This is a genomic window from Vibrio sp. ES.051 (assembly GCF_002563795.1).
Lineage (GTDB): Bacteria > Pseudomonadota > Gammaproteobacteria > Enterobacterales > Vibrionaceae > Vibrio.
The window spans coordinates 1-115,343 of the sequence record NZ_PDJL01000006.1; the positions used below are offsets into that span (position 1 = coordinate 1).

The following is a 115,343-nucleotide window of genomic DNA, read 5'->3' on the forward strand; positions in this document are numbered from 1 at the left end:
AAAGCTGTTTCAGTTCTTTAACACAATCAAGTTTTCTTGTATTGAGTCCATCAAAACCCCTTGGGTGTTGTATGGTTAAGCCTCACGGGCAATTAGTACAGGTTAGCTCAATGCCTCGCAGCACTTACACACCCTGCCTATCAACGTCGTAGTCTACGACAACCCTTTAGGATACTTAAAGTATCAGGGAGAACTCATCTCAAGGCTCGCTTCCCGCTTAGATGCTTTCAGCGGTTATCGATCCCGAACTTAGCTACCGGGCAATGCGTCTGGCGACACAACCCGAACACCAGAGGTTCGTCCACTCCGGTCCTCTCGTACTAGGAGCAGCCCCTTTCAATTCTCCAACGCCCACGGCAGATAGGGACCGAACTGTCTCACGACGTTCTAAACCCAGCTCGCGTACCACTTTAAATGGCGAACAGCCATACCCTTGGGACCGACTTCAGCCCCAGGATGTGATGAGCCGACATCGAGGTGCCAAACACCGCCGTCGATATGAACTCTTGGGCGGTATCAGCCTGTTATCCCCGGAGTACCTTTTATCCGTTGAGCGATGGCCCTTCCATTCAGAACCACCGGATCACTATGACCTGCTTTCGCACCTGCTCGAATTGTCATTCTCGCAGTCAAGCGGGCTTATGCCATTGCACTAACCACACGATGTCCAACCGTGTTTAGCCCACCTTCGTGCTCCTCCGTTACGCTTTGGGAGGAGACCGCCCCAGTCAAACTACCCACCAGGCACTGTCCTCACCCCCGATGAGGGGGCTAAGTTAGAACATCAACACTACAAGGGTGGTATTTCAAGGTTGCCTCCACACATACTGGCGTACGTGCTTCAAAGGCTCCCACCTATCCTACACATGTAGGGTCAATGTTCAGTGCCAAGCTGTAGTAAAGGTTCACGGGGTCTTTCCGTCTAGCCGCGGGTACACTGCATCTTCACAGCGATTTCAATTTCACTGAGTCTCGGGTGGAGACAGCGTGGCCATCATTACGCCATTCGTGCAGGTCGGAACTTACCCGACAAGGAATTTCGCTACCTTAGGACCGTTATAGTTACGGCCGCCGTTTACCGGGGCTTCGATCAAGAGCGTCGACCGAAGTCTAACCCCATCAATTAACCTTCCGGCACCGGGCAGGCGTCACACCGTATACGTCATCTTACGATTTTGCACAGTGCTGTGTTTTTAATAAACAGTTGCAGCCACCTGGTATCTGCGACTCCTAGTAGCTCCATCCGCAAGGGACTTCACCGCCAAGAGCGTACCTTCTCCCGAAGTTACGGTACCATTTTGCCTAGTTCCTTCACCCGAGTTCTCTCAAGCGCCTTGGTATTCTCTACCCGACCACCTGTGTCGGTTTGGGGTACGATTCCATCAAATCTGAAGCTTAGAGGCTTTTCCTGGAAGCATGGCATCAATGACTTCACATCCGTAGATGCTCGACGTCGTGTCTCAGCCTTAAAAAGAGCCGGATTTACCTAACTCTTCAGCCTACGCACTTGAACCTGGACAACCGTCGCCAGGCCCACCTAGCCTTCTCCGTCCCCCCATCGCAATTTGATTGAGTACGGGAATATTAACCCGTTTCCCATCGACTACGCCTTTCGGCCTCGCCTTAGGGGTCGACTCACCCTGCCCCGATTAACGTTGGACAGGAACCCTTGGTCTTCCGGCGTGGAGGTTTTTCACCCCCATTATCGTTACTCATGTCAGCATTCGCACTTCTGATACGTCCAGCATGCCTTACGGCACACCTTCAACCGCTTACAGAACGCTCCCCTACCCAATACTCAAAGAGTATTGCCGCAGCTTCGGTTTACTACTTAGCCCCGTTACATCTTCCGCGCAGGCCGACTCGACCAGTGAGCTATTACGCTTTCTTTAAATGATGGCTGCTTCTAAGCCAACATCCTGGCTGTCTGAGCCTTCCCACATCGTTTCCCACTTAGTAGTAATTTGGGACCTTAGCTGGCGGTCTGGGTTGTTTCCCTCTCCACGACGGACGTTAGCACCCGCCGTGTGTCTCCCGGATAGTACTTACTGGTATTCGGAGTTTGCAAAGGGTTGGTAAGTCGGGATGACCCCCTAGCCTTAACAGTGCTCTACCCCCAGTAGTATTCGTCCGAGGCGCTACCTAAATAGCTTTCGGGGAGAACCAGCTATCTCCAGGTTTGATTGGCCTTTCACCCCTAGCCACAAGTCATCCGCTAATTTTTCAACATTAGTCGGTTCGGTCCTCCAATTGATGTTACTCAATCTTCAACCTGCCCATGGCTAGATCACCTGGTTTCGGGTCTATATCCAGAGACTAAGTCGCGCAGTTAACACTCGCTTTCGCTACGGCTCCCCTAGATGGTTAACCTTGCCACTGAATATAAGTCGCTGACCCATTATACAAAAGGTACGCAGTCACACCACGAAGGTGCTCCTACTGCTTGTACGTACACGGTTTCAGGTTCTATTTCACTCCCCTCACAGGGGTTCTTTTCGCCTTTCCCTCACGGTACTGGTTCACTATCGGTCAGTCAGTAGTATTTAGCCTTGGAGGATGGTCCCCCCATATTCAGACAGGATATCACGTGTCCCGCCCTACTCGATTTCACTGCATATGCGTCGTCAGTTACGGGGCTATCACCCTGTATCGCCAAGCTTTCCAGCTTGTTCACCTGACGCCTATAAAGCTTAAGGGCTAGTCCAATTTCGCTCGCCGCTACTTTCGGAATCTCGGTTGATTTCTTTTCCTCGGGGTACTTAGATGTTTCAGTTCCCCCGGTTCGCCTCGCTATGCTATGTATTCACATAGCGATACTTACTTATGTAAGTGGGTTTCCCCATTCGGAAATCCCAGACTCAAGTGGCTTTTACTGCCTAATCTGGGCTTATCGCAAGTTAATACGTCCTTCATCGCCTCTGACTGCCAAGGCATCCACCGTGTACGCTTAGTCACTTAACCATACAACCCGAAGGAGTTTCGAGTTGATGTTCAAATCACCAAAGTTGTCTCTCATTATTTGAATGAGCGAGAGACATTTCGATTTTGCCGGACTCAATTTCGAATAATCACTGCAATAGTGACATTCCCAAGAACACTTGAATGTGTTGTTTTGGTGTTTATCTTTACGATAAACATTGAGAACTTTATTTGATAACAACGTTGTTGTTATCAGTCAGCTTTCCAAATTGTTAAAGAGCAAAGTTTTCTGATGAAAACCATGTTTAAACACACTCATTGAATGCGCTTAAAGATGGTGGAGCTATGCGGGATCGAACCGCAGACCTCCTGCGTGCAAGGCAGGCGCTCTCCCAGCTGAGCTATAGCCCCATCAGGTGTCGATACTGTATGCCAATTTTCTGGGAAGGAAATTGGTGGGTCTGAGTGGACTCGAACCACCGACCTCTCGCTTATCAGGCGAACGCTCTAACCACCTGAGCTACAGACCCAGTATCGTCTCTTAAACTTTATAAACCGTATCAATCTGTGTGAACACTCATCGCAATAATCTTTCGTATAAGGAGGTGATCCAGCGCCAGGTTCCCCTAGCGCTACCTTGTTACGACTTCACCCCAGTCATGAACCACAAAGTGGTAAGCGTCCCCCCGAAGGTTAAACTACCTACTTCTTTTGCAGCCCACTCCCATGGTGTGACGGGCGGTGTGTACAAGGCCCGGGAACGTATTCACCGTGGCATTCTGATCCACGATTACTAGCGATTCCGACTTCATGGAGTCGAGTTGCAGACTCCAATCCGGACTACGACGCACTTTTTGGGATTCGCTCACCATCGCTGGCTCGCCGCCCTCTGTATGCGCCATTGTAGCACGTGTGTAGCCCTACTCGTAAGGGCCATGATGACTTGACGTCGTCCCCACCTTCCTCCGGTTTATCACCGGCAGTCTCCCTGGAGTTCCCGACATTACTCGCTGGCAAACAAGGATAAGGGTTGCGCTCGTTGCGGGACTTAACCCAACATTTCACAACACGAGCTGACGACAGCCATGCAGCACCTGTCTCAGAGCTCCCGAAGGCACACCAGAATCTCTTCCGGCTTCTCTGGATGTCAAGAGTAGGTAAGGTTCTTCGCGTTGCATCGAATTAAACCACATGCTCCACCGCTTGTGCGGGCCCCCGTCAATTCATTTGAGTTTTAATCTTGCGACCGTACTCCCCAGGCGGTCTACTTAACGCGTTAGCTCCGAAAGCCACGGCTCAAGGCCACAACCTCCAAGTAGACATCGTTTACGGCGTGGACTACCAGGGTATCTAATCCTGTTTGCTCCCCACGCTTTCGCATCTGAGTGTCAGTATCTGTCCAGGGGGCCGCCTTCGCCACTGGTATTCCTTCAGATCTCTACGCATTTCACCGCTACACCTGAAATTCTACCCCCCTCTACAGTACTCTAGTCTGCCAGTTTCAAATGCTATTCCGAGGTTGAGCCCCGGGCTTTCACATCTGACTTAACAAACCACCTGCATGCGCTTTACGCCCAGTAATTCCGATTAACGCTCGCACCCTCCGTATTACCGCGGCTGCTGGCACGGAGTTAGCCGGTGCTTCTTCTGTCGCTAACGTCAAAGAATACCGCTATTTACGATATCCCCTTCCTCACGACTGAAAGTACTTTACAACCCGAAGGCCTTCTTCATACACGCGGCATGGCTGCATCAGGCTTGCGCCCATTGTGCAATATTCCCCACTGCTGCCTCCCGTAGGAGTCTGGACCGTGTCTCAGTTCCAGTGTGGCTGATCATCCTCTCAGACCAGCTAGGGATCGTCGCCTTGGTGAGCCCTTACCTCACCAACTAGCTAATCCCACCTAGGCATATCCCGACGCGAGAGGCCCGAAGGTCCCCCTCTTTGGCCCGTAGGCATTATGCGGTATTAGCCATCGTTTCCAATGGTTATCCCCCACATCAGGGCAATTTCCTAGGCATTACTCACCCGTCCGCCGCTCGACGCCCAACAAATCACCCGAAGGCTCAATGTTGTCGTTTCCGCTCGACTTGCATGTGTTAGGCCTGCCGCCAGCGTTCAATCTGAGCCATGATCAAACTCTTCAATTTAAGATTTTGTCGGCTCAACGAATACTGACTTCAAAACTACAAACGTAATTTTAAAGCTATTATCGTTCCAACAGAACGATAATGAATTGACTGTGCCAAGATTAAACAAGTTAATCTCGATTGGTCACTCAGTTCATTGAAACCGTATTTGAAGCAAAAGCTTCTAATTCGATTATCATCAACGAGTGCCCACACAGATTGATAGGTCTATATTGTTAAAGAGCTTGCTTTTCGAGAAGCGTTTCTCTTAAAGCGGACGGTCATTCTAGCGAGATAACTTGTTGTGTCAAACACTTTTTTTATAAGCTTCCTCTGCGAGTTAACTTAAACTCAACCGTCTTGTTATCTTCGTTTTGCCTAGCGGCTTTTCTTTGACAACGGAGGCGAATTATAGGGAGTTAAAAACAGAACACAAGTCTATTTTATAAAAAAAGCTCTGCTCTCACACCGTTCGTATAGAAAACGACCACCTATAAGCAACAAAATAAAAAAAAAGGGGCCTTTGGGGCCCCTAAAACATAAACGTTATATCGTTCCTAAAGAACAATTACCCTTTATTTATTGGTGAGCAACAATTTTATCATTGTTTACTATAAGCTGAATTTTCTGATCCGGTAATATTTCACCAGCAAGAATAGACTTAGCTAATGGGTTCTCGACATTTTGCTGGATTGCACGTTTTAGAGGTCGAGCACCATATACAGGATCAAAACCAACTTGAGCGATCAGATCGAGAGCTTTATCCGACACTTCTAATTGGTAGCCCTTATCTTCTAATCGTTTCGCTAAGCGCTCCAATTGGATAGAAGCAATAGATTTGATCTGCTCCTGACCCAGTGGGTGGAACACCACACTTTCATCAACACGGTTTAAGAACTCTGGACGGAAGTGTTTACTAACGATATCCATCACTTCACTCTTAATGCCCTGATAATCCAATCTTGTAAAGTTTTCTTGGATTTGCGAAGACCCTAAGTTTGAGGTCATAATCACAACCGTATTACGGAAGTCGACTGTTCTACCCTGACCATCGGTTAAACGCCCATCATCCAGCACTTGCAATAAGATATTGAACACATCCGGATGCGCTTTCTCAACCTCATCCAGTAGTATGACTGAGTATGGCTTACGACGTACCGCTTCAGTTAAGTAGCCACCTTCTTCATAGCCAACATAACCTGGAGGCGCACCAACCAATCTCGCCACTGAATGTTTCTCCATGAACTCAGACATGTCAATACGTACCATTGCATCTTCACTGTCAAACATAAAACGAGCGAGTGTTTTACACAGTTCCGTTTTACCAACACCCGTTGGTCCTAAAAATAAGAAGGAGCCAATCGGGCGGTTTGGGTCAGAAAGCCCTGCTCGACTACGACGAATAGCGTTCGACACAACCGTCACTGCTTCTTCCTGTCCTACGACACGGTTGTGTAGAGCCTCCTCCATGTGAAGCAATTTCTCTTTTTCTGCTTCCAGCATTTTAGAAACAGGAATGCCGGTTTGCTTAGAAAGTACTTCCGCAATCTCGTTGTCGGTGACCTTGTTGCGTAATAAGGTCATTTCTTGCATTTCTGCTTGAGTCGCCAGATCAAGTTGTTTCTCAAGTTCAGGAATACGTCCGTATTGCAACTCAGACATACGGTTTAAATCGCCCGCGCGACGAGCGAACTCCATGTCCATACGTGCTTGCTCAAGCTCCGATTTTATATGCTGGGTTCCTGATAACGCGGCTTTCTCGGTATTCCAAACCTCTTCTAACTCTGCATACTCACGTTCTTTTTCGCTTAACTCTTCGTTGAGTGTTTTAAGGCGTTTTTCACTCGCTTCGTCATGCTCATTACTTAATGCTTGTTGCTCGATCTTTAATTGAATGATTTTTCGCTCAAGCTTGTCTAGTGACTCCGGTTTAGAGTCTATTTGTAGACGAATGCTTGATGCTGCTTCATCTATTAGGTCGATCGCTTTGTCTGGCAACTGACGGTCAGAAATGTATCGATGTGACAAACTTGCTGCCGCAACGATAGCAGGATCAGTAATTTCAACATGATGATGAAGCTCATAGCGCTCTTTTAAGCCACGCAAAATCGCCACCGTATCTTCAACCGATGGTTCATCCACCAGTACTTTTTGGAAACGGCGCTCTAATGCAGCATCTTTCTCAATGTATTGGCGGTACTCATCGAGTGTTGTTGCGCCAACACAGTGAAGTTCACCGCGGGCCAATGCTGGTTTCAGCATGTTCCCTGCATCCATCGAGCCTTCACCCTTACCTGCACCAACCATAGTATGAATCTCGTCAATAAACAGAATGACGTTGCCTTCTTCTTTAGCCAGCTCGTTAAGTACCGATTTTAAGCGTTCTTCAAATTCACCTCGGTATTTAGCACCAGCGACTAGCGCGCCCATATCTAATGAAAGAACTCGGCGTCCACGCAAACCTTCTGGCACTTCATTATTTACGATACGCTGTGCAAGCCCTTCTACTATCGCGGTTTTCCCTACACCTGGCTCACCAATGATGACTGGGTTATTCTTAGTACGGCGCTGTAGAACTTGAATGGTTCGGCGAATTTCATCATCTCGGCCAATCACCGGATCCAGCTTGCCCTGCTCTGCTCGCTCAGTTAGATCTATAGTGAACTTCTCTAACGCTTGGCGCAGTTCTTCTGCGTTAGGATCATTAACCTTTTGACCGCCTCTGATTTTTTCGATCGCCTGACTGACTTTTTGTTCGGTCAACCCAATTTCTTTGAGCAATTTACCGAGTGGACCGCGATCCTCTAGAGCTGCAAGCAGGAAGACTTCCGAAGAAATGTAGGAGTCTTGACGCTTTTGCGCCACTTTGTCGCATAGATTAAACACAGTGCCCATCGAACTAGAGAGTTGCACATCACCACCGATACCACTTACTTTCGGTAATCGGTCGAGCATCTCACTCAATTTAGAGCGCAAGTGAGTAACGTCCACATCTAACATCGTAAGTAATGGACGAATTGGACTACCATTTTGGTCAAGCAAAGCCACCATCAAGTGGACAGGCTCAATATATTGATGATCGCGCCCTAATGCTAATGATTGAGCATCCGAAATCGCGATTTGAAACTTACTTGTGAATCTGTCAAGACGCATATCTACCTTCCTAATCTCAACTAGAGAAAACACTTTTGACAGTTGAAAGATGGATACTCGTGGGAGGAATTTCAAGGGAGTGAATGAATAAAGATTATGTTGCCAAAATAGAAGACCTATGCATTTTGGCGCTTAATGGCTAGTCTTCAATCCAGATAAATGTAGCTTGTCGCCCTGTTACGCCATCGCGGCGGTAGGAGTAAAAGGAGTCTTTGTCGTGGTAAGTACAAAGCCCAGAGTCGACAACTTGCGTGACACCAGCTTGGTTCAGACGTTGTGCTGCTAATCTAGACATATCAGCCAACCATTTACCTTCAATATCTTGCGGAGTAAACGCTTGGTGGGCTTGTGAATCGAAATCGACAAAAGCTTGTAATACATCCTCTCCGACTTCAAATGCCTGTGGGCCAATTGCAGGACCAAGCCATGCCATCACTTCACCTGAAAACAGCTCTAACGCATTTTCAATGATGCCATTAGCTAAACCACGCCAGCCAGCATGAACAGCAGCCACTTGTGTACCTTGCGTATTAGTCAATATTACAGGCAAGCAATCTGCTGTCATTGCTGTACAAACCACATCACTTGAAGAAGTAAATACGCCGTCTGCATCAAGAACTTGAGAGGTAGGCTCACTCACTCGTGCAACAACTGTAGAGTGAGTTTGATTCAACCAGACTGGTGTACTCGGCATATTTGATTGTTGCACCAACCAGTTACGGTTTTCCTCAACGATAAATAAATCATCCCCAACATGGGCACCTAAATTTAACCCTTGGTAGGGAGCAGTCGAAAAGCCGCCAATACGAGTAGAGGCAAAAGCTTTGACATTTTTAGGTGCAGGCCAGTTAGGAGTGATTATCTTCAAATTAGAATTCTTCCGGTAAACCGTGGTCTTCTGTATCTCTACGCAGTGCTTCCGTCATAACCACCATATCGTCTGGCACAGGAGCGTGAAACTCAAGTTCTTCACCTGTCACTGGGTGCTCAAAACGCAACATTACCGCGTGTAATGCTTGACGATCAAAGCCGCGAATCATCTCTGTGAGTTCTTCGGAAGCCCCAGTCGGAATCCGCGCACGACCGCCATAAGCAGTATCACCCAGTAGTGGATGCTGCAGGTATGACATATGCACACGAATTTGGTGTGTACGGCCCGTTTCCAAGCGTAGACGAATGCGCGTATGTTCACGAAAGTGCTCCGCTACGCGGTAATGCGTGACCGCGGGTTTCCCCGTAGGAGTCACCGCCATCAATGTGCGTTTTGTCGAGTGGCGACCAATAGGTTGCTCCACTTTACCACCAGCGGTCATACGCCCGATCGCAATCGCTTCATATTCACGCGTGATATTACGCTTTTGCAATGCACGCACTAAACGGGTTTGTGCTGGAACGGTTTTCGCCACCACCATCAACCCTGTTGTGTCCTTATCCAAACGGTGCACGATACCTGCACGAGGTACTTCTGCAATGTCTGGATAATGATGCAATAATGCATTGAGCACTGTGCCATCAGGTGTGCCAGCACCAGGATGGACGACAAAATCACGAGGCTTATTGATAACGATAATATCGTCATCTTCAAAGACGATATCTAGCGGGATATCTTGCGCTTCCCAGCGTTCTTCATCTTCCAACTCGGCTTGCAATATAATTTCCTCGCCACCCATTACTCTGGTACGAGGCTTAGTGACAACTTCACCATTCACTTGAACTTTCCCGTCAACGAGCCATTCTTTCAGGCGAGAACGAGAGAAGTCCGCGAATAATTCGGCGATAGCTTGGTCCAAACGCTGACCTAATTGGCTATCTTTTACGGTATTTGTTAATACTATCTGCTGAGCCATATCGAACTTTTTTAAAAACTGTGAGACTAATGCTCACGACTGTGGAAAAATAAACTATTACCCCATTGTATCTGTTACTGTAAAGAAAGTAACGACAGCTTAAGAAATATTTAGATTCAAGGAACAGACTCCTGATATGAAACGTCAGACTTTAACAGGCCTTTTAGCGGTATCCCTTCTGTTTGGATGTGCAAGCAAAGAAGAAATCGTTCCTGATGTGCCGCCTTCAGAACTGTATGCAGACGCGCAGATCTCTCTTCAAAGTGGTAATTGGCTTTCTGCGATTGAGAAACTGGAAGCATTAGACTCACGTTACCCATTTGGTGCCTACTCAGAACAGGTACAGCTTGATCTCATCTATGCGTACTACAAAAACGACGATCTAGCATTAGGTTTAGCAACCATTTCTCGCTTTATGCGTTTAAACCCAACCCACGAAAAAATGGACTGGGTGTTATACATGCGTGGCTTAAGCCACATGGCACAAGATCGTAACTTCATGCATGACTTATTTAGCGTAGACCGAAGTGATCGCGATCCGGAGCCAGTTAAAAAAGCATTTGATGACTTCAAAAAGCTGCTTCAACGTTATCCGAATAGCCCTTATGCAGAAGATTCACAAAAGCGTATGGTGGCATTGAAAAACCGCCTAGCGAATTACGACCTAGCCACGGCTGATTTCTACCTTCGCCGCGAAGCTTGGATTGCTGCAATTAATCGCAGTCAAGAGCTACAAAAAGCATTCCCAGACACAGAAGCGGCACGTAAGTCACTGACTATCCAGTTAGAGGCCTATAAACAGCTTGGGTTGGAAGATGCCGTAGCAAGAACTGAAAAGCTTATCGAGCTCAACCCTGTGAAGTAACTGAGCTGCTTTAAACTAAACCGCCACCGTTTTTACCGTGGCGGTTTTTTATTACCCGCAATAGCGTCTTCTGCCCTTGCTTGATGATCGACGGGGCTCTACATATGCTTAAAGTTCCCCTCCCCCTTTATAAAAGGATGTGAACGTGACGATACCTAAGCTATGCGCAGTTATGCTGCTCTTATTGTCTGCTTCCGTTTGCGCACTGCAAATATCACCACTCAAGCAACCTCCTTACACTGGGGATCTCGATGTTATTAAAGAGAAGAATGTTTTACGTGTCCTCGTTTCTGCTGATCTAGGCTTCTATTACATTGAGGGCGGTACACCAAAAGGAGTAGGCGCGGAACTACTGGCTCATTTCGAAAAAGACCTTCGTAAGTTCAAACCGAAACTTAACGTACAAATCATTCCTATTGCCCGCGACCAACTACTTCCTGCCTTAGAAAATGGCTCAGGTGATTTAGTCGTTGCCAATCTGACCATTACCGATACACGTAAACAAAAAGTAGACTTTAGTTCACCAATTCTCACTGGTATTGAAGAGTGGGTAGTCACGAACAAAAGTACACCAACCATGACTGACATTGAGCAACTGAGCGACCAAGAGGTTTGGGTACGTGCTAGTTCCAGCTACTTTGAGAGTATTCAAGTACTGAACAAGCAGCTAAACAAAAAAGGCTTGCCGCCCGTTGTCGTACATTTTATTGAAGAAACACTGCAAGACTACGAGTTGGTTGGGATGCTCAACAATGGTTACGTCAAAGCCATTGCTCTCGATAGCCATAAAGCCAAACTTTGGCTTAAAGTGATGGATGATATTCGGGCTCACCAAAAAATCCCTATCCGTGAAAATGGTAAAATCGCTTGGGCAATGCGGGAAAACAGCCCAAATTTGAAAGCCGTCGTGAACCAGTTTATTCAGAAGTCTCGCTCTGGGACACTGCTCGGTAACGTCATTTACGGAAAATACATCGATAACACTGGTTGGCTAAACAAAGCCCTCAATCCCAAGAAAATTGCTCAACTAGAAAAACTCACTACGCTGTTTGCGCACTTTGGTGAAAAATACGATATCGATTATTTACTGATCGCCGCAGTCGCTTATAAAGAATCCGGCTTTAATAACGACCTAGTGGGAAGCCGAGGGGCAGTCGGCATAATGCAAGTATTACCCAGCACGGCTCGAGACCCGAATATCAATATAAAAAACGTTCGGCAGCTAGAAAACAATATTCATGCCGGGGTGAAGTACTTAGCATTTTTGCGTAAACAGTACTTCAGTGATCCTGCTATTACAGCGGAAAACAAACTTTATTTTACCTTAGCGGCTTACAATGCTGGCCCCGGTAATGTAGAGCGAATGCGTAAACGTGCTGCCCAGCAAGGCTACGACCCTAACGTTTGGTTCAATAACGTAGAAGTCGTGATGCGGAAAAGTTTAAGCTCAACGGTTGGGTACGTCACCAGCATTAATCGCTATTACATAATATACAAACAGCTAGAAAGTTTGGACCAAGTTAAAAGTCTAGATCGGGCTTCACTGACTCCCAAGGACCCTGTTTTCATGATACCGCTACGAAAAATCAGCCAAACGCCAGACACAAAAAAACCGCTTATTCACTAAGCGGCTTTTTAAACTCTATTTGCTGAGAAGCTGAAGGGATCAATATCACAATTTTTATCTAGTTAAATTTTGGTCACTACAAATAATCGGCCGTACAGCTTCCCTAAAAACGTGGACGTTTTCAGCTGAGCTCTCTTGCCCAATCTAATGATTTACTAACCGATAACAAGCAATTTCATGATAAATCTCAACAGATCTTGAGTGAGATCACATTGATTTTTTATCGTAAAAACCCATCATCAGTTAGTGACTTAAGTCACATTTTTTTATACTTAAAGCAGTAACCTGAACTTAACCCATAAGGGATGCAACAGAGGAAAAGCACTTATGACAATGAACATCACTGGCAAAAACATCGAAATCACCTCTGCAATCCGAGCTCATATTGAGAGCAAATTTAAAAAACTGGAGAAATGGCAAGTCGACCTAATTGGATGCCAAGCAACTTTCAGTGAGGAACCAAACAAACAGAAGAAATTCGAAGCAGTTATCAAAGTTCCGAAAGGTCAGCTCATTGCCTCAGCAACTCACGAAGATCTTTATGCAGCTATCAACGAAGTGGAGCAAAAACTAGAGCGACAACTGAATAAGCTGACCCACAAACCTGAAGCTCGCCGAGCGAATAAACCAGAGTTAGTGGAAGAAGAAGAGTAAACTGACCAAAATCGAAGAAATAGCGCCGAAAGGCGCTATTTTTTTGCTTGACGCTCCTCCCACGCTTGCTTATTGTGTTTAAACACTCACATATTAACCACTATTTATGCATTTAACTTCGCTGTTTATTTTTGACTTCTTTTTTCTTCCATAACTGGAGGGGCTACTCGTTTGTGAAAGAAAAGTCAAAAACAAACAGAAAGCCTCCCAACCCGGGAGGCTTTTTTATAAGGAAAGATTTGATGACTGACCAACCTATTTCCCTCGAAGAAATTCGTTTACGTTTGAACGAGCTCGATAATGAGCTACTTAGCCTGTTATCAGAACGCCGTAAACTCAGCATTGAAGTAGCCAAGAGCAAAGTTCAAACCTCAAAGCCTGTCCGTGATGCAGCTCGAGAACAGCAGCTCTTGGTGAAGTTAATTTCTAATGGTCGTGATAAATACGAACTCGATGCTCAGTACATCACCAAGCTTTTCCATACCATCATTGAAGATTCTGTACTACTTCAACAAAGCTACTTACAAAACTTAGTCAACCCACAACAAAGCCGAAAACCACTCGCACGTGTGGCCTTCCTTGGCTCAAAAGGCTCTTATTCGCACTTGGCAAGCCGTGAATTCTTCAGCCGTAAAAATACAGAGCTTATTGAACTCAACTGCGAGCACTTCAAAGAAGTGACTCAAACGGTTGAGTCGGGTCATGCTGATTATGGTGTTCTGCCAATCGAAAACACCAGTTCAGGTTCCATTAATGAAGTGTATGACCTGCTGCAACACACGACGCTTTACATCGTGGGTGAGCTTACCCAACCAATCGAGCACTGCTTGGTTGCGAAAAAAGACATTCGTCTGGAAAACATTAAAACGCTGTATTCACATCCTCAGCCACACCAACAGTGCAGTGAGTTTTTAAGCCGTATGAAAGGTGTAAAACTGGAATCTTGCGCCAGCACGGCAGATGCAATGCAGAAAGTCCAAGAGATGGATCGTGATGATGTTGCTGCAATTGGTAATGCATCAAGCGGTAAGCTATACGGCTTGCAAGCCATTCAAGGCAACATCGCTAACCAAACCGAGAATCATACTCGCTTTATTGTGGTTGCTCGCAAACCGGTTGAGGTTTCAACTCAGATTCCAGCAAAAACCACGTTGATCATGTCGACCTCCCAAGAGGCAGGTTCATTGGTTGAAACGCTATTAGTGCTGCAACGTTACGGCATCAATATGACCAAGCTAGAATCACGTCCAATTATGGGTAACCCGTGGGAAGAGATGTTCTACGTAGATTTGGAATCTCATCTTGCTTCGACAGAAATGCAACAGGCACTTGAAGAGCTAACCAAAATTACTAAACACTTGAAAGTATTAGGCTGTTACCCTAGTGAGAACGTAAAGCCTACCCAAGTAAAATTGAGTTAATAGACACTAGTGAGTAAAAAGATCATGGCAACCCAAAAAGTTGTAATCGCATCGCTGAACCCAGCCAAAATTAATGCCGTTCAAAGTGCGTTTAACAGTGTATTTCCGCATCAAGAGTTCAACTTCATTGGCGTCAGTGTACCTAGTGAGGTCGCAGATCAACCCATGACTAATGAAGAAACTCATCGCGGTGCACTAAACCGCGTTAAAAACGCAAAAGTAGAGATGCCAAACGCGGATTACTATGTCGGTCTCGAAGCGGGAATTGAAGCAAACGTGACGTTTGCTTGGATGGTGATTGAGTCGAATACTCACCGTGGTGAATCTCGCTCTGCAAGCTTAATGCTGCCGCCCAAAGTATTGGAAAAACTCGAACATGCGAATGAGCTGGGAGATGTCATGGATGAGGTATTTGGTACCGAGAACATCAAACAGAAAGGTGGTGCCATCAGCCTGCTCACCCAAAACCAACTAACTCGAAGTTCGGTTTACCATCAGGCCTTGATTCTGGCTTTGATTCCATTCACGAACCCTGAGCACTTCCCTTCAAATTTATAACTTTATAACGCTCACCCTATTCGCTAGGTACGAAAAAGGGCGGATATTTCCGCCCTTTTTTAACACGTTATCTTAATCACTTGTGATACCAATGCCTCAAGGCGAATGGGACTCACTGGCTACTTAGATACCGCAACTTGCTCTAACAAGATCTTGAGTTTGTCTTTCTCTCGATCAGATTTCGACTTTATCTCATTAGAGCCACGAGTAATAGTGGCAATACCCACGCCAAGCATCTGGCTGATCTGACGTTGAGATAATTCTCCTTTAAGAAGCTCGTTAATAATATTAACGCGTGATATTAATGATTCTCTCTCATCACGTGACATCAGCATGGTTAACAGCATGTCATCTTGCTCACTGTCCATGCTAGTTCGAATTAGCTCAATAATCTGTTGCCAGTCTTTGTACTCGGGTTCGTGCGACATCAAGTTACCTCACTCAATACTTGGTATTGATCTCATGTTGATTCAAGAACGCGCCATCGATACCCAAAAGATCACGGTAATATGTTTCAAACATCAGGATGTTTTGTACATAACCGCGCGTTTCTCTAAATGGAATAGCCTCAATAAAGGCATAAGCATCCACTTTTCCTTGGGTTCGCTCTCGCCACGTTTTTACTCTGCTAGGACCCGCATTATAAGCCGCGAGGGCAAAAATACGATTATTATCGTAATCCTCTAATAAACCTTGCAAATAATGACTACCAATTTCGATGTTTTTTCCTACGTTGTAGAGATCTTGCGTGCCTTGATAACTCAACTTGTATTTTCGGGCGGTGTACTTCGCCGTGGCGGGCATGATCTGCATAAGACCACGAGCCCCAACAGGGGAACGGGCTTCTATGTCTAATGCACTTTCTTGTCGAGCTAGGGACATCATCGTTACGGGATCAATATTGTGTTTTTTTGCATAAAAGTTAAACCACCAGCGATGCGCAATAGGGAATCGTATTTCAATATTATCCCACATCTGCGCTTGAATACTCGCGGTCACCGTTAGGTTATGCCAACGCTTAGACGATGCATAGGTAGCCAGCATGGCCTGTTCATCTTTCCCCACACGACGCAGCAAATGCACCCACTCACTTTTCGCTGCTGCGATTTTATCCGTCGCGATCAACTCTTCAATACGAACTAACGAGTCTTGATATGGTTGAACCATTCGCTTATCAAACTTAACCGTATGCGTAGGGTATTTGATTGATTGTCCAATCGCATTGGCGGCTGCCACACTATAAAAGTTTCGCTGCCCGACCAAAGTTGCTAAACGCTGTTTCCCTGCGATGTCATCACCTAACGCAATTTCACTTCGTCCAAGCCAATATTGCCAGCGAAGCGACGCTTTCTCTTCTTTATTGAGAACGGCAATCCACTCTTGTACGCCTTTCCAATCTGCGTTCTGAATCGCTAAGCGAATGCGAGTTTCAATGAGCGGTAAGTACTGGCTGGTTTTGGTTTTATCATCGCGCCACTTAGCTAGTGACTCAGACTCCGTACGGGTCAATCGAAATGCGATATAGTCAGCCAGGGCTTGCGCCTTTTCTGGAGAAAACTTCTGCCCTTTAATGACGGCATCATACGCACTCTGCGCTTGACTGGTATTCATGCGAGCTAGCTTTTCCAACGCATATTCGCTTTGCGCTCGATTAAAATCATTAGCCGGCTTTTTCTTCGCGAACTCCGCAACGCTTGAAGGGTTATCAAACAACGCCTTCATTTCTTTCGCTTGTCGCCTTGCCTGCGCGGATTTAGGCAGTTTAAGTAAGTAACTCATCAAACTGCCATTACGAGCATCAAACGCCAGTAGCATACGCTGGAGAATCAATTCATCAGTACGTTCACCCGCCTTGTCCCATGCTGCAAATAATGGATCGCACTCGTCGGCAATACTTCTGCCCCGCAACCACATGTGCTCAGCCCCTTTAAACGCGGCGACTTTCTTACCTTGCTCTAACTGAGCTACGTAGAAAATACATTGGTAACGCTCGCCACTTGGAATGACTTTTTGAAACTCAGTAATGGTTTTCCAATCTTTTTGCTTATAAAGGTGGTTGAGGTATGGAGCGCGAACACGACGAGAAAAAGGAAACGACTCGTGCTCCGAAATAAATTCGTTTACCTGCTGTGGCGACTTTTCCGGTAACTGTCTAATAAATGTGCGGTAGTCCACATAAGGCGTCAGCGGATAGTCAGAAATTTTAGGACGAATCGAAAGGTATCCGTCGATGTCATTTTTATCTAATAACGCTTGAGCTTGCTCATAAACTTCACGCTGCTTTTCCAAGCTCAGCGCGGCATTAGCACTCAAACTCATCGCACACAGCGCGGCGGCACAGCATACGTTTTTAGCCAATTCAGATACGTTGAATCTCATTTGTGTCATTTTCCCAGACATACACTGTACCAAGCCCATTTTCTTAGAGGAGCGGAGTTTGCAAGGCCGTTTGCGCATGCACCAGCTCCCCCCCAACCAAAATGCAGCGGTCTGTGTAAAGCAACTTAGTGTATTTAAAGTTGTATTCGTGAAACGTTAAGACGGATGAGAGAAGAAACTCCTCACTCGTACAGACCCCTCGTTATTCATAACGAATAACAAAAGTGTATACCCTAACCATGTAAGTTTCCGGTCAGCTAAAAATAAGAAAATCTTTCATAAAGGAAATTCTTGCAATGCGGTAACAAAACAAAAGCAGTTGGTATAAAATGGCAGGTTTGAATGACAGTTAATTTAGGAACGATCGGTAATGGCTGAATACGTATATACCATGTCGCGGGTGAGCAAGATTGTGCCACCTAAGCGTCAAATTCTTAAAGACATCTCTCTGAGCTTCTTCCCTGGTGCGAAAATCGGTGTTTTAGGTCTGAACGGTGCAGGTAAATCAACGTTGCTACGTATCATGGCGGGTATCGACACGGATATCGACGGTGAAGCGCGTCCACAACCAGGTCTAAACGTAGGTTACCTCCCTCAAGAGCCGGTATTAGACGAGTCAAAAACGGTTCGTGAAATCGTTGAAGAAGCGGTTGCTGACGTGGCTGACGCTCTAAAACGTCTGGATGAGGTGTATGCGGCATACGCAGAACCGGACGCAGATTTCGATGCCCTAGCCAAAGAGCAGGGTGACCTTGAAGCGTTGATTCAAGCAAAAGATGGCCACAATTTAGAGAATGCGCTTGAGCGCGCCGCAGACGCACTTCGTCTGCCAGAATGGAATCAGAAAATTGCGAACCTATCAGGGGGAGAACGTCGCCGTGTGGCAATTTGCCGTCTTCTTCTTTCTCATCCTGACATGCTGTTACTCGATGAGCCTACCAACCACCTAGATGCAGAATCTGTTGCTTGGTTAGAGCGCTTCCTAGTGGACTACACTGGTACTGTCGTGGCCATCACCCACGACCGTTACTTCCTAGATAACGCAGCAGGCTGGATCTTAGAACTTGACCGTGGTGAAGGCATTCCATGGCAAGGTAACTACACCTCATGGTTGGAGCAAAAAGACGCGCGTCTACAACAAGAAGCGTCTCAAGAAAAAGCTCGTCAGAAAACCATTGAGAAAGAACTCGAATGGGTTCGCCAAAACCCGAAAGGTCGCCAAGCAAAATCAAAATCACGCATGGCACGCTTTGAAGAACTGCAGAACTCTGATCACCAGAAACGTAACGAAACCAACGAGCTGTTTATCCCACCAGGTGATCGTTTAGGTGATAAGGTTATCGAAGTAAATAACCTCACCAAGTCGTTTGATGGTCGCGTTCTGATTGATGACCTGTCGTTTAGCATGCCTAAAGGTGCAATCGTCGGCATCATCGGTGCCAACGGTGCAGGTAAATCAACGCTATTTAAGATGTTAAGCGGTACAGAGCAACCAGACTCAGGCACCATTGAAATGGGTGACACGGTGAAACTGGCATCAGTCGACCAGTTCCGTGACAGCATGGACGATTCTAAAACCGTATTCCAAGAGATTTCTGAAGGCGCTGACATCATTAAAATCAACAACTTCGAAATCCCAGCTCGCGCCTACTGTTCACGCTTCAACTTCAAAGGCAGTGACCAACAGAAAATCATCGGGGAGCTATCCGGTGGTGAGCGTAACCGTGTCCACCTTGCGAAACTGCTAAAAGCCGGCGGCAACGTACTGTTGCTCGACGAGCCAACCAACGACCTTGACGTGGAAACGCTGCGTGCTCTAGAAGAAGCACTGCTAGAATTCCCTGGTTGTGCAATGGTTATCTCGCACGACCGTTGGTTCCTTGACCGTATCGCGACCCACATCATTGACTACCGTGACGAAGGCCAAGTTAACTTCTACGAAGGTAACTACACCGAGTACATGGACTGGTTGAAGAAAACGTTGGGTCCTGAAGCCGCAGAACCACACCGCATCAAATACAAGCGTATTGCGAAGTAATCGCGAACCACAAAGTTTGATTGTAATTTGTACAAAGGCCGCTATCATAGCGGCCTTTGTTTTCTTTGTTATAAAAAGAGCTCATTCGCTGGTCTCGTTCGTTAAGGACATGACACTGCACTTACGTCACTCTGTAGCGACCTCGACACTTTTCAAACAACAATCGAACATTTTTTGTTCGCATTGATATACTATTCATTCTGTTTGAAAACATGACGAGAAAGTGAATATGACAGAGAGACGACGCTTTTCACGCATTCTCCATCAACCGTCAACTAAGGTAGAGCAGCGTGACTTGGCAATCGAAGCTAGGATTCAAAATCTTTCCTTGCATGGTTTACTCATGAAAGCGGAAGAGACTGAGGCTTTGGATCCTTCCCTTCCTGTCCATGTTACTTTTTCATTTTATCAATCCGAACAAGTAATTACGTTAAAAGCGCAAGTTGTCAATGTCTCTAAGCGTGAGATTAGGGTAAAGATCATCAACATAGACATCGAAAGCATTAGCCAACTAAAACGATTTATAGAATTGAATCTAGGCAATAACGATCTTCTGAATCGAGAGTTAGACTATCTTTCTGATTTTGGGGAAAAATAAATCAACGCCTATTTAAGTAACAATAACTATGTCTAAAAAAATCATCATGAAGATCCCGACGAAAGACGGCGATCAGCAGTTCTATTTGGGGCGCGGTTCGGTCCTAGCACTATTTGCTTCGATTTTGGCATTACCCGCCGTCGTAGGCGGCGCGTGGTATCTTAACCAGCAACAAGTGCATTATCAGAACGAACTAACGCAAACCATCGCCAAGCTACACAATGAAAACGCAGAAATCACTGCCCTTTACGAGGAACAGCTTGATACCAACCACTCACTCTCTCAATCGTTAACCGAAAAAAATAACCAAATTCAGTTATTGGGAAAACGAGTATTCGACGTCGAGTCTGTGCTTGGACTCGCAGATGAAGAGCTGATGAACGACGAGCATAATCTGGCACTAGAAGAAAGGATTGATGCCGCCGCGATCGATTCTGCCGTTCGCGCGACCATGTTTCGTTTGATCCCAAACGACAGCCCAGTAACATACCAACGCATTTCTTCCTCTTATGGCAGCCGAATTAATCCAATTTCAGGCAAGCGGCACGTTCATACTGGAATTGATCTTACTTGTAAACGAGGTGAAGAGATCGTCGCGCCTGCAGACGGTGTCGTGGAAACCGTGCGCCCAAGTAATCAAGGCTACGGTAACTACCTGACCATTCGTCACTCATTTGGTTTCATGAGTTCCTTCGCTCATTTGCAACGTTTCAAGGTAAGAAACGGTCAGTTTGTTAGCAAAGGCGATGTGATTGCTCGATGTGGTAACTCGGGAAGCTCGACTGGCCCACACCTACATTATGAAGTGCGTTTTGTGGGTCGAGCACTCAACCCGCGATACTTGATGAAGTGGACACCAGAAAACTTCAACTACTTATTTGAGAAAGAGAAAAAGGTGAAATGGGGCCCATTAGTTCAGTTGATTGATGATGTGGTTCGTCTGCAAGTCAACTTAACCAACTCACCCTATCGTGATACCAGTATCAACACGGCGTCGAGTGACGATAGCAGCAATACCGCGACCAACTGATTAACTTTAACCTCTACCGTAAAATACAAAAGAGCAGCTCAAACTGCTCTTTTTCATTAACTGCGATGCATGTTGTCGTTGGCTTGCTTAAGTAAGTTCTGACTCTCGTTCATGAACTGTTGTGAATAATTACCAAACCACTCACTCACTTGTTCAAAGCTTTCGACAAATTTGGCTTTATCTTTACTGTCCAAGATCGTTAGCGCTTCGCCAAAACGTTGGTGAAATCGCTTAATCATCTCGATATTCTCTTGAGACGAGAGAATAATGTCACCGTACAAGTTCGGATCCTGCCCAAACAGTCGACCGACCATGGCTAATTCAAGACGGTAGATAGGTGAACTCAGTTTTAATAGCTGTTCAATGTTTGGATTTTCTTTGCTCAAGTGCATGCCGTAAGCAAATGAAGTAAAGTGGCGCAGCGCTTGGATTAACGTCATACCATGGTCGTGCTCTTGCGCATCAATTTGGCACAAGCTCGCGCCCCAAATACCAAACTGCTGTAATAGCCATTGGTATTGATCGTTCCCACGCCCATCACAGTACACAATCACCTGCTTGGCAAGGCTCGGCACATCTGGACCAAACATTGGGTGTAAACCAACCACCGGCCCTTGGTGCACATTCAACATTGCTTGTAGTGGCTTAGATTTGATAGAAGTTAGATCACACAGAATGCAGTCTTGTGGCAGATTACCTAGCTTTTCAATCACACCTTCTGTTAGGTGAATCGGCACCGTCACCACCACCAGGCCCGCATCTTTTAGGATGTCATCCGCACGATCCCAGTCTTTGCTACCAAGCACTTTGACTTGATAACCAGATAGCTTAAACATACGTCCAAACAGACCGCCTAACTGACCATTACCACCAATAATGACCACTGAGCGCAATTCAGGGTTCAAACACTTAAAACCGGAATCTTTTTCACTGGCATAAGACTCACGCATAGTGCGGCGAAGAATGTCTTCAATCAGCTGTGGAGGAATGCCCATTTTTTCCGCTTCGGCACGACGAGAGGCTAACATTGCAGCTTCACGATCTGGGGCATAAATTGGCAAACCGTGTTCGCTTTTTACTTCCCCAACTTTCTCTACGAGCGCCAAACGCTGAGCCAACAGCTCCAACATTTGCTTGTCGACTGCATCAATCTGATCGCGCAATGCGTTAAGTTCAACGGCCATTGATGTTCCTTAAATCCTTTATTAATTAGCTTTTTAGACGATTTTCTAAGAAAGGTACTAGCTCTTCATGTGCATGACGTAATAGTGCCTCAGTTGAATCCCAATTGATACATGCGTCAGTGATAGACAGACCATATTTCATCTCTTCAAGAGCTAAGTCAGAAGATTGATTTCCTTCATTGATATGACTTTCAATCATAAGACCGATAATAGATTTATTGCCTTCACGGATTTGATGAATCACATCCTCTGCGACTAACGGTTGGCGACGGTAATCTTTACGTGAGTTAGCGTGACTGCAATCGACCATCAAAGAAGCGTCAAGCTCAAACTTCGTTAGCTCTTGTTCACACTCAGTGACTGATACTGAATCGTAGTTAGTTTGCTTGCCGCCGCGTAAGATCACGTGCCCATTAGCATTACCCTGAGTGGTCAATAGCGCTACTTGTCCTTCACGGTTGATCCCCATAAAACGGTGGCTAGAAGACGCAGCTTGCATCGCGTTGATTGCGGTTGCCAAGCTGCCATCCGTACCGTTTTTAAAACCGATTGGCATCGACAGACCACTTGCCATTTCACGGTGCGTTTGTGATTCCGTGGTGCGAGCGCCGATCGCAGCCCAGCTAAAAGTATCGGCAAGGTATTGAGGGCTGATTGGATCAAGTGCTTCTGTTGCTAATGGAATGTTCATTTCGGCCAGCTCTACCAAGAGCTCCCGACCCACATGTAAGCCATGCTCAATGTCGAAGCTGCCATCCAGATGTGGGTCATTAATCAACCCTTTCCAGCCGACCGTGGTGCGTGGCTTTTCAAAATACACTCGCATAACAATATACAGTTGATCGCTTAGCTGTTCAGAGAGTGCTTTAAGACGTTTTGCGTAATCCTTTGCCGCTTCCACGTCGTGAATGGAACATGGACCGCATACAACAAGCAGGCGGTGATCCTTCTTATGAATAATATTAGCGATAGTTTGGCGAGACTCTTGAATAAAGCGACGTGATTTTTCACTCAAAGGAAGCTTAGTTTTTAGCTCCTCAGGGGTAATAAGAACCTGTTCTTCGCTAATATTAATATTGCTCAACTCACTTTTCTGCATAACTCTTACCTGTATATTTAATGTTACACTCAACCAAATCCTTGGTGAGACAACTAAGCTTTAACAACAAGATAACAGGCAAAAAAAGAAAAACAAGCGTACACAATAAAAAACATTTGGTGTAAGTATTAATTTACACCAAAAGAAAAAGCCAAAGTCTAATCAACTTTGACTTCTCATTGGTGTTTTTAATAATTTACACCGTCTTTAGTTGATCAAGCGCTTCATCGCTTCGCTAGCCAATTTCCACTCTTGAGATAACTTGAGATCATTCAAAGAGAACAATTGCTTTTTCAGTAATGCTTCGGCTAATGGCACGGCTGATACCGATAAGTTATCTAATACCTCAACGTGCGCTTCTCGCTTATTACACATCAACAACATATCGCAACCGGCTTTCAGTGCTTGAGCCCCCCGCTCGGCAGGGCTCCCCATGATTGCAGCGCCTTCCATGGTCAGATCATCGGAGAAAACCAAGCCTTTAAAACCGAGTTGCTGTCGCAAAACTTGTTTCAACCAGTATTCTGAACCACTCGCTGGTTGAGCGTCGTAATTCGGAAAAATCACGTGAGCAGGCATCATGGCATCTAAAATACCGGCATCGATTTGCGCTTTGAAGATCGCCATATCTTGTTCAAAAATATCACTGCGCTCATCGTATGGCGTTTCGAGGTGTGAGTCTGCAATCACGCCGCCATGCCCCGGAAAGTGTTTGCCTGTTTTTGCCATTCCAACGCTCTTCATGCCCTGCATGTAAGCGGTGCTATAGCGAAGAATGGTATCGGCATCTTCGCCAAATGCTCGGTTACCGATCGCTTTACATTGATGACCTTTATCGAGCACAGGTGCAAAGCTTAAATCGATGTCGTGAGCAATCAGCTCTGCCGCCATTAACCACCCCCCCATACGTGCGAGCTCTTCGCCATTTTGATGTTTGGCATATTCGTCGGCCGCAGGGATCAACGAGAAACCTTCACGGAAGCGTTGTACTCGCCCCCCTTCTTGATCCACACCGATCAAAATCGGGCGCTTGGCAGCCTTGCGGATTGATTGAGTAAGTGCTTGAAGCTGTTCACTATCATGATAGTTGCGAGCAAATAGAATTAAGCCACCAACCGTAGGGTGTTCCAGAATTTCTTTGTCTTCAGCGGTCAGTTCATAACCCGCGACGTCAACCCACAACGGTCCCATATTTTCTCCTCAAAATCGGCTGAATATCTCGTATTCTATGAGGTTATTCGCTTCAGATTTGCTTTACAATAAGTGAATGAAGAATTGACGAGATCGGCTATGAAATTTAACGAACTGTACATTGGTGTGATGTCTGGAACGAGCATGGACGCCGTGGATACCGCTCTGGTTGAAATAAGTGATGAGCACGTTCGCCTGATTGCGCACGACGATTATCCAATGCCCACAGCACTGAAAGAAATGCTGTTATCGGTTTGTACCGGTCAAGCAACAAATTTAAAAGCCATCGGTGAACTTGACCACCAGCTCGGCCATCTCTTCGCTGACGCCGTTTTACAACTGCTCAAGAAGTCTGGTTACGCCGCGGAACACATTCGTGCGATTGGTAATCACGGTCAAACGGTATTCCACCAACCTAGCGGAGAGTTACCGTTTACCACTCAATTAGGTGATGCCAACATCATCGCAGTGAAAACAGGGATTGATACCGTTGCAGATTTTCGACGTAAAGATATCGCGCTGGGTGGACAAGGGGCTCCACTGGTTCCCGCTTTTCACAAAAGCATCTTTGCTATGCAAGATTCCACCACCGTGGTGCTGAACATCGGTGGCATTGCCAACATCTCTGTACTGCATCCCGAGCAACCCGTCATTGGCTACGACACAGGTCCGGGCAACATGTTGATGGACGCTTGGTGTGAACAACATACCGGACAAGGCTTTGATAAAGAGGCGGCGTTTGCACTGCAAGGTAAACTCAATAACCAGCTCCTCACTCAGCTTCTTCAAGAGCCTTACCTTGCCATGCCAGCCCCAAAAAGTACCGGGCGAGAACTGTTCAACATTGAATGGCTGCACAAGCAGATTAACGACCTCGACTTACCAGCAGAAGACATACAACGTACCCTGTGTGAATACACTGCCCTAACGATTACTAACGAGGTTAAGCAGTTTGCACATGGCGACTCTCCTCAATTGCTGGTTTGTGGTGGCGGTGCGAGAAACCCACTTTTGATGCAGCGATTGGCTAAGTTATTGCCACAATGGTACGTTGCGACAACGGTAGAAAAAGGCGTGGATAGTGACTACATGGAAGCGATGGCATTTGCTTGGCTTGCGCAGCGCTATATTCATAGCCTCCCTAGCAATTTACCCGAGGTGACGGGGGCCAGCCATCTCGCTTCACTTGGCGTACTCCACTCAAAAAATTAATCACGAAGGCTTAAATTACTATGACAAATGACGCGCTTATTGCGGCTCTTTCTCACCTTGTCTCTGAAGGTCGCAACCCTGAAACGATGGATATCGATCTTCTTCCTTCATTCGATATTGTGCAGCGTTTAAACCAACAAGATAAACTCGTCCCAATTGCGGTTGAGAAAGTACTACCAGAGATCGCCCTCGCCGTAGATAAAATCACCCAAGCATTTAAAGCAAACGGAAGGCTGGTGTATATGGGAGCGGGCACGAGCGGTCGTTTAGGCATACTGGATGCTTCAGAATGCCCGCCTACATTTGGTGTGTCAGATAAAATGGTGATTGGTCTTATTGCTGGTGGCCCCGAAGCCATCTTCAAAGCTAAAGAAGGTGCAGAGGATTCTCCACAGCTTGGAGAACAAGATTTAAAAAACCTCGCATTCAACAATAATGATGTCGTCGTAGGCATTGCAGCAAGTGGTCGTACACCTTATGTGATCGGAGGTTTAGAATATGCGAATAAGATTGGCGCAACTACTGTAGCACTATCTTGTAACCCTGACTCTCCGATTGCAGATATTGCCGAAATAGCCATTAGCCCCGTTGTTGGGCCTGAAGCATTAACGGGGTCAACTCGTTTAAAATCGGGCACTGCGCAAAAACTGATACTGAATATGCTTAGTACCGCTAGCATGATCCGCTTAGGTAAGAGCTACCAAAACTTAATGGTGGATGTAAAAGCCACCAACAATAAGTTACTCGCTCGCGCAGCTCGTATTGTGATGCAAGCGACCGATTGTGACAAAACACAAGCAACAGCGGTGTTGAAACAAACCAACCATAACGTAAAATTGGCGATATTGATGATCCTTACCGATCTTGATATCGACTCCGCACGTCAACATCTCCATCATCAAGATGGTTTCTTACGCAAGGCCGTTGAAGGGCACCAGACGAAATAAACGCATTAAAAAAGGTGGTCTGAGGCCACCTTTCGCATCAAACAGAATCAATTTTTCTATTGGCTTAGTTGTTGTACTCGTTCCAGCCGCGCTGCCATTCCATGCGGAACTTTTGTGCTTGCTGAGTACCTTCACAGACCCCTTGGTAATACTGTCCAGACAGCCCCATTTGGTACGCGAAGGCCGGATTACAGTATTCCGCTATTCCTTCTAAATACCCTTGGTCATAATCACCTTGCTTAACACTACCTAGCTCACGCAATTGATTCATTGTGCGAGATGTGTGTCCCGCTACGCCATCTTGATATCCGATCTGATACCAATCTCCCGATTGAGCGAGCTCTTCCGTCGGTACAGCACACCCTGCTAGTAAAGCGAGCGCCAAACCTAACGTTGCCTTTTTCATCATTCTTCCTTAACTAATTGTTTTCAAAATAAGCTTACCATTAATCATAGAAGTTCTCGCTCAGTCCAAGATGTAACCTCTCACATAACAGTTAAACCACTGAATCACTCCGTAAGCCATTCACCTCATATTAAAACCGCTCAAGCGGTATATCGACCACTCATTATTCTATTCGACCGCTCATCGACTGACCGAATGCATTTAACACAAGCGACGCATAAGATGCATCCTGAAATTAAAATATTACCCTACTCAACTAAGACTAAGGACAATTGCTATGATGTGGTTTCTAACCTGTGTCGCGGCCCTAATTGGCGGATACTTCATCTACGGCGCTTTCATCGAGAAGATCTTCGGCATCAATGAAAAACGCCAAACCCCGGCTCATACCAAATCGGATGGTGTTGACTTTGTTCCAATGTCAACGAAGAAAGTTTATCTCGTTCAACTCCTAAACATCGCTGGTGTCGGCCCAATCTTTGGTCCAATCATGGGTGCGCTATACGGCCCAGCAGCGATGCTTTGGATTGTCGTTGGTTGCATATTTGCAGGCGCAGTACACGATTACTTCTCCGGCATGCTTTCGGTTCGTAATGGCGGCGCTTCTGTACCTACTATTACGGGTCGCTACCTAGGTAATGGCGCAAAACACTTTATGAATATTTTTGCCATTGTCTTACTTCTTCTGGTTGGGGTGGTATTCGTATCGGCGCCAGCAGGCATGATCACCAATCTAATCAATGATCAGACGGGCCTTAACGTAAGCATGACCACTATGGTTATCGCCATCTTCGCTTACTACATCATCGCGACGATTGTTCCTGTTGATAAAATCATTGGCCGCTTCTACCCACTGTTTGGCGCACTGCTTATTTTTATGTCAGTCGGCCTAATGACCGCCGTGGCGTTCTCTAGCGAGCACACGGTAATGGGTGATTTCCAAGTTTCAGACATGCTGAGTAACTTGAATCCAAATGACATGCCGTTATGGCCTGCGCTGTTTATCACTATCGCTTGTGGTGCTATCTCAGGCTTCCACGCCACTCAGTCCCCACTGATGGCGCGTTGTATGGAAAACGAGAAAAATGGTCGTTTTGTCTTCTACGGTGCCATGATCGGTGAAGGGGTTATCGCCCTTATCTGGTGTGCGATTGCTCTGTCTTTCTTCGGCTCACTAGACGCATTATCAGAAGCAGTGAAAAACGGTGGTCCTGGTAACGTAGTATACAGCGCGTCATTTGGTCTATTGGGTGTGTTCGGTGGTATCCTCGCTTTCCTTGGTGTGGTTATTCTCCCTATCACGTCAGGCGATACTGCATTCCGTTCAAGCCGTCTGATCCTTGCAGAATACTTCAACATGGAGCAGAAAACGCTACGTAACCGACTACTCATGGCACTGCCACTCTTCGTTCTTGGTGGCATCTTGACTCAAGTAGACTTTGGTATCATTTGGCGCTACTTCGGCTTCGCTAACCAAACAACCGCTGTGATGATGCTCTGGACAGCGTCGGCTTACCTACTTCGTCACAACAAACTGCATTGGGTTACGACCATTCCGGCCATGTTTATGACGACGGTATGTGTCACGTTCATCCTAAACAACAGCACGCTAGGTTTCGGCCTACCGATGCAAGTGTCAACCATTGCTGGTGTCGTGTTCACACTCATCGTGACTGGTTACGTGATCAAAACCTCTAAGGGTAAGGGTGATACTGATTTGGCTGACGAAGATAAACCACAACCCGTATCAGAAACCGCGTAACGCTAGCTCACGCATTAACTGATTAAGATAAGGAGCCTGCCACGCAGGCTCTTTTTGTTTTCGTATCCCCAAGTGACTCCCACGATCAATCATCTGGAGGTTATTTAGGTATACAATAACAACATTGATTTCAGGTTAGGTTCACTATGGAACTGGTAATTTCCCTCTTACAACAGATGTGCGTGTACTTGGTATTGGCTTACATGCTGAGTAAAACGCCCATCATCTTGCCGCTGCTCAGTATCTCTTCACGCCTTAGTCACCGTTTAATTTGCTATGTGCTCTTCTCTGGATTTTGTATTTTAGGTACCTATTTTGGCTTACACATCAATGATGCGATTGCGAATACACGCGCGATTGGTGCTGTCATGGGAGGATTATTTGGCGGCCCTGTGGTGGGTTTTGCGGTTGGGCTGACGGGCGGTCTTCACCGCTATTCTCTTGGTGGTTTTACCGATCTGGCCTGCGCTATTTCTACGACAGCGGAAGGTGTGATTGGCGGCTTGCTCCATGTCTATCTCATCAAACGTAACAAAGGGGCCTTACTGTTTAACCCCAGCGTGGTATTCAGTGTCACGTTTGTCGCGGAAGTTGTGCAAATGCTCTTGCTGCTCTCCGTTGCCAAACCGTTTGACCAAGCATATGCGCTGGTGTCTGAGATTGCCGCCCCAATGATCATCGCGAATTCCTTTGGCGCCGCACTGTTCATGAGTATCCTGCAAGACAGAAAAGCAATATTCGAAAAATACTCTGCGACTTTTTCTCGTCGAGCACTCACGATTGCCGATCGTTCCGTTGGAATTCTTAGCAACGGTTTTAACACTGAAAACGCCAAAAAAATTGCACGCATTATTTACGAAGAAACCAAGGTTGGCGCCGTCGCCATCACTGACCAAAAGAAGATCCTAGCTTTCGTTGGTATTGGCGATGATCACCATAAACCCAATACTCCTATTTCATCGCAGAGCACATTAGATTCGATGGAGAAAAACGACATCATTTACCTTGATGGTGCTGAGCGCCCTTACCAGTGCTCACTCGCGAAAGACTGCAAGCTCGGCTCTGCCCTGATCATTCCGTTGCGTGCAGGCAAGGAAGTCATTGGTACCATTAAGTTATACGAGCCGAAGCGCAAACTGTTCTCTACCGCAAACATGTCGATGGCCGAAGGCATCGCCCAGCTTTTATCCAGTCAGATTCTGTATGGGGATTATCAGCAACAACAAACTTTATTAGCTCAAGCAGAAATCAAGCTACTGCACGCACAAGTCAACCCCCACTTTTTGTTTAACGCACTCAATACCATTAGCGCGATTACTCGGCGAGATCCTGATAAAGCGCGTGAGCTGATTCAAAACTTGTCACACTTCTTTCGCAGTAATCTGAAACAAAACATCAACACGGTGACACTGAAAGAAGAGCTAGCCCATGTAAACTCTTACCTAAGTATTGAGAAAGCACGTTTTACAGATCGCTTAGAAGTGAAAATCGATATTCAACCAGAAGTGCTCGACATCAAATTGCCAAGCTTTACACTCCAACCACTGGTTGAAAATGCCATTAAACACGGTATTTCTAATATGCTGGAAGGGGGGAAGATCTACATATACAGTCAAGTGCATCCGCAAGGCTATCTCATCACCGTAGAAGATAACGCGGGCAGTTTTGCACATCCCAAAGAGAACCACTCGGGCTTGGGTTTAGAAATTGTCGACAAACGTCTCACTAATCAATTTGGACGTGACTCAGCGCTAAAAATTACGTGTGAGACACATCAATTTACTAAAATGAGCTTTATCATTCCCCAAAAATCCTAAAAGCGAACAAAGTAATAAAGGTAATGTGGGATGTTAAGCGCACTCGTCATTGATGATGAACAATTTGCTCGTGAAGAACTGGCAGAGCTATTAGAAGAAACAGGCCAAGTTGAAGTGGTGGGCGATGCTTCAAACGCTATCTTAGGTCTCAAAAAAATCAATGAGCTCAAGCCTGATGTGGTGTTTCTCGACATCCAAATGCCTCAAGTCACAGGTATTGAGCTACTCGGTATGCTCGATCCTGACACCATGCCTTATGTGGTTTTCGTTACCGCCTACGATCAATATGCGATTCAAGCATTTGAAGATAACGCATTTGATTATTTGCTCAAACCCGTCGACCCATGCCGCTTAACCAAAACGGTCAAGCGACTCAATAAAGTCATCAGTCAATCAGCATTGACTCAACAACTGTCTGCCATTACGCCCGAGTCCTTAGCTCAAATCCCGTGTATTGGGCATAACCGGATAGTGATCATGGCTACCGATACAGTGGAGTGTGCGTACAGCGACATCAGTGGCGTACATGCTCGCTCAGCGGGCCAGACTGCTAGTACACAATTAACCCTCAAAACACTGGAAGAGAAAACCCCCTTAGTGCGCTGCCATCGCCAGTACTTAGTCAACATCAAAACCATCAGCGAGATAAAATTGCTAGAGAACGGTTTAGCCGAAATCATCACCAAAACGGGCTTTGAGATTCCAGTGAGTCGTCGCTACCTGAAGGTGCTAAAAGAGATGCTCGGCATCAATCACTAACTCCGTTAAAAAAGGCGACCTTTGAGATCGCCTTTGAAATATTTAATCATGCCTGATGTTAATCAACTTGTTTAATTTGTAGCTCTTTCGGTACTTCGAAGAACATATTCTCTTCTCGCCCTAGCACTTCGTCGACGGCTTCAGCACCAACCAGCTCTTTGATGCGATCAAGAATTTGGTTCACTAACTCTTCTGGTGCTGATGCTCCAGCCGTTACACCGACTTTGTTCTTACCTTCAAACCATTTTGGTTCGATATCTTCAGGACAATCCGTCAAATAACCCGGTGTACCGAGCTTTTCAGCCAATTCTTTTAGGCGTGTTGAGTTGGATGAATTCTTTGAACCGACCACCACCATGACATCAACATCGCTCGCTAATTCACGTACGGCATCTTGACGGTTTTGCGTTGCGTAGCAAATATCATCTTTACGCGGGCCTTGGATATCTGGGAACACGCGGCGTAGCTCTTCGATAACATCAGCAGTCTCGTCAACAGACAAGGTCGTTTGGCTTACGTAGTGAAGATCGGATGGATCTTTCACAATCGCCTTCAGTTTCTCAACGTCGGCTGGGGTTTCAACCAAGTACATGCCACCGGTTTCACTCGCGTACTGCCCCATCGTGCCTTCTACTTCAGGGTGACCGGCGTGACCAATCAGCACCACTTCCATATTGCGGCGGCTTGCTCGCGCCACTTCCATATGGACTTTGGTTACTAATGGACACGTCGCGTCAAACACGGTCAAATCGCGCTGCTTGGCTTCCTGACGAACCGCCTGTGATACACCATGAGCAGAAAAAATCACAATGTTGTTGTCTGGCACTTCATGCAGCTCTTCAACGAAGACAGCGCCACGTTGTTTTAGCCCTTCAACCACAAAACGGTTATGTACCACCTCATGACGAACATAAATCGGTGGCTGATACATCTCTAGCGCACGCTCTACGATGCTAATCGCACGGTCTACACCAGCACAAAAGCCGCGTGGGTTAGCTAATAGGATTTTCATTTCATTGCTCATGGAAATTATCTTTATTGGGTTCGCTATTCTACTGACAAAATTTCAACTTCGAAAGTCACGTCTTGTCCCGCTAGAGGATGGTTGAAGTCCACTGTAACTGAATCGCCAGCAATCTCAGTGATGATGCCTGGGATTTCCATGCCATCAGGGCCACTGAACGCCATGATTGTACCCACATCTACTTCTGCATCACCTACAAATTTAGTGCGATCCATATGGTGTACATGGTCTGGGTTTGGCATGCCAAACGCATCTTCTGCTTTTAGCTCAATCGCTTTTTGTGCGCCTGTTTCTAGGCCTATCAAGCACTGCTCAAAGTTTTCACTCAAGCTGCCATCACCCATAACAAATTTCGCTGGTTTACCCATATTATGAGTACTATCCGCAACCGATCCGTCTTTCATCTTAATCGTAAAGTGAAGGGTTACTACAGATTCATTGGTTATTGTTGTCACGTTACTGCTTCCTTGTTCTGGGGTTATTACGCTGTCAGCTTGGTCTTTTTATACATTGATATGCTGATTGGCGCTCCAACATAATAAAAAGCGTCGCTCGAATCAACGGGCGACGCTTAGGGTTATTCAACTTTTCACAATATACACTGCCACGACTTAGGCTTTCGCCTCGTCTTTCTTTCGAAAGCCGTCAAGAATAATCATCGCGGCACCAATACAAATAGCCATGTCTGCAAGGTTGAATGCTGGCCAGTGATAATTACCCCAGAAAAAGTCCAAATAATCCACGACAAAACCGTGTATCACACGGTCGAATACGTTGCCTACTGCGCCACCAATGATCATGGCATAAGCAATATTATTCCATTTCTCTTTCGCTGGTAGTTTACTCATCCAGTAAGTCAAAAGACCCGTAACGATAAAAGCAATACCGGTAAATAACCAACGCTGCCAGCCCGCTTGATCACTCAAAAAGCTAAAAGCGGCACCATAGTTATGTACGTACAAAAGATTAAAGAATGGCAAAATTTCAATGCGGTTTGCCCAGCCATAACCCATGTTGTTCATCACAACAAACTTAATGCCGATATCAGCCAAAAAAATTACAACCGCCAGCCACAACCAGCGCACACCCGAGTGTTTTAAAGACAGTGTTTTTTCACTCATTACTTTACCTACAAACAGCCCCAGTAATTACTGGGGCTGTTGAATTAATAAAAAGTTCCAGAACAAGAAACTAATACTCTAAATGATTGGCGTTGTAGCACGGCGACGAATTTACCAAGCTCCTGAGCCTAGTCGGCTATATGATGGAGTTGGTAAATGAAGTCAACAAAGCTACAGAGCCAAGAATGACGAGTATTTACGCGAACTTACGCACTTCACCTTCACCATCAACGTTAGATACACAACGACCACAGATCTTCTCGTGACCTTCGATTGTGCCTACGTCTGGCGTGTGGTGCCAACAACGGTCACACTTCTCGCCTTCTGCTGCAGCAACTTCAACGAACAAACCATCAATATCAGTCGCTTGTGCTGTATCAGTTTTCTCGCTTAACGGTTTCACTATCGCCGCAGACGTGATCAGAACGAAACGTAGTTCATCTTCTAGCTGGTTGATCTTCGCAGATAGCGGCTCATCGGCAAAGAGCGTTATCTCAGCTTGTAGCGCACCACCGATAGTCTTCTCAGCTCGTGCCGCTTCTAGCAGTTTGTTCACTGCACCACGAACTTTCTGAATCTCTGCCCAGAACTCGTTATTAAGCTCTTCGCCTTCGGTTAGACCAAACAAACCTTGATACCATTCACCACTGAATACAAACTTGTCACGCTTGCCTGGCATTTCGTTCCAGATCTCATCTGCGGTAAATGACATAATAGGTGCCATCCAACGAACAAGCGCTTCAACAATGTAGTAAAGCGCAGTCTGACAACTACGTTGAGCGTTGCCGCCACGTTTTGCTGTGTACTGACGATCTTTAATCACGTCTAGGTAAAAAGAGCCCATTTCGATAGAACAGAAGTGCATTAGACGCTGCATTACTGCATGCGTGTTGTACTCTTCGTATGCTTTGATAATTTCTTCTTGCGCTGCCAGTGCACGCCCTACTGCCCAGCGGTCCAGAGCAACCATTTCTTCCGCTGGAACCATGTCTGTTTCAGGGTTAAAACCATTTAGGTTTGCTAGGAAGAAACGAGAAGTGTTACGAATACGACGGTATGCATCAGCGCTGCGTTTTAGGATTTCATCCGAAACCGCAACTTCACCCGTATAGTCAGTTGATGCAACCCATAGGCGCAAGATATCGGCACCAAGTTTATTAGTGACATCTTTTGGCGCGACGACGTTACCAATAGATTTCGACATCTTACGGCCGTGACCGTCAACAACGAAACCATGAGTAAGAACTTGCTTATAAGGTGCCACATCTTTCATTGCGATAGATGAAATGAGAGATGACTGGAACCAACCACGGTGTTGGTCAGAGCCCTCTAGGTATAGGTCTGCGCTGTAGCCCCTTTCTTCACCATCAAATTGGTACTCTTCACGAGCATCAACAACAGAGAAGTGCGTGACACCTGAGTCGAACCATACGTCTAACGTATCGAGCACTTTTTCGTACTGGTCTGCGTCAGCACCGAGTAGCTCAGCTGCATCGACATCCCACCATGCTTGAATGCCTTTCTCTTCAACCAACTTCGCGACTTTTTCAATCAGTTCTAGTGTGTTTGGATGAAGTTCTGATGTTTCTTTATGAACAAACAGAGCGATTGGCACACCCCAAGTACGTTGACGAGAGACACACCACTCTGGGCGACCTTCAATCATACCTTCGATACGGCTTTGACCCCACTCCGGCATCCACTGAACACCTTTGATAGCTTCTAGTGCTTTGGCACGCAGACCCGCTTGGTCCATGGAGACAAACCACTGCGGTGTTGCGCGGAAGATGATTGGAGTCTTATGACGCCAACAGTGTGGGTAGCTGTGCTCGTAAGCGTGGTGATGCAGTAGTGCGCCTTTTTCTTTTAGCGTTTCAACAACCGCATTGTTCGCTTTGAATACGTGCTGACCAGCGAATAGCTCAGTGTCCGGTAGGTAAACACCGTTTGAACCAACTGGGTTCGCCACTTCTAGGTTGTATTTTTGACCAACGGCGAAGTCTTCTTGACCGTGGCCAGGTGCTGTGTGAACCACACCAGTACCCGAATCCGTGGTTACGTGATCGCCTAGGATCGCCGGTACGGTGAAATCGTAGAATGGGTGTTGGAACTGAGAAAGCTCTAGATCCGCGCCTTTGGCAAAACCAAGGTTATGGAAATGCTCGATACCTGCGCGATCCATAACGTCTTTCGCTAGTTCAGCCGCAACGATGATACGTTCAGGTTGCTCGCCTTCAACTTGGATAAGTACATACTCAAGGTCATCACGTAGACACACAGCACGGTTCGCAGGAAGCGTCCAAGGTGTTGTCGTCCAGATGACAATAGAGATATCGCCTTTACCTTCATGACCTTCAGTCAGCTCAAACTTAGACAGAAGCGCAGCTTCGTCCGCAGCCTTAAAGCGTACATCGATAGATGGCGATACTTTATCTTTGTATTCCACTTCTGCTTCAGCCAGCGCTGAGCCACAATCCGTACACCAGTGAACGGGTTTGAAACCTTTCAGTAGGTGACCGTTGCTTGCGATCTTACCAAGTGCACGGATGATGTTCGCTTCCGTATCAAAATCCATTGTACGGTATGGCTTGTCCCACTCTCCCATAATGCCAAGACGCTTGAAGCTCTCTTTTTGACCTTCAACTTGACCAGCGGCGTACTGACGACATTTTTCGCGGAATTCAGCCGCTGTCACTTTTTGGCCTGGTTTGCCAACCTTCTTTTCTACCATCAACTCGATAGGTAGCCCGTGACAATCCCAACCTGGGATGTAAGGTGCGTCAAAACCTGAAAGTGTTTTGGATTTAATTATAATGTCTTTAAGAATCTTGTTTAGTGCGTGACCAATATGAATGTCACCATTTGCGTAAGGAGGGCCATCGTGCAATACGAATGGCTTTTTACCTTTTTTTGCTTTACGGATTTCACCGTAAAGATCTTCTTTGTACCAACGCTTAAGCATTTCTGGCTCACGATTGGCCAGATTACCGCGCATTGGAAACCCTGTTTCAGGTAAATTCAGGGTATCTTTATACTCACTCATCGATTCTTAATTCCGTTATATTGGGCGAAAATTAGACATTATGTTCAGCGGTGGAATAAACCGCTCAACGCTTAAGCTGACGCAACCACACCCTTGCTGCTTCAGCATCCAATTCGATTTGTTGTTTAAGTGCTTCAAACGACTCAAACTTTTGCTCATCTCGAAGTTTGTGCAAAAGTTCCACTTCTAGTTGCTTGCCATACAAATTGGCATGAAAGTCGAGTAAGTGCACTTCTAACTGCTGGCGAACACCATTGACAGTCGGCCTTTGGCCAATATTAGCAACACCACCGACAGGCTCATTTCCTAAGCCAAGCGCTTGAACTACATAGACTCCGGAAACCGGAGAAACACAGCGTTTCAAAGGAAGGTTTGCAGTAGGAAAACCAATCGTTCTTCCCAGCTTCCTTCCGTGAGAAACACGACCGTTGATGCTGTAATTTCTTCCCAGCATTTGTTGTGCGGAATGCAAATCATCACGAGCCAATGCTTCGCGAATAGCCGTACTACTGACTCGTGATTTTTGTAAACAAAAGCTTTGGGTACTCACAACTTCAAAGCCGTATTTTTCCCCAGCTTCCTGCAACATCGCAAAGTTACCAGTTCGGCCTTTACCAAAGCAGAAATCATCACCAACGACAAGAAACTTAACACCCAAACGCTCGACCAACAAGTCACGGATAAACTCTTCCGCCGTCAGACTGGCAAAATGACGATTAAAATTAACGCACAGCAGACGATTAATATCGAGCTTACTCAATTGTACGAACTTATCACGTAACCGTGTTAGCCGTGCTGGCGCCTTGTCTTTCGCAAACAGCTCCATCGGCTGAGGCTCAAAGGTCATCACAACCGAAGGTAACGAAAGCCTCTTCCCTTGCTCTGAGACTTGTTGCAATACTTGCAGATGGCCTTGATGCACGCCATCAAAATTGCCAATAGTCAGCACGCAACCATGGTGGCGTGGTGTGATATTGTGAATGCCTCTAATCAGTTCCATTGGGTACTGCTTTCTGCCTCTGTTTTACTTTGCACTGTGTGAAACTGACGGATTATATACCAATCCCCCTTACTCTGTCCCAGCTTTTAGGTCTTTTAAGCGCACACCCAGTAAAAACGCAATCGAAAAGTAAACGACAGCACCTAGCGCGATCAGCATCCCGAGCACGCCGCTGCGTTGAGTAAAGGTCCATTCCAGCCAAACGGACATATCCTCTAACTGCCATAAGATGGTCGAAACCATCGCCCCCCCAGCGATAATCAAACGCATAAAAAAGAAAGCCGTTCTCTTGGTGATCTGATACACACCAGACAAATGCAGACCACGATACAACAAAACCATATTGACGAATGCCGACAATGCCGTCGCAATAGCCAACCCAACGTAACCATAGAAATAGGCCAAAATGGCGTTAAATACCATGTTCGTCACCATCGCAATAATGCCGTATTTCACTGGCGTTTTGGTATCTTGACGCGAGTAATAACCAGGAGCTAACACCTTAATTAACATAAAGTTCAACAAGCCAGATGCATAGGCAAATAATGATAATGAAGCTTGATGAACATCTTGAGGAGAAAACTCACCGCGCATGAACAGCACCATCAACATTGGCTTTGCCAATACCATGAGGCCCAGCATGGCAGGAATACCGAGCAATGTGACCATGCGTATGCCCCAGTCCATAGTATGAGCAAAGCCTTCATTGTGTGCATCAACGTATTTGCGTGAAAGCGCTGGCAAAATAACCGTCGCAATCGCAATACCAAACAAACCCAAAGGAAACTCCAAGAGCCGGTCTGAATAATAAAGCCAGCTAATCGACCCAGTTTGCAAGAAGCTGGCAATAAAGGTATCAAGCAACAGATTAATCTGGCTGACGGAGACGCCGAATAGAGCAGGAATCATCAAAGTACGGATTTTCACCACACCCGGCTCACGCCAGCCCCATTTAGGCTTGACCATCACGCCCGCTTTAATAAGAAAAGGGATTTGGAATAAGAACTGCACCAAACCACCCAAAAAGACGCCGACCGCAAGCCCAAGCTCAGGCCTTGCCATTTGCGGTGAAATAAACAGAGCCGCCAGAATAATCATTACGTTTAAAAACACTGGCGTAAAAGAAGAGACCACGAACTTACCAAGGGTGTTAAGAATTGCACCAGAAAGCGCAACAAAGGTGATAAACCATAGGTAAGGGAACGTGATTTTGAGCATCATACTGGCGAGCTCAAACTTTTCCGCAGCAGGTCCACCATGCATCCAGTCTAAGAACCAACCAAAACCAAACAGTGCGGTTACCACGCCAGAGCCTAAGACACCAAATAAAGTGACGACCGAGACAATGACACCGAGAGTCCCTGCCGCTCGGGCAATCAATTCCCGAGTTTTGTCCATGTCACCTTGCGCATGACTTTCGGTTAAAACCGGCACAAAGGCTTGAGAAAAAGCGCCTTCGGCAAACAGACGTCGTAAGAAGTTAGGAATTTTATTGGCAAAGAAAAAGACGTCTGCACTTGCTCCTGCCCCCATCAAATTTGCCACTACAACATCACGAACTAGGCCTAGAACGCGGGAAATAAATGTCATAGCACTGACGATCATGCCTGACTTGAGTAGTCGTTTACTCACAGTAACCTCGGAATATTACGATAAGACAGCGAACCCTATAAAGCTAAGCTCGCAGGTGCTGTATATAGACGTCAAAAATATATCCACCTATTGTTAATTCTAAGCGGATAATTATTAGCATTGGTATAAAAATGCTGTTAGAATCCATGCCATCTTAACCGCGATAACCGCTCTTACCAAAGTTTGTTTGGCTCAGATCGGTTTTTGCACAAATCATTTGACATTTAAGCGCAAATGAGGGATATTCCTCGCCCTTAAATTGTCACAGAACTAAGTTTTTGGGAGTTAGACCCTTGGCAAATAGTAAATCTGCTAAGAAGCGCGCTATCCAAGCTGAGAAACGTCGTCAGCACAACGCTAGTCGTCGCTCAATGATGCGTACTTACATGAAGAAAACTGTTGCTGCTATCGAAGCAGGCGACAAAGAAGCTGCAACTGCTGCATTTGCTGCAGTTACACCTATCCTAGACCGCATGGCAACTAAAGGCCTTATTCACAAGAATAAAGCATCTCGCCATAAGTCTCGCTTCGCTGCACAAATCAAAGCTCTTTAATAGAGTTCTGATTTTTCGGTGAAGAAAAAACCGACGTAAAGTCGGTTTTTTTATATTTAAAGCTTTCATAATAAAAAAAGCTGGCAGTGCCAGCTTTTCTTTTGTCTACTATTCCCGTCTAAATGCACTGACCTCTTTTACTTAAGTCTCATCTGCACAGTAGAGACTATGGAGTGTTTTGATTAGCGCTTTCACCTCATCACTCTTTAGCGTGTAGTACACCGTTTGCGCTTCTTTTCTTGTTGTCACTAATTCGTCACGACGAAGCCAAGCTAGGTGTTGAGATAATGCCGACTGACTCAACTTTAGTTTTGCACACAGCTCCCCAACGGATAGCTCTTGATTATGCAGCATGCAGAGAATTTGTAGGCGTCTTTCGTTTGCCATCGCTTTGAGCAACACGACGGCTTTTGCGGAGTTCTTCTCCATATCTTGTAGGTTCATGTGTTGGACCTCTAGCTACAACTTACTTCTTCCAACCCTGAGCAGCTCGTTGTGTTGCATTGGTTGATACCTCTAAGAAGCTCAGGATGCATATCCAGAACTTCCATGCTTAGAAACTTAATTTAGTCTTAAACGAATATGCAAGATCAGCCTCAGTCATATTAGTCTGTGCGTAATCGCTCAACCAAACTGACTCACTAAGCTAAGTACCTTGAGTTACTTAAGGCATCATTTATATTTTTATCGATAATAATCTATTTACTTGCGCAACGGTATGTATTTACTCAAACATTTGCCGGAAGTCAGCATCACAAACGTTTTTTACCGCCGGATGTTGGATCATTCGCTCAGCAAAAATGACGTAGTACTCTTCCTTTAAACCGTCCACGTGACCAATGAGCTGTAAATTACGGTCGTCTTCAATTTCAGACATATATACTGTCGGCGCTAAAAAAATGACGTCATCGTGATATCGTGCAAAGGCTTTCATTAAAGCCACATCATCAAACTCGCCCAGCAGATTGGGTTGGAGACCTTGACGGTCAAACCACTGAATAACCTTGCGTCCCATTGCTGTTCGGCTCGCGGGAATCAAAAGTTTTTTCTCTTCTAATATTTCAGGAAATCGTACTCCGTCAATTTCAGAAGAAGCGAAGAAGCTCATGCTACTTTCGCCTAACTTTTTACTATATAGTCCTGGGCTTTGTGTCGAGTCGACTGGACAATCCGACAAAATCATATCCAACTTATGCTGGGAAAGTCGCTCAAGTAGAAGCTCGTGTGTTGACTCAAAACAACGCAGGTGAATACTGCTGTCTTCAGGAACCGTGGTCATGAGTACCTTGCTGACCAAGCGCTTTGATAACGCATCAGCCACACCAACCTCAAACAAAATGTTCGAATGTTGGCTGTAATTCACGATATCTAACATCTCATAACTCAAGCCAAACATCCGGTCGGCGTACTTGAACACCAATTGCCCTAACTCTGTCGGTTCAACAGTACGTCCATTGCGCTTGGTTAACTTCCCCTTCATTCGCTCTTCAAGTGCCTTGATTTGCCCTGTCACTGTTTGTGGAGTCAAAAAAAGCGCGTCTGCTGCTTTCGTTACCGAGCCCTGTTTACATACCATCCAAAAGTAATAAAGGTGGTTATAGTTTAGATGTGACATGCTCAACATCCCGAAAATAAGGTGATGCTTTTATACCAAATACGTCAGAAACAAACAATAAACTCGACAAAACCATACAATACCCATCATAAGTCTTAGTTTTACCGAAATCTAAAAATCAACCTTGTCATAAAAGTTGCACCTACATACATTTTTCTTCTAGGTTGAATACAAAAAACCACTAACACAACCTAGCGTTATCTCTTTACATTTCAATAATTTAAATCAAAAAGGACAACATGGCTTTCCTCACTATTAAAAAGAACAATAAAAATCTCACATAGCAATGAATCTGTCATATTACTGAAATATTTGTTCTCTAACATCAGCCACAATTTCAACTACAGACCGAAAATGAACTGAAAGGTCAACGGAGAAAATTATGATGAACCAAGCTACTTCAACAGTGGTTCCAATTTCGAGCACGACTCGTTGGTTACGCTGGGCTAACTTGGCATTCATGTTGTATCTGCTTCTTCTAGCAGTGTCTATGGTTGGTAGTGGCTTCAAATGGGCAACTGGCGATCAAGCTAAAGTGCTATTTGAGTTTGCATCTCACCCAGTCGCAGGTCTTATGATCGGCTTGGTAGCGACAGCCCTAATCCAATCCTCAAGTACCGTGACGTCTATCATTGTCGGTCTAGTGGCTGGTGGTCTACCGGTAGAAACTGCGATTCCAATGATAATGGGTGCCAATATTGGAACAACAGTGACTAATACGCTCGTTTCTCTTGGCCATGTTCGTTGTAAAGAAGAGTTTAAGCGAGCATTCGCTAGTGCAACTATTCACGATTTCTTCAACTTACTTGCGGTCGTTATTTTCCTGCCATTGGAAATGATGTTCGGCATTTTAGAGAAGATTTCTCACTGGCTTGTGTCACCACTACTTGCTACCGGTGATATGAGCATCAAAGGCTTCAATTTTATTAAGCCAATGACTAAGCCCGTTGTTAGTGCGATTAAAGAACCACTTTCAGCATTCGGTGACACCGTCGGAGGTATTGCGCTTATCGTCCTTGGTATTGCGACTATCTTCGTTGCGATTACCGTCATGGGCAAGTTAATGAAAAGCCTAATGGTAGGTCGTGCACGTGAGATCTTGAAGAACGCGATTGGCCGCGGTCCTATCCATGGCATCGTATCAGGCTCTATCGTCACGGTGTTGGTGCAATCTTCATCAACCACCACGAGCTTAATGGTGCCATTAGTTGGTACAGGCGTGTTGAAAGTCCGTGATATTTATCCATTCACGCTAGGTTCGAACATCGGTACTTGTATTACCGCTCTATTGGCAGCGACAGCAGTGTCTGGTGAGTTTGCGGTCTTCGCACTGCAAATTGCACTGGTGCACTTAGCATTCAACGTCATGGCAACGTTATTGATCTTTGGTATTCCGTTCTTACGTGAAATTCCAATGAAAGGCGCTGAGATGATTTCTGAAATGGCCACTAAGAATAAAGCTGTGGTCGGTGGCTATTTGATGTCAGTGTTCATTATTTTGCCAGGTGCAATTATTGCTCTGACAACATAGCAATAGCAACATACCATCGCTTATTATTTAGGCTCCACAATGTGGAGCCTTTTTTTATCAATAGATGTTGTCCAGCAAGTAAGCTGATGATCATTTGTACCATAGCAACCTCACTCATCATGGGTTAACCTTACCTCGGAGTTGATCATATGGCGCAAACTAATGTCGCTATTTCTCGCCAGCTATTAGTAGTACTAGACGAAAACCTAACTCAATTGGTGGCTGATATTGATATTCTTAGCAGCGTAAATCCTTTCATTGTGCGCAAGAAAGGAAACGACTGATAAACTAGAGGCGCTGGCGCACCATAAGATGAAAAGCATCGACTCATAACGTTCAACTAAGAGACGATTTTGATTGCTACTGTGCGGGAAAACAGAACTAAAAGACTTCGATTTGATTCGTTCTTTAGTGATTAGCGGAATTTTAACCCCATCTAAACTCATCAGCTCTGCATTGTTTGCGTCAACACAAACCAACCCGATTCGCCGCTATATTGTCAGTGTACTAAAGTCATGATCTAAAAAAGCTCCGTTTGGAGCTTTTTTTAATTGACAGCAAGTGCGACTACACTGAGAATGGGTAGCGAATGAGCTCATGATGCTCATATCCTTCCACCCAAAAATCATCCAATGTGACCCAAGTTTCTAAGTCTTCTAATGATGTGATTTCTGGGTTGATATGGAACGTTGCAGCTTTTAGGGGGGCACGCTTGAGTTGAACATCACGCATTAATTCAAGTTGATCTTCGTAAATGTGCGCATTAACAATCTTGTGGAATGCTTGCCCCGGCTTCTTACCCGTAATCTGTGCCATGATAACCAAGAACACGTAGACTTGAACCATATTGAAGTTCAGCCCTAAGGGTACATCGCATGAGCGCTGCGTGCTATTTAAGTACAGCGTATCACCCAGTAGGGAAAAATGATGACTGTACATACAAGGACGCAAACACCCCATATGAAACTCACCAGGGTTGTAGAAGTTAAGGATCTCACCACGGTCATCAACGCCTTGACTTAAGTCATCGACTATTTTACGAAGTTGATCAATACAACCTCCATCGGGTTTCGCCCATGCACGACCCTGAACGCCGTAGACACGCCCCATATCATCCTCACCTTTACGGTATGGATTGTTTAACCAAGCATCATTCAGGTTTGCGTTTGCATCCCAAGTTTTGGCGCCCAAGTGACGGAAATCTGCTGCGTTATCATAACCGCGAATATAACCTAGTAACTCAGCAACCGCTGCTTTCCAAAAGCTTTTTCGTGTGGTGACCAATGGGAATTGATTGTTCGCAACATCATAGGTTAAATCCGCGTTAATCACGGTCAGACAACGCTTACCCGTCCGTTCATTGTCAACCCAAACACCTTGGTCAACGATGCGCTGACACAAATCTAAATACTGTTTCACACCAATACCTTACTTCGTCTTTTGTGGTAACTCGTCTTTATAGTGACCACGTTTGTATGCCCACACCATCATTAGAATACCGATAAGCACCATTGGCAGTGACAAAATTTGTCCCATGGAGATAAAGCCACCGAATAAACCTAAGTGAGCGTCTGGTTCGCGTACGTATTCTACTAGGAAACGGAATGTTCCGTAACCCGCAAGGAAAAGTCCTGAAACTGAACCAAGAGGACGCGGCTTTTTAATAAACCAGTTTAAGATGAAGAACAGAACAATGCCTTCTAATGCCATTTCATACAATTGCGATGGGTGACGCGGAAGAGGCCCGCCATTCGGGAAGATAACCGCCCAAGGCACATCTGTGACACGCCCCCACAACTCACTATTCATGAAATTGCCCAATCGTCCCATTCCTAACCCAAATGGCACAAGCGGAGCGATGAAGTCAGCCACACCAAAGAAAGTCCGACCGTTTTTGTGAGCATACCAGAACATGGCAGTCATCACCCCGAGCAAACCACCATGGAATGACATACCACCAGTCCAGACTTTAAACAGATACAATGGCTCCGCTAGGAAGAGTTCAAAATTGTAGAACATCACGTAGCCGACACGACCACCGATCACAACCCCAAGGAAGCCTGCAAACAGTAAGTCTGATACTTGCTCTCGCGTCCAGCCACTACTAGGTTTATCTGCACGGCGGTTCGCCAACCATAAGGCGAATAGGAAACCAACTAGGTACATCAAGCCGTACCAGCGAATTGAAACAGGACCAATAGCAATTAAAACCGGATCAATATTGGGAAATTCAATGTATCCCTGAGACATAAATCATTCTCTTCTTATGACAAATAAAAGGATGGACTTAGAGCAGCATGGTCGCTGCAACAAACATCAAGAATACCGCGAATATCTTTTTTAATACCGCAGTAGGAAGGGCTGTTGCCAACTTCGCCCCCACGCTTGTTGTCAGCATGGATGTCATGGCAATGGCGAGCAAAGCGGGAAGATAGACATAGCCAATACTGTACGCTGGTAACCCTTCAACGTTGTAGCCATGTAAGATAAAACCAATCATACCAGAAATGGCAATCACACAACCACAAACTGAAGACGACCCCACCGCTTTGCGCATTTCTATACCGTGCTTGTTTAGAAAAGGGACTGACAGTGAGCCACCACCAATACCAGCAAGACTTGAAACAACACCAATTCCCGTTCCATACATCATGGTCACCGGGCTACTGGGCATTGGTTTACTACGAGTGACTCGGATAGAACGGAACATTTGTACCGCAAGATAGAGCACAATCACACCGAAGACTTTCGGCAAGTAATGCGTTGGGATCCATTCAGCAATGTTGGCCCCAACAAAGCCGCCAATCACGACGCCAGGCATCAACCACTTAACAACGAACAGGTCGACATTCCCAAGCTTGAGATGATTCAGCGCCGATGACCCTGATGTGACAATGATACTGGCAAGAGAAGTCGCCAAAGCCATATGCATACTCATTTCGGCGGAAATCCCAGCGAGAGGAAGCAGGTACAATAACGCGGGTACGACAATCAGACCGCCGCCAATACCGAGTAGCCCCGCCATCACACCCACAAAAGCGCCCAGCACCAGCAATAATAAAAATAAAGAGACGGTCACGATTTCCTACTTTTTCCCTGCGCGGATAAAGCCAGCAAAGCCTTGTTGGATAAAGAAATCATGCATCATTTGATGGATATCCTCCCCGTATGACTTCGTCATCGCTTGCTCCGCGAGTTTTTTTAATTCTTCTTGTTGGCTATGACGAATTAAATACTTCACCTTAGCCACGTTCGAGGTGTTCATGCTCAGACAGGTATAACCTAACCCAAGCAACAGCAATGCACCAAATGGATCCCCTGCCAACTCACCACAAATGCACACAGGTACATGATATTTATCACATACATCATAAATCTGCTTTAGTGCCAATAGTACCGCAGGGTGCATGGATTCATAGACATCGGCAACACGGGAATTGTTCCTATCAACCGCTAATAAATATTGGGTTAAATCGTTCGTACCCACCGAAACAAAATCAACACGGTGTGCAATCATCGGCAGTAAATACACCATTGATGGCACTTCTATCATCACACCAACTTTTGGTAATAGAATGCGTTCATCCAATAATACGGTTTCACTGTATGCTTGGTTAATCAAGCGAATCGCATCATCCAACTCTTTCACGCCGGAGACCATCGGCAACAAAATACTTAAGTTACCGCTTTCCGCACTCGCTCTTAACATCGCACGCAACTGGATCAGAAAGATGTCAGGGTGATCCAGCGTAAAGCGAATACCACGCCAGCCTAAAAATGGATTGTCTTCTTCTATTGGTAGATACGGTAGTGGCTTATCCCCCCCCACATCCAACGTACGCATTACCACTTTCTGATTAGCGTAGCAGTTGAGTATTGCACGATACTGATGATACTGCTCATCTTCGGAGGGAAAGTGATGTTGAAGTAAAAATGCGATTTCCGTTCGGTATAAACCAACACCATCAACCCCCGTGTTGATGGCAATGTTACTATCTGCACTCAGGCCCGCATTGAGCATCACTTCAACATGATGATTATCTTCGGTCACCGCTGGTAACGCGAGATCCTTATTGACCATCGCGAACAGTTCAGACTCTTCGCTAACTAAACTGCGGTACTCCCTGAGTAATTGACGATTTGGCTCAAGGAAAATCTCACCCGTATACCCATCAACAATCCCCAACTTACCATTGACGACTTCAATGTTGATGTTTGCCCCCATCACTGCGGTCACACCAAGTGCACGAGAAAGAATCGCCGCGTGGGAATTGACTCCCCCTTCGAGTGAAACCACCGCCAACAGATATTCTTTAGGGACAGAGGCCAATAACGTTGCGGTTAGCTCATTCGCCACTAAGATGATTGGGCGATCAATCGCTGCATTTTCTTGCTCACTGTTATGCAGGAAATACAGCAGCCTTTGGCCTAACTCTCTTACATCTTGTGCTCGCTCACGCATATAAACGTCAGACATTCGAGCAAATCGGTTAGAGTATTTTTCGACGACTTGACGTAATGCCCAGTCAGCCCTGTCTCCTTTTTCAATTTGCTTTTTCAAATCACCACGCAACATAGGATCATTGAGCAAGTGAGTAAACAAATCAAAGATCGCGAGCGCGTCTTTATTAATCTCACTATCAAGCTTCTTTCGCATTCGACGAAAGTCATTCAACGCTCGCTCTATTGCCACCAGCAAGAGTTCGTGTTCGCGATCTTTATCTAAAGTCGAGGATGGAAAAACATCCGATAGTTTAGGTTGCGTGTTATCAAACCAAAATTCACCTATCGCTACCCCGGTAGAGGTTGGCAACCCTTTAATAACGGTAGGCTTAGATGTCAATTGCCAGTGACCAAGATTTTGTGCATGAGCAATTAAAACCGCTAATTGTGCGGATAAGGTCACAAGAAATGACTCTTCTATCTCGCTAAACAAACGCGGTGTTTTTTGTTGAATAACCAACACACCCAACACTTGTTTGCGATGGATAATAGGAGTGGCAAGGAAAGAGTGATAAACCTGCTCACCGAGCAGAGGTAATAATTTAAACTCGGGATGGGTGGAAGCTTCTGCGAGGTTTAACGGTTCCGCACTGCGCTTAACCAACCCTACTAGCCCCTCATTGAAGTTGATATGAATACTATCGCCTTCAAAAATAAGGCCTTGAGTTGCCATTAACTCAAGGCGCTGCATTTCTTCATTAGCAAGGTAGATAGTACAACACTCAGTGCGAAGGGCAGCACAAGTCTCTTTAACCAATATATCGAGTGCGAGATGCACATCATCGACTCTGGAGACTTTCTCAACTATTTCCCTTAGCTGACTAAGCATGACTATCCTCTACGCTGTTTTTTTCTTTTCCCTTTCGTTTTTCTCTCGCGAAAAGGCATGGCTAAAGATGCAAACTCTTTCATTGCTCGTCGATACACGTCTCGCTTGAAAGAAACAACTTGCCTAACTGGATACCAATAGCTCACCCAGCGCCAACCATCAAATTCAGGGGATTTCCCGCGTTGCATGTTGATGCATGATTCATCGCATTCCAATCGCAGCAGAAACCATTTCTGTTTTTGGCCGATACAAACAGGCTTGGAGTCCCAACGCACCAATCGTTTTGGTAGTTTATATCTTAACCAATGACGACTTGTTGCAATGATCTTAACGTCTTTTTTCGTTAAACCGACTTCTTCATATAACTCCCTGAACATGGCCTGTTCAGGTGTCTCACCTTCGTCAATTCCACCTTGTGGAAATTGCCATGAGTGTTGCCCGTATCGTTTAGCCCAGAAGACCTGACCATGGTTATTACATATCACAATACCAACATTAAGTCGGTAACCATCGCCATCTATCACTGGCTAACCTCTATGAATAATTTTTTATTACTGTGATTTTTCCACATATCCCCATTACTAGCAAACTTACTGATGTGATATGAGCAAGATTTATTACCTTTCCAGCATTTATGGAGGTATTTTAACCCAGCCCGTCGTTATCAACACAAGATTGAGACATGGACCACATTTATTCACCTTTTCTGTGAATAACTTTGTGAAGAATTCAATCTAACTGAGAAATCTTGTTCAAAAACCATGACAAGACAATTTGAAAAACATAAAAACAAAACAAATTAAAACCATTAGAAACAACAATTTAAATTAAAAACGAACCATTAATTGATCTTTATTGTTTTGATGATCTTTTCACCACCTCCAGATCGGTTAAAGATCCATCACCAAGGTGTTTATCCACACAGCCTTATCGTTATTTATGCGATTCTCATAATATCAAGCCCAAAACCTCATTTTTACCCCTGTTTATTCATCCAGACTCACTCAAAATCTCATCGGGCTCTTCATAGTCTGTGGATAAGTTATGCATTGATCATTCTTAACTCACCTCGATGAAATCTTGGGCAGTGGATTTCGTTGGAATTTGTTAGACTAGATGTTTTCCAAAAATTACCTTGTCATTATGAAACCTGAACCACATACAGAAGCAGAACTCATCGAACGTGCTCACAATATGGCAGGGCTCAGTTTTTTGGAACTGGCCACCGAAGCTGGTATGAACGTTCCTGAAAATTTAAAACGCGATAAAGGCTGGGTGGGGCAACTACTTGAATGGCATCTAGGTGCACCTTCGGGAAGTAAACCTCAACAAGATTTTTCTCAATTAGGAATTGAGCTGAAGAGTATCCCCATCAGCTATACAGGAAAACCTTTGGAAACCACCTTTGTTTGCGTCGCTCCCCTCACTGGCGTACAGGGACTCACATGGGAAACCAGCCATGTGAGAAACAAACTTTCACGCGTACTTTGGGTGCCCGTAGAAGGAGAACGAGAACTTCCTCTCGCCAAGCGCCGCGTGGGTAGTCCGTTAATTTGGTCACCTAATGAGGAAGAAGAGCGTATCTTACGTAATGATTGGGAAGAGTTAATGGAAATGATCGTGCTCGGAAAGTTTGATCAAATTTCAGCCAGACTCGGCGAAGCGCTTCACCTGCGCCCAAAAGCCGCTAACGCGAAAGCGCTGACCGAGGCTTATAGCTCGAATGGTAAACCGATAAAAACTCTGCCTCGTGGTTTCTATCTCAGAACACAGTTTACAGAGAAAATTTTATTGAAACATTACCTCAATACGCTGTCGGAGTAATGATACTGACCAACTCCATCAATGTGTTTTTAGTAATAACTCAATGTCACAATATGAGGCGGTTCCCTCGCTACCACATTCGTCATAAGCGTTGTGCAGTCTCAGGAAAGCTTTATCAACTCCCAACCTCAGGAGTTCTTCTTTCACCAAATCCAGCGAACCAAAATGAATAGGATCTTCGCCATCTTTAATAGGTTCAAGCTGATGTTTGTACTCCACTGCTAATAAGTACTCAGAAACGTCAGAACACCCAATCACAAAGACCTTAGGTGTTTTATAAGTATCTCTATGGGGACCGTGTAGCCACATGTCTAGTTGATGCTTCTGCATAATCCACCTCCTTCTCACAATGATTTAAGTGTAGTTACGGGTTGTATCGCTTTCGAGTCAGATTTTTCTTTATACGTAAATAATTTGCGAGAACGGTTAAAAATCCCCTATATTGGGACGACTTATTCAGTCGGTAACTCCTCAAGGACGTGACATGCAATACACCAAACTACCGCACTCATCACTCGAGATCAGTAAGATCTGCCTCGGCACCATGACTTTTGGTGAACAAAACACAGAAAAAGAAGCCTTCGAACAGCTCGACTTTGCTCTTGACCACGGCGTGAACTTTATTGATACCGCCGAGATGTATCCCGTCCCACCCAAGGCAGAAACCCAAGGTTTAACCGAGCAATACATCGGTAATTGGCTAACCAAATCGAGAAAACGAGAAAAAGTAGTCCTCGCAACGAAAGTCGCAGGCCCTCGCGGTGTTCCTCATATTCGCGACAATATGAGCCTGAACCGTCGCCACATCCATACTGCAATTGACGACAGCCTTCAGCGACTTCAGACTGATTATGTGGATTTGTACCAATTGCATTGGCCGCAACGCCAAACTAACTGCTTTGGACAACTAAATTACCCTTACCCCGACAAACAAGAAGAAGTCACTCTGATAGAAACTCTTGAAGCACTAACAGAGCTCGTTAACGCAGGCAAGGTGCGCTATATCGGCGTCTCAAATGAAACCCCGTGGGGAGTGATGTCGTTGTTACGGCTGGCTGAGAAACATGACTTGCCGCGGATCGTTTCCATTCAAAACCCATACAGCTTGCTGAATCGCAGCTTTGAAGTGGGTCTGTCTGAAATCAGTCATTATGAAGGTGTACAGCTATTGGCTTATTCACCGTTAGCATTTGGTTGCTTAAGTGGTAAGTATCTAAATGGTGCAAAACCAGAGGGCGCTCGATGCTCTAAATGGGAACGCTTTGCTCGCTACTTTACGCCACAAGGCGTTAAAGCCACCGAAGCGTACGTGAGTTTGGCTCGAGAGCATGGTTTGGATCCAGCACAAATGGCGCTGGCATTTGTCAATCAACGTCCATTTGTCGCGTCCAATATCATCGGCGCCACCAACCTTGATCAGCTCAAAGCGAACATTGACAGTATTGATCTTCAACTTAGTGAAGCGCTACTCACTGAAATCCAAGCGATTGGCACTACCTACTCTAATCCTTGCCCATAAGAACGACAAAGGCTGACGTAAAGGTCAGCCGATTTCTAAGGTTAAAGCATAACTGAATATTGTTCATATAGCATATTGCACGACTATGCTATTTAAACCGTCTGCTCAGAAATTAAATTATGTTTATTCAATAGCCGATACATCGTTGCGCGCGAAACACCAAGCTCTTTTGCCGCATTTGACACTTGTCCAGAATGTGACTCCAAAACAACTAATAGCGCATCACGTTCACTCTTTTCTCGGATGGCTTTCAAACTACGTTTCGCGTCATTTCGTTGTGGTAAATCTAGATGATGCGCTTCGATCATGACGCTATCCGACATCAATACCGCACGTTTCACTTGATTCATCAACTCACGTACGTTACCCGGCCAGTCATAGCACGTCAGCGCCTTCAAGGCCTCCTCCGAGAAGCTCTTAGCTTGTGAGTTGTATTCTTTCGAAAACTCTTGTAAATAGTAACGCGCTAATAACGAAGTATCGCTAGCACGTTCTTTCAAGCTTGGAACATTAATGCGAAGAACGTTGATATAGTGATAAAGCTCTTCATTAAAATCACCATCAAGCAGCGCTTTTTCTATATTTGATGAGTTAGCAGCAAGGATACGAACATTGACCATTTTCATACCATTTTTGGTTTCAATTGTGCCTTCTTGCAAAAACCTCAGTAGATTCATCTGCTGCTCTTTCGAGATGGCCAAAATGTCATTGAACAGCACCGCCCCACCATCGGCTTGTTCAATGAGGCTTGGTCTCATGTCGTCTTCCGCTGACATTCCAAACACTTCAGTTTGGAAGCGCTGTTTATTTAAAGCTCGACAATTAATCGTCATAAATGGCTTGTGGGAACGCGAAGACACTTTATGAATAGCACGAGCCACCGTCTCTTTTCCTGCCCCACTTTCTCCAGAGATTAAGATGCTGACATCTGTTGGCCCAATGCGTTTTACTTGATCGCGTAGACGCTTCATCGGGATCGACTCACCAATCAACCCCATGTCTAAACTGTTACCAAAACTAGGCCAGACTTTTTTCTCCAGCTTAAGCATACCTAATTGGTGACCAATGGTGCTAAGGAGTTGGGCGTCAGGGATTGGCGCAGTAAAAAAGTCGATACAGAAGTTAACAATGAACTGGCAGATAGTGTCAGTGCCAAGTTGAGGCTCACGAATAAACGCTAACCAGCGCACATGTTTGTGAAAGCTCACTAAGTTCGCTAAGCCGTTTAAACTGAATTCATCATGACTGAGATCGACAATACCAATACATGGACCAATATATTCTAGCAGCGCATGCGCTTTGCGTAAGTCCCCCACTTGATGACACTTCCAGCCAACCTGTTCCAGTACTGATAACCAAGGCTCATCAGTACCGCCCACGACCACCAGAGATCCCGGGATGGAATCCATCTTAAATTGCCCAGCCATTCTCTCACCCTTTTTCATTATTAATTGAAATTTTGCGTCACAACCCCACCTTTGCGAACGGGTAACATTATCGAGACTAAAATCATTCAAGTCTGTCTCAGTATTAAGACTAGCAATGGATTGAGATTTGGCGAATACTGATTTGCATATCCTTTTAAAAACCAAGCGCAACTATTTGAATTTATTTAACGAAAAGACATAAAAAAACCACCCGAAGGTGGTTTTTAAACACTTGAGCAAATTACGCTTGTGGGCGCATTGCAGGGAATAGGATCACGTCACGAATTGTGTGCGTATTTGTCAGTAGCATAACCAAACGGTCAATACCGATACCTTGACCTGCTGTTGGCGGTAGGCCGTGCTCTAACGCAGTAATGTAGTCTGCATCATAGAACATGGCTTCATCATCACCAGATTCTTTAGCTTCAACTTGTGCTTTAAAGCGCGCATCTTGGTCTTCTGCATCGTTCAGCTCTGAGAAGCCATTCGCTACTTCACGACCACCAATAAAGAACTCAAAACGATCGGTGAAGAATGGGTTGTCATCACTACGACGAGCCAATGGAGAAATGTCCGCAGGGTAACCAGTGATGAACGTTGGCTGCATGAGTTTAGGCTCTGCAGTTTCACCGAAGATCTCTTCTAGCAACTGACCACATGTCCAGAAATCTTCGACTTCAACATGCACTGACTTCGCGATAGAAACCATCAGTTCGCGGTTTTGTAGATCGTCTTCTGTTAACGCTTGGATTTGGGCGTGGTCTGGGTTGAATTTTTTGATCGCTTCAAACATGCTCATGCGAGCGTACTGACCACCAAATTCAACCGTTTCATCACCATAAGGCATTGAAGTAGAGCCTAAAACTTCTCGTGCAACCGTACTTAATAACTCTTCAGTAAGATCCATTAGATCTTTATAATCCGCGTACGCCATGTAGAACTCCATCATCGTGAACTCTGGATTATGACGAGGAGAGAGACCTTCATTACGGAAGTTACGGTTGATTTCGAATACGCGATCAAAACCACCCACAATTAGACGCTTCAGGTAAAGTTCAGGTGCAACACGTAAGTACATTGGCATATCTAGTGCGTTGTGATGCGTAATGAATGGACGTGCCGTCGCACCGCCAGGAATAACGTGCATCATTGGCGTTTCAACTTCCATGAACTCTTTAGAGATCATGAAATTACGAATAGAAGACATCACTTTAGAACGTATAATAAATGCTTGACGAGAGTCTTCGTTCACGATCAGGTCAACGTAACGCTGACGGTAACGCATTTCTTGATCAGTAAGGCCGTGGAACTTCTCTGGTAGTGGACGAAGTGCTTTGGTTAGCAACTCGTACTCTTCCATGTTCACGTATAGGTCACCTTTGCCCGATTTGTGTAGCACACCTCTGACACCGATGATGTCACCGATATCAAGACCTTGATACTTTTCTTTTAGTTCTTTCTGTACGTCTTTTGCAGCGTACGCCTGAATGCGACCAGAAGTTTCTTGAATAACTAAGAAGGGACCACGCTTAGCCATAATGCGGCCAGCCACTGCCACAACGTGGTTCAACTCTTCTAGTTCTTGCTTCGTCTTTTCACCGAACTCTTTTTGAAGGTCGCCCGCTAGCGCGTCACGACGGAAGTCGTTTGGATGGCCGTTTGCTTTGCAGCTCTTTCGGATTTCATCCAGTTTAGCGCGGCGCTCAGCAATCAGCTTGTTTTCTTCTTGTACAGTTTCGTTTTGAACAGCATCAGTCATTTTTCAATGTATCCTGTTTGTGTCGGTGAAAAGCTTATAGGCCTGATTTCAGGCTAGCTTCAATAAATTTGTCCAGATCGCCATCAAGGACCGCTTGGGTGTTACGGTTTTCAACCCCCGTACGGAGATCTTTAATGCGTGAGTCATCCAATACGTAAGAACGGATCTGGCTACCCCAGCCAATGTCAGACTTGGCGTCTTCATTAGCTTGTTTTTCCGCGTTTTGCTTTTGTAACTCAAGCTCAAATAGCTTTGCTCGAAGCTGTTTCATTGCCTGATCTTTGTTCTTATGTTGAGAACGGTCATTTTGACACTGCACTACCGTGTTCGTTGGTACGTGTGTAATACGAACCGCAGATTCGGTAGTGTTAACGTGCTGACCACCTGCGCCTGACGCACGGTAAACGTCAATACGTAGGTCTGAAGGATTAATGTCGATAGCGATGTTTTCATCAACCTCTGGGTAGATAAACGCAGACGCAAATGAAGTATGGCGACGGCCGCCTGAATCGAATGGCGATTTACGTACCAGACGATGAACGCCCGTTTCTGTGCGTAACCAACCGTAGGCGTACTCACCGGAGATACGAACCGTTGCAGACTTAAGGCCCGCAACCTCGCCTTCAGAGACTTCTATCACTTCCGCTTTAAAGCCTTTCGCTTCAGCCCAACGTAAGTACATACGCAGTAACATATTGGTCCAATCTTGCGCTTCTGTACCACCCGATCCAGCTTGTAAGTCAATGTAGCAATCGGAGCTGTCGTGATCACCAGAGAACATACGGCGGAATTCAAGCAGTTCGAGCTTTTCTTCTAGATCTGCAAGTTCTGGTTCGATTTCGTCAAATGTTTCTTGGTCTTCTTCTTCTACAGCCAGTTCCAGAAGACCTTCTACATCGTCTACCCCTTGCTCTAGTTGAACAATAGTTTCAACAATCGCTTCTAGGGATGCACGCTCTTTACCCAGCGCTTGCGCACGCTCAGGTTCATTCCATACATCTGGTTGCTCAAGTTCTGCGTTGACTTCTTCTAGACGCTCTTTCTTTGCGTCATAGTCAAAGGTACCCCCTCAGGACATTTGTGCGCTGAGACACGTCCTGCAGACGGTTTTTAATTGGATTGATTTCAAACATGCTTACTCAACATTTTAGAATAGAATTTAACCGAGAAATTCTACTGAAAAATGTGACCGAGATACAGAAAAATTTCAGGCGAGAAACCAGATTGTCATTAGGGAGAGCGCGGTCATTAAATTTTATCCCCCTCTAGGGGCAATCGTACTCTATACCCCATGGACTTCTAGGCGCTACTTCGCTTCGACATGATCAATCATCAATTGCAATGATTGATTACCACGAAATTCATTCACATCCAATTTGTAAGCTAAACGGACGGTTTTAACCGATGCATCTGGCCAACGGCGTAAATCAACGTTAAACGCAATACCGTCAATCGTTACGTTAGTTGGGTATCCTTTATGCAGCGGCTCAAGCATCAGTTTAAGGTGTTTTTCGCCCACGAGTTTTTGGTGCAATACTTTAAACTCACCATCAAAGACTGGCTCGGGAAAAGCTTGACCAAATGGACCACCAGAACGCAGTTGCTCTGCAACATGCATCGAGAACTCTTCTGGCTTAAGTTCACCATCAGAGAAAATCACCCCCTTTAATGCCGCTTCATCCAGCTCTTTTTTCACCACTTCATCAAACAAACGGCTAAAACGCTCAAAGTCTTGTTCTTTGATGGTTAATCCGGCCGCCATTGCATGGCCACCAAACTTGATGATCAAGCCTGGATTTTGAGTATCGATGTAATCCAATGCGTCACGCATGTGCAGGCCAATCACCGAACGGCACGACCCTTTAATAAGGCCTTCTCCGCCATCAGCAAATGCAATCACTGGACGATAAAATTTGTCTTTGATACGTGATGCTAAAATACCAATCACACCTTGGTGCCAATCACGCTGGAACAAGGCTAAGCCGTAAGGCAATTCACTATGCTCTCCAAACTGAAGGCGCTCACAAAATGCCATGGCTTCTTGTTTCATGCCCTCTTCAATCTCTTTACGCGTTTGGTTGAGGCCATCAAGTTCGCTTGCCATGCGACGGGCGGCGTGGATGTTATTACACATCAGCAACTCAACACCAAATGACATATCATCCAAACGACCAGCGGCATTGATGCGCGGACCTAGCGCAAAGCCAAAATCCGCCGCTACTAATCGGCGAGCATCGCGCTTCGCCACTTCAATCAGCGCTTGAATACCTGGGCGAGCTTGACCCGCACGGATACGTTGCAAACCTTGATGAACTAAAATGCGATTGTTCTCATCAAGAGGTACAACGTCAGCAACGGTGCCCAGCGCCACCAAATCAATCAGCTCCATCAGTTTTGGCTCTTGCATGCCTTGCTCAGTAAACCAATTCTGTTTGCGCATATGAACACACAGCGCCATCATCAGGTAAAACGCCACACCGACTCCTGCCAATGCTTTGGATGGGAAGGCACAACTCTCTAGGTTCGGGTTCACCATCGCATCGACATTCGGCAGCACTTGCCCCGGTAAATGGTGATCAGTCACGAGCACGGTAATACCGTTTTCTTTGGCGTAGCGAACCCCTTCGATTGACGAGACACCGTTATCTACCGTCATGATCATCTCTGCGCCAAGCTCTAATGCTTGATCAACGACTTCTGGGCTTAACCCATAGCCGTCTTCAAAACGATTCGGTACTAAGTAGTCCACATTGTGACTACCAAGCATACGCAGCGCGAGCACCGACAATGCAGAGCTTGTCGCGCCATCAGCATCAAAATCACCGACAACGATGATGCGTTTTTGTTCTTGTATTGCCTGAAACAAAAGCTCGACAGCTTGCTCAATTCCCCCGAGCTTTTGGTAAGAATGCAAACCACGGGCTGACGTTTCTAGCTGCGCAGGATCCGTAATCCCACGGTTGATGTAGATACGCTTCAGAAGGGGAGAAATCGAATCAGGAAGAAGGGAAAGATCGGGTTCAGGACGTCGTTGAATTTCTATCATGTTTGAAAAAGCCGACGACTCCGCCGGCTCTACTCCTTAAAGGATTATTGTTGCTCTAAACGTTTGTACAATTCTGCTGGTGGGAGGTAACCTCCGATCATTTCGCCATTTGGTAGAAAAATAGCAGGCGTACCTGAAATCCCCAATTGACGACCAACGTTGTAATGCGCTTGGACCGTTTCTTTACACTGTTTTAGATCTTTCTCAGGGCTGTCGAAAGTACGGTTCACTTTGGCGTTATGCATTGCAGAGTTTGGATCCTCAGCACACCAGATTGTTGCCATTTGCTCTGCCACCGGACCGGTTGCACCTTGACGAGGGTATGCCATGTAACGCACCGTAATACCTAAGTCGTTATAACCTTGCATTTGGCTGTGCAGACGAACGCAATAGCCGCAGGTAATATCAGTAAATACGGTCACAACGTATTTTTCTTTATCCGCTTTGTACTCAATCATGCTGTCTGAAAACTGAGCGATTTTCTCAGCATTAAGTGGGGCTTGACGCTCTGCGATAACGTCTTTATAGCTGCCATCATCACTGACTGCGTACAGCGTGCCCGCGATAAAGTGATTCCCATCATTGGAAGCAAACAGTACCCCTCCGTTGGTTTGGATTTCTAACAAACCTGCCACATCGGATGGTTGAATATCTACAATTGATAGACCAAGCTTTGAAAACTTTGTTTTTAAAGCGGCTTCATCAAAATTGTTTTGTACGGCCGGTGCAACTTGCTGTGCAGAGGGCTCCGTTTTAGCCTGACTTTCTTCAGCACCACAAGCGGTCACAAAAAAGGGTAAAGTCAGCAGAGTTAATCGGCGTAATACGCTCATTAAATTCACCTTAATATAAAATCGTTTTCCAAGCAGACATGGATGAACCCAACCATTGGTTATGCTCTTGGATGGTGTTGACTGTGGATCTGCTTTAATCGCTCAGTCGCCACGTGAGTATAAATTTGCGTGGTCGATAAGTCACTATGTCCCAACAGCATCTGTACGACCCTGAGATCTGCGCCATAGTTCAATAAATGCGTGGCGAATGCATGACGCAGGACGTGCGGCGACAGTTGTTCGGTATCAATCCCTGCCACCAAAGCATAGTACTTAATACGATGCCAAAACGTCTGACGAGTCATTTGTCGGGCCCGTTTACTCGGAAAAACGACATCGGATGATGTATCCCGCAGTAACGCGGGACGCCCTTGCTGGATAAACGTTTCTATCCAATCTACTGCGCTTTCTCCCATTGGTACCAAACGCTCTTTGCCGCCTTTACCTGTTACACGCACAACCCCCTGTCGCAAGCTGATGTTTTCCATCGTTAAGCTCACCAATTCAGTCACACGTAACCCTGTCGCATACAGCAACTCAAGCATGGCTTTATCACGTAGTTCTACGGGATCATTCGGGTCTGGTGCTTCCAACAACGCATCGACCTGCTCTTCACTGATATCTTTGGGTAAGCGTTGCGGCAATTTCGGGCTGACCAACAACGCACTTGGATCATCGGCACGGACTTTTTCACGATGTAAGTACTGAAACAAGCGACGAATCGCGGATAACATCCGCGCTCGCGAAGTCTGCTTGTAATCCAAATCAACGAGATAGGTTTGGTATTCTTGTAGACCAGACAAACTGATGAAATCAAAACGGTAACGCTGCTGCTCCATCCACACGAGTAATTTCATCAAATCATTACGGTATGAAGCCAGTGTGTTCTCAGACAGGCCACGCTCCATCCACATCGCATCTAAGAATTGTTCAACAAGCGTAAAATCTTGTTGATTGACAGGCTGTTGTGCCGTCATTCCCGCTTCCTTCTCTGTTTATATTTACAGTAGTGAGGGTAAGACACCGCCACCTTGAATGCTATAAAAAATTAGTATCAAGGGGTAATCTCACAATATTCGCTGCATTCATGATCAGTTTAAGGTTAAAATCCTCTATAACAGCAACACAAAAACGACGAATATCATGAAAATCGGACTCTTTTACGGCTCAACGACCTGCTACACCGAAATGGCAGCAGAGAAAATTCGTACCCTTATTGGTGAAGACCTTGTCGACATTCACAATGTGAAAGAGACACCGCTGTCACTGATGGCTGACTACGATTTATTACTACTTGGCATTTCCACTTGGGATTTCGGTGAACTTCAAGAAGACTGGAGTGCAATTTGGCAAGACATCGCAACCACACCATTAAAAGGCAAAGTGGTAGCGCTGTTTGGGCTTGGTGACCAAGAAGGTTATGGCGAGTGGTACCTAGACGCGATGGGATTGCTCCACGATGAACTGCAAGCAACAGGGGCAACATTTATCGGTTACTGGCCGAATGAAGGCTATGAATTTGAAGCGTCTAAAGCGCTAACCGAGGACGATAGCATGTTTGTTGGCCTAGCGTTAGACGAAGACTCACAATACGAATTCAGTGATGAGCGTATTGAAAAGTGGTGCGAACAAATACTGGTAGAGTTCCACGATACACTTTAAACCCGCTTCGCCAAACGCAGTCATAAAAGCTAAAAAGCCCGATGAATCACTTCATCGGGCTTTTTGATATTGATTCTTTCGCTCGCTTATGCGGCTTCTTCTCTCAACTCTGGACGAGGTTTAGAGATGAACAGCATACATACAATTGCAGCGAAAGTGGGCAGCACCCACCCCATACCAACGTCAAACAGTGGCAGGATATTGAATACAGAAACATCGATGCCAGACACTTTCGCAGCATCAACCAAAGCAAACAGTAATGATACTAGCAGTACCGCACGGTAAGCAAAGCGTGGATTGGGCAGTTTTTTACGCACAAAGGTAAGGACGACTAATGCAATCGCAACCGGATAAAGCGCAAACAATACTGGCACGGACAAAGCAATAAGCTGAGCAAGACCAACGTTCGCAACCAGTGCGCACACCGAGCCATTAATCAGTACCCACTGTCGATATGACAGTCGCGTTTTTGAACTGAAGAAATCAGAACACGCAGAAATCAGGCCGATCGCAGTAGTTAAACACGCCAATAGCACGATGACAGACAGAACGATTTGTCCGTACGGACCAAATAACGCTTGCACGTATTGGCTCAGAACCAAACCGCCGTTATCCGCCCCCGCAGCGACTGTCGCGCTTGTCGCACCCAAGTAGAATAACGAAATGTAAACAAACGCTAGGCCAGTGGCTGCAATGCAACCAGCAGAGATTAGGTATTTAGTTGTTGCTGTACGCTCAGTGATACCCTTACCACGCAGCGCATCCACCATCAGCATACCGAACATCAATGACGCGAAAGTATCCATCGTGTTATACCCCTCTAGGAAACCTTTCGTCAGCGGCTGAGTTAAGTATTCACCTTGCGCACCGACCATTTCACCTTGAGGATCTATAAATACTGCCACTGCAAGAATGATCAAACCAACGAACAATGCTGGTGTTAACACTTTACCTATAAGATCAATCAAACGACCTTGGAACCATGAAAACATCATCGCGGCAGCAAAGAATATCACTGAAAATGCCGTCAGATGGGTTTGCGATGCTTCAATGAAGAACGGCTTCACCGCCATCTCATAGGCGACTAAACCAGTACGAGGCGCAGCAAATGCAGGTCCAATGATGATAAAGATCAGCGCCGCCATCAAGACCGCCGCTTTTTTGGGCAAATCTTGTGTTAAATGATCCCAAGAACCACCTGCAACAGCGATAGCAACGATAGTAATAAGAGGTAGACCTACCGCTGTTAGCAAGAAACCGAACATCGCTGGCATTAAGTTCTCACCCGCTAGCTGACCCGCTAGAGGAGGAAAAATGATGTTGCCGGCCCCCAAAAAGAACGCAAATAGCATAAAGCCTATTGCGATAATATCTGTTAGTTTTAACGTTTGCTTCACAGATAATCCTTGTCTTTTGAATTAATGAATGTTGTGTATGCCAAGACCACTTTTTGTATACCAAAAGTCAATAAGTATACGTGGTTCAATCTATAAAATTTTCGCCGCATAATGACGAAAGAGTCAACATTTGGCAACCTTTAAGGAAAAAACACCATATTAATTTAGTTTTTAAACTCAAAAGCAGTGAATCAAACTGGATTTAAATAACAGGCCAGTTCTTTGTCTCGATCAATCAACAATACAGTTTGATAACAAACAAGACAACAATCCACACAATTAAGAAACAATAGAGCAATCGACTCTATTAGTGAACAAGTTTGAAACAATCATGAAGAACGAAAAATTTATTACTAAAGGCTTCAAGTTTAAGCAATTTTGCATCGAGGACGGGGAAAGTGGCATGCCAGTTAGTACTGATGGCATCATGCTTGGCGCTTGGGTTCAAAGCGCTCATGATGGCACTATTCTCGACATTGGTACTGGTACCGGCTTGCTGGCCTTAATGTGCGCTCAACGTTTTTCTGATGCCCAAATCACAGCGGTAGACATTGAGCTGACCGCCATTGACGCCGCACGTCAAAACTTCGCTCAATCTCCTTGGCCAGAGCGTTTATGGCTACTTCACACTGATGTACTGAGCTATACCCCATCCCACTTATTCCAGCGGATCATTTGCAATCCGCCTTACTTCAATAGTGGAGAGCAATCCAAACAACGTCAGCGTGCAACCGCAAGACACACCTTAACCTTACGCCACAATGCGTTACTGCAACGTTGCCATCAACTGCTGGAAGATGATGGAAAAGCGAGTTTTGTGTTACCGACTTCCGAAGGCGAACAGTTTATTGAATTAGCACTAAGTCAAAGCTGGTATTTATCACGGTGTTGCCAAGTACAACCATCAGAAAAAAAACCAGTGCATCGTTTGCTATTTGAATTAGCCAAACAGCCTTGCGATACTCGGCAATCGCACTTAATCATTCACTCCCAAGGTGGTTACAGCGACGATTTTATCCAGTTAACTCATGAGTTTTACCTTAAGATGTGAAATAATATGTGATCCTTATCACCAATCACTTTATAATGTGCGACCTTTCGTATTCTATGCTGTTGTGGCGAACCATTAACCAAGCTCCGTGCTTGTGGAGAACTCATTGTGATCAGAACCTTTGCTGAACTCGATCTAGACCCAAACCTACTTGATGCCATTGAAGAGATGGGCTTCGAGCGCCCAACGAAAGTTCAGGCGGAAGCCATCCCACAAGCCTTGGATGGACGAGACATTTTAGCGTCAGCGCCAACGGGAACAGGTAAAACGGCGGCATTTGTTCTGCCTGCTCTGCAGTACTTGCAAGATTTCCCTCGCCGTAAGCCGGGACCTGCGCGTATTTTGATTCTCACGCCGACACGTGAGTTGGCAATGCAGATTGCCGATCAAGCTCGCGCCTTGGCAAAAAATACCAAACTGAACATCTTTACGATTACGGGTGGCGTTCAATACCAAGAGCACGCGGACATTCTGGCGACAACACAAGATATCGTTGTCGCCACCCCTGGGCGTTTAAAAGAATACATCGACGCAGAACGTTTTGATTGCCGTGCCATTGAATGGTTAATTCTAGACGAAGCCGATCGCATGCTGGATATGGGGTTTGCTCCAACGGTTGACAGATTGTCGACAGAATGTCGCTGGCGTAAGCAAACCCTGCTGTTCTCTGCCACCTTGGAAGGTAAAGGTGTAGAAGGCTTCGCAGCGGATCTATTAAACGACCCCGCTGAGATTGATGCGAAATCGCCTCTGCGTGAGCGAAAGAAAATTGCTCAGTGGTATCACCGCGCAGATGATGCCGAACATAAACTTGAGCTCTTAAAGCACATCATCACACAACAAGCAGAACGGACCATCGTATTTTTGAAAACTCGAGAGCGTCTTGCTGAGCTACGCGCACAACTTGAAAGCGCGCAAATTCCTTGTTCGTGGATTCAAGGTGAAATGCCTCAAGATCGTCGTAACAACGCAATTGCCCGCTTTCGAGATGGCACCGTAAACGTGCTACTGGCAACCGATGTTGCGGCTCGCGGTATCGACCTGCCAGATGTGTCTCACGTGATCAACTATGATATGCCCCGCACAGCAGACGTCTACCTTCACCGAATTGGCCGTACCGCTCGTGCAGGTAAGAAAGGGAACGCCGTCTCACTCATTGAAGCGCACGACCAACCAATGATGGATCGCGTCGCTCGTTATGTAAAAGAAGAGATCAAAGAGCGTTTCATCAAAGAAATGCGTCCTAAGCACAAAAAGCCTGTGTTTAAGAAGAAAAAGAAAAAAGAAGATAAGAAAAAGCCCGCAAAAAAAAGCGTGGCTAAAAAGAAGTAATCGTATCGTTTAACAGTAAAAAGGGTTGCCAGTAGCAACCCTTTTTTGTGAGCGTCAATTAAGACTCTCGCTCCGAGTTCTTATTCGATCAGTTTTGCTCTTCGCGTTTAAATACCAATTCTGTTGGCGTCGACTCTTCTTCGGCAAAATAATAACCTGCCGTATCAAACTGAGTGAGATCCGCTACGCTCTCGATACGGTTTTCGATGATGTAACGTGCCATCATGCCGCGTGCTTTCTTCGCATAAAAGCTGATCACTTTGTATTGACCATTTTTGCAATCTTTGAACACCGGCGTAATCACTTGAGCATCCAAGCTCTTTGGTTTGACCGCTTTGAAATACTCATTAGACGCTAGGTTGATAAGTACATTATCTCCTTGCGCCGCAATCGCCTGATTCAACTTCTCTGTAATAACATTACCCCAAAACTGATATAGGTTAGTGCCCTTATCGTTTGCAAGCTTAGTGCCCATCTCAAGACGGTATGGCTGCATCAAATCGAGAGGCTTGAGCAAACCATAGAGCCCTGACAACATACGCAAATGATCTTGAGCGTAGTCAAAATCGGCTTGCGATAATGTGCCCGCATCCAACCCCGTGTAAACATCACCTTTAAACGCAAGAATGGCCTGACGCGAATTTTCTGTGGTAAACGTCTCGCTCCATTCTTGGAATCGACCAACGTTTAAATCGGCAATCTTGTCACTCACCTTCATTAGAGAGGCGACATCCGCAGGCGTGAGTTTACGGCAAACATCGATAAGCTCTTTAGAGTATTCAATTAATTCGGGTTGGGTGCATTTTTCTGTCGCTAATGGTGACTCATAATCAAGAGTCTTTGCTGGAGACACTACGATAAGCATGACTTTAACTTCCCTCATTTTGTTTTTTACTAGAGTACAAAAAAAGCCATGCATTGTCTGCATGGCTTTTCTAATCGTGCTCATCGCTTTCTACGATGAATAAAGCGACAATCAGTCTTTTTTATCGCTATACCAGATGCCTTCTTCCAATTGAGATTTTAACTCTGGGAAGTCATTTGCATCAAAGGTCGGTACCTTGCCTTCGTCAAGCTGACGGTTGTAATCTTTGGCAAGTTTGATAACGATGCCAGATAACAAAATGATCGCCACCAAGTTAACTATCGCCATTAAGCCCATCGAAACATCAGCGAGAGACCATACCACTGGCAACGAAGCCATTGCACCAAACATTACCATCCCCAAGACAATCACTCGGAAGATGCTAAGGCCTGCTTTGTGGTTATGCTCTAGGAAGATGAGGTTCGTCTCTGCGTATGAGTAGTTCGCGATAATTGAAGTAAATGCGAAAAAGAAAATCGCTATAGCAACAAAGATACCGCCCCAATCACCGACTTGTGAACTCAATGCACGTTGAGTTAACTCAATACCTGTGACTTCTGTTGCTTGGCCTACATATTCACCAGACATTAGGATAATCGCCACGGTCGAAGAACAGATAACAATCGTATCCATAAATACGCCTAGCATCTGAACGTAACCTTGAGATGCCGGGTGCGGTGGATAAGGCGTCGCTGATGCTGCTGCGTTAGGCGCAGAACCCATACCCGCTTCGTTCGAAAACAAGCCTCGTTTGACACCGTTGATCATCGCTTGTGCGATGGCATAGCCTAGACCACCCGCTGCAGCTTCTTGCAGACCAAACGCGCTCTTGATGATAAGCATAAGTACATCTGGCAATTTCTCTAAGTTTGAGAACATCACAAACAGTGCCAGTGCAAGGTATAGCAGAGCCATTACCGGCACGATCAACTCCGCGACTTTAGCAATACGCTTAATACCACCAAAAATGACGATAGATGATAATGCTACAACCGCAATACCAACATAAAAATCGCTCCAACCAAATGCGGCGCTCATAGCATTAGCAATAGAGTTTGCTTGTACGGCATTAAATACCAAACCAAAAGCAATGATGAGGAAAATTGAGAACAATACGCCCATCCAACGCATCCCCAAGCCTTTTTCCATGTAGTAAGCCGGACCACCGCGGTAGTTGCCATCATCATCTTTGGTTTTGTATAGCTGCGCCAGAGTGCTCTCTGCAAATGACGTTGCCATACCCAGCATTGCGATTAGCCACATCCAGAAGATTGCGCCAGGGCCACCAGCTGTCAATGCGACGGCAACGCCCGCCATGTTACCGGTACCGACACGTGCAGCAAGACTAGTACAAAGCGCTTGGAAAGAAGAAATACCAGCTTTGTCTGCTTTACGACTGTTCTTAAGAACAGAGAACATGTGGCCGAAATGACGGAATTGGATGAATCCTAATCGAACGGTGAAGTAAATACCTACACCTACAAGAAGATAAACCAAAATCGATCCCCATAAGAGATCGTTTATCAAATTGATTAAGTCTGTCATGTGTACCTCAAAGTGAGTTGCGCCGGTCTATGCGTCCAAGCCATCCACCAAATTGCCTGCTAAGTGTCAAAGTGTGCTTAGCTTTTTAAGTAATGTTTATAGGCAATCCAGAATCGTAAACGTCGCTTCATGCATCCATTTTACGTACCTGCGTATTTTTTGACGGGCGGATAATGCTACCTCAAGACGCAAAAATCAATATACAACCAGTAAAGTAATACGACTATTTTTCACTATAAAGTCACCAAAAGATAACATAATTAGAAGACTTAACACCCATAGAATGCAACATTGCAATTACCAATTGACAACATGAACAATTAATCTCCCATCAAAAAAATGAAACCTCTAAAAAACAGGGTTAGGCTAGTACTCACAAGGTGTTACATAAATTTACAGTGGTAACCCATGTCTAATTGAACACTATTTCATCAACGTTACTTTATGCAACTTTTACCTTCATTCCATGCTCTGCTGCTACGATTAGAATTAACATTGAAACCTGTTTATTTAATCGTTTTCTTGCGAGCGTTTGTGCATTTTTTATCCATTGTGTTGCAAGAATAAGTGTGATTTTGAGAATATTTTTGCACGAAAATGTCATGCTACCGACACAAATGCGAAATATATCATGGTTATTCTCATGGTTATTGTGTTACTTAAACTTCACAAGGACTGGTACAGCAGTTTAACTAAAGCAAGGTAAGGTGACTTATGGAAGGCTTTCAACTAGATGATATTTTTAATCTGAATACTACCTCAACAACCAAGTCTCGTGCCAAACCAGTAAAGCGAAAATGGCGTGAAATAGAAGAGATGAACGACAGACGCAATTTACTCAAGGAGTTGCGAGAACTTGATCTTTGTAACGATTACAACTTAGAAGACATTAAACTCTAATTCAAACCAAAGGCACCGTTATGGTGCCTTTGGTTTTGTACAGAACGCCTAGATTTCTACAAAGCATCTACAAATCGAGTTGACCGATACACGATCGGGATCGTATTAACTTTATACAAACTCCGTATCACTTTGACGGACACGTTCAGCCAGTTGTTGATACTGATCTGCTATCGTGTCACCAAACACGGGGTCATCTTCACTCACACTCCATAAGCTTTCTACGTGCTGCCAATCTTCTGTGGTAAACAGCTCTTCGATCAAAGGCAAGATTTTTCTCTCCTCTAGCTCCAAATGGCGTTTTTGAGAATCGATAAAATCTTCAAGATGAGCGATAAATATATCTTGTGGTACCACCGCATCTTGCAAAATCATCTCTATGACTGAAGCAAACTCTTTGGTTTTACTGGCTAACTCTTGGTGCTCCTTTTCCAAGTTTTCCATGTTTTTTTGTTTACCATAGTGTTCAATAAAGTGGTGATAGAGAATATCTTCTTTTGGATGGTGGACTTTTTCTGAATGGTTAGAAAGGTAATCAACAATCTCGCCCACTAACGCGTAGTTAATTGGACGTTCTTGTTTTATTGCATTGAGTTTATGGCGCAATATAGCCAACAGACGAACCATATAGCCATGTTCTCGTCGAATTCTTTCGATCATCATAGTATCTCTCCTTAATACCTCTTTAATAAGTGTATATGAGAAATACTTCATCAGCTTCGAGCGTGCTCAAAAAAACAACGGTCACAATGCTCCTGACCGTTGCCTCTGCTTTTTATACGCTCAATGGCAAATGCCAATTGATCACCTCTTTTCCTTGTGAGGCAAGTAGCTGGTTTGCTTGGGAGAAATGCTTACAACCAAAGAAACCTCGGTGAGCAGACAAAGGAGATGGGTGCGGCGCAGTTAAAACATGATGCTTATTGCGGTCGATAAACTGACCTTTTTTCTGTGCATGTGCTCCCCACAACAAAAACACCACGCCTTGTTGATGTTGATTAACAGCTTCAATAACTCGATCAGTGAACGCTTCCCAACCACTTTTTGAATGAGAGTGCGCTTTGCCTTGCTCGACCGTCAACACCGTATTAAGCAGCAATACGCCCTGCTCTGCCCAACTTTGCAGAAAACCGTGCTGAGGGATCTGAAACCCTTCGATATCTTGAACTAGCTCTTTATACATATTCATCAAAGACGGTGGTGTTTTTACCCCAGGAAGTACAGAAAAGCACAGACCGTGAGCCTGATTAGGGCCATGGTATGGGTCTTGCCCCAATATCACGACTTTAACGTGGTTAAACTCGGTAAAATGAAAGGCGTTGAATACATCTTTCGCTGGCGGATAAATGACTTTGCCAGCCGCTCGCTCTGCCTCAACAAAATTCAAGGTTTTGACAAAGTCGCTTTGTTTTTTTTCTTCGCCGATCACATCGTGCCAAGTCAGTGACTGATTCATGGAAAGTTTCTCCCCTTATATTTTCCTCTATTCTAACGAGCAAAACCGGAACAAACAAAAACATAACTTACCGTCGACTAGGGAGCAGTGATGAGAAACTATTGCTTCTGTGGTGTTCGGAAATGCCCTTGACCCGCAATATGACGGTTTGGCATTGGTAAGCGCAGTGCACGTCGGCTATATGCGTAAGAAGCAAAAGAGTGTGGTCGAGACATCATGGCATCCTTCTTTTTAAATCAGATATACCCAATAACTAAGGAAGAAAGATGCCAACTTTGTTATGGCGTTAGTCGCTGTTGGTAACCTCTAGGTGAAACTGGCGTAACGCATTAATCTCTTGCTGCCAAATATCAGGGTCAATTGTTTCTAAAATCAGAGGGATACCATCAAAGCGAGGGTCTTTCGCGATGTACTCAAAACAATCCCATCCGATCTCTCCTTTACCTAATGAGTGGTGGCGATCCACTTTGCTGGCAAACTCAACTTTTGAATCATTTAGATGCATTGCTCTTAAATAGTGCATACCGACAATACGCTCAAACTCAGCAAAAGTACGTTCGCAATCTTCTTTTGTACGCAGGTCATAACCCGCAGTAAACGTATGGCAGGTATCGATACATACGCCAACACGTTCTTTGTCTTCGACTTGGTCGATGATTTCTGCAAGGTGCTCAAATTTCCAACCTAAATTCGTGCCTTGACCAGCGGTGTTCTCAATCACCGCGATCACGTCCGGCACCACTTTATGCGCAAGGTTGATCGACTCAGCAATCGTAGCCAAACACGCTTGCTCAGAGACTTTCTTTAAGTGGCTCCCCGGATGAAAGTTAAGCAAAGTTAACCCTAGCTGGTTGCATCGCTCCATCTCATCAATAAATGCAGCACGTGATTTATTCAACTTCTCTTCTTCCGGAGCGCCTAAATTAATCAAATAAGAATCGTGCGGCAGAATGTGCTCCGCACCAAACCCCAACATTTTGCAGTTGGCTTTAAATGCATTGATGGTTTTTTCTTCCAGCGGCTTTGCAACCCATTGACGCTGGTTTTTGGTAAATAAAGCAAAAGCATTCGCACCGATCTCACGAGCTCTTAACGGCGCTTGATCAACACCACCGGCCGCAGAAACATGTGCACCAATAAATTTGTTTCCTAATTTGTTTTTCATATTTGTTTTTAATCACTTTAGACTTTCAGGATAACTACCCATATACAGCTCGTTACGTTAGCAAGGTCAATTTTTAAACTCACTTTTGTAGTAAACTTACAACAAAAAAATAAGTTTGAAAATTCTTTACATTGTCCAACAAATGATAACCATTGTGTTTTCAAAGGTTTCATTGATTTAGAATAACAAAACAACCTTAATAAAAACAATGTTTTTGGTTGTTTTTTGACTTAAATCAATATTAAAATAGTGGATATTAGCTATATAATACTCAGCTCAACGAAAACTCGAAAATTAACACCAATAATCACCACGTACGTGGTCTAGGAGATAGTGATGATCCAAGGTATCCAAATTACAAAAGCAGCAAACGACGACCTACTAAACTCTATCTGGTTACTAGATAGTGAAAAGAACGAAGCGCGTTGTGTTGCAGCAACGGCAGGCTACGAAGCAGACCAAGTTATCGCAATCAGCGACCTAGGTGAATACGAAAGCCGTGAAGTGGCTATCGAAACAGCGCCGAAGATTGAAGGCGGTCAGCACTTGAACGTAAACGTTCTTAAACGTGAAACGCTAGAAGATGCCGTGGCTCACCCAGAGAAATACCCGCAGCTAACAATTCGTGTTTCTGGGTACGCGGTACGTTTCAACTCACTCACGCCAGAGCAGCAACGTGACGTTATCGCTCGTACATTTACTGAATCTCTATAATAAAGATACACTCCAGCCAATTTTAAAAACGGCGCTCAAAGAGCGCCGTTTTTTTATTATTTGGAAAACCAGAAGGTGGAAGCAAACTCCACCTTTCTCTTATTCCTGTTGCATTCGCTTATTGAACTCGGCGCAATACAGCTTTGAGTGCATCAAAGTCAGCATCCAGATCTTCAGATAGCAGTTCCATTGCCGCGTGTTTCGCTAGCGGAGCTGGAAGATCAATGTCTGTTTGCAGAATCTCATCAACGACTTCTTTGAACTTCGCAGGGTGCGCGGTACATAGGAATAGACCGGTTTCACCTTCTTGCAATTGCTCTTCAAGAACGCGGTAAGCAATCGCACCGTGCGGCTCGCATAAGTAGCCCAGTGCGTACAGGTCTTTTACTGATTGTGCGCTTTGCTCATCAGAAACCGCGCCTTTACCGAGTGTCTCTAGGCCCCATTCTTTTACGCGGCAGAGCTCTTCGATACGCGGCCAGTTGTTCGGCTGACTCACGTCCATTGCGTTCGATGTGGTTGCCACTGTTGGTTTTGGCTCCCACTTACCTGTTTCTAGGTAACGTGGCACGGTATCATTGGCGTTGGTTGCAGCGATAAAGCGCTTGATAGGCAGACCCAGCGCTTTTGCCAGTAGACCTGCGGTTAGGTTACCGAAGTTACCGCTTGGTACCGACACGACTAAGTTTTCACGCTCTTGCTTACTCATTTGCGCTGCCGCTTCAAAGTAGTAACAGATTTGCGCCATCAAACGGCTAATGTTGATTGAGTTCGCTGAATTCAGACCGATCTCTTCACGCAGTGCCGCATCACCAAAGGCTTGTTTCACAAGAGCCTGACACGCGTCGAAGTCACCATTTATCGCGACGGTGTGAATGTTTTTACCTAGCGTACAGAACAGTTTTTCTTGCAGTGGGCTGATCTTGCCTTTCGGGTAAAGGATCACAACGTTGATGTCTTCCATACCGTAGAAAGCGTGCGCAACGGCTGCGCCAGTATCGCCAGAAGTGGCAGTAAGAATGGTGATCTTACCGCCGTCCGATACCGCGGCAAGAGATTGCGCCATAAAGCGGCCACCAAAGTCTTTAAAGGCTAGCGTTGGACCATGGAAAAGCTCCAATGCGTAAACGCCGTCTTTCACTTGGTTGATTGGCGCCGGAAATTGGAATGCAGCGTCAACCAGTGCGTTAACTTGCTCTTCTGCCAGCTCATCACCGATAAACGCTGATAAAATCTTAGTGCTACGAGAGACAAAGTCTTCTGCCAGTAGTGCATCAACGTCTTCAAATTTTGGTAATTCCGATGGGAAAAATAGACCTTGGTTACGACCTAGCCCTTGGCGAACGGCTTGGCCAAAGGAAACTTGTTCATCATTTTCTTTTATATTGTAAAGCTTCATAGCTCACTTCCTGTTATTTTCGAACCCTGCTTATCTAAACGACAAACGTGGACGAATCCTTCTTCGTTTTGTACGTAGTTCTGTTCTAACCAGCGAGCAACTCGCTCAGCGACTTCTTTCTCTTTGCAAATACTGAACAGTGTCGGGCCACTGCCAGAAATACCAGTTGCTAATGCTCCCGCAGACGCTGCGTATTGACGGGCATCCGCAAAGCCTGGAAGCAGTTTCTCACGATACGGTTCGGCGATCACGTCTTTGATCATTTTTGCAGCCAACTCTGGCTGACCTGAATGACACGCATGAATAAAGCCCGCAAGGTGACGACCATGAGCAATGATATCTTGTCGGCGGTACTGAGATGGTAGGATCTCACGCGCTTCTGCTGTTGATACTTTGATGCCCGGATACGCCATGACCCAGTACCAATCATCAAAACAAGGTACTTCTTGGCTGATGATACCCAACTCTTCCAGCATCAATTGCACACCGCCAAGGTAACACGGCGCGACGTTGTCGTAGTGAATGCCACCAGAGATCTTGCCTTCCATTTCTCCCATCAACGCCAGTAACTCTGTCTCGTTAAGCGGTTGACCATGGAAGCGGTTTAATGCATCCAGAGCCGCGACGATGGAACATGCACTCGAGCCTAAACCCGAGCCGATTGGCATGTTCTTTTCTAGTGTCATTTCAAGTGGTTTTAGTTCTACGCTTTTTTTATCTAGCTCGCGAGCAAACACCACCCAGCAGTCATAAACGATGTTTTCTTTTGGCTCTGTTGGCAGCTTAGCAACAAAACTGCCTGCCGTTTTGAGACTGAACGGCTCTGTCCCTGCTTTAACTTGCACTCGGTCGCCCAACAAAGTGCCATCAACTGGGGATATTGCCGCCCCCAGCACATCAAAACCAACGCTGACATTACCGATTGATGCTGGAGCATAAACCACTACATCCATATCACTTGAACTCATTATTGTTATACCCCTAGCTTCCAACCTAAAGTACGCATTACATCAGAAAATACACCTGCTGCCGTTACCTCGGTACCGGCACCGTAGCCACGCAGTACCAAAGGAATTGGCTGATAGTAGCGGCTGTAGAACGCCAATGCGTTTTCACCATCTTTGATTTTAAACATAGGGTCATTTTCATCCATTGCTGCCATGCTCACTTTGCATTTACCATCGATAATTTCACCAACATATCGCAACACTTTGCCTTCTTCTGCCGCTTTTTCTGATAGCTCTTTAAAGTAAGCATCCGCCTCTGGGAGACGTGCCATAAACTCATCAACACTGCCTGAATCATCAAAGCCTGGTGGTAACGCTTGATCTACCACTACGTCTTCTAGCTCTAGAGACATACCCGACTCACGAGCCAGAATCAACAGTTTCCGCGCCACATCCATACCAGAGAGGTCATCACGTGGATCCGGTTCAGTAAAACCATTTTGCTTGGCGATATTTGTTGCTTCACTTAAGCTCATACCTTCGTCCAGCTTACCAAAGATATAAGATAAAGAGCCCGACAAAATACCGGTAAATCGCTCAAGCTCATCCCCTGCCGAGATCAGGTTTTGTAGGTTTTCGATCACTGGTAGTCCAGCGCCCACTGTCGTTTCGTACATTAGTTTACGGCGAGAGCTGCGCGCAACATCGCGTAACTGATGGTAGTACGCCATGCTAGCTGTGTTGGCTTTTTTATTTGGTGTAACTACGTGGAAGCCTGCTGCTAGGAAGTCGGCGTATTGGTTGGCAATGTCTTCGCTTGACGTACAGTCAACTAGCACTGGGTTAATGATATGGTTACGCTGAACCAATGAAATCAAACGTGCTAAGCTGAATTCTTCTGTCGCAACCGACATACGATCACGCCAGTGCTCTAGCGGTAAGCCTTCACTATCGAGCAACAGCCCCTTGCTGTTTGCCAAACCACAGACGCGAATCACGATGCCTTTCTCTGCTAGTTTCGCTTGTTGGCGTTCAATCTGATCCACCAGCTCACCACCAACACCGCCGATACCAACCACGAACACGTCTAAGAAGTGCTTTGAATTAAATAAGTTCTCGTGACACGCTTTGATCGCCTCAGAGATCTTATCTTCGGGAATAACCGCAGAGATAGCACGTTCAGATGATCCTTGAGCGATTGCAACGATGTTGACGTTTACCTCCGCTAGAGAAGAGAAGAAACGTGAAGCTACACCGCGAGAAGTACGCATGCCATCCCCAACAAGCGTGATGATTGACACATTATCAATAAACTCTACTGGCTCTAACAAACCGTCTTTTAATTCCAGCTCAAACGCATCAGCCAGCACCTGTTGTGCTTTTGGTTTGTCTTCAGCTTCAATACAAAAACTGATGCTGTATTCAGAAGAAGACTGCGTGATAAGCACAATAGAGACACCGGCTGAAGACATCGCACCGAATACGCGACTTGCCATACCAACCATGCCTTTCATGCCAGGGCCAGAAACATTGACCATCGTTAGGTCACCCAACGTTGTAATGCCTTTGATTGCGAGATTATCTTCGCCAGTGTCTTGGCCAATCAACGTACCTGCGCCTTGTGGATTAAAACTGTTTTTGATCAGGCATGGGATGTGGAATTGAGCAATGGGTGCGATGGTTTTCGGATGCAGCACGGATGCGCCGAAGTAAGAAAGCTCCATCGCCTCTTGGTAGCTCAATGATTTGAGCAGACGCGCATCTTCGACTAAGCGAGGGTCGCAGTTATAAACGCCATCAACGTCCGTCCAAATTTCACAGCAATCAGCACGTAGACACGCCGCCAATACCGCAGCTGAATAGTCAGATCCATTACGGCCAAGTGTAACTAACTCCCCCTTTTCGTTACCCGCAGTGAAGCCAGGCATAATATTGACATGCCCTTGAGGAAGAGGGGTTTGACGGAAGTTTTGTGTTGAAATATCCACATCAACCATCGCTTCAAGATGATCACCTTGCGCATATAGATATTCAACTGGATCGATTAAGTTCGCTTGTTGACCTTTTGCTTCTAGCACCGCTTTCATCAACTGGATAGAAACACGCTCGCCTTTACTAATGATACGAGCATTCACATTGTTTGGGCACATTCCAAGAAGGTTAATTCCATGGACGTACTGACGAAGCTGAGAAAGCGAGGTTTTTACTTGGTTATCAAAACCAGCGCCATCGATATTCGGCAACACTGCTTTGATTTGCGTGAAAAGCGTGTTAAGCGACTCATCTAATTCCTTAATTTGTAGCTCTGCTTCACCGTTACGTAACGCACTTTCTATGACGGCTACCAATTTGTTCGTGGTTTTTCCTGGTGCAGAAAGCACAACAGCTACTTCTTCTTGTTGAGCGTTATTGGCAATGATGTCTGCCGCTCTTAAAAAGCGATCTGCATCAGCTAGTGATGAACCGCCAAACTTCAATACTCGCATCCCTTCCTCCGGTATATCTTTTAAATTGGTCTAAATTCTTTATAAAAAAGCATAAAAAAAGGCCTGTATCTTGTTGGATACAGGCCTTTTTCGTGAATTTCTTTCGCTCAGCAGCCTGCCCCAACATGTGTCGTGTCGGTAATAATAATGGTCGTGGTCATTACTACTAGGCTGTTAGATGGCATAAATAAATATTCAACAATAATTGTGTTTGCTTAAGTCTACGTTTACCGAGTTTCCGAACCATAGTCAACAAATAATTGTTTATTTTCAGTCTTAAAGAGATTTCTACTGTTCAATGTCCTTGATATTTAGATGTAATTACAGACAGTTGCCTTTAAATAAATCTATCTCCCCTTTTTCTATGTCACTTATCAACTCAATAAATTTTAAATCATGACTAATCTGATCTTTGCCATAAATCGTACGATCATACGATTAGAAATTGTTATGAAACTTATCGGCAGCTTAATTTTGATCAATGTGCATAAGATCGAATTATTTATAAAATAAGCAAACTAGCTTTCATATCCTATGCTTTAATTGTGAAGGTTTTTAACGCGTATTGATGTGGAAGTTGACACAAGGGAAGTTGACACAAGGAGTAGTGAACATGAAAAGAAGACTTCCTCTGCTGCTATTTGCTGTGTCTGGTGCTTGCCTCGCAAACGAGCTCCCTCCTCTTCCCGGAAAAGTAAGCTTTTCCCCTCATAAACTGTTTATATCCAGTGATAACCATCAGTTAGACAACTTTGATGTGTGGAATATAGATACGGGATATGCATATGAGCTTTTCGATTCTGTTGATGTCTATGTCGGCGCACGAATCAACAACGCCCCAACACAAAATCAAAGTGGTTTCCTCAGTGGAATAAATTATCATTTCAATGATCGTATCAGTTTGAAAAGTAGCGTACGTTCTTACAAAGGTGCGACGTCTGAAGGGATTCGTCAAGAAGACAGTAGCCTCGCCGCTGAGGTATCGAGTCGCGTAAAAATTACCGATAAGTTAGATATTCACGCGACCTTAGATTATCAAGATTGGCAACAAGGTATTGAAGTCGGTTTAGGTTTCCGTTTTTAAAAATCCAACTTTTGTTTCGAAATTAACACCCCATTCCAGTCAGCATAAACGTAATGCTTAGGCTGTACGATTTGGTTCTGCATGGTCAGGGTCACATTCACATCTCCCATACCACGTTTCTCTGTTTTAAATGGACAAGTTCCAAGAGCCTGAATACCAATGTCCATTTGGCACATTTGCACCACATCACGCACCGCACCATAAACAATAATGCCTTCCCAACCATTCTCAATACCCAGTATAGCCAGTTGGTCACCAAGCAGCGCTTTCTGACACGACCCATGTCCATCGACAATTAAAACTTTACCAGTGCCGTCCTCGCTTAGCACTTCACGTACTTTTGAGTTATCGTGATAGCAACGTACTGTGACAATCTCACCATAAAAAGCAGCGCGTTGACCAAAATTCTGTAAAGGCAAGCTTAGCAAGGTCACTTGGTTTTCAAATTGGTCACAAATATCGGGTGTTATGTCTCTCATATTTCCTCCGTGAATATTCTCCCCTAAGCAGCGCTCAGTGAGTGGTATCCTTCTAGACGAGTCGAGGCTTTATTGAGCCTAACTTGTGCATTAATTTTGGCTCAGAACAAGCAATTAGGTACAGTTCGTCATCAATAACATAATAAATCGCGTTTTGTTGAAAGCAATTCGCCAATCCAACCGCTGACTCCGGCGTGAGTTCTGCCGCAAAACTCTCTTCGTACCATGTAAAGCTGCGATTGCCGACCGTCACACGTGTGTAGTTCACATGTTGGAGCTGCTTTTCTAATGCTTGATTACTTATGCAGTTATCTTCTTTTGACCGCAAAATACTGTATGGGTTCCAAGCAGTTATCACTGCATAGCTCGAAGTGCTCCATTCTGCCTTAAAATCAAATAAAGCCTCCGAATAAGCATTCCATAACGATGCATCTATGTTTGTATTACTTTTTTCTACCATAACTCTTAAACGATTAATAACAGTTACATTTCATCAATTGATGTAAATCAACAAACTGAATGGAATTAACATTTGAGCATTGTTAGCATGCTGTTAACAATATAAAATCCGCTCCATACCCTAGGGTGTTTACTTTTCAGGCCCCCGTCAAAGGTAGGAAGTGAAAAGTAAACAAGCCCTTTAGAATAAACGTCGCCACTGGATACTGGTGAACCGGCAAAACTCCATGGAAGGCGGATAACTGAAAGAAGTGTTTTTTTGATCAACTTGATTTATTATCAAAATCACATTACCTGTATGTTATATTTTTGCCTAGAATTTATTCTATTAGCACAATTTTGTCACAAATTTAGGTACCGCCAATGCAAACCCCGCAGATTCTTATCGTTGAAGATGAGCAAGTAACTCGTAACACTCTTAAGAGTATTTTTGAAGCAGAGGGATACGCTGTTTTTGAAGCCAGTGACGGTGAAGAGATGCACCAAGTGTTGTCTGACAACTCAGTCAACTTGGTTATTATGGACATTAACCTTCCAGGCAAGAATGGCCTCTTGTTGGCGCGTGAACTGCGCGAACAAGCGAACGTGGCCCTGATGTTCCTGACAGGACGTGACAATGAGGTTGACAAGATCCTTGGTCTAGAGATTGGTGCTGATGACTACATCACGAAACCATTCAACCCACGTGAGCTAACTATTCGTGCACGTAACTTGCTAAGCCGCTCGATGAGCTCTAATGCTGTACAAGAAGAAAAGCGCTCAGTAGAAAAATACGAATTCAATGGTTGGGTACTGGACATCAACAGCCGATCTCTTGTGAGCCCGTCAGGTGATAGCTACAAGCTTCCTCGTTCTGAATTTCGTGCTCTGCTGCACTTCTGCGAAAACCCGGGGAAAATTCAGACTCGTGCCGATCTGCTTAAGAAGATGACAGGCCGTGAGCTGAAACCACACGACCGTACTGTCGACGTAACTATCCGTCGTATTCGTAAACATTTCGAATCTGTATCAGGCACACCAGAAATCATCGCGACCATTCACGGTGAAGGTTACCGCTTCTGTGGCGATCTAGAAGATTAATTGACTCGCATACACGAAGGGCTTGCTCAATGAGTAAGCCCTTTTGTTTATTTACCTTGGCAGTAAGCTAGTAAACCTTATTTATCTTCACGTATTTTTCCACTAGCCAACGCTGCTTTCCTGCATCATCTAAAAGAACGGCGATATCAACAAATTTATCTGCGTCTGCGTCAATTTCAGACGTGAACGCCACTTCCCATTGATTCTCACTGTGGGTGCGAGTCTCTAATGATTCTCCGCTCACCAGCCACTTTACATCACCTTGCTTAATAACGAGCGCTTCAGCGGTAAGGTTAGCTGGTAGCTGTTGGTTCCCCTCAAGGTAAAGCGCTCCCTGAATACTTTGTTCTTGAGCCTCACCGACTGCTGGCATTAGGTTCACCCAAAGGTTGCTCTTAAGTTCAATATTTACTTGGTTAATCGTAATCTGGCTATTTTGTTGCCAATTCACGTTAGGAATGGAACTACAGCCTGCTATCAAAAAAGCCATAACCCAGACCATTGGTGCAATTATTTTCATGTTATTTCCTTTGTTCCAACCAACATTTGAGTACTTGAATATCGTTCTGGTATTCATTTTTAATCTCTTCAACCCAATCTGAAATATTTTCCCACCACGCTGGCATCTCTGGAGACTGAGCCTTTTGCGCAACACTCTGGATACGCTTTAGACCAATCGAACCAGCCGCTCCTTTAATTTTATGCGCTTCAGAAACAACGCCATCTTTATCTTTGGCCATCATGTTTGAGTCTAGGACTTCAATATAATCGGGCATCATGTCTTCAAACATTTTAATGCTCTCATAAACTGGCTTCGCGCCAACGATGTCTACGTACGACTCTAACATATCCAGATCAAGCAAATGTGTCTCAATCACTGGAGATGGCGTCGCCTCTTTCGCCACGCCTGAAGCTAAGATTGGCTCAGTTTGGTCGACTTTATGGGCGAAAAACTTATTAATTACCGACTGAATAGCATTGACCGCGAGCGGCTTACTAATCGCATCATCCATGCCACTATCCAAATATTCACGGCGGTCTTTCATCACATTCGCCGTTAATGCGACTAATGGTGGTAAGTTGTCATAGTGTTCAAGATAGTACTTCGCAACATCAAAACCTGTCATATCTGGCAGCTGGATATCTAACAGTACTAAATCATATTTTTCTGGCACAAAATTAACCAGCGCCTCCTTACCCGTCATCGCCACTGTCACCGAGTGACCTAAGCTCTCAAGTAAAGATTTCGCCACGGTAACGTTCAGCTCAATATCCTCAACCATAAAGATGTTTAAATGGAGACTCTCTCGTTGCGCAGCTATCACGGGCTCCTCTAATTCGACAACTGGCACATGAATCGACACCGTAAAAGTACTACCAAACCCTTCTTCACTGACGACCGTTATATCCCCATCCATCATATTCATTAGCTGCTTTGATACTGCCAGACCGATCCCCGTGCCAACAGCATGAAGGTTATCTTTACCCGACTTGACCTGATAATACATCGCGAAGATTTTATCGAGTTCCTCTTCAGGAATACCAATGCCCGTGTCTTCAACTTCCATCACTATGGTCGCAAATTCATCTTCAACTTCAGCGCTAACTGTCATCACAACGCCACCTTCTTTGGTGAATTTCATCGCATTACTGACTAAGTTCCAGATTACCTGACGTAAACGAGTAGCATCGACTTCAATGGCTTTTGGTAATTCACTCAGACGCTCTAAGTCAAAGCGAAGTCCCTTTTGTTGTGCCATCAGCGCCGATATGCTTTCAATTTCGGCAACGAAGTCTTCAAAGTTCAATGGCGCTGGTAGCAACTCCAACTTACGACGGTCAAATTTATCCATATCGATAATATCGTTAAAGATGTTACCCAACGTAATAGCACTCACATTGATGGTTTGCATGTGCTTGCGCTGCTCTTTTGTTAATGGGCTATCGAGAAGCATTCGGCTTAAACCCACAATCCCATTAAGCGGGGTACGAAGTTCATGACTAATGGTAGAAATAAAGGTGGTTTTGTCACGGCTGGCCTTTTCCAACGATTCTTGATGACGCTTACGCTCAGTGATGTCACGACCGAAGCCAACAAGGCCCAAGTGTCGGCCATCTTTGCTATAAAATGGAACCTTGCGCAACTCAAAGTAATGTTTACGACCATCTGGATATTCTAGCCATTGCTCATAAGTGATGGCTTGATTATCAGCAAAGACTTTTTGGTCGGTATTAACGATGCTTTCAGCGATTTCTTTGCTATAAACATCCCATGGGCTTAAACCGACTAACTGGTGCTCTTTCTTACCAGTTAACTCTTCCATTGCACGGTTACATCCCGAGAACACGCCATCAGCATTGCGGTAGTAAATCAAGTCGGGTGAAGCATCAATAAATGAACGTAATAAAGCTGTGCGCTCAGCCAGCTCCAATTGGGTTCGCTCACGCTGAAAGACCTCATTCTCGAGATCTTGCATTGCTTCTTCACGGGCGGCTTGGGCTTTAATGCGCTCTTCAATTTCTTGATTAAGCTTTTCGATATTCTGTTGCAGTTGGTAATTTAGCTCCTGGTCGCGTGAGCGCATGTCTTTGAGCTTAGACACCAGCTTAGTCAAACGTTGACGTGACTCCTCTAATTGGTCAACAACAACGGAAAGAAAATACACCGCCCAAGGCGTGATCAACAGACCAAAAAATACCGAACGGACAATATCAATATCATCCACTCGCCCCTTCAATGCCAAAGTAATCCCTACTTGCACCACAACGGCCAACGCCACCAACGCAAGAGCGAGCAAAATAGAAAAACGGACAATCCCCAGCTTGACTAGCAGGTCAACATAATACTGAGCGAGATTTTTCATGGGTTTCATTAACGACTCCATGGTACTGGCTAGACATCGCCCTTTGGTGATGAGAAATGGGCAGGCATATTCGGCCTAAGGCAATTTAGGTCGATTTGATTAGTAACAACGCGCACTACAAGCCGTGCTGACGATAAGAGACCGCAAGCAAAAACACAGGCTCTAGCCAGTTTAACGTGTTTAATACGGCAATTTAAACAACCAGCGATCAACTTAGAGCAAGCGGTCACAAAGCGTTAGCAATATACCTCTAAATACCTTCACTAGGAGAGGACACACTTTCATTTACACACTCTTGCTCTCAACCTTTTCGAACCGATCAGGGATTTATTGAGTGAGCGGCTATTAATTCGGGCTTGGTATAGATAAAAGTATTTCCGGTTAAGCTCCCTTGAGCACCATAAATATTGAGCACGCGGCCGATTTCAGTCATACCTAACCAACGGTTTTCGCACCATAACGGAGCCAATAATGTTGGTCGACGCGCGGCAGATGATACGCGATGATAAACCACTTCTGGTGGCGTTAGACGAATAAGCTCACTCGCGATTGCGACGTACTCCTCTAACTCAGGTGCTTCTAATTTACCTGCTCGCCACGCTTTTGCCATGGTACTACCTTCTACGATATGTAAGCCATGAAGCTTGATCCCATCGGTTCCTACTTCTAATACTTTTTGTAACGTCTCGACGTTATTGTCACGAGTCTCCTTCGGCAACCCAACAATCAGATGCGTACATACTTTAATGCCTAGCGCACGCGCACGTTTAGTGATCTCAGCGTAACATTCGAAATCATGACCACGATTAATTCGCTTAAGTGTTCGGTTGTTTGCGGTTTGCAGGCCAAGCTCAAGCCAGATCTCGTAACCTTGACGGACGTAATCAGACAATAAGTCCAGCACGGCATCAGGCACACAGTCAGGACGAGTCCCCACACATAAGCCAACGATGTCGACCGCTTTAAGTGCTTCTTCATACATATTCTTAAGCACCTGGACCTCAGCATAAGTACTGGTGTAAGCCTGAAAATACGCCAGATACCTCTTCGCTCGGTCGACTTCCCCCGCACGATCTTTCAATTGATCATGAATGCTTTTTACTTGGACTTCTTCATCCGCAAACGAAGCTACGTTACAAAATGTACAGCCACCGCGACCAATCGTTCCATCACGGTTTGGGCAGCTAAACCCGCCGTGTAACGTTAATTTATGTACTTTTTCACCGTATCGGCGTTGAAGATCTTGGCCTAGTGTATTGACCAACTCGTGTAACTGCATAAACCCTCACAATTGCGAACCATAATCAACCTCATTACGGTCATGTAAACAAATTACATCCCTGCAAGAAAAAACAAGCAATATTAATCAATTCAAACAAAACCCAAGTAGGTCAAAATCAATAAACTTGCATAAATACAAACAAAAAGCCGTAAATCTGCGCCAGTATTAAACATGAAATTGCATAATTAGACGAAAAAATTGGGTTACAACGGCGACTTTTTCGTTGCATTCCGAAGTAACAAAATTGTAGGATACTTACACAACCCGGTGCATTTTGTGATTTTTATTACAAAGCACACAGCGGGATTTGTCGGTGTTATTCCACTCCTACCTATATAAATCACTACAGAGTGGCATTAAATAAAGGGATATCACCAAGGATTGTTTTTCTCGCAATATTTTTCCTGCGAGATACGGAAAGGAATCAAGACTGGTCAACCTAGACTGGTGGCGATAATAAATATAAAGGACAAGACGTAATCAATTTGCTAGGCGGCGTTTGTCTGCCCGGTATTTTTGCGTCGACATTGAACTGGAAGGATGTATCTATGGTAAATAGAGAGCAAAATTCACAGGGTCTATATACTCCTGAACTGGAGCATGACGCTTGTGGAATCGGTTTTGTTGCTCACCTTAAAAACCGTAAATCTCATGACGTAGTGACCCAAGCGTTAGACATGCTGGCACGAATGGAACACCGTGGTGGTCAAGGTTGTGACCCATGCAGCGGTGATGGTGCAGGTATCTTGCTACAAAAACCTCATGAATTCCTATTAGAAGAAGCCGTTAAACTCGGTATTAAACTGCCTTGTTTCGAAAAGTATGGTGTGGGTGTCGTTCTATTCCCAAAAGATGAATACAAACGCGCACAGTGTCGTGACATTCTAGAGCGTAATGCCAAACGCTTAGATCTTGAAGTGATCGGCTATCGCGTAATGCCAACCGATAACTCGATGATTGGTGCCGATCCACTCAGCACTGAACCTCAGTTTGAGCACGTGTTTATCTCTGGTGGCCCCGGCATCACACCAGAAGAGCTTGAACGCAAACTGTATGTTCTTCGTAACTACACGGTACGGGTTTGTCTAGAAAGCATTTCGAACATTGGTGACGACTTCTACATAAACTCAATGTCATACAAGACATTGGTGTACAAAGGTCAGTTAACGACAGAACAAGTTCCTCAATATTTCTTGGACCTGCAAAACCCAACCATGGTGACTGCGCTGGCACTGGTGCACTCGCGCTTTTCAACCAATACCTTCCCGAAATGGCGCCTTGCACAGCCTTTCCGTTACATCGCTCACAACGGTGAAATCAACACTGTTCGCGGTAACCTGAACTGGATGAAAGCTCGTGAAGCGATTATCGAATCCGATCTGTTCACTCAGGCAGAGATCGACATGCTGCTTCCAATTTGTCAGGAAAACAGTTCAGATTCATCCAACTTCGATATGGCACTTGAGCTCCTAGTTCTCTCTGGTCGCAGCCTGCCACATGCTCTGATGATGATGATCCCGGAAGCATGGCAAGAAAACAAAACTATGGATCCGAAACGCCGTGCATTTTATCAGTACCATGCGAATGTAATGGAACCATGGGATGGCCCTGCATCGGTCTGTTTTACTGACGGTGTTCAAGTCGGTGCGACTCTAGATCGTAATGGCCTTCGCCCTTCTCGCTACACAGTGACCAAAGATAACTTCCTTGTGATGGCATCAGAATCAGGCGTGGTGAACATCAAACCTGAAAACGTAGAATTCCGTGGCCGCCTGCAACCAGGTCGTATTTTCGTGGCGGATCTAGAACAAGGTCGGATCGTTTCTGATGAAGAAGTAAAAGACACCATCGCGACAGCGCAACCTTACGAGAAATGGGTAGAAGAAAATCTACTCAGCCTGAAAAAATTACCAGATGCGAGCAACCAATTCAGCCAACCTAATCCAAAACATCTTTTGTATCGCCAGCAAGCGTTTGGTGTCAGCACCGAAGAAGTGAACGAAATCATCGTTCCAATGGCGAATGACGGCAAAGAACCACTGTCTGCAATGGGTGCCGACTGGCCACTCGCGGTGCTTTCTCACCAATCTCAGCATCTTTCAAACTACTTTAAGCAGCTGTTTGCGCAGGTCACCAACCCGCCGATAGACCCGATCCGTGAGCGCATGGTAATGTCGCTCAACACCTATTTGGGTAAAGATCAAAACCTGCTGGCTGAAACCCCGCTTCACTGTCAAAAGGTAGAGCTGGAATCACCAGTCCTTGCTAACTCTGAACTTGAGAAACTGCGTGCGATCGATAACGAACATCTCCAAGCGAAAACGCTCGATATCGTATTCCAAGCCAGCGAAGAGCAAGGCAAGCTAGAGCGTGCACTAAAACGTATCTGTCAATACGCAGAAGACGCGGTGATCGATGGTTACTCAATCATCTTATTGACTGACCGTGCCGTGAACTCAAATCACGCAGCGATCCCTGCAATGCTCGCTGTTGGTGCCGTTCACCACCACTTGATCCGTAAAGGGCTACGTGCGAAGTGTGATATTGTGGTTGAAACCGCTGACGCACGCGAAACGCACCACTTTGCAACGCTTATTGGTTATGGTGCCAACGCGGTTAACCCTTATCTAGTGATCGAAACCATCATTGAGCTGCAACGCACGAAGAAGTTAGATCCAGAAGCAAGCCCGCGCGATCTATTCAATAACTACCGTAACGCCATCAATGGTGGTCTATTGAAGATCTTCTCGAAGATGGGGATTTCAACGCTACAGTCTTACCACGGTGCGCAAATCTTCGAAGCGTTGGGTATCCACAAATCAGTGGTAGACAAGTACTTCACGGGGACGGTTTCTCGTATTCAGGGTCTGACGTTAGATGACATCGCCAAAGAAGTGCTCGTTCGTCACCGCATTGGCTATCCACAACGCGAAATCCCAATTCAAATGTTGGATGTTGGCGGTGTGTACCAATGGAAACAACGTGGTGAAAAGCATCTATTCAATCCAGAAACGATTTCTCTACTGCAAGAATCAACGCGTAACAAGAACTATGAGCAGTTCAAGCAATACGCAACCGCGGTAGATAAACAAGGTGATAACGCGGTTACGCTGCGCAGCCAATTGGCATTCATCAAAAACCCTGCCGGTTCTATCTCTATTGATGAAGTTGAACCAATCGAAAGCATCGTCAAACGCTTTGCGACGGGCGCAATGTCATTCGGCTCTATCTCTTACGAAGCGCACTCCACACTGGCTGTTGCGATGAACCGCCTCGGCGCAAAATCGAATTCTGGTGAAGGTGGTGAAGACCCAATGCGTTTCGAACGCAAAGACAACGGCGATTGGGAACGCTCAGCTATCAAGCAGGTGGCTTCAGGCCGTTTCGGCGTCACCTCCTATTACCTGACTAACGCAGATGAGCTGCAAATCAAAATGGCTCAAGGTGCGAAGCCAGGTGAAGGTGGTCAGCTACCGGGTGACAAAGTGGATGACTGGATCGGTGCAACCCGTCACTCGACTCCGGGGGTCGGGCTGATCTCACCACCGCCACACCACGATATCTACTCCATCGAAGATTTGGCTCAGCTGATCTACGATTTGAAGAACGCGAACCGCGCGGGTCGCGTGAACGTGAAACTGGTATCGGAAGCAGGCGTAGGTACTATCGCGTCTGGTGTAGCGAAAGCCAAAGCGGACGTGGTGCTTATCGCTGGTTTCGACGGCGGTACGGGAGCCTCGCCAATGTCTTCAATCCGCCACACCGGTCTTCCTTGGGAGCTCGGCTTGGCAGAAACCCACCAAACGCTACTGAAAAACGGTCTACGTAACCGTATCGTGGTTCAAGCAGATGGTCAGATGAAGACACCTCGCGACCTTGCAGTCGCAACATTACTGGGCGCAGAAGAATGGGGCGTAGCAACCGCAGCATTGGTGGTTGAAGGTTGTATCATGATGCGTAAGTGTCATAAGAATACCTGTCCTGTGGGTATCGCGACTCAGAACAAGACACTTCGCGAGCGCTTTGATGGTCGCGTAGAAGACGTGGTCACCTTCTTCCAATACATGGCGCAAGGTCTGCGTGAAATCATGGCAGAACTGGGCTTCCGCACTATCGATGAGATGGTCGGTCAAGGTCAGAAGTTGAAGATTCGCCAAGATATCTCTCATTGGAAGTACAAAAATCTCGATCTGTCTCCTGTTCTACACGTTGAACAGCCACGTGAGTCAGACGGTATCCATAACCAAACGCAACAGAACCACAATCTGGAATCGGTGCTTGACCGTAAATTGATTCAAGCCGCCATTCCTGCACTCGAGAAAGGCGAAACGGTGAATGCCGAATTCCCTATCGTTAACACGGATCGCTCTGCGGGTACCATGCTGTCAAACGAAATCTCAAAAGTGTACAAAGATGCCGGTCTGCCTCAACCAATGAACGTGAAGTTCAAAGGTTCTGCGGGTCAGTCATTCGGCGCATTCCTAGCTAAGGGCGTGAAGTTCGAAGTGGAAGGCGATGCGAACGACTACTGGGGTAAAGGTCTGTCGGGCGGCACGTTAGTGCTCTACCCAGACGCGAAATCAAGCATTGTCGCAGAAGATAACATCGTAGTGGGTAACGTATGTTTCTACGGGGCAACCTCGGGGGAGTCTTTCATTCGCGGTATGGCTGGTGAACGTTTCTGTGTTCGTAACTCAGGCGCAAAAGTGGTGGTAGAAGGTGTCGGTGACCACGGTTGTGAATACATGACTGGCGGTGCAGCGATCATCCTTGGTTCAACCGGTCGTAACTTTGCCGCAGGTATGAGTGGCGGTGTCGCTTACGTGTGGGATAAGTCAGGCGACTTTGAGTCGAAACTGAACCCAGAGCTAGTAGACCTAGACCCTATCGAGCAAGAAGACAAAGCTCTATTACTCGGCATGCTAACTAAGCATGTTCAATTCACAGGAAGTGAAGTCGCTCAGTCTTTCCTAGACAACTTTGAAGCAAGCCTCGCCTCTATGGTTAAGGTGATGCCGCGTGACTACAAAGCGGTTCTTCAACAACGTCAGGCTGAAGCGCAGTCTCAAGGAAACGAAACTCAAGCGGAGGCAGTGTAATGGGTAAGCCTACTGGATTTTTAGAACATGGTCGTGAACTACCACAGAAGATCGACCCAGCTGAACGTATCAAGAACAACAAAGAGTTCGTTCTGAACGAGGAGTTTGGTAACAAAATCAACACTCAAGCTTCTCGCTGTATGGACTGTGGCGTACCGTTTTGTCATAGCGGTTGTCCTATCGGTAACATCATCCCTGAGTTTAACGATGCCGTCTATCGTGATAGCTGGGAAGAAGCCTGGAACATTCTAAGCTCAACCAATAACTTCCCTGAGTTTACTGGTCGTGTGTGCCCAGCACCATGTGAAACCTCTTGTGTGCTTGGCATTAACCAAGACCCAATCACCATCTGTAATATCGAGAAAACCATCGTGGAAACGGCGTACCGTGAAGGATACGCCAAGCCAAAAACGCCACGTTCTCGCACTGGTAAAACAGTGGCGATCATTGGATCTGGCCCTGCTGGTCTATCTGCTGCTGAGCAGTTAAACAGCGCAGGCCATACCGTGACGGTATTCGAGCGTGACGAGAAAGTCGGTGGCCTGCTGCGTTTTGGTATTCCAGACTTTAAACTGAGCATGGAAGTGATTGACCGTAAGCTCAATCTAATGGCTGAAGCAGGGATCGAGTTTAAGGTTAACCAACACATCGGTGTAGATGTAAACGCACAACAACTTCGTCAAGAGTACGATGTCGTTCTGTTAACAGGTGGCTCTACCGTTCCGCGCGATTTACCCGTTTCGGGGCGTGAGCTAAAAGGCGTTCATTTCGCAATGGAATTCCTAGGTCAAAACAACCGACGTGCCAATAACATGGACCTGAAAACGGAAGAGATTCACGCAAAAGGTAAACATGTGGTTGTCATTGGTGGTGGTGATACAGGCTCAGACTGTGTAGGTACATCAAACCGTCACGGCGCGAAGAGCATTACTCAAGTAGAGATCATGCCCATTCCGCCAGAGAAACGTCCAGCGAATATGCCTTGGCCACAATATCCAATGATCATGCGCACTTCGACTTCTCACGAAGAAGGAGTGGACCGTCATTGGAATATTCTGACTAAGGAATTCATCGGCAACGATAAAGGCGAAGTCACTGGCCTACGCATTTCAGACATCGTCTGGGAAGAGGCAAAACGAGGCGAGCGTCCAAGCTTCAAAGAAGTCGAAGGCAGCGAACGAGTCATCCCATGTGATATGGCATTCCTCGCAATGGGCTTTCTACACCCAGAGCCAAGCGGTGTATTGGCTCAACTGGATATTGCTTTGGATGATCGCGGTAACGTGGCAACTCAAGATTTCGCCACCAACCAAGAAGGCGTATTTGCTGCCGGTGACATGCGTACTGGCCAGTCTCTGGTTGTGCGTTGTATCAATGAAGGCCGTGAATGTGCTCGTACTATCGATGATTACTTAATGAGTGGTACAAACTTAGAAGCGAAAGCAGACTCATTGATGCTTTCTGCATAAAGGGAAGTACTCGCACTCCCTCTTTTCGAGTCATAACCCAGCCATCAGTACTATCGATGGCTGAGGTTGAGAAAAGAAAACAATTCCTTCCAACCTTTCTATTTTGACCAGCATTTTATGCTGGTCTTTTTTATTTCCCACAGAGTCAAACGTTACTTTTTTGTAACGTTAAATTCTCTATTAATTTGAAATAACTGAACTATTTCAGATATTTACATGGAAAATACCATATTCACGTGATGATCTACTAATAACTTGACCTTTTTTACAACAAGCTATAGCTTGTAAGGCTGATGAAAATAAAACACACTAAATTTGTTAAATATTTCACAGTATTTATTGAATAAATAGACATAAAGCTATAAAGGTGATGCATAGTTAGTCATCACGATCAACGTAAGCAGTGTTGATATACCTGTCTGAAAGACAGGTAAGCAAAGGGAGAATTGCAATGGCTCTTTATGATCCAAGTCTTGAGAAAGACAACTGTGGATTTGGCTTGATCGCGCATATGGAAGGCGAACAAAGCCACAAGCTGGTTCGTACAGCAATTTCTGCACTTGACCGAATGACTCACCGAGGTGGTATCGCCGCCGATGGTAAAACCGGTGATGGTTGTGGTCTTCTGTTACAAAAACCCGACTCCTACTTACGCCTCGTCGCGGAAGAGAATGGTTTTAACCTTGGCAAACAATACGCCGTGGGAATGATTTTTTTCAGCCAAGATCCGGTGAAAGCTCAATTCGCTAAAGATATCGTCAATAAAGAGCTCGCCCAAGAAACCTTAACAGTTGCAGGCTGGCGCGAAGTGCCCACCAATTCTGAAGTGCTCGGCCCCATAGCTACCGACTCACTTCCCAATATTCAACAAGTGTTTATTTCTGCCCCCGCAGGATGGCGAGAGCGAGATATCGAACGCCGTCTGTATATTGCTCGTCGCCGTATCGAGAAACAGATCACTGAAGATCCAGATTTCTACATCTGCAGTTTGTCGACTCAAGTGTTGGTGTACAAAGGCCTTTGTATGCCAGCCGATTTACCACGTTTTTATCTCGATCTTGCTGATTTGCGCATGGAGTCAGCGATATGCTTGTTCCACCAGCGCTTTTCCACCAACACGCAACCGCGTTGGCCATTAGCACAACCGTTTCGTTACCTTGCCCACAATGGTGAGATCAACACCATCGAAGGCAATCGCCAATGGGCACGTGCACGAGCTTATAAGTTCTCATCTCCATTGTTGCCCGACCTACAAACCGCCGCACCATTTGTCAACGAGACTGGCTCAGATTCTTCAAGCCTAGACAACATGTTGGATCTATTCTTGGCAGGGGGGATGGATATCTTCCGTGCGATGCGCATGCTTGTGCCACCAGCGTGGCAAAACCATCCGGATATGGATCCGGATCTTCGCGCGTTTTACGATTTCAACTCCAAGCACATGGAACCATGGGATGGCCCTGCTGGGATCGTCCTGTCCGACGGTCGTTATGCTGCATGCAACCTAGACCGAAATGGCCTTCGCCCTGCTCGCTATGTAATAACCAAAGATAGATTGATCACCCTAGCATCAGAGATCGGCATTTGGAATTACGCTCCAGATGAAGTCGCAGAAAAGGGGCGTGTCGGCCCAGGTGAACTCCTCGTTATTGATACGCGCAAAGGCAAACTTTGGCAATCGAGTGAAATCGATAACGACCTCAAATCTCGTCATCCCTATCGCGAGTGGATGGAAAATAACGTCCACAAACTGATTCCATTTGCTCAGCTTCCAGAAGAGCAAGTCGGTGAGCGTAGCTTTGATGCTAATTTGCTCAAGACTTATCAAAAACAATTTGCAATGACGAACGAAGAAGTTGACCAAATCTTACGCGTGCTCGGTGAAATGGGTCAAGAAGCCGTTGGTTCTATGGGTGACGATACTCCAATGGCAGTACTCTCTTCAAAAGAGCGCTTAGTGACTGACTACTTCCGCCAGAAGTTCGCGCAGGTAACCAATCCACCGATCGACCCACTGCGTGAAAAACACGTGATGTCACTGGTGACCAGTATCGGTAAGGAAATGAATGTCTTCTGTGAGACGGACGGACACGCACACCGCGTGACCTTCGATTCACCCGTGCTACTTTATTCGGATATGCAGCAACTACTTGAACTTGGCGACGATCATTATCGTAATACCATTCTCGATATCAATTACGATCCGCAAGAAAAAGATCTCAAGCAGGCCATTAATGAACTGTGTGAACAAGCCGAGCAAGTGGTACGTGAAGGCACTGTTTTAGTCGTTCTTTCCGATCGTGCGTTAGTGAAAGGCAAGCTGCCCATTCCCGCAGCCATGGCCGTGGGTGCCGTGCAAACTCGATTGCTCAATGCCAACCTTCGTTGTGATACCAATATTGTGGTCGAAACTGCCACCGTACGTGATCCACATCAATTTGCGGTACTACTTGGCTTCGGGGCAACCGCCGTATATCCATACCTTGCTTATGAAGCACTAGGTAAACTGATTGACGACGGCGCACTAGAGAAAGCATATCGAGAGGTGATGCAGAACTATCAGCATGGCATCAACAAAGGCTTGTACAAAATCATGTCGAAGATGGGCATTTCAACCATCGCCTCTTACCGCTGCTCACAATTGTTTGAGGCGGTTGGCTTAAATCAAGAAGTCGTTGATCTCTGCTTTAAAGGCGTGACGACCCGCATTCAAGGGGCAAATTTTGAAGATTTCCAACAAGACCTGACCAACCTATCGCGTAAAGCATGGGCGAAACGTAAGTCCATTGAACACGGTGGCTTGCTAAAATACGTCCACGACGGCGAGTACCATGCTTATAACCCCGATGTGGTTGGAACACTGCAACAAGCTGTAAAATCGGGAGAACATAGTGACTACCAAAGTTTTGCTAAGCAGGTAAACCAACGACCAGTGGCAATGCTGCGTGACTTAATGTCATTGAAAAAGTCTGATTCGCCGCGACCACTAGAGAGCGTTGAGTCAAAAAGCGAGCTGTTTAAACGTTTCGACTCCGCCGCTATGTCGATTGGTGCTTTAAGCCCTGAAGCGCACGAAGCACTGGCAATTGCAATGAACCGTCTCGGTGGCTACTCAAACTCAGGCGAAGGTGGTGAAGACCCGCGTCGTTTTGGTACTGAGCGTAACTCCCGAATTAAGCAGATCGCTTCTGGTCGATTTGGCGTAACTCCGCATTACTTAACGAATGCCGACGTTCTGCAGATCAAAGTCGCGCAAGGAGCAAAACCCGGCGAAGGCGGTCAGCTACCTGGCCATAAAGTAACGGCTGAAATCGCGAAACTGCGTTACTCGGTTCAAGGGGTAACACTGATCTCCCCTCCTCCACACCACGATATTTATTCGATTGAGGATTTAGCTCAGCTGATCTTCGATTTGAAACAAGTCAATCCCAATGCATTGGTATCGGTGAAGCTGGTATCTGAACCGGGGGTGGGCACCATCGCAACAGGGGTAGCAAAAGCGTATGCCGACCTGATTACTATCTCTGGTTACGATGGGGGAACGGCCGCAAGTCCACTGACATCCGTAAAATACGCGGGTAGCCCGTGGGAGTTAGGTCTTGCCGAAACCCAGCAAGCACTGGTAGCCAATGGTCTGCGTCACAAGATCCGCTTGCAAGTCGATGGGGGGTTAAAAACCGGTTTAGATGTGGTTAAAGCCGCAATTTTGGGAGCGGAGAGCTTTGGCTTTGGTACCGCCCCAATGGTAGCGATGGGCTGTAAGTATTTACGAATTTGTCACCTCAACAACTGCGCCACAGGCGTTGCAACTCAAGATGAAACATTACGTAAAGAGTACTTCAAAGGTCTGCCTGAAATGGTCGTAAACTACTTTACGGGGCTTGCAGAAGAAGTGCGAGGCTTACTTGCGGAACTTGGTGTTGAGAAACTCACCGACTTAATCGGCCGCACTGACTTACTAGAAACGATGGAAGGTTTTACCGCCAAGCAAACTAAGCTCGACCTGTCTAATATTTTAGAAGCCCCTGTTTCAGCCCAAGAGCTGCCTTTGTTTTGGACAGAACCAAATACACCATTTGATAAAGCAGAGCTTAACCAAAAGATAGTAGAAGATGCCATACATGCTATAGAGAACAGCCAGTCAACAAGCTTGTTCTACAATGTGATCAATACCGATCGCTCAATAGGGGCTCGACTATCAGGTGAAATAGCCAAGCGCTATGGTAACCAAGGTTTAGCAGCAAATCCTATTAAGATTCACTTAGATGGCACCGCAGGACAATCCTTTGGAGTTTGGAATGCCGGTGGTGTTGAACTGTACCTCACTGGCGACGCGAATGACTACGTGGGAAAAGGTATGGCTGGCGGTAAGATTGCCATCAAACCTCATCTAGGGACGGCATTCAAATGTAATGATGCAACCATCATAGGTAACACCTGTTTGTATGGCGCCACTGGCGGCAAGCTGTTTGCTGCTGGTAAAGCTGGTGAACGTTTTGGGGTACGTAACTCAGGTACCATCGCGGTTATCGAAGGTGCAGGCGACAACGCGTGTGAATACATGACAGGTGGTATTGTCGCGATCTTAGGTGCCACCGGCGTGAACTTTGGTGCTGGTATGACCGGAGGTTTTGCCTATGTGCTTGATGAAAACCAAAGCTTTGAAGGTCGAGTCAACAACGAATCCGTTGAAGCTATCTCACTGTCTGATCTTTATATCCATCAAGAGCACTTGCGCGGCTTAATTGCAGAGCATTTAGAAGAGACAGGCTCTAGTCACGCAGAAAGTATTTTAGCGAACTTTGATGAATGGATTCCGAAGTTCTATTTGGTTAAGCCGCAAGCTGCAGACTTAAATACGCTGCTTGGTCACCAGAGCCGCAGCGCCGCTGAACTGCGCGTTCAAGCCCAATAAATCATGGAGGATGTTTGAATCATGAGCCAGAACGTTTATCAATTTATCGATGTTCAACGCGTAGATCCGGCGAAAAAGCCCATTACAGTTCGTAAAATTGAGTTTGTAGAAATTTACGAACCATTCACTAAACAACAAGCCACCGCCCAGGCGGACCGTTGCTTAGATTGTGGTAACCCATACTGTGAATGGAAGTGTCCCGTACATAACTACATCCCTCAGTGGCTCAAACTTGCCAATGAAGGACGTATTATTGAAGCGGCAGAGTTATCGCATCAAACCAACAGCTTGCCTGAAGTATGTGGCCGAGTGTGTCCACAAGACCGTTTATGTGAGGGATCGTGTACACTCAATGATGACTTCGGCGCCGTCACTATCGGTAATATCGAAAAGTATATTACCGATAAAGCCTTCGAAATGGGCTGGAAGCCAGACATGTCTATGGTGGAATGGACGGATAAAAAAGTGGCCATTATTGGTGCTGGCCCAGCAGGTTTAGCTGCCGCGGACATTTTAGTCCGAAATGGCGTAAAAGCCGTTGTTTTCGATCGCTATCCTGAAATTGGCGGGCTGTTAACCTTTGGCATTCCTTCTTTCAAACTGGAAAAAGGTGTCATGGAAAACCGCCGCCGCGTCTTTACGGAGATGGGGGTTGATTTCCGTATGAATATTGAAGTCGGTAAAGATGTACCAATGCAAGATCTTATCGATGAGTACGACGCCGTATTCTTAGGCGTTGGCACCTACAAATACATGCGGGCTAATTTAGAAAATGAAAGCGCACCGGGCGTGTATGACGCGCTGCCATTTTTGGTTTCAAATGCCTACAAAGTAATGGAACTCGAAGGCAACCAACCGTTTATCGACATGGCAGCTAAAAAAGTAGTTGTGCTTGGTGGCGGTGATACCGCGATGGATTGTGTACGAACCTCTATCCGTCAAGGTGCATCCAACGTCATTTGTGCCTACCGCCGCGACGAAGTCAACATGCCAGGTTCGCGCCGAGAAGTAAAAAACGCGAAAGAGGAAGGTGTACAATTTATGTTTAACCTTCAACCACTTGGTATTGAGATAGACACTTACGGTAACGTATCTGGCGTTAAAGTCGTGAAAACAGCACTGGGCGAACCGGATGAGGCTGGCCGCCGCCGCCCAGAGCCAGTAGCCGGAAGCGAACACATATTAGCTGCAGATGTTGTCATCATGGCGTTCGGTTTCCAACCTCATCAAATGGATTGGTTAACTCCATACAATGTTGAGCTTGATCAGTGGGGACGAATTCAAGCCCCTCACAATCAAGAGTTTCAGTATCAAACTAGCAATAAAAAGATCTTCGCAGGTGGTGATGCGGTCCGAGGGTCAGATCTCGTGGTGACCGCCATTGATGAAGGCCGAAAAGCCGCCGAAGGTATCCTCGATTACCTCGAAGTGTAAAAAGCTCCCATGTTAAAAAGGGTCTGAATATAGGATCCTTTTTTCTTTTATTACATATCATTATACCCAAGTGACTTTAAGCTTTGTATTCAAAGCCGAACCACTATCTTGAGGTTATTTAGGTATCAATTCCTCCAATAAGGAATAAACATGATGAAAAATACAGCTCTCCTTTCCATTACTTTGCTCAGCTTAACCGCATGTAGCCAAGGAGTTACCACCATGCCAGATCGTACTCAATCTCCGTGCAGTGATAAACCCAACTGCGTTTCAACTCAAGATTCAAGAGACGAACATCACCTAGAAGCCTTTATGCTCACTGAATCCGCAACCTTAGATAAGATAGAGCAAGCTGCGCTCACGCTACCAGGAGCAAAAACCGCAATCAAAGAAGATGATTATCTACGCGTCGAATGTACATCGAAAATCATGCGCTTTGTGGATGATCTCGAATTAAAGATCTCGGGAGAGCAACTTATCGTACGCTCAGAATCACGCTTAGGTTATTCTGATTTTGGCGTAAATCGAAAACGCGCAGAACAATTACGAGAAAAGCTCACTCAAGCCGAGCTCATCAAATAGAAAACAGGTAACTGGGAGTGCTATACTCTCCGCCGACTAAAATATTTACCCAAAGAGAGTGTTATGAAAGTTGGTATTATCGGTGCGATGGAACAAGAAGTGGCCATCCTGAAAGAATCAATAGCAAATTGCCAAACCGTCAATAAAGCGGGTTGTACGTTTTTCTCTGGTCAAATTAACGATGTTGATGTCGTACTGTTGCAATCAGGCATCGGTAAAGTGGCGGCGGCTGTGGGCACCACTATCCTTTTAAATGAATACCAACCAGATGTTATTATTAACACCGGCTCTGCAGGTGGCTTTGACTCAAGCTTAAATCTAGGTGACGTGGTTATCTCAACGGAAGTTCGTCATCACGATGCAGACGTGACGGCATTCGGTTATGAAATAGGCCAAATGGCAGGTCAACCAGCGGCATTCAAAGCCGATGAAAAACTGATGAATCTAGCAGAAAAAGCGCTTGCTCAAATGGACAACACCCACGCGGTTCGCGGCCTGATTTGTACTGGTGATGCATTCGTGTGCACTGCCGAGCGCCAAGCGTTTATTCGTGAGCACTTCCCATCGGTTATCGCGGTAGAAATGGAAGCCTCTGCAATTGCGCAAACTTGCCATCAGTTCAACACTCCGTTTGTTGTTGTACGTGCAATTTCTGACGTAGCAGATAAAGAATCACCAATGAGCTTTGATGAGTTTTTACCGCTTGCAGCGAAAAGCTCTTCGAAAATGGTGGTCAAGATGTTGGAATTGATTAAGTAAATCCAATCATTCATGGAAGTCATTTTTCAGCAATTTTATGCTAATGGTGCGCTCCTCATTATGTGGGGCGCGTTGTTATTTCATCTCATCCTTCCCATTCCCCGCTCAGCACATCCGGTCACAATATGGCGCAAGTTGGCAGAGCAACTGGCTGAAAAAGTAAACAATAACCACAGTTACTCACAGAGCCTGACTTCCGGCAGTCTTGCATTAGGCTTGATGTTATTGCCTTGCTGGATCTTGCTGATGACAGTGGAGCCATTCGTTTGGCAAGTGCCTTTATACGAACTAGTGCTATTGATCATTGCTTTGGACTGGCGCAACGGCGAAGCTTTAACAAAACAACTCGTCACAAGTCTGTCGAGAGAAGACAAAGCTCAGTGCCGAGAATTATTAACACCATACCTCAATCGCGACACGGACAGCCTCTCGATCATCGGCATAGGTAAAGCTGGCTCAGAAGCTCTGATTATGGGATACAGCCGCAACGTAATAGGTGTGCTATTTTGGTACGCACTAACTGGTGGTATTGGTGCGTTAATGTATCGACTAACAACAGAATTAGCCCGAGTGTGGTCACCTAGCCGACGCCAATATTTGCCCTTTGGTAAACCTGCGGTTCAACTGGTTGCCGCTCTGGATATTATTCCACTTCGTCTCTTTGCCATACTTTTAGCTGTAGGAAAGAACGTAAGCAATGTGCTTTCTGGAGTGCAGCAACAAGCGAAGTCTTGGCCACTACCTGGACCTGCCTGGGTGTTGTGTACCATCGGACACAAACTACAACTCTCTTTATGCGGCCCAGCTATCTATCAAGGTATACGTGCCGAACGCGCAAAAATCGGTGGACGCATTGCGCCATCGGCTATTCACCTTTCGCAAATACATACACTGCTCGTTTGGCGAGTCTTCGTTTGGATAGCTATCCAAAGTCTGCTTTTAGGGATGATTTATCAAGGATTATGATGAACAAACTCTGTTTCACCTTTGCGCTGTTGTTGTCCTCAACAGCCCTAGCGCAGAAGCCTGCTCAACGCATTGTGAGCTTAGCGCCTCACGCCACTGAAATTGCTTTTTCGGCAGGTCTAGGGGACAAGCTAATCGCGGTAAGTGAAATGAGTGATTATCCAGAGCAAGCGAAGCAACTGGAAAGAGTGTCCAATTATCAAGGCATCAAATTGGAGCGTATTATCGCACTTCAACCTGACTTGGTTATTGCTTGGCCGACAGTAACCCCTGCAAAAGAGCTGGAAAAACTTAAGCAATTCGACATTCCTATTTATTACTCCAACACAGGCTCACTGGAGGATATCGCCAACAACATTGAACAATTGAGTCAATTCAGCGAAAAGCCACAAATAGGCCAAAAAGCAGCAACAGCATTTAGAGCACAACTGGCTGAGCTCAAAGTGAAATATAACACCGAAGATAAAGTACTTTATTTTTACCAACTGAGCGAAAAGCCTATCATCACTGTCGCAGGGAAAAACTGGCCAAGCGAAGTATTTACCTTTTGTGGCGGCGAAAACATTTTCGCCACCGCGAGCGCTCCCTACCCTCAAGTGAGCATCGAGCAAGTGATCACTCGTCAGCCAGAAGTCATTTTCACTTCACGTCACGCAATGGGTAACAATGATATGTGGTCTGAATGGCGTGATGATCTTCCCGCTCTCAAGAACAAAAATGCTTTGCCTCTCAACTCGGACTGGATCAATCGCCCGACGCCAAGAACACTTAATGCAATCAGCGAAGTGTGTGAACACTTTAAAAAGGTCCGCCAAAAACGCTAACGTTTTTATGATAAATACCGTACAATTTCTGCCCGTTTTTTCTCACACAGTTTAAAAGGTGCCAAGTAACATGGACTCCATGCTGCTTTATATGATCGACTTGTTTGGTACCGCTATTTTCGCCGTCTCTGGCGTTTTACTTGCGGGCCGACTGAAAATGGATCCCTTCGGCGTTATCGTGCTCGGCAGCGTTACGGCTATTGGTGGTGGTACGATCCGAGATATGGCACTTGGTGCCACTCCCGTATTCTGGATAACAGATACCACTTACCTGTGGGTGATTTTTGTCACTTGCCTGTTGACGATGCTCATAGTTCGACGACCTAAACGACTTTCTTGGTGGATTTTACCCGTCTGCGACGCCATCGGCCTCGCTGCGTTTGTTGGTATTGGTGTAGAAAAAGCACTCGCTTACAATGCATCAGGCATGGTGGCAGTCATCATGGGGGTGATCACTGGTTGTGGCGGAGGGATCATACGCGATGTACTCGCCAGAGAAATTCCAATGGTATTGAGAAGTGAGGTGTACGCCACCGCATGTATTATTGGCGGTATCTGCCATACCATGGCGGTTAATATCGGTTTTGATCACTCGATAGCATTACTCTCCGGTGTTATTTCAACGCTCGTGATTCGGCTTGGCGCGATTCGTTGGCACTTGTCACTGCCAATCTTTGCCATCAATCGATAGCCCACTCTCCCCATCAATTGATTCAACATCGCCGAGCTGCTCCTCGGTGAGGTTGATATGCGAATCCTTCCTTAGCGTCTCTCCAAAAACTCAGTTATATTAGGCAACGATTCCCAATATTCATGGATAGATATGTTACTAGAAGGCATCGAAACACTCTTAGTTCTGAGCAAAGAAAAGACCATGAGTCGTACAGGTAGTCAGCTCTATATTAGTCAATCCGCAGTGAGTAAACGCATTGCGAACTTAGAAAGGAAACTCGGTAAGAAATTAATTGAACCGAATGGTCGACATATAAAATTGACATCGGACGCTCTTGCCCTCATCAATACGATCGAACCAACATTCAATGAGCTTAGAGGTCAGATTCACGATCAACAGGAATTAGAAGATACTTCTTTGATCAAAATGGATTGCTCTGAAACCTTAGTTGCTGGGTATCTTAGCGTTATCATGGAAGAACGTTTCACTCAAGACCAATACTTGCGGATATCAACGAATCACACCCCACGTATCATCGAGAACGTCAAATCAGGTAAAGCCACTCTCGGCTTTTGTGCGGGGTATTTACCACCTCATCACGGTTTAATGAGCTTTCATCTCGCCGATGAACCTTTTTCAATTATTAGTCGGCACTCACTGCCTTGGTTGCCTAAAGCCATTTTGACCAATGATTTGAGTAATCCAGCCAATACCTACCAACAAGCGATCCTGTCTAAATACGGTGTTGAACCTTTGATGGAAATGGACTCCTACACTGCCGCTGCACAGCTTGCTTTAGGCGGTATGGCACCTGCTCTTATACCAAAATCCATTGTAAAAACACTCAATATCTCACCCGATTGCTGTTACCACTTTGCAGAGCTCGACTCTTTAATTCGCCCAATACATCTCTGTTTGCGTCACAGTACACACCGTAATGAGCGAGTTAAAAGACTGATAGAATCCATTGCTGATGTTGTTGCCAAAGAAGTTTTGTCGCCATTAACATAGACATCATAATGACCAGAGGACGAATCCACTTTTGCCCTTTAGTAACCACTACTTTGGCACCAAGTTGAGCACCAATAAAACCACCGACCGCCATCGTCAAACCAATTTCCCATACAGGAAGTCCCGCTAAAATAAAAAATAATAGTGCGGCGATATTGGACGTGAAGTTGAGGATCTTAGTTCGAGCAGTCGCATCCACCAAGGAGAAGTGACCCAGCGCGACAAAACAAACGGTAAAAATAGAACCAGTGCCGGGGCCAAAAAAACCATCATAAAACCCCACACTGCCCCCAATACACAGCGCAAATGTCGCTTCAGAAAGCTTAGGTTCTCCGTCGGTTTTTCTTGTTGTTGGTGCGAGTAAAAAATATAAGGAGATCGCAATCAGGAGAACGGGAATCAAACTAGTCAGTACACCAGCATCAATAACCTGTACGGCCTCTGCACCAATAGCCGCGCCAATAAAAGTACACAATACGGCGATTCGCATTTCTTTGAGACTCACGATGCCATTGCGCACGAAATACAAGCTAGCAGAAAAACTCCCAAATGAACTTTGTAACTTATTCGTTGCTAATGCCTGAGTTGGATTAAGACCCGTAGCCAATAGCGCTGGTAGCGTTAATAGTCCGCCGCCACCCGCCATCGCATCAATAAATCCAGCCGCCGTTGCAACCATGAATAGTGTCGCCAACATCTCGACTGTAATTTCCACTTACGCTTCCTTTTCAAAGAGCTACCAAAGAGAAATCAACGGTAGCACTTATCATCTCAAGCACAAAAGGAAAGTCGAGATATCAATCTATTCCATTTTTTCATGAAAGACGCTAAAACGTAAAAAAGCCCGCTCGAATGAGCGGGCAATGAGGTTGCCATATAAGCTCTAATTAATGAGCTTACTGATTTTTATCTATTACGCTTCTTGACTGACTTTTACTTTTGCATGCAGCTCTTGCACCGACATTACCGAGCACTTTGCATCAGCCGTATGAGCCATACAGGTTGCGAACGCTGCGTTGAGCGTGGTTGTGTAGTTCACTTTCTCTGCGAGTGCGCCGCGGCGTAGAACTTTTGAATCTTCAATCGCTTGACGACCAGATGCCGTATTTACGATATAGGTATATTCGTTATTCTTAATACGGTCAAGAATGTGCGGACGACCTTCATGCACCTTGTTGACAAGACGTGGGTTGATCCCCGCTTCGCCTAGAATGACTGCAGTGCCGTGGGTGGCATCCAATTGGTAACCTAACTTCACCAGCTTAGACGCTAGGTCAACAACACGTTCTTTATCACCTTCACGTACAGACAATAGCGCACGGCCGCCTTCTGGGTAAACCGCGCCACAACCGAGTTCCGCTTTTGCGTAAGCTTCCGCGAACGTTGCACCAACCCCCATGACTTCACCTGTTGAGCGCATTTCTGGCCCCAAGAGTGGGTCAACGCCAGGGAACTTGTTAAACGGAAGAACCACTTCTTTCACTGAGTAATACGGAGGAATAATCTCTTTGGTAAAACCTTGCGACTCTAAAGATTGACCCGCCATAACACGTGCAGCGATTTTCGCTAACGGTGCCCCTGTTGCTTTCGAGACAAACGGCACAGTACGTGCTGCTCGAGGGTTAACTTCGATTAAGTAAACTTCGTTATCTTTCACTGCGAACTGCGTGTTCATCAGGCCGCGAACACCTAATTCGAACGCTAGTTTTTCAACTTGCTCGCGCATCTTATCTTGGATTTCTTGGCTTAATGTGTAGGCAGGCAGAGAACATGCCGAGTCACCTGAGTGAACGCCCGCTTGTTCAATGTGCTCCATGATTCCGCCAATAACGACACGTTCCCCGTCACAGATAGCGTCGATATCTACTTCTGTTGCATCGTCTAGAAAACGATCGAGTAGTACTGGAGATTCATTTGATACACTTACCGCTTCGTTGAAATAGCGGCGTAAGTCTTGTTCGTCATACACGATTTCCATTGCACGACCACCTAGAACGTAAGATGGACGAACTACGAGTGGGAAACCAATTTCTTTTGATTTCTCTATAGCTTGCTCCATCGCCGTTACCGTGGCGTTTTCTGGCTGTAGAAGACCTAGACGATCAACCGCCGCTTGGAAACGCTCACGATCTTCGGCACGGTCGATGGCATCAGGACTCGTGCCAATGATTGGGACCCCCGCCGCTTCTAATGCGCGCGCCAATTTTAGTGGTGTTTGACCACCGTACTGAACAATCACCCCTTTTGGCTTTTCAACGCGAGCAATAGACAGTACATCTTCTAGAGTCACTGGTTCGAAGTACAAACGGTCAGACGTATCGTAGTCGGTCGATACTGTTTCTGGGTTACAGTTAACCATAATGGTTTCGTAACCGTCTTCGCGAAGTGCAAGTGAAGCGTGTACACAACAGTAGTCAAATTCAATGCCTTGGCCGATACGGTTAGGCCCGCCACCAAGCACCATAATTTTGTCTTTATCTGTAGGGTTCGCTTCACACTCCTCATCGTAAGACGAGTACATGTAAGCTGTATCAGAAGAAAATTCCGCGGCGCAAGTATCAACACGTTTGTAAACAGGATGAATATCGAACTGTTCGCGTGCTCGACGGATTTCACTTTCTGCGACACCTAATAGTTTAGATAGGCGTGCGTCCGAGAAGCCTTTACGCTTCATCTGACGTAGAACCGTTTGGGTTAACCCTGCGTAACCGCCCGCCTTGACTTGCTCTTCGAGTTTTACAATTTCTTCGATTTGGACTAAGAACCAGCGGTCGATTTGCGTTAGATTGAACACACCATCGACTGACATGCCTGCACGGAATGCATCGGCGATATACCAAATACGCTCCGCACCCGCTTCTTTCAACTCGTGGCGGATCTTAGTCAGTGCATCTGGCGCTTCCAGATCGACCATTTCATCAAAGCCTGTCGCACCGACTTCTAGGCCACGTAATGCTTTGTGAAGCGATTCTTGTTGGTTACGACCAATGGCCATCACCTCACCAACCGATTTCATTTGTGTCGTCAAACGATCATTAGCACCGGCAAATTTCTCGAAATTAAAACGAGGAATCTTAGTCACAACATAGTCGATGGTTGGTTCAAATGATGCCGGCGTTGCACCACCTGTAATATCATTTTGTAGCTCATCCAGCGTAAAGCCAACGGCCAGTTTTGCGGCAATCTTCGCGATAGGAAAACCGGTGGCTTTCGATGCCAGAGCAGAAGAGCGAGATACACGCGGGTTCATCTCGATGATGACCATGCGTCCATCTTTCGGGTTGATACCAAACTGGACGTTTGAGCCCCCTGTTTCAACACCAATCTCACGTAGCACAGCTAACGATGCATTACGCATCAGCTGGTATTCTTTGTCTGTCAGCGTTTGTGCTGGCGCAACCGTGATTGAGTCACCGGTGTGGATACCCATTGGATCGAAGTTTTCGATTGAACATACAATAATGCAGTTGTCTGCTTTATCGCGGACGACTTCCATCTCGTACTCTTTCCACCCAATCAGTGATTCATCGATCAAAAGCTCATTGGTTGGCGATAGGTCTAGACCGCGACGACAGATCTCTTCGAACTCTTCTTTGTTATAGGCGATACCGCCGCCTGTCCCACCCATAGTGAACGATGGACGAATGATACAAGGGAAACCAACCATATCGAGTACGCCGTAGGCTTCTTCCATGTTTTTCGCAGTATCAGCACGAGGACACTCAAGCCCGATAGACTTCATGGCTTTATCAAAGCGCGAACGGTCTTCCGCTTTATCAATCGCATCAGCGGTTGCACCAATCATTTCTACGCCGAACTCTTCAAGAACACCCTGCTTCTCTAGCTCTAGCGCACAGTTTAGCGCTGTCTGACCACCCATCGTTGGCAGTACCGCATCTGGACGTTCTTTTTCGATGATTTTACGTACCACTTCCCACTGAATTGGCTCGATGTAGGTTGCATCCGCCATCTCCGGATCAGTCATGATGGTCGCAGGGTTAGAGTTAACTAAAATAACTCTATAGCCTTCTTCACGAAGGGCTTTACACGCTTGCGCGCCAGAGTAGTCAAACTCACATGCCTGACCGATCACTATCGGACCAGCACCAAGAATTAAAATACTTTGAATGTCAGTACGTTTTGGCATTATCTACTACTCCGAATTAAGCGCTGTGTTTTTTGATGAGTTCGATAAAGTGGTCAAATAGCGGTGCCGCATCATGTGGACCGGGGCTCGCTTCAGGGTGACCTTGGAAGCTAAATGCTGGTTTATCAGTGCGGTGAATACCTTGTAAAGAGCCGTCAAATAGTGATACGTGGGTGGCACGCAGATTCTCAGGTAGTGTTTCTTCATCTGCAGCAAAACCGTGGTTCTGAGAAGTAATCATCACAACATTACGGTCTAAATCTTTAACCGGGTGGTTTGCGCCGTGATGGCCAAACTTCATCTTCACGGTTTGTGCACCAGAAGCCAACGCCAAGATTTGGTGACCTAAACAAATACCAAAGATAGGTAAGTTTTTCTCTAGAAAGATTTTGGTCGCTTCAATCGCGTAACTACATGGTTCTGGATCGCCCGGTCCATTTGACAAGAAAACCCCATCAGGACTCATTGCTAATACTTCTTCAGCTGAAGTCTCCGCTGGCACGACTGTTAAGCGGCAACCGCGGTCAACCAATATTCGTAAGATATTCCGCTTAGCACCGAAGTCGTATGCAACGACATGATAAGGTAACTCGTTGTCGTCTTTCGCCTCTGGAAGTCCCCCTTCAAGCGTCCACGAACCTTGTTTCCATTGATACGCTTCTTTCGTTGTCACTTCTTTCGCAAGGTCCATTCCTTTTAAGCCAGGGAATTCTTTTGCTTTCGCGAGAGCCAGAGCTTCATCTAAGTTAGTACCAGAAACGATACAACCATTTTGAGCCCCTTTCTCACGTAAGATGCGCGTTAGCTTTCTCGTGTCGATATCGGCAATACCAACGATATTTTGTGACTTGAGATAATCAGAAAGGGATTGTTCATTACGGAAGTTAGAAGCGATAAGAGGGAGATCGCGAATCACAAGGCCTTGTGCGTGGATTGAAGAGGATTCTTCATCTTCGGAAGTGGTTCCGGTATTGCCAATGTGAGGATAAGTAAGGGTGACGATTTGCTGAGAATAGGAAGGATCAGTGAGGATTTCTTGATATCCCGTCATCGAGGTATTAAAAACGACCTCACCAACGGAAATACCATCTACCCCTATGGACACTCCGTGGAACACTGTCCCATCTTCTAGGACTAGCAGTGCTAATTTACCCAAGGCAACCTCCAGAATAAAAATGCAAAAAAAATAAATCAAAACTCGAAATTGCCTTGCTTTACCTAAATAATTTACATAAATAGGTATTTAAGACAAATTGGCGGTATTCTAAAGTTGGACTGGAAATCTGTCAACAAGCAATCAAAAATAAATAATGAATTTCTAGACAGTAAGGCCATTTGCAACGAATAAGGCTTAAAAAAACAACTTTTATCCACTACAAACAGGGAAGAGATAGATCTTTTGTGATTTCTATAAAATTTAACTTTTTAAAGCTCAATAAAATTTACACCTCCCTCAAGCAAACGTTAACCACTCAAGTCCAACGCTAGTTTTTAAACATAATAACTAAAATAAAGCACCAACACCTCAAAATAGACAATAAACTCTCTCTAAAATGTCACTTTCCATGTAGCATTTCATTTACATAAAATTCCATAGATATAAAAAAGCCGACTAACGCCGGCGAATAATTATGTATTTTTAAAGGTCATTCAGCCCCAAGACATCTGTCATGGTATAAAAGCCAGCAGGCTTAGAACCCAACCAAACGGCCGCTTTTACAGCTCCATTGGCAAACGTCATGCGATCGGTCGCTTTGTGCGTAATTTCGACACGTTCGCCAATATCAGCAAACATCGCCGTGTGCTCACCTACAATGTCACCAGCGCGGAGCGTCGCAAAACCGATCTCATCTTTAGTTCGCTCACCAGTAATACCTTCTCGAGCATACACTGCGACATCACTTAGGTTGTTCCCCATCGCACCAGCAATAGCTTCGCCCATACCTATCGCAGTACCTGACGGTGCATCTACTTTGTGACGGTGGTGAGCTTCAACAATCTCGATATCACAATAATCTCCCATGACTTGGGCTGCTTTTTCTAGCAGCTTAAAGACGAGGTTAACACCCACAGAGTAATTGGGTGCCATGATAACCGGCACTTGCTTTGCTGCTTGATCAATAAGGTTACGCTCGTCCTCACTAAAGCCCGTCGTACCAATCACAATACTTTTTCCGTACTTTTTACACAGCTCAAGGTTAGCTAAAGTGCTCACCGGTGCAGTAAAGTCGATGATGACATCAAAATTGTCGATGTCTTTAGCAAGATCATCCGTTAAAACCACATCAAATTTACCTTCACCACAAAGCTCTCCAATATCCACACCAACAAGTGAAGACTCTGGTCGTTCAGAGCCGGCACTCACTGAAGCTTTTGGATTAAGATGTGAAGCTTTGACTAAATTTCGGCCCATACGACCTGCTGCCCCTGCGATTGCAATACGAACCATTGCGCTTTCTCTCCTTCTCTGGATAACGAGGTTTGCTCTCGTTCTCTCGTTTCGCTGAATCTGTTTAAACTAACAACATACTGTGGTTACCACAAGCAAGTTCATCGGGCTTAAGCAAACTCTTTTACGACACGTTCCAAGATAGGTACGTTCGCTTCAGGAAAGGGGTAATCACCCAATTCGCTGATCTCAACCCAGCGTCCTTCTTGCCCTTCTCGGCCATAAGGTTCGTCATTGAATTGAGAGACGGTAATGAAATCAAATTTCAACGACTTATCCGGGTAGTCAAACTCAAGGTGTTCAAAAAATGCCTGCTCCGTAACCTCAATTCCCACTTCTTCTTTAAGCTCTCGGGCAATAGCTAACTCCATCGTTTCTCCAGGTTCGACCTTGCCGCCTGGAAACTCCCAAAAACCCCCTTTATGTTTATCGTTCGGACGTTTGGTAATAAAGATTTGCGATTTATTTTGGTTAAAAATGATCGCAGCAACAATATGAGTTCTTTTCATAAAGCGAATTCCTAAACCTTAAGTACGGTTGTACTGCATTGCGGCAACAACGAGTGTTTATCTTTCTGGTACTTGCTGTCGCTCTTAAATTTATAATATTAAGACAGCCGTAGAATTTACTTAAAAAAAGAGCCGCCTAAGCGACTCTTTCTTCACGTTTTCAGACTATATTAGTCGATTTTGCCGTGGCACTGTTTGTACTTCTTACCGCTGCCACATGGACAAGGCTCATTACGCCCGACTTTACGTTCATCACGAACAATAGGTTGATGAGCACCATCCGTCTTTTCTTCACCGGACAATTGGCTCTCCGCGGCGGCATGCTGAGCTTGTGCTCGGCGAGAAGCTTCTTCTGCTTGCGCACGACGTTGCTCTTCCATGCGCTCAACTTCTTCTTGTTGTTGAACTCGCACACGAGAAAGTACGGTAATGACGTCAGTTTTCAATGCTTCTAAAAGCTCTTCAAACAGTTCAAACGACTCACGTTTGTATTCTTGTTTTGGGTTCTTCTGCGCATAGCCACGTAGATGAATGCCTTGGCGTAGATGATCCATCGCAGCCAAGTGTTCTTTCCATAGCGTATCAAGAGTTTGAAGCATGACCGATTTTTCGAAATTACGAAGCACTTGTGCACCAACGACCTCTTCTTTCTCTTTGTAGACTTTAACCGCTAGGTTAATAATCTTCTCACGCAACGCTTCTTCATAAAGCTTGTCGTCGTCTTCTAACCACTGTTTAACAGGGGCATCAAGATCGAAATCGGCTTTCAGGCGTTCTTGTAAACCTTCAACATCCCACATTTCCTCTAGTGACTGTGGTGGAATGTACTCGTCAATGATCGCCGTTAGAACGTCTTCACGGTTTTGCTCGATCATGTCGCTGATATCATCGACATTCATCAATTCATCGCGCAGTTCATAAACGACTTTACGTTGGTCATTCGCCACATCATCGTATTCAAGTAACTGCTTACGAATGTCGAAGTTACGGCCTTCCACTTTTCGCTGTGCTTTTTCAATAGAACGTGAAAGCATTTTTGATTCGATTGCCTCACCTTCTTCCATACCACTTTGGATAAGGCTAGCCATACGCTCTGAAGTGAAGATACGCAGCAGAGAATCTTCCATCGAAAGGTAGAAACGAGATGAACCCGCATCCCCCTGACGACCAGAACGACCACGCAACTGGTTATCGATACGGCGAGATTCGTGACGCTCGGTACCGATAATGTGTAAGCCTCCTGCTTCTAGCACTTTATCATGCACGACTTTCCATTCGGCTTTAATCGCATCAATTTGCTCCTTGGATGGATTTTCTAGCCCTTCAAGTTTTGCTTGCCAACTACCACCAAGCACAATATCCGTACCACGACCCGCCATATTAGTCGCAATTGTTACCGCACCTGGCATACCCGCTTCAGCAATAATTTCCGCTTCTCTCTCGTGGAACTTTGCGTTCAGCACGTTGTGCTTGATCTTCGCTTTCTTCAGAGCGTTAGACAATAGCTCTGACTTCTCGATCGATACCGTACCAACGAGTGTAGGTTGTCCTTTCGCAACACGCCCTTTAATATCTTCAATGATTGCAGCAAACTTCTCCGCTTCGGTGCGGTATACGGCATCTGGCATGTCGTTACGAATCATCGGTTTGTTGGTTGGAATAACCACCGTTTCCAAACCATAGATAGATTGGAATTCGAACGCTTCCGTATCTGCAGTACCGGTCATGCCTGATAATTTTTCGTATAAACGGAAGTAATTCTGGAAGGTTATTGAAGCCAGCGTTTGGTTTTCGTTTTGAATCTTTACGCCTTCTTTCGCTTCAACCGCTTGGTGAAGACCTTCAGACCAACGACGCCCAGGCATGGTGCGGCCTGTATGTTCATCAACGATCACTACTTCGCCTTCATCAGTCACGATATAATCCACATTACGCTCAAACAATACATGTGCGCGTAATGCAGCATTAACGTGATGGAGCATACTGATGTTAGTTGGAGAATAAAGTGTATCACCCTCTTCCATCAAACCGTTTTCAACCAATAATTCTTCAACGTATTCTTGGCCAGTTTCCGTGAGATATACTTGCTTCGATTTTTCATCAACCGTGTAGTGACCATCACCGCGATACTCTTCAGAATCTTCTTTGTCTTGCTTTTTAAGATGCGGGATCAATAGATTAATTCGAGTGTAAAGCTCAGAGCTATCTTCAGCAGGACCAGAAATAATCAAAGGAGTACGAGCTTCATCGATAAGAATAGAATCCACTTCATCGACAACGGCAAAGAAGCGCTCTCGTTGTACGCGGTCTTCGCTACGGAAAGCCATGTTGTCACGAAGGTAATCAAAACCAAACTCGTTGTTTGTACCGTAAAGAATATCGGCTTGGTAAGCTTCTTTTTTCTCTTGAGGTGGCATGTTTGGCACGTTTACGCCAACGGTCATTCCTAAGAATTCAAATAGTGGACGGTTTGTCTCAGCATCACGCTTGGCTAGATAGTCGTTCACTGTAACAATGTGAACACCTTTACCTGATAATGCGTTTAGATATGCAGGAAGAGTAGCTGTTAGCGTTTTACCTTCACCCGTACGCATCTCCGCAATTTGACCCGCATTCAGAACCATACCACCAATAAGCTGCACATCGAAGTGACGCATACCGTAAACACGCTTAGATGCTTCACGAACCGTCGCAAAAGCTTCTGGAAGTAGTTTATCAAGAGTTTCACCTTTCTCTAGGCGCTCACGGAATTCAACCGTCTTTGCTTTTAACTCTTCATCACTTAAAGCTTCAAAAGTCGGCTCGTAGTTATTGATCTCTCTTACAATTTTTCTAAGGCGGCGCAGTGTTCGGTCGTTGCGACTGCCAATCACTTTTGTCAGTAGCTTAGTTATCATTTTTCGTGAATCTCTCTTTAATCAGACCGTTCCCGATCTACTCATAATGCCTTCAGTCTCTGCCAGTTTGAAACTAAGAATACTGAGATAAATCATTTATCAAAGATATTGAGTTCAAACATCCATATTTCAAGGCTAAGCTTCGAAACAATATCGCTTAGTGTAAGGATTTTTCATCGATACAACCATAAATAGACGTATTTGTTTGAAGCACCCTGAATTTTTTAGTGAAAGTGGTGACTGATTAGCCATTATTTCATAATGCAATACCTTTCATTTATTCAAAAAGAAATGTACTTTTCACCTTGTCACATTGTAAAACTGAAGCTAAACAGGTTAATGTAAACTATACCTTAATAGAAAGCTGCTCTAGAATAAGTTATATCTCAACAAAATTAGATTTTACCTATGCGTGATCACCGCCCAACCTCTAGCGAGGATGTTATTGCTGAATCGCAGTTCAAGAAGATTCAAGAACATGCTGGAGAAATCTTGCAGCTAAACCAAGCCCTGCAAGAAATTTTACCCCAAGGTACGGCCGATCATTGCCGAGTGGCGAACATCCGTAGTGGTCACTTGTTGATCGACGTTGCTAGTGCCGCGCTCAAAATGAAGATCGACTACGATCGCTTAATGATCCTCAATAAACTTCGTACGCAAGGCTTTGCCAAGTTGATGAGCATTGAAGTTAGGATCAACCCATCCCTATATCGAAATCGTTTTGAGCAAGATAATCGACCGAAACGCCCACCTTTGACAGAGTCGGCAGCTAACTCATTAATGATGATTGCCGATATGGCACCACCCAAAGTCCAAGAGCGCTTAAAGCGACTGGCAGAGATGGCAGAAAAGAAAAACAGCGAGTAACTGGTTATATCAAAATACTAATTATCTTTCGCTGATTCAGATTAAAACGTTCTAAACTCTAGACAGCAAAAAACCAGACATTAGCCTGGTTTTTTTAATTTATTAGTATCGATGTATTTTACGCTATTACCATATTGGGTTCTGCGAAAGCAACTGGTGAATCAACGTCTTCTTCAAATGTCGTCCACTCCCACGCTTCCTGATCCGCTAGAACCGCACGTAGTAACTGGTTATTCAGTCCATGACCAGACTTGTAGGCACGAAACTCACCAATAATTGGGTGACCACACATGTAAAGATCGCCAATCGCATCCAACACTTTATGAGTTACAAACTCATTTTCAAAGCGTAGACCTTCTTCGTTAAGAATACGGTAATCATCCAACACGATAGCGTTATCGAAACTGCCACCCAAAACTAAGTTTTGAGATTGTAGATATTCGATATCACGCATAAAGCCAAACGTACGTGCGCGAGAAATTTCACGAACGAAGCCTTTCGATGAGAAATCAAATAAGAGGCGCTGCTCGTCAGATTCTATCGCAGGGTGGCTAAAGTCGATTTCGAAATCCATACGAAAGCCGTTAAATGGTACAAATTCTGCCCATTTATCGCCATCTTCAAAACGAACTGGCTTTTTAATGCGGATGAAACGTTTTGGCGCATTTTGCGTTTCGATACCTGCTTGTTGTAGCAAGTATACAAAGGGGCTTGCACTACCATCCATAATTGGAATTTCAGGTGCGTCTACTTCGACAATAATGTTGTCGATGCCCATACCAGCAAGTGCCGCATTCAAGTGCTCTACAGTTGAAATACGCACACCTTCGTCGTTTACCAATGCAGTACATAGCATTGTGTCACGAACAGAAGCCGGATCAGCTGGAAAATCTACAGGTGGGTTTACATCGGTACGACGGTAAATGATACCTGTATTTGTAGCAGCCGGGCGCAGAGTAAGCGTGACTTTACGACCAGAGTGGAGACCCACACCAGTTGTTTTCACTATTTCTTTCAGAGTACGTTGTCTGATCATCTGCTTGCCTCTCAAAATTTTGCTACAAAACACGGCCGCCTGCAACATCGACCGTGAATGCTACCATAATTTTGAGCCATGTCAATTTATGGATTAAAAATCAATCAGCCTGACGGCGCAGGAATGCCGGGATATCTAAATAACCATTTTCTTTTTCTTGCTTCGGAGCAGCAGAACTTTGGCTCGACGATGCAGAAGAAGAAGCTGTGTTTGCCGACTGAGGATTCATTTGTGGCTTCTCTTGCACATGAGTTTGCAAGGGTTGTGCCGACTTCTCTTCAGCTTGCGTTGCCGCAGCCGCTTGTTGCGGTTGAGCTTGGTGAGTTGGAGCGACCTTCGCTTTACCACCTGCTACTAACGTAATATCTGGCTTTTTTTCATTGCCAATACCAGTTGCCACGACTGTCACCCGAATCTCGTCAGTCATATCTGGGTCAAGAGAAGTACCAATAACGACAGTCGCATTGTCAGAAGCAAATGCTTTAACAGTGTTACCCACTGTCTCAAATTCATCAAGGCGCATGTCTAAACCAGCAGTGATATTAACCAGAACACCGCGAGCTCCCGCTAGATCGATATCTTCTAGAAGTGGGCTAGATATTGCCATTTCGGCCGCTTCTTCAGCACGATCTTCACCTTTAGCAATACCGCTCCCCATCATCGCGTGACCCATTTCAGACATGACGGTTCTCACGTCTGCAAAGTCAACGTTAATCATGCCAGGACGAGTAATAAGTTCGGCAATACCTTGAACCGCGTTTTTAAGCACGTCATTCGCGCTTGCAAATGCTTCCAATAAAGTAACGCCACGACCAAGCACTTTAAGTAGTTTCTCGTTTGGAATCGTAATCAAAGAGTCAACGTGATTCGATAGCTCATCGATGCCTTGCTCAGCAAACGCCAAACGCTTTTTGCCTTCAAAACTGAACGGTTTAGTTACTACCGCAACAGTAAGAATGCCAAGCTCTTTTGCTACTTCAGCAATAACAGGTGCAGCACCAGTACCTGTACCACCGCCCATACCCGCCGCGATAAACACCATATCGGCACCAGTTAGGGAGTCTTTAAGCCTATCTCTGTCTTCGAGAGCTGCGTCACGCCCAACCTGTGGATTAGCACCTGCTCCTAGACCTTTGGTGATGTCACCACCGATCTGAATAACATTGCCAACGCTTGTCTTGCGAAGTGCTTGCGCATCAGTGTTGACGCTGATGAATTCCACACCTTCGATGGATTCACGCACCATGTGTTCAACGGCGTTACCGCCGCCGCCACCAACCCCAACGACCTTAATTACTGCATCGTCAGACATTTCCATCATCGGTTCAAACATGTGTTGTCTCCGTTTATCCTGCAACTCAGGTTAAAACTCTTTTTGTATCCAATTACGCAATTTATCGAAAAAGCCAGTAACAGATGAGCGTTTAGGTTCATTATAATCGCTATCGTCGCTAGACTGCATGTCTCTTGCGTAATGAAGTAATCCAACTGCCGTAGAATGATACGGCTCTTTTACATAGTCAGTTAATCCGCTGACTTCGAGCGGTTTACCGACCCTAACTTGATTGCGGAATACACGTTCCGCACATTCTATCACTCCGTCCATTTGCGCAGCACCGCCGGTGAGTACAACCCCCGCAGCGAGATGGTGCTTTATTCCATCTTCGCGCAATTTTACCTGTACAGAGTCGATAGTTTGGTTAACCAGTCCCATAAGCTCAGAGTAACGTGGCTCAATCACTTCTGACAACGTTTGCCGCTGCAGACTTCGCGATGGTCGCCCTCCTACGCTTGGTACATTAACCGTGTCATCCTTACTGACCAGTTCACTTAAAGCACAGCCGTATTTTACTTTTATTTCTTCAGCATCGCTCACTGGCGTACCAAAAGCAAAAGCAATATCACTAGTTACCGCATTTCCTGCGTACGAAAATACTTCTGTGTGACGTAGCGCACCACCAGTCCAGATAGCCACATCCATCGTGCCAGCGCCAATATCAACCACACACACTCCAAGCTCTCTTTCATCTTCGGTGATTACAGCATTACTTGCAGCAAGTCCCGAAAATACAAGTTGCTCTACTTTAAGGCCGCATCGTTCTACCGCCTTAATAATATTACGTGCCATGTCATTATGACATGAGATAAGGTGGACACTCACTTCCATTCTTACCCCAGACAAACCAAGCGGGTTTTTAATGCCCTCTTGGTAATCGATGGTGAACTCTTGTGGAATCACATGAAGGATTCGTTGTTCATCACCGATTTTAATCGATTTTGCAGTATGGATAGCGCGGTCCATATCTTCTTGAGATACTTCCTCATCAGATATCGTACCCATTCCTTTTTCAATTCGGCTTGCGATATGCTTACCAGACAACGAAATGAAAACTCGGCTGATCCGGCACTCGGCCATCAATTCAGCTTGATCAATTGCACGTTGTACTGATTTTACAACCGACTCTAAGTCATTCACGCCACCTTTATCCATGCCACGTGAAGGGCTACTGCCCGCACCAATAATATTAATTTGGCCGTCTGGCAGAATCTCACCCACTAGAGCTGATACGGTTGCAGTGCCTATATCAAGACCAACAATAATGTTGTCATCAGCGGCCTTAGTCATCTGTACTCTCTTTTAACTCTTGTTCAGGAAACCAACCGACTGCAGCTCCTGTATCGT

Annotated in this window: 90 protein-coding genes, 2 tRNA genes, 2 rRNA genes and 2 other annotated features (1 of these 96 running past the window's edge); of the genes, 36 read left to right on the forward strand and 58 right to left on the reverse strand. The window is 45.5% G+C overall.

Translation table 11 applies throughout. From position 1 onward, the window contains the following. Positions 1–71 precede the first annotated feature (71 nt). From ATG66_RS17140 to rluD, 7 genes are all read right to left on the reverse strand, one after another. Positions 72–2,961, reverse strand: a 23S ribosomal RNA gene (locus ATG66_RS17140). 293 nt (positions 2,962–3,254) lie between these two features. Further along, positions 3,255–3,330: transfer RNA gene (locus ATG66_RS17145), tRNA-Ala, on the reverse strand. A gap of 42 nt (positions 3,331–3,372) precedes the next feature. Next, positions 3,373–3,449 (reverse strand) — tRNA-Ile (locus ATG66_RS17150). A gap of 68 nt (positions 3,450–3,517) precedes the next feature. After that, a 16S ribosomal RNA gene (locus ATG66_RS17155) occupies positions 3,518–5,070 on the reverse strand. Together the 16S and 23S rRNA genes with 2 tRNA genes alongside form the textbook arrangement of a ribosomal RNA operon. 558 nt (positions 5,071–5,628) lie before the next feature. After that, positions 5,629–8,202 (reverse strand): ATP-dependent chaperone ClpB, encoded by a 2,574-nt coding sequence (gene clpB, locus ATG66_RS17160; RefSeq protein WP_098416446.1) that lies wholly within the window; start codon positions 8,200–8,202, stop codon positions 5,629–5,631. Between the two features lie 139 nt (positions 8,203–8,341). Continuing rightward, on the reverse strand, positions 8,342–9,070 hold the full coding sequence (pgeF, locus tag ATG66_RS17165) for a peptidoglycan editing factor PgeF (protein WP_098416447.1): 729 nt from the start codon (positions 9,068–9,070) through the stop codon (positions 8,342–8,344). 1 nt (position 9,071) lies between these two features. After that, entirely contained in the window at positions 9,072–10,049 is a 978-nt protein-coding gene (rluD, locus tag ATG66_RS17170) for a 23S rRNA pseudouridine(1911/1915/1917) synthase RluD (protein ID WP_098416448.1), read from the reverse strand. A 136-nt stretch (positions 10,050–10,185) separates the two neighbouring features. Here rluD and ATG66_RS17175 point away from each other — a divergent pair, with 136 nt between their 5' ends. From ATG66_RS17175 to yjjX, 5 genes are all read left to right on the forward strand, one after another. Beyond that, complete coding sequence (locus ATG66_RS17175; RefSeq protein WP_098416449.1) at positions 10,186–10,914, forward strand: outer membrane protein assembly factor BamD; 729 nt, start codon at positions 10,186–10,188, stop codon at positions 10,912–10,914. 172 nt (positions 10,915–11,086) lie between these two features. Next, positions 11,087–12,541: a lytic transglycosylase F gene (locus ATG66_RS17180; protein WP_179885749.1), complete on the forward strand. Its 1,455-nt coding sequence runs from the start codon at positions 11,087–11,089 to the stop codon at positions 12,539–12,541. A gap of 327 nt (positions 12,542–12,868) precedes the next feature. Beyond that, the gene (gene hpf, locus ATG66_RS17185; RefSeq protein ID WP_005397484.1) at positions 12,869–13,195 is read left to right on the forward strand and encodes a ribosome hibernation-promoting factor, HPF/YfiA family; all 327 of its coding nucleotides are present in this window, start codon (positions 12,869–12,871) and stop codon (positions 13,193–13,195) included. A gap of 109 nt (positions 13,196–13,304) precedes the next feature. Further along, positions 13,305–13,425: a sequence feature (Phe leader region), on the forward strand. 12 nt (positions 13,426–13,437) lie between these two features. Continuing rightward, positions 13,438–14,616: a prephenate dehydratase gene (gene pheA / locus ATG66_RS17190; protein ID WP_098416451.1), complete on the forward strand. Its 1,179-nt coding sequence runs from the start codon at positions 13,438–13,440 to the stop codon at positions 14,614–14,616. Between the two features lie 24 nt (positions 14,617–14,640). Beyond that, positions 14,641–15,174, forward strand: a complete 534-nt coding sequence (gene yjjX, locus ATG66_RS17195; protein ID WP_179885718.1) for an inosine/xanthosine triphosphatase — start codon at positions 14,641–14,643, stop codon at positions 15,172–15,174. Between the two features lie 119 nt (positions 15,175–15,293). Here the strand turns inward: yjjX and trpR are convergent, their stop codons facing one another. Continuing rightward, entirely contained in the window at positions 15,294–15,602 is a 309-nt protein-coding gene (gene trpR, locus ATG66_RS17200; protein ID WP_098416453.1) for a trp operon repressor, read from the reverse strand. 13 nt (positions 15,603–15,615) lie between these two features. Then, positions 15,616–17,562: a murein transglycosylase gene (gene sltY / locus ATG66_RS17205; protein WP_098417095.1), complete on the reverse strand. Its 1,947-nt coding sequence runs from the start codon at positions 17,560–17,562 to the stop codon at positions 15,616–15,618. 361 nt (positions 17,563–17,923) lie between these two features. On the opposite strand from sltY, the gene ettA reads away from it, so the two are divergent. From ettA to ATG66_RS17220, 3 genes are all read left to right on the forward strand, one after another. Continuing rightward, positions 17,924–19,591 carry an energy-dependent translational throttle protein EttA gene (gene ettA / locus ATG66_RS17210; protein WP_098416454.1) on the forward strand — a complete coding sequence of 556 codons (1,668 nt, stop codon included), beginning with the start codon at positions 17,924–17,926 and terminating at the stop codon, positions 19,589–19,591. 229 nt (positions 19,592–19,820) lie between these two features. Next, a complete protein-coding gene (locus ATG66_RS17215; RefSeq protein WP_098416455.1) occupies positions 19,821–20,189 on the forward strand; it encodes a PilZ domain-containing protein in 369 nt (122 codons plus the stop codon). A 28-nt stretch (positions 20,190–20,217) separates the two neighbouring features. Further along, on the forward strand, positions 20,218–21,219 hold the full coding sequence (locus ATG66_RS17220) for a M23 family metallopeptidase (protein WP_098416456.1): 1,002 nt from the start codon (positions 20,218–20,220) through the stop codon (positions 21,217–21,219). 56 nt (positions 21,220–21,275) lie between these two features. Here the strand turns inward: ATG66_RS17220 and tyrA are convergent, their stop codons facing one another. The 3 genes from tyrA to nagZ all read right to left on the reverse strand — a co-directional run bounded on the left by tyrA (position 21,276) and on the right by nagZ (position 24,693). Next, on the reverse strand, positions 21,276–22,403 hold the full coding sequence (gene tyrA / locus ATG66_RS17225; RefSeq protein ID WP_098416457.1) for a bifunctional chorismate mutase/prephenate dehydrogenase: 1,128 nt from the start codon (positions 22,401–22,403) through the stop codon (positions 21,276–21,278). Between the two features lie 25 nt (positions 22,404–22,428). Then, the gene (locus tag ATG66_RS17230; RefSeq protein ID WP_098416458.1) at positions 22,429–23,502 is read right to left on the reverse strand and encodes a 3-deoxy-7-phosphoheptulonate synthase; all 1,074 of its coding nucleotides are present in this window, start codon (positions 23,500–23,502) and stop codon (positions 22,429–22,431) included. Between the two features lie 207 nt (positions 23,503–23,709). Further along, a complete protein-coding gene (gene nagZ / locus ATG66_RS17235; RefSeq protein WP_098416459.1) occupies positions 23,710–24,693 on the reverse strand; it encodes a beta-N-acetylhexosaminidase in 984 nt (327 codons plus the stop codon). A 99-nt stretch (positions 24,694–24,792) separates the two neighbouring features. Between nagZ and ATG66_RS17240 the strand changes: the two genes are divergently transcribed. Further along, positions 24,793–25,905 carry an anhydro-N-acetylmuramic acid kinase gene (locus ATG66_RS17240; protein WP_098416460.1) on the forward strand — a complete coding sequence of 371 codons (1,113 nt, stop codon included), beginning with the start codon at positions 24,793–24,795 and terminating at the stop codon, positions 25,903–25,905. 20 nt (positions 25,906–25,925) lie between these two features. After that, complete coding sequence (gene murQ / locus ATG66_RS17245) at positions 25,926–26,852, forward strand: N-acetylmuramic acid 6-phosphate etherase (RefSeq protein WP_098416461.1); 927 nt, start codon at positions 25,926–25,928, stop codon at positions 26,850–26,852. Positions 26,853–26,916: 64 nt separating this feature from the next. On the opposite strand, the gene ATG66_RS17250 is transcribed toward murQ, so the two are convergent. Beyond that, entirely contained in the window at positions 26,917–27,258 is a 342-nt protein-coding gene (locus tag ATG66_RS17250; RefSeq protein WP_098416462.1) for a DUF2799 domain-containing protein, read from the reverse strand. Between the two features lie 277 nt (positions 27,259–27,535). Between ATG66_RS17250 and ATG66_RS17255 the strand changes: the two genes are divergently transcribed. The 3 genes from ATG66_RS17255 to btsR all read left to right on the forward strand — a co-directional run bounded on the left by ATG66_RS17255 (position 27,536) and on the right by btsR (position 31,596). Beyond that, positions 27,536–29,020, forward strand: a complete 1,485-nt coding sequence (locus ATG66_RS17255; RefSeq protein ID WP_098416463.1) for a carbon starvation CstA family protein — start codon at positions 27,536–27,538, stop codon at positions 29,018–29,020. 146 nt (positions 29,021–29,166) lie between these two features. Beyond that, the gene (locus tag ATG66_RS17260; protein ID WP_098416464.1) at positions 29,167–30,837 is read left to right on the forward strand and encodes a sensor histidine kinase; all 1,671 of its coding nucleotides are present in this window, start codon (positions 29,167–29,169) and stop codon (positions 30,835–30,837) included. 30 nt (positions 30,838–30,867) lie between these two features. Next, on the forward strand, positions 30,868–31,596 hold the full coding sequence (gene btsR / locus ATG66_RS17265; protein ID WP_098416465.1) for a two-component system response regulator BtsR: 729 nt from the start codon (positions 30,868–30,870) through the stop codon (positions 31,594–31,596). A gap of 58 nt (positions 31,597–31,654) precedes the next feature. Here btsR and ispH read toward each other — a convergent pair whose 3' ends face one another. From ispH to murJ, 6 genes are all read right to left on the reverse strand, one after another. After that, the gene (gene ispH, locus ATG66_RS17270) at positions 31,655–32,620 is read right to left on the reverse strand and encodes a 4-hydroxy-3-methylbut-2-enyl diphosphate reductase (RefSeq protein ID WP_179885719.1); all 966 of its coding nucleotides are present in this window, start codon (positions 32,618–32,620) and stop codon (positions 31,655–31,657) included. Positions 32,621–32,643: 23 nt separating this feature from the next. After that, positions 32,644–33,075, reverse strand: a complete 432-nt coding sequence (gene fkpB / locus ATG66_RS17275; RefSeq protein WP_098416466.1) for an FKBP-type peptidyl-prolyl cis-trans isomerase — start codon at positions 33,073–33,075, stop codon at positions 32,644–32,646. Positions 33,076–33,231: 156 nt separating this feature from the next. Further along, positions 33,232–33,741, reverse strand: a complete 510-nt coding sequence (lspA, locus tag ATG66_RS17280; RefSeq protein WP_098416467.1) for a signal peptidase II — start codon at positions 33,739–33,741, stop codon at positions 33,232–33,234. A gap of 196 nt (positions 33,742–33,937) precedes the next feature. Then, a complete protein-coding gene (gene ileS / locus ATG66_RS17285; RefSeq protein WP_098416468.1) occupies positions 33,938–36,784 on the reverse strand; it encodes an isoleucine--tRNA ligase in 2,847 nt (948 codons plus the stop codon). 64 nt (positions 36,785–36,848) lie between these two features. Continuing rightward, a complete protein-coding gene (gene ribF, locus ATG66_RS17290; protein ID WP_098416469.1) occupies positions 36,849–37,784 on the reverse strand; it encodes a bifunctional riboflavin kinase/FAD synthetase in 936 nt (311 codons plus the stop codon). 69 nt (positions 37,785–37,853) lie between these two features. Next, positions 37,854–39,416 (reverse strand): murein biosynthesis integral membrane protein MurJ, encoded by a 1,563-nt coding sequence (murJ, locus tag ATG66_RS17295; protein ID WP_098416470.1) that lies wholly within the window; start codon positions 39,414–39,416, stop codon positions 37,854–37,856. A 293-nt stretch (positions 39,417–39,709) separates the two neighbouring features. On the opposite strand from murJ, the gene rpsT reads away from it, so the two are divergent. Next, on the forward strand, positions 39,710–39,970 hold the full coding sequence (gene rpsT / locus ATG66_RS17300) for a 30S ribosomal protein S20 (protein WP_098416471.1): 261 nt from the start codon (positions 39,710–39,712) through the stop codon (positions 39,968–39,970). Between the two features lie 141 nt (positions 39,971–40,111). Here rpsT and ATG66_RS17305 read toward each other — a convergent pair whose 3' ends face one another. Next, positions 40,112–40,414, reverse strand: coding sequence for an ArsR/SmtB family transcription factor (locus tag ATG66_RS17305; protein WP_098416472.1), 303 nt, complete (start codon positions 40,412–40,414; stop codon positions 40,112–40,114). 280 nt (positions 40,415–40,694) lie between these two features. Then, positions 40,695–41,585, reverse strand: coding sequence for a transcriptional activator NhaR (gene nhaR, locus ATG66_RS17310; protein ID WP_098416473.1), 891 nt, complete (start codon positions 41,583–41,585; stop codon positions 40,695–40,697). Between the two features lie 382 nt (positions 41,586–41,967). Between nhaR and ATG66_RS17315 the strand changes: the two genes are divergently transcribed. Further along, complete coding sequence (locus ATG66_RS17315; RefSeq protein WP_098416474.1) at positions 41,968–43,116, forward strand: Na/Pi symporter; 1,149 nt, start codon at positions 41,968–41,970, stop codon at positions 43,114–43,116. Between the two features lie 149 nt (positions 43,117–43,265). After that, positions 43,266–43,400, forward strand: a complete 135-nt coding sequence (locus ATG66_RS21125) for a hypothetical protein (RefSeq protein ID WP_257145769.1) — start codon at positions 43,266–43,268, stop codon at positions 43,398–43,400. A 283-nt stretch (positions 43,401–43,683) separates the two neighbouring features. Here the strand turns inward: ATG66_RS21125 and ATG66_RS17325 are convergent, their stop codons facing one another. From ATG66_RS17325 to rppH, 5 genes are read right to left on the reverse strand one after another with little or no spacing between them, the layout of a single operon-like run. After that, positions 43,684–44,535, reverse strand: coding sequence for a thymidylate synthase (locus ATG66_RS17325; protein ID WP_098416475.1), 852 nt, complete (start codon positions 44,533–44,535; stop codon positions 43,684–43,686). A gap of 9 nt (positions 44,536–44,544) precedes the next feature. Further along, entirely contained in the window at positions 44,545–45,366 is an 822-nt protein-coding gene (gene lgt, locus ATG66_RS17330; protein WP_098416476.1) for a prolipoprotein diacylglyceryl transferase, read from the reverse strand. Between the two features lie 37 nt (positions 45,367–45,403). Next, the gene (locus ATG66_RS17335) at positions 45,404–46,195 is read right to left on the reverse strand and encodes a sulfite exporter TauE/SafE family protein (protein ID WP_098416477.1); all 792 of its coding nucleotides are present in this window, start codon (positions 46,193–46,195) and stop codon (positions 45,404–45,406) included. Positions 46,196–46,201: 6 nt separating this feature from the next. After that, the gene (ptsP, locus tag ATG66_RS17340) at positions 46,202–48,448 is read right to left on the reverse strand and encodes a phosphoenolpyruvate--protein phosphotransferase (protein WP_098416478.1); all 2,247 of its coding nucleotides are present in this window, start codon (positions 48,446–48,448) and stop codon (positions 46,202–46,204) included. Positions 48,449–48,450: 2 nt separating this feature from the next. Then, on the reverse strand, positions 48,451–48,972 hold the full coding sequence (rppH, locus tag ATG66_RS17345; RefSeq protein ID WP_098416479.1) for an RNA pyrophosphohydrolase: 522 nt from the start codon (positions 48,970–48,972) through the stop codon (positions 48,451–48,453). A 619-nt stretch (positions 48,973–49,591) separates the two neighbouring features. On the opposite strand from rppH, the gene mutH reads away from it, so the two are divergent. Beyond that, the gene (gene mutH / locus ATG66_RS17350; RefSeq protein ID WP_098417098.1) at positions 49,592–50,272 is read left to right on the forward strand and encodes a DNA mismatch repair endonuclease MutH; all 681 of its coding nucleotides are present in this window, start codon (positions 49,592–49,594) and stop codon (positions 50,270–50,272) included. 18 nt (positions 50,273–50,290) lie between these two features. Here mutH and ATG66_RS17355 read toward each other — a convergent pair whose 3' ends face one another. Then, a complete protein-coding gene (locus tag ATG66_RS17355; protein ID WP_098416480.1) occupies positions 50,291–50,602 on the reverse strand; it encodes a DUF6482 family protein in 312 nt (103 codons plus the stop codon). 154 nt (positions 50,603–50,756) lie between these two features. Here ATG66_RS17355 and ATG66_RS17360 point away from each other — a divergent pair, with 154 nt between their 5' ends. Further along, positions 50,757–51,791, forward strand: coding sequence for an NADP(H)-dependent aldo-keto reductase (locus ATG66_RS17360; protein ID WP_098416481.1), 1,035 nt, complete (start codon positions 50,757–50,759; stop codon positions 51,789–51,791). Between the two features lie 92 nt (positions 51,792–51,883). Here ATG66_RS17360 and ATG66_RS17365 read toward each other — a convergent pair whose 3' ends face one another. The 6 genes from ATG66_RS17365 to xerD all read right to left on the reverse strand — a co-directional run bounded on the left by ATG66_RS17365 (position 51,884) and on the right by xerD (position 59,833). After that, entirely contained in the window at positions 51,884–53,218 is a 1,335-nt protein-coding gene (locus ATG66_RS17365; RefSeq protein ID WP_098416482.1) for a sigma-54-dependent transcriptional regulator, read from the reverse strand. A 241-nt stretch (positions 53,219–53,459) separates the two neighbouring features. Next, positions 53,460–54,977 (reverse strand): lysine--tRNA ligase, encoded by a 1,518-nt coding sequence (gene lysS, locus ATG66_RS17370; protein ID WP_098416483.1) that lies wholly within the window; start codon positions 54,975–54,977, stop codon positions 53,460–53,462. A 34-nt stretch (positions 54,978–55,011) separates the two neighbouring features. Continuing rightward, positions 55,012–56,110, reverse strand: a protein-coding gene (gene prfB, locus ATG66_RS17375; RefSeq protein WP_098416484.1) for a peptide chain release factor 2 whose coding sequence is annotated in 2 segments (ribosomal slippage) — positions 55,012–56,034 and positions 56,036–56,110 — 1,098 coding nt in all. Because the reading frame shifts where the segments join, the coding sequence is not laid out codon by codon here. A gap of 173 nt (positions 56,111–56,283) precedes the next feature. Next, positions 56,284–58,023: a single-stranded-DNA-specific exonuclease RecJ gene (gene recJ, locus ATG66_RS17380; RefSeq protein ID WP_098416485.1), complete on the reverse strand. Its 1,740-nt coding sequence runs from the start codon at positions 58,021–58,023 to the stop codon at positions 56,284–56,286. Positions 58,024–58,067: 44 nt separating this feature from the next. After that, positions 58,068–58,856, reverse strand: coding sequence for a bifunctional protein-disulfide isomerase/oxidoreductase DsbC (dsbC, locus tag ATG66_RS17385; protein WP_098416486.1), 789 nt, complete (start codon positions 58,854–58,856; stop codon positions 58,068–58,070). A 59-nt stretch (positions 58,857–58,915) separates the two neighbouring features. Next, positions 58,916–59,833: a site-specific tyrosine recombinase XerD gene (gene xerD / locus ATG66_RS17390; protein ID WP_098416487.1), complete on the reverse strand. Its 918-nt coding sequence runs from the start codon at positions 59,831–59,833 to the stop codon at positions 58,916–58,918. Between the two features lie 166 nt (positions 59,834–59,999). Here xerD and fldB point away from each other — a divergent pair, with 166 nt between their 5' ends. After that, positions 60,000–60,518 carry a flavodoxin FldB gene (gene fldB / locus ATG66_RS17395; protein WP_098416488.1) on the forward strand — a complete coding sequence of 173 codons (519 nt, stop codon included), beginning with the start codon at positions 60,000–60,002 and terminating at the stop codon, positions 60,516–60,518. A gap of 86 nt (positions 60,519–60,604) precedes the next feature. On the opposite strand, the gene brnQ is transcribed toward fldB, so the two are convergent. Further along, a complete protein-coding gene (gene brnQ / locus ATG66_RS17400; protein ID WP_098416489.1) occupies positions 60,605–61,915 on the reverse strand; it encodes a branched-chain amino acid transport system II carrier protein in 1,311 nt (436 codons plus the stop codon). A gap of 331 nt (positions 61,916–62,246) precedes the next feature. On the opposite strand from brnQ, the gene ATG66_RS17405 reads away from it, so the two are divergent. Together ATG66_RS17405 and srmB are read left to right on the forward strand one after the other, a co-directional pair. Then, on the forward strand, positions 62,247–62,966 hold the full coding sequence (locus ATG66_RS17405; protein ID WP_098416490.1) for a tRNA1(Val) (adenine(37)-N6)-methyltransferase: 720 nt from the start codon (positions 62,247–62,249) through the stop codon (positions 62,964–62,966). 108 nt (positions 62,967–63,074) lie between these two features. After that, on the forward strand, positions 63,075–64,298 hold the full coding sequence (gene srmB / locus ATG66_RS17410; RefSeq protein ID WP_098416491.1) for an ATP-dependent RNA helicase SrmB: 1,224 nt from the start codon (positions 63,075–63,077) through the stop codon (positions 64,296–64,298). Between the two features lie 88 nt (positions 64,299–64,386). Here the strand turns inward: srmB and yaaA are convergent, their stop codons facing one another. Together yaaA and ATG66_RS17420 are read right to left on the reverse strand one after the other, a co-directional pair. Continuing rightward, positions 64,387–65,163, reverse strand: coding sequence for a peroxide stress protein YaaA (gene yaaA / locus ATG66_RS17415; protein ID WP_098416492.1), 777 nt, complete (start codon positions 65,161–65,163; stop codon positions 64,387–64,389). Positions 65,164–65,274: 111 nt separating this feature from the next. Continuing rightward, positions 65,275–66,708: an alanine/glycine:cation symporter family protein gene (locus ATG66_RS17420; RefSeq protein WP_098416493.1), complete on the reverse strand. Its 1,434-nt coding sequence runs from the start codon at positions 66,706–66,708 to the stop codon at positions 65,275–65,277. Between the two features lie 714 nt (positions 66,709–67,422). Between ATG66_RS17420 and ATG66_RS17425 the strand changes: the two genes are divergently transcribed. After that, a complete protein-coding gene (locus ATG66_RS17425) occupies positions 67,423–67,608 on the forward strand; it encodes a DUF3545 family protein (RefSeq protein WP_098416494.1) in 186 nt (61 codons plus the stop codon). A 111-nt stretch (positions 67,609–67,719) separates the two neighbouring features. On the opposite strand, the gene ATG66_RS17430 is transcribed toward ATG66_RS17425, so the two are convergent. The 3 genes from ATG66_RS17430 to nfo all read right to left on the reverse strand — a co-directional run bounded on the left by ATG66_RS17430 (position 67,720) and on the right by nfo (position 70,229). Then, positions 67,720–68,271, reverse strand: coding sequence for a hemerythrin domain-containing protein (locus ATG66_RS17430; RefSeq protein WP_179885720.1), 552 nt, complete (start codon positions 68,269–68,271; stop codon positions 67,720–67,722). Between the two features lie 112 nt (positions 68,272–68,383). Next, positions 68,384–69,064 (reverse strand): uracil-DNA glycosylase, encoded by a 681-nt coding sequence (gene ung / locus ATG66_RS17435; protein WP_098416496.1) that lies wholly within the window; start codon positions 69,062–69,064, stop codon positions 68,384–68,386. Positions 69,065–69,350: 286 nt separating this feature from the next. Further along, on the reverse strand, positions 69,351–70,229 hold the full coding sequence (gene nfo / locus ATG66_RS17445) for a deoxyribonuclease IV (protein ID WP_098416498.1): 879 nt from the start codon (positions 70,227–70,229) through the stop codon (positions 69,351–69,353). Positions 70,230–70,565: 336 nt separating this feature from the next. Between nfo and grcA the strand changes: the two genes are divergently transcribed. Continuing rightward, positions 70,566–70,943 carry an autonomous glycyl radical cofactor GrcA gene (gene grcA, locus ATG66_RS17450; protein ID WP_098416499.1) on the forward strand — a complete coding sequence of 126 codons (378 nt, stop codon included), beginning with the start codon at positions 70,566–70,568 and terminating at the stop codon, positions 70,941–70,943. A gap of 118 nt (positions 70,944–71,061) precedes the next feature. On the opposite strand, the gene thrC is transcribed toward grcA, so the two are convergent. The 4 genes from thrC to thrL all read right to left on the reverse strand — a co-directional run bounded on the left by thrC (position 71,062) and on the right by thrL (position 75,960). After that, positions 71,062–72,342, reverse strand: a complete 1,281-nt coding sequence (thrC, locus tag ATG66_RS17455; RefSeq protein ID WP_098416500.1) for a threonine synthase — start codon at positions 72,340–72,342, stop codon at positions 71,062–71,064. Beyond that, a complete protein-coding gene (gene thrB, locus ATG66_RS17460; RefSeq protein ID WP_098416501.1) occupies positions 72,339–73,295 on the reverse strand; it encodes a homoserine kinase in 957 nt (318 codons plus the stop codon). Before thrB ends, thrC begins: the two co-directional genes overlap by 4 nt. A 20-nt stretch (positions 73,296–73,315) precedes the next feature. After that, positions 73,316–75,775: a bifunctional aspartate kinase/homoserine dehydrogenase I gene (gene thrA / locus ATG66_RS17465; protein ID WP_098416502.1), complete on the reverse strand. Its 2,460-nt coding sequence runs from the start codon at positions 75,773–75,775 to the stop codon at positions 73,316–73,318. Between the two features lie 52 nt (positions 75,776–75,827). Beyond that, positions 75,828–75,947, reverse strand: a sequence feature (Thr leader region). Continuing rightward, positions 75,883–75,960: a thr operon leader peptide gene (thrL, locus tag ATG66_RS20715; RefSeq protein WP_074192076.1), complete on the reverse strand. Its 78-nt coding sequence runs from the start codon at positions 75,958–75,960 to the stop codon at positions 75,883–75,885. It overlaps the preceding feature by 65 nt. A gap of 428 nt (positions 75,961–76,388) precedes the next feature. Between thrL and ATG66_RS17470 the strand changes: the two genes are divergently transcribed. Further along, complete coding sequence (locus tag ATG66_RS17470; RefSeq protein WP_098416503.1) at positions 76,389–76,859, forward strand: ribonuclease regulator; 471 nt, start codon at positions 76,389–76,391, stop codon at positions 76,857–76,859. On the opposite strand, the gene ATG66_RS17475 is transcribed toward ATG66_RS17470, so the two are convergent. Both ATG66_RS17475 and ATG66_RS17480 read right to left on the reverse strand, forming a co-directional pair. Beyond that, complete coding sequence (locus ATG66_RS17475; protein WP_098416504.1) at positions 76,856–77,338, reverse strand: putative 4-hydroxy-4-methyl-2-oxoglutarate aldolase; 483 nt, start codon at positions 77,336–77,338, stop codon at positions 76,856–76,858. The two genes, ATG66_RS17470 and ATG66_RS17475, sit on opposite strands and share 4 nt — an antisense overlap. Positions 77,339–77,390: 52 nt before the next feature. Next, positions 77,391–77,798 (reverse strand): DUF3293 domain-containing protein, encoded by a 408-nt coding sequence (locus tag ATG66_RS17480; RefSeq protein WP_098416505.1) that lies wholly within the window; start codon positions 77,796–77,798, stop codon positions 77,391–77,393. 362 nt (positions 77,799–78,160) lie between these two features. On the opposite strand from ATG66_RS17480, the gene arcA reads away from it, so the two are divergent. Beyond that, on the forward strand, positions 78,161–78,877 hold the full coding sequence (arcA, locus tag ATG66_RS17485) for a two-component system response regulator ArcA (protein WP_098416506.1): 717 nt from the start codon (positions 78,161–78,163) through the stop codon (positions 78,875–78,877). A gap of 67 nt (positions 78,878–78,944) precedes the next feature. Here arcA and ATG66_RS17490 read toward each other — a convergent pair whose 3' ends face one another. From ATG66_RS17490 to ATG66_RS17500, 3 genes are all read right to left on the reverse strand, one after another. Next, positions 78,945–79,397, reverse strand: a complete 453-nt coding sequence (locus ATG66_RS17490) for a hypothetical protein (RefSeq protein ID WP_098416507.1) — start codon at positions 79,395–79,397, stop codon at positions 78,945–78,947. A 1-nt stretch (position 79,398) separates the two neighbouring features. Then, positions 79,399–81,750 (reverse strand): aerobic respiration two-component sensor histidine kinase ArcB, encoded by a 2,352-nt coding sequence (gene arcB, locus ATG66_RS17495; RefSeq protein ID WP_098416508.1) that lies wholly within the window; start codon positions 81,748–81,750, stop codon positions 79,399–79,401. A gap of 310 nt (positions 81,751–82,060) precedes the next feature. After that, complete coding sequence (locus ATG66_RS17500; protein ID WP_098416509.1) at positions 82,061–83,020, reverse strand: TIGR01212 family radical SAM protein; 960 nt, start codon at positions 83,018–83,020, stop codon at positions 82,061–82,063. A gap of 551 nt (positions 83,021–83,571) precedes the next feature. Here ATG66_RS17500 and gltB (ATG66_RS17505) point away from each other — a divergent pair. The 10 genes from gltB (ATG66_RS17505) to ATG66_RS17550 all read left to right on the forward strand — a co-directional run bounded on the left by gltB (ATG66_RS17505) (position 83,572) and on the right by ATG66_RS17550 (position 100,755). Beyond that, positions 83,572–88,122 (forward strand): glutamate synthase large subunit, encoded by a 4,551-nt coding sequence (gene gltB, locus ATG66_RS17505; protein WP_098416510.1) that lies wholly within the window; start codon positions 83,572–83,574, stop codon positions 88,120–88,122. Next, a complete protein-coding gene (locus tag ATG66_RS17510; RefSeq protein ID WP_098416511.1) occupies positions 88,122–89,591 on the forward strand; it encodes a glutamate synthase subunit beta in 1,470 nt (489 codons plus the stop codon). The genes gltB (ATG66_RS17505) and ATG66_RS17510 overlap by 1 nt, the downstream gene beginning before the upstream one ends. A gap of 451 nt (positions 89,592–90,042) precedes the next feature. Next, positions 90,043–94,506 carry a glutamate synthase large subunit gene (gene gltB, locus ATG66_RS17515; protein WP_098416512.1) on the forward strand — a complete coding sequence of 1,488 codons (4,464 nt, stop codon included), beginning with the start codon at positions 90,043–90,045 and terminating at the stop codon, positions 94,504–94,506. A gap of 21 nt (positions 94,507–94,527) precedes the next feature. After that, a complete protein-coding gene (locus ATG66_RS17520; protein WP_098416513.1) occupies positions 94,528–95,940 on the forward strand; it encodes an FAD-dependent oxidoreductase in 1,413 nt (470 codons plus the stop codon). Between the two features lie 153 nt (positions 95,941–96,093). Continuing rightward, positions 96,094–96,522: a DUF1499 domain-containing protein gene (locus ATG66_RS17525; protein ID WP_098417099.1), complete on the forward strand. Its 429-nt coding sequence runs from the start codon at positions 96,094–96,096 to the stop codon at positions 96,520–96,522. A gap of 63 nt (positions 96,523–96,585) precedes the next feature. Then, a complete protein-coding gene (gene mtnN / locus ATG66_RS17530) occupies positions 96,586–97,281 on the forward strand; it encodes a 5'-methylthioadenosine/S-adenosylhomocysteine nucleosidase (RefSeq protein WP_098416514.1) in 696 nt (231 codons plus the stop codon). A 12-nt stretch (positions 97,282–97,293) separates the two neighbouring features. Next, on the forward strand, positions 97,294–98,247 hold the full coding sequence (locus tag ATG66_RS17535) for a cobalamin biosynthesis family protein (RefSeq protein WP_098416515.1): 954 nt from the start codon (positions 97,294–97,296) through the stop codon (positions 98,245–98,247). Further along, positions 98,247–99,071, forward strand: a complete 825-nt coding sequence (gene btuF / locus ATG66_RS17540) for a vitamin B12 ABC transporter substrate-binding protein BtuF (RefSeq protein ID WP_098416516.1) — start codon at positions 98,247–98,249, stop codon at positions 99,069–99,071. The genes ATG66_RS17535 and btuF overlap by 1 nt, the downstream gene beginning before the upstream one ends. Positions 99,072–99,141: 70 nt before the next feature. Then, positions 99,142–99,762 (forward strand): TRIC cation channel family protein, encoded by a 621-nt coding sequence (locus ATG66_RS17545; protein WP_098416517.1) that lies wholly within the window; start codon positions 99,142–99,144, stop codon positions 99,760–99,762. A 132-nt stretch (positions 99,763–99,894) separates the two neighbouring features. Beyond that, a complete protein-coding gene (locus ATG66_RS17550) occupies positions 99,895–100,755 on the forward strand; it encodes a LysR family transcriptional regulator (RefSeq protein ID WP_098416518.1) in 861 nt (286 codons plus the stop codon). Here ATG66_RS17550 and ATG66_RS17555 read toward each other — a convergent pair. From ATG66_RS17555 to secA, 6 genes are all read right to left on the reverse strand, one after another. Further along, the gene (locus ATG66_RS17555; RefSeq protein WP_098416519.1) at positions 100,691–101,470 is read right to left on the reverse strand and encodes a TSUP family transporter; all 780 of its coding nucleotides are present in this window, start codon (positions 101,468–101,470) and stop codon (positions 100,691–100,693) included. The two genes, ATG66_RS17550 and ATG66_RS17555, sit on opposite strands and share 65 nt — an antisense overlap. A gap of 198 nt (positions 101,471–101,668) precedes the next feature. Then, positions 101,669–104,902, reverse strand: a complete 3,234-nt coding sequence (carB, locus tag ATG66_RS17560; RefSeq protein WP_098416520.1) for a carbamoyl-phosphate synthase large subunit — start codon at positions 104,900–104,902, stop codon at positions 101,669–101,671. Positions 104,903–104,918: 16 nt separating this feature from the next. Further along, complete coding sequence (gene carA / locus ATG66_RS17565; RefSeq protein WP_098416521.1) at positions 104,919–106,058, reverse strand: glutamine-hydrolyzing carbamoyl-phosphate synthase small subunit; 1,140 nt, start codon at positions 106,056–106,058, stop codon at positions 104,919–104,921. Positions 106,059–106,541: 483 nt separating this feature from the next. Continuing rightward, a complete protein-coding gene (gene dapB, locus ATG66_RS17570) occupies positions 106,542–107,351 on the reverse strand; it encodes a 4-hydroxy-tetrahydrodipicolinate reductase (protein ID WP_098416522.1) in 810 nt (269 codons plus the stop codon). Between the two features lie 110 nt (positions 107,352–107,461). Further along, the gene (mutT, locus tag ATG66_RS17575; protein WP_098416523.1) at positions 107,462–107,860 is read right to left on the reverse strand and encodes an 8-oxo-dGTP diphosphatase MutT; all 399 of its coding nucleotides are present in this window, start codon (positions 107,858–107,860) and stop codon (positions 107,462–107,464) included. Positions 107,861–108,030: 170 nt separating this feature from the next. Then, on the reverse strand, positions 108,031–110,757 hold the full coding sequence (gene secA / locus ATG66_RS17580) for a preprotein translocase subunit SecA (RefSeq protein ID WP_098416524.1): 2,727 nt from the start codon (positions 110,755–110,757) through the stop codon (positions 108,031–108,033). A 408-nt stretch (positions 110,758–111,165) separates the two neighbouring features. On the opposite strand from secA, the gene ATG66_RS17585 reads away from it, so the two are divergent. Further along, positions 111,166–111,624 (forward strand): DUF721 domain-containing protein, encoded by a 459-nt coding sequence (locus ATG66_RS17585; RefSeq protein WP_098416525.1) that lies wholly within the window; start codon positions 111,166–111,168, stop codon positions 111,622–111,624. 118 nt (positions 111,625–111,742) lie between these two features. On the opposite strand, the gene lpxC is transcribed toward ATG66_RS17585, so the two are convergent. The 4 genes from lpxC to ATG66_RS17605 all read right to left on the reverse strand — a co-directional run. Further along, positions 111,743–112,660 (reverse strand): UDP-3-O-acyl-N-acetylglucosamine deacetylase, encoded by a 918-nt coding sequence (lpxC, locus tag ATG66_RS17590; protein WP_098417101.1) that lies wholly within the window; start codon positions 112,658–112,660, stop codon positions 111,743–111,745. A gap of 100 nt (positions 112,661–112,760) precedes the next feature. After that, the gene (gene ftsZ / locus ATG66_RS17595) at positions 112,761–113,993 is read right to left on the reverse strand and encodes a cell division protein FtsZ (RefSeq protein ID WP_098416526.1); all 1,233 of its coding nucleotides are present in this window, start codon (positions 113,991–113,993) and stop codon (positions 112,761–112,763) included. A 30-nt stretch (positions 113,994–114,023) separates the two neighbouring features. Continuing rightward, positions 114,024–115,286 carry a cell division protein FtsA gene (gene ftsA, locus ATG66_RS17600; protein ID WP_098416527.1) on the reverse strand — a complete coding sequence of 421 codons (1,263 nt, stop codon included), beginning with the start codon at positions 115,284–115,286 and terminating at the stop codon, positions 114,024–114,026. Further along, positions 115,279–115,343: the 3' end of a cell division protein FtsQ/DivIB gene (locus tag ATG66_RS17605; RefSeq protein WP_098416528.1), read on the reverse strand. It continues 718 nt past the right edge of the window; only the last 65 of its 783 coding nucleotides appear in the window; its start codon lies off the right edge, out of view; its stop codon occupies positions 115,279–115,281. The genes ftsA and ATG66_RS17605 overlap by 8 nt, the downstream gene beginning before the upstream one ends.

Excerpts from the sequence above, each read along its gene's own strand:
- clpB (WP_098416446.1), bottom strand. The coding sequence starts at position 8,202 with ATGCGTCTTGACAGATTCACAAGTAAGTTTCAAATCGCGATTTCGGAT.
- rluD (WP_098416448.1), bottom strand. The coding sequence starts at position 10,049 with ATGGCTCAGCAGATAGTATTAACAAATACCGTAAAAGATAGCCAATTA.
- ATG66_RS17175 (WP_098416449.1), top strand. The coding sequence starts at position 10,186 with ATGAAACGTCAGACTTTAACAGGCCTTTTAGCGGTATCCCTTCTGTTT.
- ATG66_RS17180 (WP_179885749.1), top strand. The coding sequence starts at position 11,087 with ATGCTGCTCTTATTGTCTGCTTCCGTTTGCGCACTGCAAATATCACCA.
- hpf (WP_005397484.1), top strand. The coding sequence starts at position 12,869 with ATGACAATGAACATCACTGGCAAAAACATCGAAATCACCTCTGCAATC.
- pheA (WP_098416451.1), top strand. The coding sequence starts at position 13,438 with ATGACTGACCAACCTATTTCCCTCGAAGAAATTCGTTTACGTTTGAAC.
- yjjX (WP_179885718.1), top strand. The coding sequence starts at position 14,641 with ATGGCAACCCAAAAAGTTGTAATCGCATCGCTGAACCCAGCCAAAATT.
- trpR (WP_098416453.1), bottom strand. The coding sequence starts at position 15,602 with ATGTCGCACGAACCCGAGTACAAAGACTGGCAACAGATTATTGAGCTA.
- sltY (WP_098417095.1), bottom strand. The coding sequence starts at position 17,562 with ATGACACAAATGAGATTCAACGTATCTGAATTGGCTAAAAACGTATGC.
- ettA (WP_098416454.1), top strand. The coding sequence starts at position 17,924 with ATGGCTGAATACGTATATACCATGTCGCGGGTGAGCAAGATTGTGCCA.
- ATG66_RS17215 (WP_098416455.1), top strand. The coding sequence starts at position 19,821 with ATGACAGAGAGACGACGCTTTTCACGCATTCTCCATCAACCGTCAACT.
- ATG66_RS17220 (WP_098416456.1), top strand. The coding sequence starts at position 20,218 with ATGTCTAAAAAAATCATCATGAAGATCCCGACGAAAGACGGCGATCAG.
- tyrA (WP_098416457.1), bottom strand. The coding sequence starts at position 22,403 with ATGGCCGTTGAACTTAACGCATTGCGCGATCAGATTGATGCAGTCGAC.
- ATG66_RS17230 (WP_098416458.1), bottom strand. The coding sequence starts at position 23,502 with ATGCAGAAAAGTGAGTTGAGCAATATTAATATTAGCGAAGAACAGGTT.
- nagZ (WP_098416459.1), bottom strand. The coding sequence starts at position 24,693 with ATGGGACCGTTGTGGGTTGACGTCGCGGGTTATGAACTGACCGCTGAA.
- ATG66_RS17240 (WP_098416460.1), top strand. The coding sequence starts at position 24,793 with ATGAAATTTAACGAACTGTACATTGGTGTGATGTCTGGAACGAGCATG.
- murQ (WP_098416461.1), top strand. The coding sequence starts at position 25,926 with ATGACAAATGACGCGCTTATTGCGGCTCTTTCTCACCTTGTCTCTGAA.
- ATG66_RS17250 (WP_098416462.1), bottom strand. The coding sequence starts at position 27,258 with ATGAAAAAGGCAACGTTAGGTTTGGCGCTCGCTTTACTAGCAGGGTGT.
- ATG66_RS17255 (WP_098416463.1), top strand. The coding sequence starts at position 27,536 with ATGATGTGGTTTCTAACCTGTGTCGCGGCCCTAATTGGCGGATACTTC.
- ATG66_RS17260 (WP_098416464.1), top strand. The coding sequence starts at position 29,167 with ATGGAACTGGTAATTTCCCTCTTACAACAGATGTGCGTGTACTTGGTA.
- btsR (WP_098416465.1), top strand. The coding sequence starts at position 30,868 with ATGTTAAGCGCACTCGTCATTGATGATGAACAATTTGCTCGTGAAGAA.
- ispH (WP_179885719.1), bottom strand. The coding sequence starts at position 32,620 with ATGAGCAATGAAATGAAAATCCTATTAGCTAACCCACGCGGCTTTTGT.
- lspA (WP_098416467.1), bottom strand. The coding sequence starts at position 33,741 with ATGAGTGAAAAAACACTGTCTTTAAAACACTCGGGTGTGCGCTGGTTG.
- ileS (WP_098416468.1), bottom strand. The coding sequence starts at position 36,784 with ATGAGTGAGTATAAAGATACCCTGAATTTACCTGAAACAGGGTTTCCA.
- ribF (WP_098416469.1), bottom strand. The coding sequence starts at position 37,784 with ATGGAACTGATTAGAGGCATTCACAATATCACACCACGCCACCATGGT.
- ATG66_RS17305 (WP_098416472.1), bottom strand. The coding sequence starts at position 40,414 with ATGAACCTACAAGATATGGAGAAGAACTCCGCAAAAGCCGTCGTGTTG.
- nhaR (WP_098416473.1), bottom strand. The coding sequence starts at position 41,585 with ATGTCACATCTAAACTATAACCACCTTTATTACTTTTGGATGGTATGT.
- ATG66_RS17315 (WP_098416474.1), top strand. The coding sequence starts at position 41,968 with ATGATGAACCAAGCTACTTCAACAGTGGTTCCAATTTCGAGCACGACT.
- ATG66_RS21125 (WP_257145769.1), top strand. The coding sequence starts at position 43,266 with ATGGCGCAAACTAATGTCGCTATTTCTCGCCAGCTATTAGTAGTACTA.
- lgt (WP_098416476.1), bottom strand. The coding sequence starts at position 45,366 with ATGTCTCAGGGATACATTGAATTTCCCAATATTGATCCGGTTTTAATT.
- ptsP (WP_098416478.1), bottom strand. The coding sequence starts at position 48,448 with ATGCTTAGTCAGCTAAGGGAAATAGTTGAGAAAGTCTCCAGAGTCGAT.
- mutH (WP_098417098.1), top strand. The coding sequence starts at position 49,592 with ATGAAACCTGAACCACATACAGAAGCAGAACTCATCGAACGTGCTCAC.
- ATG66_RS17355 (WP_098416480.1), bottom strand. The coding sequence starts at position 50,602 with ATGCAGAAGCATCAACTAGACATGTGGCTACACGGTCCCCATAGAGAT.
- ATG66_RS17360 (WP_098416481.1), top strand. The coding sequence starts at position 50,757 with ATGCAATACACCAAACTACCGCACTCATCACTCGAGATCAGTAAGATC.
- ATG66_RS17365 (WP_098416482.1), bottom strand. The coding sequence starts at position 53,218 with ATGGCTGGGCAATTTAAGATGGATTCCATCCCGGGATCTCTGGTGGTC.
- lysS (WP_098416483.1), bottom strand. The coding sequence starts at position 54,977 with ATGACTGATGCTGTTCAAAACGAAACTGTACAAGAAGAAAACAAGCTG.
- recJ (WP_098416485.1), bottom strand. The coding sequence starts at position 58,023 with ATGATAGAAATTCAACGACGTCCTGAACCCGATCTTTCCCTTCTTCCT.
- dsbC (WP_098416486.1), bottom strand. The coding sequence starts at position 58,856 with ATGAGCGTATTACGCCGATTAACTCTGCTGACTTTACCCTTTTTTGTG.
- xerD (WP_098416487.1), bottom strand. The coding sequence starts at position 59,833 with ATGACGGCACAACAGCCTGTCAATCAACAAGATTTTACGCTTGTTGAA.
- fldB (WP_098416488.1), top strand. The coding sequence starts at position 60,000 with ATGAAAATCGGACTCTTTTACGGCTCAACGACCTGCTACACCGAAATG.
- ATG66_RS17405 (WP_098416490.1), top strand. The coding sequence starts at position 62,247 with ATGAAGAACGAAAAATTTATTACTAAAGGCTTCAAGTTTAAGCAATTT.
- yaaA (WP_098416492.1), bottom strand. The coding sequence starts at position 65,163 with ATGCTTATCGTAGTGTCTCCAGCAAAGACTCTTGATTATGAGTCACCA.
- ATG66_RS17420 (WP_098416493.1), bottom strand. The coding sequence starts at position 66,708 with ATGACAGACTTAATCAATTTGATAAACGATCTCTTATGGGGATCGATT.
- ATG66_RS17425 (WP_098416494.1), top strand. The coding sequence starts at position 67,423 with ATGGAAGGCTTTCAACTAGATGATATTTTTAATCTGAATACTACCTCA.
- ATG66_RS17430 (WP_179885720.1), bottom strand. The coding sequence starts at position 68,271 with ATGATGATCGAAAGAATTCGACGAGAACATGGCTATATGGTTCGTCTG.
- ung (WP_098416496.1), bottom strand. The coding sequence starts at position 69,064 with ATGAATCAGTCACTGACTTGGCACGATGTGATCGGCGAAGAAAAAAAA.
- nfo (WP_098416498.1), bottom strand. The coding sequence starts at position 70,229 with ATGAAAAACAAATTAGGAAACAAATTTATTGGTGCACATGTTTCTGCG.
- grcA (WP_098416499.1), top strand. The coding sequence starts at position 70,566 with ATGATCCAAGGTATCCAAATTACAAAAGCAGCAAACGACGACCTACTA.
- thrC (WP_098416500.1), bottom strand. The coding sequence starts at position 72,342 with ATGAAGCTTTACAATATAAAAGAAAATGATGAACAAGTTTCCTTTGGC.
- thrB (WP_098416501.1), bottom strand. The coding sequence starts at position 73,295 with ATGGATGTAGTGGTTTATGCTCCAGCATCAATCGGTAATGTCAGCGTT.
- thrA (WP_098416502.1), bottom strand. The coding sequence starts at position 75,775 with ATGCGAGTATTGAAGTTTGGCGGTTCATCACTAGCTGATGCAGATCGC.
- thrL (WP_074192076.1), bottom strand. The coding sequence starts at position 75,960 with ATGCCATCTAACAGCCTAGTAGTAATGACCACGACCATTATTATTACC.
- ATG66_RS17470 (WP_098416503.1), top strand. The coding sequence starts at position 76,389 with ATGAAAAGAAGACTTCCTCTGCTGCTATTTGCTGTGTCTGGTGCTTGC.
- ATG66_RS17475 (WP_098416504.1), bottom strand. The coding sequence starts at position 77,338 with ATGAGAGACATAACACCCGATATTTGTGACCAATTTGAAAACCAAGTG.
- ATG66_RS17480 (WP_098416505.1), bottom strand. The coding sequence starts at position 77,798 with ATGGTAGAAAAAAGTAATACAAACATAGATGCATCGTTATGGAATGCT.
- arcA (WP_098416506.1), top strand. The coding sequence starts at position 78,161 with ATGCAAACCCCGCAGATTCTTATCGTTGAAGATGAGCAAGTAACTCGT.
- ATG66_RS17490 (WP_098416507.1), bottom strand. The coding sequence starts at position 79,397 with ATGAAAATAATTGCACCAATGGTCTGGGTTATGGCTTTTTTGATAGCA.
- arcB (WP_098416508.1), bottom strand. The coding sequence starts at position 81,750 with ATGAAACCCATGAAAAATCTCGCTCAGTATTATGTTGACCTGCTAGTC.
- ATG66_RS17500 (WP_098416509.1), bottom strand. The coding sequence starts at position 83,020 with ATGCAGTTACACGAGTTGGTCAATACACTAGGCCAAGATCTTCAACGC.
- gltB (WP_098416510.1), top strand. The coding sequence starts at position 83,572 with ATGGTAAATAGAGAGCAAAATTCACAGGGTCTATATACTCCTGAACTG.
- ATG66_RS17510 (WP_098416511.1), top strand. The coding sequence starts at position 88,122 with ATGGGTAAGCCTACTGGATTTTTAGAACATGGTCGTGAACTACCACAG.
- gltB (WP_098416512.1), top strand. The coding sequence starts at position 90,043 with ATGGCTCTTTATGATCCAAGTCTTGAGAAAGACAACTGTGGATTTGGC.
- ATG66_RS17520 (WP_098416513.1), top strand. The coding sequence starts at position 94,528 with ATGAGCCAGAACGTTTATCAATTTATCGATGTTCAACGCGTAGATCCG.
- ATG66_RS17525 (WP_098417099.1), top strand. The coding sequence starts at position 96,094 with ATGAAAAATACAGCTCTCCTTTCCATTACTTTGCTCAGCTTAACCGCA.
- mtnN (WP_098416514.1), top strand. The coding sequence starts at position 96,586 with ATGAAAGTTGGTATTATCGGTGCGATGGAACAAGAAGTGGCCATCCTG.
- ATG66_RS17535 (WP_098416515.1), top strand. The coding sequence starts at position 97,294 with ATGGAAGTCATTTTTCAGCAATTTTATGCTAATGGTGCGCTCCTCATT.
- btuF (WP_098416516.1), top strand. The coding sequence starts at position 98,247 with ATGAACAAACTCTGTTTCACCTTTGCGCTGTTGTTGTCCTCAACAGCC.
- ATG66_RS17545 (WP_098416517.1), top strand. The coding sequence starts at position 99,142 with ATGGACTCCATGCTGCTTTATATGATCGACTTGTTTGGTACCGCTATT.
- ATG66_RS17550 (WP_098416518.1), top strand. The coding sequence starts at position 99,895 with ATGTTACTAGAAGGCATCGAAACACTCTTAGTTCTGAGCAAAGAAAAG.
- carB (WP_098416520.1), bottom strand. The coding sequence starts at position 104,902 with ATGCCAAAACGTACTGACATTCAAAGTATTTTAATTCTTGGTGCTGGT.
- dapB (WP_098416522.1), bottom strand. The coding sequence starts at position 107,351 with ATGGTTCGTATTGCAATCGCAGGGGCAGCAGGTCGTATGGGCCGAAAT.
- mutT (WP_098416523.1), bottom strand. The coding sequence starts at position 107,860 with ATGAAAAGAACTCATATTGTTGCTGCGATCATTTTTAACCAAAATAAA.
- secA (WP_098416524.1), bottom strand. The coding sequence starts at position 110,757 with ATGATAACTAAGCTACTGACAAAAGTGATTGGCAGTCGCAACGACCGA.
- ATG66_RS17585 (WP_098416525.1), top strand. The coding sequence starts at position 111,166 with ATGCGTGATCACCGCCCAACCTCTAGCGAGGATGTTATTGCTGAATCG.
- lpxC (WP_098417101.1), bottom strand. The coding sequence starts at position 112,660 with ATGATCAGACAACGTACTCTGAAAGAAATAGTGAAAACAACTGGTGTG.
- ftsZ (WP_098416526.1), bottom strand. The coding sequence starts at position 113,993 with ATGTTTGAACCGATGATGGAAATGTCTGACGATGCAGTAATTAAGGTC.
- ftsA (WP_098416527.1), bottom strand. The coding sequence starts at position 115,286 with ATGACTAAGGCCGCTGATGACAACATTATTGTTGGTCTTGATATAGGC.